Genomic DNA, 84,431 nt, shown 5'->3' with positions numbered 1-84,431 from the left:
ACTCCCCCCCCCACACCTCATAGCCAACTCAGTCGACGGCTTCGCGGGCGCGCGGGGGGGGGCGGGGGGGGGGGGGGGGGCGGGCGCCGCCCCCCCCCCCCCCCCCCCCCCCCCCCACGCCTGCGGGCCATCGCCCGCCGCTTCCGGATCCCGCCGGATCAGGCCGGTGACCTGTTGCAGGCGACGTGGCTGCAACTGTTCAACGGTATCGACCGGTTGCAGTGCCCCGAAGCGGTCGGATCGTGGCTGGCCGTGACGATGCGCAGGTTCTGCCTGCACGCGCTCACGGGCCGGGACCGGGAGTATCCGGTGACCGGTTTGGACGAGTGGCTGGCCCAGCCGGGCGAGGCGCCGGAGGCGGGCCTGCTGCGCGCGGAACAGGCGGCGAGTGTCCGCCGCGCGCTGGCCCGCCTCCCGGAGCGCCAGCGGCGGCTGCTGTGGCAGATCGCGACCGACCCGGACGCGCGGTACACCGAGCTCAGCGCCCGGCTGGACATGCCGGTCGGTGCGATCGGGCCGACCCGTGCCCGTGCCCTGGGCCGGTTGCGGCGGCTGCTGCTCGACGAGGAGCGGGCCACGCACTACGCCTGGGCGACGAGGCGCTGACATGCGGATCCTGGCGATGTTGCGGAACCTGCTCGACCCGGGCGACCTCGGGGACGACGGCGAGTCCTGGGTCTACCCGATGGAAACCCGCACCCGGACCGTCGAGTCGTGGTGGGAGATCCGCGAGTCGCGGGCGCCGTGCCCGGCCGTGGTGGACTGGGCCTACACCGCGTCGTGGACGAGCGCCGCGAAGGCCGCCGGGTCACGCAGGTGCGGGAACCCTCGGCCGGCGACGGGCGCCTGCGGCGCCGCGCCGACCCGGATCCCGGACCACTCACGGTAGGCTTCGGGCAGGGTCAGATCATTGCGCCGTACGGCGAATTGCCGGTAAGCCCCGGGAATCGCCCCCGCGTCGGCCGCGGTGCCGGCGTCCAGCGTGATCATCTGCTGCACGGCGTAACGCTCGGCGAACGTGCGCGCCAGCACCACCGACTCCCCGTGCGTGACCAGCACCGGCGCCCGGTGCAGGTCCAGTCCGCGGACGAGCAGCGCCAGATCCTGGGCGAGACCGGACAGGTCCTCCCGGGGCGCCGAGTCGCCGTGCCCGGGCAGGTCGACGGCGACGGCCGCGCAACTGCTGCCGAGCTCGGCGGCGACCGGCCACCACATCGTGCGGTCGTAGCGCAGGCCGTGCAGCAGGACGACCGGACGCCCGAAACGTCCCCATCGGTCGTATATCAGCCGATTACGCGGCGTGCCGTAGGCGTGAGTGGTGCGGCGTGGTGGTTGCGGAAGCACGCGTGGTCAACGACGGGCGGGGGTGCCCCGGTTACGCTGCCGCGGTGCCATTGATGCTGACCCCGATGCGACCCCGTGACCCTGCCGAGCAGGGACGGACCGCCACGCCGCTGGAGCTCTTCTTCGACCTGGTGTTCGTGGTCGCCGTCAGCATCGTCGCGGTGCAACTGCACCACGCACTGACCGAGGGGCACGCGGCGCACGGGCTGATCTCGTACGCGCTGATCTTTTTCGGTATCTGGTGGGCCTGGATGAACTTCACCTGGTTCGCCACCTCCTACGGCGCCGACGACTGGCTCTACCGCCTTCTCACGTTCCTGCAGATGGGCGGCGTGCTGGTACTGGCCGCCGGGGTGGAACCGGCGTTCACCGACGGTAATTGGCTCGCGGTGACGATCGGCTACGTGGTGATGCGCATCGCGATGGTCGTCCAGTGGCTGCGAGCATCCCGTCTCGCCGGTTCCAATCGAAAGACCACCTTGCGGTACGCCGTGGGAATCGCCATCGTTCAGGCGTTCTGGATAGTCCGGCTCTTCCTCCCGGCCGAGATCCAGCCCTACCTGCACGCAGTTCTGATCCTCGGCGAACTCGCCGTCCCGGTGATCGCCGAGCGCACCGGCTGGACGCCGTGGCATCCGCACCACATCACTGAACGCTACGGACTGTTCACGCTGATCGTGCTCGGTGAGAGCCTGCTCGCCTCGGCCAACGCGATCATCAAGGCGCTGCACGACCACGAGGCGCTCGCCCCGCTGGTATCCATTTCGGTCATGACCCTCGTGGTCACCTGCGCGCTGTGGTGGATCTACTTCTGGCCGCCGCACCACCTGTCGATCCGCGGGTTCGCGCAGAACATCCGCTACGGATACGTGCACTACTTCGTGTTCGCCGCGGCGGCTGCGTTCTCGGCCGGCATCGAGGTGCAGATCGACGCGCTCACCGGGCACAGCGAGCTGGGCGCGGTCGCGGCGTCGCTGACGGTGACGATCCCGGTTGCGGTCTTCGTCCTCGGGATCTGGTGGATCGCGCTGCGCGAGAACGCCGACCGAATCGTGAACGTCGTCGTCCCGCTCGGCGGCCTGCTCGTGCTGCTGGACCCCATCACGCCGATCCCGGTCCTGCTCACCGCGGTGGTACTGGTCCTGGTCGTGGTGACACTGGTGATCCACCCGCCGGTCCGTCGTGTGACCGGATAGTCCGCTTCGACGGCGAACTTCCGTCCGTGCCGTCCGTCGATCCGGCCGCGACCACCTCCGCCGCGAAGGTCGCGCCCGGATCGACTGGCCGCAGGAATTCGCGGGCGCCACGCAAGCGGGTCTTTCCCCTCAGGCGTACGGCGATGGCGCCCGGAAGTCCGCTCGCCGCGCGCAACGCCGTGGGCAAGGCGTGCTCGTCCAGGCCGTCGCGACGGGCGATCAGCACACCCAGCTCATGGCGGCTGATCGCGTCCGGCCCGGCGACGTGGTGCACGCCGGGCACGCCGATCAGCCCGAGAATTGCCGCAGCCAGGTCGGTGACGTGGACCGGGCACCGGATGTCATCGGTGAACAGTGCGCCTGTTCGTTTTCCGGTGGCGAGGTCGTGGACGAATCTCTCGGTGGGCGATTCCCCGGAGGCGACGATCAACGACGTACGCACAATGGCAGCGGCCGGGACCGAACCGCGAACCGCAACCTCGGCAGCGGCCTTGGCCGCGCCGTAAGGCGTGATCGGATCCGGCACCGACGACTCGTCGTATTCCGGAGCGCGCCCCGAGAAAATCGCGTCACTGGAGACGTGCACCAGCAGCGCGTCGAATTCCGCGGCGGCCGCGGCCACGTGCATCCCGCCGTCCGCGGTCGTCGTCCAGTCCGCCTGCAGATAGGCCGCGTTGATGATCGCTTCTGGTCGCACGTCGGCGACGAGCTCTCTGACGTCGGCGCGGCGGCGGATGTCGAGCCGCCGCCCGCCCGGCCCGATCGGCTGGGTGTGGAAGGTGGCCGTGACGTCGTGACCCGCCCGCCGCGCCTGGCCGGCGACCTCCCGTCCCAGCAGCCCGCTGCCACCGACGACCAGGACCCTCACCGGATCACCCGCAGCAGCTGGGCCCGGACCTGATCGGCCGGACCGTCCGGGGCGCCGGTCATGCCCCAGGTGATCAGCGCGCCGTTGTAGGCGGCGTGGATCGCACGGGCCAGCCCGGGGTCGATCCGATCGGGGTCGATCTCCCCGGACGCGGCGGCGGATCGGAGGACGACGGCGATCGCGGACTCGACGGCGGTCGCATACTCCCGGGCGACCTGCTGGAACTCGGGGACCGAGAGGTCCATCAGCAGGAACGCCAGGTGGTTGGCGAACTCGGCCGAGTCGCGCACGCTCGCGGCCATCGCCACGAACTCGTCGACCAGCGCGGCCACCGTGGGTGCGGCGGCCAGCCGGGCCGGGACGACCTCGGCCGAATGCCGGGCCAGGGCCAGCAGCAACTGATCCTTCGAACCGAAGCGCTTCAGCAGCGCCGCGGCGGTCAGGCCGACCCCGGCGCCGATCTGTGCGAGCGTCACCCCGGCCGGGCCGGACGCGGCGACGGCGTTCGCGGTGGCGGCGAGGATCGCGTCGTCGGAGACCGTGCGGGGGCGTGCCATGCCAGCACGATACCGGGTCGACCGAGTTAGTGAATCATGGTTAACTAACTCGGTGGAGAAATCATTGGCAGGAAAAACCGCCCTGGTCGCCGGGGCCACGCGGGGAGCCGGGCGAGGCATCGCCGTCGAGCTCGGCGCGGCCGGGGCGGAAGTCTGGGTGACCGGGCGCAGCACGCGGGCGAGCCGCTCCGACATGGACCGGCCGGAGACGATCGAGGAGACCGCTGAGCTGGTCACCGCGGCCGGCGGCCGGGGTGTCGCGGTGGCGTGCGACCACAGCGACCCCGCGCAGGTGGCGGCACTCATCGGGCGGCTCGGGCGCCTCGACATCCTGGTCAACGACGTCTGGGGCGGGGATCCGCTCAGCGAGTGGGGCACACCGTTCTGGCAGCTCGACGTCGGCAAGTTCCGGACGATGTGGGAACGAGCCGTGCTCACCCACCTGATCACCAGCCAGCATGCCGTGCCGCTGATGATCCGCGACCGGGCCGGGCTGATCATCGAGGTGACCGACGGGGACGGCAAGGAGTACCGGGGGAACCTGACCTACGACCTGACCAAGACGGCGGTCAACCGGCTGGCCCTCGCGCAAGCCTCGGAGCTGCGGGAACACGGGATCACGGCGGTCGCGGTGACCCCGGGGTTCCTGCGCTCGGAGGCGATGCTCGACCACTTCGGCGTGACCGAGGCGAATTGGCGGGACGGCGGGGAGAAGGACCCGCACTTCCTGGCCTCGGAAACGCCGCACTTCGTCGGTCGTGCCATTGCCGCGCTGGCCGCCGACCCGGACGTCGCGTCGCGATCCGGGCAGGTGCTGACGTCTTGGGACCTGGCCGAGCAGTACGGGGTCTCCGATGTCGACGGGCGGCGCCCGCACTGGGGCCGCCACTTCGAGTCCGTCCAGGCGTAGGAGAGCGCTCGCCTGGTGGATCCTGGCTGGGACCGCTAGATTCTGTCCCGCGGATCACTCGGCGACGGGCGGGCGGTGACGCATTCCGCAGTTCAGCTCGGTGGGATCGGCCAGATGTCCCGACCGTGCGGACGTGCCGGCGGTCGCGCCGTGGATCCGGGCGCAGTAATCCGTGACGTAGGCGGCGAACACCGGCGCGTTCCATCGTGCGGCTGCCGCGCTGACGGCCTGCTCCGGCTCCGGCGGATCGTTCCATCCGGCCGTCTCCGGAGCCTGCCGGCCGCTGCCGAGGTCGCGTAGCCGCCGGTGCTGGAACGGATCGCGGCCGGGGCCGTCGAAATCGTCGGTCGGGATGGCGCCGCGGGCCTGACCGTGCGGCGGCTCGGGAAGCTGTTCGGGATGGGTGGTGTCTCTGTTCCGGGGTGCGCTGTGATGGCCCGCCGGGTGGGCGGGCCATCGGCGTCGGTCAGCCGGCCGGGATCTCACCGGCGGCGACGATGGTGGCTCGGGCCAGGGTCTGGTTGTGGATGGTGAAGCCGAGCACCGCCGGCGTCGCGTCCGGCCCCACGCCGACCTTGTCGGTGCTCAGCGCGTGGACCGTGATGAAGTAGCGGTGCCGACCGTGCCCGGCGGGCGGGGCGGCGCCGATGAAGCGGGCCTGGCCGGCGTCGTTGCGCAGCTGGTAGGCGCCGGTCGGCAGGGCGGAGCCGGTGTCGTCGCCGGCGCCTTCGGGCAGGCTGGTGACGTCGGCCGGGATGTCGGCGACGGCCCAGTGCCAGAAGCCGGACTGGGTGGGGGCGTCCGGGTCGTAGACGGTGACGACGTAGCTCTTCGTGCCTTCCGGTGCGCCGGACCAGGAGAGCTGCGGCGAGACGTCCTGGCCGCCGGGGACGCCGAACGCCCCCGAGTACTGAGCCTGGGCCCAGGCGGCGCCGTCGGCGACGGTGCTGCTGGTGACCGTGAAGGTGCCCGTCTCGGGATGGCGGGCGAACGGGTCGTTCATGCGGTGTCCTTCCAAGAACGATCTGACGTGATCGACCATAGCACTGATAATCGATTATCTGGCAAATGGTCTACGATGCTGGCATGAAGCAGATGCTCTCCGAACGGGTCTACACCACGATCCGCGACGAGATCCTGTCCGGTGTCTTCGCCCCCGGGGTCGCCCTCAAACCCCAAGAGCTTGCCGGGGCGTACGGCGTGAGCCTCGCCGTCGTCCGCGAAGCCCTCGTGCGGCTGGTCGGCGACGGGCTCGCCGATCGGCTCACCAACCGTGGATTCGCGGTGCCCACCCCGTCCGACCAGCGGTGGCAGGATCTCGCCGAGGCACGCGCCACGTTCGAGCCGGCGGTGCTGCGACTCTCGATCGAGCGGGGCGACGTCGAGTGGGAGTCGCGGGTGCGGGCGGCACATCATCGGCTCGCGCGGACCCCGGCGTACGAGAAAAGCGCCTGGACCACCGCCCACCGTGAGTTTCATCGCGCTCTGCTGGACGGCTGCGGCAACGCGATCATGTTGGAGACGTTCGACCGGCTGTGGGTCGCGAGCGAGCTGATCCGGGTCTGGGCGACCGACCTGGCACCGCCGCGCGATCACGTCGGCGAGCACCGCGCGTTGGAGGAGGCGGCGCTGGCCGGGGAGGCCGACCTGGCCGCCGAGTTACTGGCGCGGCACGTCTCGCTGACCGCTGCCGGCCTGGTCGGATGACCGGGACGGCTAGAGTGCCGGGTGTGCGGGTGGTGGTGACGGGCGCGGCCGGTTTCATCGGCAGTCATCTCGTGCTGGCGCTGGTCGAGGGCGGGTTCGACGTGCTGGCGGTGGATGCTCCCGGGCGCAACGCGTCTCCCGGAGCGGCTGCGGAGAACCGAACTGTGCTGGCTGACGCCGGGGTCACGGTGACCGAATGTGATCTCATTACTGACGATCTTGCGCCGCTGGCGGAGACGGAGGTCGTGCTGCATCTCGCGGGGCGTCCGGGCGTGCGCAGCTCGTGGGGGAGCGGGGCGGCGGAGACCTACCGGGCGAACGTGACCGCGACCGAGCGGCTGCTCGCGGCGTGCGCCCGGAGCCGGCCGCGGTTCGTGCTGGCGTCCAGCTCGTCGGTCTACGGCGAGGCGGCCCGGCCGTCGGGCGAGGACGATCCGGTGGACCCGAGAAGTCCGTACGCGACCTCGAAGGTCGAGGCGGAACGGCTGGTCCGACGGGCGGCTGCCGAGGGCATGCCGGCCGTGGTGCTGCGCTACTTCTCCGTGTACGGACCCAGGCAGCGCCCCGACATGGCATTCCACCGTTTCGTCGAGGCCGCGCTGGCCGGCTCGCCGGCGCCACTCTACGGCGACGGTGGTCAGCGACGTTCGTTCACGTTCGTCGACGACGTGGTGAGCGCGACGATCCGCGCCGCCCGGGTGCCCTTGCCGGACGCGACGGTCCTGAACGTCGGGCACCCGGGGACCGTCAGGCTGCACGACGCGCTTGACCGGATCGGATCACTGCTCGGAGTCGCCTCGCCGACCGTGCCGAAGGATCCCGCGCCCGGTGACGTAGCGTGCACGTGGGCCGGCACCGACCGGGCGCGGGAGCTGCTCGGCTGGACCGCGACGACCAGCCTGGACGACGGGTTGGCGCGGCAGATCGCCTGGCATCGGGAGCGTGCCCGTGGCTGAGGGGCATCGCGCGGCGTACGTCGCGTTCGACCGTTTCCCGTCCACCAAGGGCTCGGCCGTGCACATCCGGCACATGGCGGCCGAACTGTTCGAGCGCCACGGCGGTGGGCTGCTGTGCGTGCTCGGCGGTGGTGATCTTCCCGCCTACCAGCGCGAGGGCGCCGTGGAGATCGTCCGGTTCACCGGTGTGGTGCCGAACCTGCTCGACCGGGCGCAGGCGTTCACCGCGTGGGTCGCCGAGCAACTCGCACCTCATCGGGACACTCTGCAGCTGTGTCACGTGCGGGATCCGTGGAGTGCGCTGCCGGTGACCGGGCCGATGGTCTACGAGGCGAACGGGTTGCCGTCGGTCGAGCTGCCGTACGCGTGGCCGATGGTCGCACCGAGCACGCTCAGTAAGATCCGTGAGCTGGAACAGGACTGTCTGCGGCGGGCCGCGGCGGTGGTTGTGCCGTCGTACGTGATCGAGAAGGCCGTTGTTGATCGCGGCGCCGCGCCGGACCGCGTACATCTGATTCCCAATGGAGCGGACCCGGTGCCGGCCGGACTACCGCGACCCGGAGCGGCGCCGGGCCGTTATCTGATCTACGTCGGTGCGCTGCAGCCCTGGCAGGGCGTCGACGTGTTGCTCCGGGCGTTCGCGCGCCTCGCCGACCTGACCGACCTGCACCTGGTCGTCTGCTCGTCGGTGTCGCCGAACCGGGCCCGCCCGCTGCGCCGGCTCGCCGACCGGCTCGGCCTCGGTGATCGCGTGCAGTGGCAGTACACGCTGCCGCACGAGCAGGTCGCCGCGTGGCTGGCCAACGCCGAGCTGTCCGTGGCACCGCTGACCGCCGGCCCGCGCAACCTGGACCAGGGGTGCAGCCCGATCAAGGTGTGGGAGTCGATGGCCGCCGGCACCCCGGTCGTCGCCTCGGATCTGCCGGTGATCCGCGAGGTTCTCGGCGACGACGGCCGGTTGGTGCCGCCGGACCGTCCCGCCGAGTTGGCCCGCGCCATCCGGGTGATGCTGGAATACCCGGACGCGGCTCGCGCTCTCGCGGCGCGGGCGCAACAACGAGTCCTCACCTGGTCGGACGTCCGTCGTCGGCTGGCTGTCGTCTATGACCAGGTACAGGCTCGCTGATACGGTCCGATCATGTTCTGGCGCGCGCAGAAGGCAGCCCTCGCGGGGTTCCACCCGCTGCACCGAAGCCTGGTGCACGAGCGCGGATTCACCGCGACGCAACCGGCAGCCGGCTGGACCGCGCTGATCGACAGTCTCTACCGCCACGCCGGCCTGGTGAAACGGCGCAAATGGGCGCTTCCGGCGCGGACCCTCGACGTGGTCGTGCCGCTGATCACCGAACTCTGCTCCGACCTCGGCCCCAAGGGCACCCTGACGGTCACCGCTGACCTGCGCGGACGCGACGCACCGGGCAAGACCGGGCCGGAACGCCAGCTCGCGGTGCGCCCGCCGGTCAAGTCGGCGAGCGAGGCCTGGGTCGTCGACCCGTGGTTACGGCTGCGTGGCGAACTGCGCGACGGCAGCATCCTGGAGATCCTTGTCGTCGACCGGGAACGCAAACGCCGGATCACCAAACGCAATCCGCGCGGCAAGACCAAGTGGAAGCGCAAGAGCAAACTGGTGCAGACCATCAAGGTGCGCCGCCGCCTGCCCGCCGGCCTGCCGAGCCGGGTCCCGGCGACGCCACCACCGCCGTGGATCGGCGTGTTCGTCCGCGAGGGCGAGCGTCGCAGCGTGCTCGCCGGCGCCAAACTGACCCGGATGCCGAGAAACGGCCAGGAACAGGTCGACCGGATCCTCACGGTCGCCACCGAGCCGTTCCGGTGGACCTTCGGTGGAGGAAACGCATGACGCCCTGCACGGTCACGACCGGGTTCTTCACCCTCGGCAAGTGCGGGGTGATGGCGGTGGCGGGCTGCCCGGCCTGCGGACGGGCGCTCTGCGCGAACCACGTCACCGAGGGCGGCCTCTGCCCGGAGTGCGCCGCCGCCCGCAACCAGGTCGGACATCCGGCCGCGGCGGCCGCTTACCGGCGGAGGCGCCATCGGCACCGGACCTCGCAGGAGTTCTCCGACACCGTCTGGTACGGGGGATTCGACTCCTACGACCGGGCGCCGTTCGACCCGGGGATGGGCGCTGACCAGGACTATCTCGACGACGGGAACGACGCGCTGGTGGACAGCTGATGCGCCTGCTCTGGATCACCGAGAACTATCCGCCCAGTTCGGGTGGGATGGCGAACTCGTGCGATCGGATCGTCCGGGGGCTTCGGGCGGCCGGGGTGGCGGTGGATGTGGTGCACCTGAGCCGGCGATCGTTACCGGCTCGGCACGGGGTGCGGACGGTTCCGTTGGGGAGGGATCCGGAGCACGCGCTGCGCATGTTCTGGACTGAGATCTGTCCTTCTGCTGCTTCCTATTCGCATATCGTCGCCTTCGGTGGCACTTATCCGCTCTTGGCGGCGCCGGTGTATGCCGCGTGGGCGGCACTGCCGCTGATCACCCTCCTGCGTGGCAACGACTTCGACACCGGCATGTTCTCGCTGCGCCGCCAGCCCGTCGTCCTCGAGGCACTGCGCGCCTCCGCCCACGTCTGCGTCGTCGCCAGCAGCACCGCCGCGCAGGTCGGCGCCCTCGCACCCGGCGTGCCGGTCACATGGGTCACCAACAGCATCGACACCGAGGACTGGCAGATCCTGCCGTCCGAACAGGCCCGGGCCGCCGCCTGGCGTTCCACCCTGGGGCGCCGCACGCTCGGCCTGATCGGCCAACTGAAAAACAAGAAGGGGGTACGCCTCCTGCTCGACGCGATCGTCGCCGGCGGTCACGCCGAGCGTTTCCACGTCGTGCTCGCCGGCGAACTCGAGCCCGGAATCGAGGAGTGGCTTTCCGCGCACCCGTCCGTGGCCCACACGGTCCTGCCGTTCCAGGACAGATTCCAACTGCTTTCCGTGTACGCCGGTTGTGACGTGATTGCCCTGCCCTCCTATTACGACGGACTCCCGAACGTGGCCCTCGAAGCGGCCGCCCTCGGCATTCCGTTGCTCACCTCCGACGCCGGAGGTCTCGCCGACCTGGTCGACGAGCAGATCGGTTTCCGATTCCCGGCCGGGGATCCGCACGCCTGCCGCGCGGCCGTGCATCGGGTTGCGCTCGCCACGGACGACGAGCTCGCGGCCTTGGGAGCGGCCGGTGCCCGTCGCGTCCGGGAACGGTTCGACGTCGCCAGTGAGACGGACGGCTACCTGAAAGTGCTGGCCTCGACGCAGTGATCGTCTGCTATGCGCAAGGAGGTGGGCTCGGGCATCTGACCCGGATCCGCGCCTATTTGCACACCGTTCACGGTGACGAGCCGGCGACCATTGTCAGTGAATCGCCGTTCGCGGGGGATCCACGGGTGGTGGGGCCGCATCGGGTGGTGCGAGGGCCGATCGACGATGTGTTGCGGGAACTACGGCCGTCGACTCTCGTGGTCGACGTCTTCCCGGCGGGAATCGGTGGGGAGCTGACTGTCCCGGACCGGGTTCGGACGGTTCTGCTCGCTCGATTGTTGCGGGGTTATGCGGGGCGGCCGGTGCGGTTCGATCAGGTCTGGACGGTGGAGGAGGCGACGCTCCCACCCGGCATCTCCGGAGATGTCGCCCGGCTGGAGTTGGTGGATCCGCCGGCGCCGTCGCTCCCGATCGCGGCGGGGACCTGGCTGATTCCGCACGCCGGGCCGGCTTCGGAGACGGCAGAGCTCATCGCGTACGCCCGTGAATGCGCCGGCCTCGAGGATCGTGAGCCGCGGCTGCTGGTCGCGTCGCCGCACCCGCCGCCCGGCGACGTCGACCACATCGACGTGTATCCGGTGTGGCCGCTCTTCGCCGGGGCCGAGCGGGTGATCTCGGCGGCCGGGTTCAACGTCGTCCGGCAGATGCGGCCGTGGCGATCCAAGCACCGGATGCTGCCGTTCGCGCGCCGCTGGGACGATCAGTTCACTCGGGCTGCGCGCGCCCGCCGGGAGATACAGCGCTGACGCCCGGGCGCCTGGGCTCGGCTGGCCCCGAGAGGTGCAAAAAGCTGCCGTTGCACCCCTGAGTACCGGCCGGCCTCGGCGGACCGGACCTCAGCGGCAGTTGCGGCGGCCGGGGAGGCCGATGATCAGGGCGGCGCCGACCGTGAGGTGCATGCCGAGGAGGGCGAGCTTCGTGCCGATACCGATGCCGCTGCCCAGCGGCCCCGCCAGCGAGATCAACAGGATGACCGCGGTGACGATCCGGTAGATCCGGACCGGGTTGCCGGACTTGCGCTCCAGAACCGCGAGCAGACCCCATGCCGCCAGCCCGGCGACCAGCGCGGTCAACGCTACCGCGACCGGACCGATCTGCTGGGTGCCGCTGCCCTGCCGGACGGTGAGGGGCACGCCGGCCCACGGGGCGTTGACGGCCCAGAGCAGGAGGGCGCCGGCGACCCCGGCGAGTACGGTGAGGGCGCGGCCGGTGGTGCGCTTCGTGTCGGCGGTGTGCGTCGTGTTCGTCATGCCGATCAGACTGGCGGCCCGAGGCCGGTGACCACATCGGACCGAGGGCGGGCCGGGCACCCTCCTTCGGTACTGCACCCTCCTACTTTGGAAGGTGTCGGCGCCCGGACGCACCCGGATAGCCTCGCTCCGTGACCGCACCCCGCTGCCGTGACTATCCCCTCGGCGCGATCGGCTCCGTTCTCGGCGCCGCCGTCGTGCTGGGGGTGACCACGCTCGTCTCCTGGTGGGCCGGGCATCCGCTCGGCCCGCTGTTCGCGCTCGACGTGGTGACCGGCTTGCTGAGCTGGGCCGTGGCGCCGCTCGTGCTGTGGTGGCCGGTGCAGGCGACGGTCGTGCTCAGTGTGCTGGCGGCGGTGTCGCCGACGGCCACCCCGGCGGCCACGATCGGCGCGATTCAGGTGGCGCGGCGCAAACCGCTCCGGGCCGCGGTTGCGGTCGCGGCCGTCGGGATCGGGGCGCATGCGGTGCAGGGCTGGTGGCGGTCGAGCGGCGGGATGCCGTACGGGTGGTGGCTGGTTCTGGTCACGGTCGGCTACGGCGGGCTGGTCGGCTGGGGTGCGTGGGCGCAGGCCCGGGAGGCGCTGATCCGGTCGCTGCACGAGCGCGCCGAGCGGGCCGAGGCGGAACAGGGCCGCCGGGTGGCCGAGGCGCGCATGCTGGAGCGCCGCAAGATCGCCCGGGAGATGCACGACGTGCTGGCGCATCGGTTGTCGCTGCTGGCGACGTTCGCCGGGGCGATGGAGTTCCGGCCGGATTCGTCACCGGAGCAGATGTCGCGGGCGGCCGGCGTGGTGCGGGACGGGGTGCACCAGGCCCTGGAGGAGTTGCGCGAGGTCATCTCGCTGCTGCGCGACGACGACTCGCTGGAGCTCCATCCGCAGCCGGTGCTGGCCGACGTGCCCCGGCTGGTGGAGGAGTCCCGCTCGGCGGGCACCGAGGTCGAGTTGGAGCAGGCGGTGGAGGAGCCGGGGGAGGCGCCGCCGGTCGTCGCGCGTACGGCGTACCGGGTGATTCAGGAAGGCTTGACCAACGCGCGTAAACACGCGGCGGGGCAGGGGGTCCGCGTGGCCGTGCGGGGTGGGCCGGGCGACGGGCTGGAGATCGAGGTCCGTAACGCGCTGGGCCCGGGTCATGCGCCGCCCGGCTGGTCGGGTGGGGCGGGGCTGGTCGGTCTCACCGAGCGCGTCCAGTTGGCCGGTGGGCGGCTCGATCACCAGGAGGTCGCCGGAGAGTTCCGTCTCCGCGCGTCGATACCATGGCCGCCATGACGCCGGTCGTGACGCGGTGGTGTCCGTGACGAGCGGTGATGAGGTGGTCCCGGTGACCGGTGGTGACGCTGTGATGCGGTGGCGGCTGCCGCCGGTGGTGACGCGGTGATCGGGTGTGGCCGCGGCCGGTGCTGACGGCGTGATCGGGTGGTGGCTGTGGCCGGTGCGATGGGATGGTGCCTGTGACGGATGGTGACACGGTGGTGCCGGTGCGGGTGCTCGTGGTGGACGATGACGCGCTGGTCAGGGCCGGGCTGACGATGATGCTGGACGGGGCGCCGGGGATTGCGGTGGTCGGTGAGGCGGCGGACGGCGACGAGGTGCCGGCGGCGGCGGATGCGCACGGGCCGGATGTCGTGCTGATGGATCTGCGGATGCCGCGCGTCGACGGGATCACCGCGACTCGGCGGCTGCGGGCGCGTCCGCGGCCGCCCGAGGTGATCGTGCTGACGACGTTCGACGCCGACGAGAACATTCTGTATGCGCTGCGGGCCGGGGCGAGCGGGTTCCTGTTGAAGGACACGCCACCGGCGCGGATCGCCGAGGCGGTCCGGCAGGTCGCGGCGGGCGAGCCGATCCTGTCGCCGCGGATCACCCGCCGGCTGATGGACCGGGCGGCCGTGCAGGCGGGAGCATATGCGCAGGCCAAAGTCACGCTTTCGGCGCTCAGCCCGCGCGAGCGGGACGTGGTGGTCGCGATCGCTCAGGGGCGGTCGAACACGGAGATCGCCCGGGCGCTGGACATGACCCTGGCGACCGTGAAGACCCACGTGTCGCACATCCTGACGAAGCTGGACCTCGACAACCGCACACAGATCGCCCTGCTCGCCCACGACGCCGGCCTGGCCTGACCCGCGCCCAGCGGCCCGCCGCACCGACCCGCGAGGGTCGTCCTCGAAGCCGGCCGCGACGGTCGGGTCATGTGCCGGCCGGGCGCGGAGCGGAGCCGGGTAAGCGGCAAGCCGCGGGTGCGCCGGAATGGAGCCGGGTAGCAGCGGGCCAGGGGTGCGCGGGGGTGGTTGCGTCGGAGTGGGTCGCGCCGGAGTGGGTGGCGCGGTCGAGGCGCGGTGGGGTCGGTCAGGCGGTGCGGTGGACCCAGGCGGGGCGGGCGGGGGTGAGGTGGCGTTCGCGGACGGGGAGGTTCTTGCGGACGGTGTCGGCCCGTTGCTCCGCGTCGGCGGCCTGGCGGCGCAGGCTGTCCTGGGCCGTGAACGCCACCTGCGAGTCGTGCCAGGCGGCGCGTTCCGCGGCGGCCGAACGACGGTAGACGGCCTGCCGGTGCTCGTTGATCGCGGTCAGCAGCACGAGTTCCTGCTCGACCGGGTGCAGCCGCGGATCCCAGCCGGCCCGCCACGCCTCGGCCGGCAGGTCACCGTCGGTCACGGCGTGGGTCAGGGCCCGGTGCAGGAACCGCTCACGGTCGGCGTACTCGGCCGGGGTCTGCGGCGTGCCGGGGGCGGCGAACGCGGCCGTCGTCCGGGCCCGGGTCAGCCGCTCCTCGGCATCCTGCCAGGCCTGCCACGCGGTGTCGGCATCCTTCTCGGTCCGGCGCCACAGTTCCTGCCAGCGCTGCGACGACTCGTGGGCCCGTTCGGCCGCGACCTGCATCTCCTCGGCGAACCGCACGGTTTCGACCGCTTCGGCTTCGAGGCGTTCGCGTTCCTGCTGGTAGCTGCGGGCCTGCCCGAGGATTTCCAGGAGGGCGAGTTTCGGGTGCCGCATCGCTTCGGGGCTGCCGAGCAGCAGCAGCGCGGGCAGCGCCAGGATGATCAGGATCAGCCAGATCGCGACCGGGCGGGCCGAGTCGGCGAGCAGCACGTGTGACACCAGTTCCATGATCGAGACTCCTCAATGCATGTGGCAGCAAGGGCGGCCGGGAAGCCGGGGAAAAGAAGAAAGCGCGCTGTTACGCGAAGAGCGCGGGCGGAGCGCGAGAGACACCGGTCGACGCGGTGATCTGCTCGGTGAGGACCCGCTCGCGCCCGATCACCGGGCGGGCGGTCGCCTCGCCGGTGTCCACAAGCGAGTCGTCCAGGGGCTTCGACGCGCCGCCGAACACGGCCAGCAGCACGGCCCGCAACAGGCACAGGAGTCGGAGCAGCACACCGCGCGCCGAGTCCATGACCATGGCCTCCAACCTACCCAGTGACCATCGTCAGATCCACGCGGCGCGCACAGGAGATGTGTCACGTCCGGGGGACGAGGACGGCCGACGAGGTGTGGTGCAAGCCTCGATCACACCTCCGATCAGACGTACTGACCTGGTCTTTCCTGGTGGCTGTAAGTCGCCCGATGGCCGTACGGGCCGGTTCGGGCAGCGTCGGCGTGCCAGTATGGGGTCCGCTTCGGCGAAAGCCGGGCCGACCTCGGGGGAGGAACCAGCTCGATGAGCCAGGAAACGGCGCCTGCGGACACCGGCGAACCGACGCCGGTCGTCCCGGCCCAGCGGCAGCCCGACGTTCGGGTCCGGGCCGGTTCGCGCCTGCGGCCGTGGATGATCCTCGTGGTGATCCTGCTGTTCCTCGGGCAGATGGCGGCCGGCATGGTGACGGCGGCCCGGCAGCAGTCCCCGACGGTCGACGAGCCGGTGTATATCGGCACCGCGGCCACCTATCTCCAGGATCACCGGTTCACCTACAACTACGAGCATCCGCCGCTGGCGAAGCTGGTGATCGCGTCCGGGCTCGCCTTCACCGACGTGAAGCTGTTGAAGCCGTATTCGAATCACCCGTCGGCTCTGGGCACGTCGCTGCTGTACGAGGACGGCAACGACGCCCAGCACGTGCTGTTCGCCGCCCGGCTGCCGATGATCATTCTGACGTTGCTCTTCGGGCTGGTGGTGTTCGCGTTCGCGCGGGACCTGACCGGCCCGATCGGCGGCCTGCTGGCGCTGGCGTTGTACGCGTTCTCGCCCGACGCGATCGCGTTCGGCGCGCTGGCGAACGTGGACCTGCCGTCCGCCGGCTTCCTGTTGACCGCGTTGTGGCTGCTGTGGCGGGCGCGGCAACGGCCGTACGTCTATCTGCCCTTGGCGGGTGTCGCGCTCGGCGCGTCCACCGCCTCGAAGATGAGCACGCTGCCCGCGGTGCCGATCGTCGGGTTGCTCGTGGTGCTGACGGTGTGGCACCTGACCCGTGATCGCGTCGCCGGGGAGCGTCCGGTGCTGCGGCGGCTCGGGCTCGGGGCCGCGGCGGCCGCCGGGGTCGTCGCGATCTCCGTTGCCGTGGTCTGGGTCTGTTATCTGGTCGTCGACCCGCAGATGCACTGGGTGTCGCCGACGAGCGTGGGCCCGCTGACCGGGGTGAAGGCGAACCTGACGAACCTGTTGCCGTACCCGCGCGCGTATCGGGACGGCATGCGCTACCAGTTCAACCTCGAACACGCGACGTACTCCGGGTTCCTGTTCGGCGAGTCGTACCAGGGCTCGAAGTGGTACTACATTCCGGCTGCTCTGCTGATCAAGGAGCCGATCGGGATGCTGATCCTCTGGATCATGGGCACGGTCGCCATGCTGATCACCCCCCGGCTGCGTGCGGCCGCGCCGTACATCCTGGTTCCGACCCTGCTGCTGACCCTGGTGGCGCTGGCCGGGTCACGGAACTGGGGTGTCCGCTACGCGATCTTCGTGCCGGTGATCCTGGCGGTCGTGGCGGCTGCCGTCATGGCGTACCGGCAGCGGTGGCTGCACGTGGCCGCGGGACTTCTCGCGGCGTATGTCGCGGTCAGCTCGCTCAGCGCGTTCCCGTACTACCTGGCCTACTCCAACGAGGCGTTCGGCGGGGTGAACGGGACGCACGAGGTGCTGACCGACTCGAACGTCGACTGGGGTCAGGACCTGTCCCGGCTCGGCACGCGCCTGAAGGAGAGGTATCCGGGGCAGCCGGTGTTCCTGATGTACAAGGGGCGCGGTGAGCCGGCCTACTACGGGATCACCGCGATCAGCCCGTTCAGCGTCCCGCTCGATCAGGTGCACGGCGTCATCGCGATCTCCGAACGATGCCTGGCCCCGATGGGCGCGTGCCTGCCCACCACCGGCAACCGCAGAGCCGCCCGTGCGCAGCTCGACCAGATCCTGGCCACCAGCCGCAAGGACGAGTTGGTCGGCGGCTCGATCCAGATCTATCTGAGGTAACCGGGGTACCACCGGGGGACATACCAGTAGCTGTCCCTGGGGCGGGCCGGAACTCCGCGGGGCACTCTCGATGACGTCAGCGAACGTTCACCGAGAGGCGGAGAGAACGATGTCAGAACCGAAGGTGTGGCTGGTCACGGGAAGTTCCCGGGGTCTGGGCCGGTCGATCGCCGAGCAGGTCGCGAAGTCCGGGGCGAACCTGATCGCCACCGCGCGCCGCCCCGAGGACCTGAAGGACCTCGTCGACGCGTATCCCGAGCAGGTCCGCGCGGTGGCGCTGGACGTCACCGACCCGCAGGCCGCCAAGGACGCCGTCGCGGCCGCCGTCGAGGCGTTCGGCCGCCTGGACGTGGTGGTCAACAACGCCGGCTACGCGAACAGCGCGCCGATCGAGGAGATGGCCGACGACGACTTCCGGGCGCAGGTCGAGGCGAACCTGTACGGCGTGATCAACGTCAGCAAGGCCGCCCTCCCGGTCATGCGGGAGCAGCGCAGCGGCACGTTCGTCCAGATCTCCTCGATCGGCGGGCGCGTCGGCGGCACCCCCGGCATGGGCGCCTACCAGACCGCCAAGTTCGCGGTCGAGGGCTTCTCCGAGGTGCTCGCGTCCGAGACCGCCCCGTTCGGGCTGAAAGTGATCATCGTCGAGCCGGGCGCCTTCCGCACCGACTGGCAGGGCGCGTCGATGGTTCGGCACGAGGTCGGCCCGGACTACGAGGCGAGCGTCGGCAAGTTCCACCGGCTCCGCGAGGAGAGCGACGGCAAGCAGAAGGGCGACCCGGACCGGGCCGGCCAGGTGATCGTCGAGGTCGTCGAGCTGGAGGACCCGCCGCGCCGGCTGCCGCTCGGCTCCGACGCGCTCGCCACCGCGATCAGCGCCGGCGCCGCCCGCAACGAGGAGGCCGAGAAGTGGGCCGGCCTCAGCCGTAGGACCGACTTCCCCCACTGATCGACTTCTTCGGAGGGCCCCTGCCATGACCGCACAGACCTGGCTGATCACCGGCGCTTCTTCCGGCCCGGGCCGCGTGCTCGCGCCGTCGACCGACTTCGCGGGCGACGGCCGGCCCGTGATCTGACCGTTACGCCGGGTGCCGTTTGCGGCCGGGGATCGAGGGAATCATCGGCCGCCGCAAGTGAATGATCTTCTGGTTGGGGGGAGGCTCAGTGACCGCGCTGGCCGAGAATGATCTGCAGGCACGCCGGACGAGAATACGGGAGCGGGAGCTGCTGCTCGCGCTGGAACGGTGGGCGCCGGCCTACCGTGACGTGGCCGGGGACACCCTGACGTACGTCTTCGAGATCGCCGAGGCGACCGAGCCCGAACGCGACTGGCTGCGGCAGCGGGTCGCCGAGAAGGGCCTGCCGGTGACGCCCGGGCCGAGCCACGAGCAGGTGCGGGCCGCCGGCTACCAGGCCAACGCCGCCGCGAGTGCCGCGTTTCTCGCCGGCGACTACGAGCAGGCCCGGGACCGGATCGACGACGCCCGGGTCTACGGCGCGCTCTTCGAGATCGAGTGGGTCAAGCTGCACCGGTTCATCAGCGCCCGGGCCGGGTACGCACCGGTCATGACCGAAAACGAGGAGCTCCCCGAGCTCACCAAGCGCCCTGACATCCCGCGTCCGGTCGACCTGCAGGACGCGCCCCGCCCCGAGAAACCGGGTCCGGTCGCGGTCGAGCCGGAGGAGCAGCCCGAGGACTGATTCAGTGGCCGCGGAGGCGGGCGGCTCACGACGTACGTCGGGAATCGGCTCTTGATCTTGATTTTTCGGGGTCAATGCCGGAGTGATCACCGCGAAGGCGCGGCCGGTGAGGTCGTGCGGGTCGTCGGCGCCTCCGGGAGGACCGGTTGGTGCCTGGCAGCGCGGGAAGGCCGGTCGTGAACCTTCCCGCGCGAGGCCGGCCGGGGGTTATTCGGCGCGGTGCTGGGCGTTGGTGCGGCCGAATGCGGGCTCGCCGTTGATGGTGAGGCGGAAGCGGCTGCCGTTGATGCCCACCGGGATGGGTTCGAAGGCGATCCGCGGGCCGAATTTCGACAACGTGATCAGCGCGCCGCCGATGACAGCGATCGCCACGCCCACCCATACGACGTTCAGGACGGACAGCGTGACGCCGCCCACCGTGAGGCCGATTCCGGTCTTGGGGAGCATTGATTGGTACACGAGTTGAATCCCTTTCTCGTCCTGGAGCCTTTCAGCTTTCGACCCAGGAGCCCTTGTCGCCGCGCACGAATTTGAGCAGCGATTTGATGTAAATGAATGTCAGGAGCAGGGTGTACGCCTGCTCGGGCACGAACGACGCGGCGTAGAGGCGGGCCCGCCAGCCCATCGACCAGACGCTCCACACGCGCTCGGCCAGCAGGATCAGCGACGGCAGCGTCCAGTACCAGTGGAAGGACACGTCGCCCAGCCACAGCACCGACACCGCCAGCGCCAGCAGGTAGACGACCGCCACCAGAGCGGACAGGAGCAGGCCGAACTGCTGCCGCCAGTACGTCCACCGCATGTGGAACGGCATCCGGCGGCCGTACTGGGCGATGTTGCGCAGCGCGCCCAGGTACCACCGCTCCCGCTGGGCCACGAGCTTGGGCACCCGCTCCATCACGTCGGTGGTGGCCCACATGCCGGCGGGCGACAGCACCCGGTAACCGCAGGCCTGCAGGGCGAACGTGAGCTCGTTGTCCTCGGTGAGGCTGTGCGTGTCGTAGAACGACTCGCCCTCCGGCAGCAGCGCGCCGGACCGGCGCTGGTGGCGCACGTCGGCCAGCGCGCCGTAGGAGAAGAGAGTGCCGGTGCCGGTGAGCACGAACGCGCGGTTCGCCATGCGCTTGGCGACCTGGCCGTACCGGTGGTACTCCATCCGCTGCAGGTAACCGAGAGCGCTGGAGCATTCACGGCCGGCGAAGGTGCCGCCGACCCCGCCGACCCCGGCCACCAGGTTGCGCTCGGCGATGGCCAGGAAATCGGGGGCCAGCGTGGTGTCGGCGTCCATGATGAGCACGGCGACGTTCCACGGATCGTCCAGGTACGGCTCGAGCTGGTCGAGCGCGTAGTTGATGGCGCCGGCCTTCTTGTCCGGGTTCCGGCCCGGGTACTCCATGACGTGCGCGCCGGCGGCCCGGGCGGCGTCGGCAGTGTGGTCGGTGCAGTTGTTCGGCACCACGACGATCAGGTCGGGGCGACGGGTCTGCTGCTGCAGTGACCGGACGGTGGCGGTGATGGCGTCACCCTCGTTGTAAGCGGGCACCACCGCGACGATCCGGCGGGCCCGGCCGGTGGCGGTGATCCGTCGTGTGCTCTCACCCAGTGAGCGCTGCGCGGAGATCGTGCCATGGCGGCCAATCCGCTCTCCGGTGTCGATACTGGGGGCCATCCCGTCAACCTCACACTTCTCCGTGCTGCGCACTTGTCCTGGCAGTGAAAGAAGGTAAGTGGCAACGACTCTTTTCCGAAGCTCCACCCCGGGGTCGTCTGAATGGTCGTTGACGGTCGCTCGGCCGGAAAGATAGCGAGTGGGCAAATGGGGCATCCGGTGCGTTCACGCGAGTGAATGAGCCATTGGACCGCCGCGAACGCGGCCTCGTCGTGACGCCTGGTAGTCGCCGTTTATACGGCCCGGCCGCCCTGAGTCCGGTGACCGACTTGGTTGATTAGGCAGTATTGCCGGATTGGTTCTTTCGGCGACGCTACGCGTGGAATGCCGTCAATGATTTGTGCCACTCACCCGATCGCGCCAGGCTGATCTTGGTCGGCCATGCTGGTGGCATGAAACGCGCTCGCCCGGCGGGACGTCCCGCGGCTGCGGCACAGCATGCTCACCGCGGCGGCGGACGCCGCGGCCGGTGACGGGCAGCGCGGGTACCGGCAGCACCGAGCACAAGTGACGGCGCACAGGGAACAACTCAGCACCAGGTGCAGATCCACGACGGCGAGGGCGGGATCGGGGGACTCCGCGTCCCTTTCTCCACGACATCTCCACATCACGACCGCCCACCGATGGCAAACGGCGAATACGGTCGAACGGTGTGGAGACCAATTCGGGGACACGGCCGGGTGTGGTCACGGCCGGGAGTCTGCTGCTGGTGACCGCCGGGTTGACGGTGGCGGGCGAGGTGCTGCTGTCGTACGACGAGTACGTCACCGGTATGAGGGTCTACGAGCAGGCAGCCGTGGACCACATCATCGCGAGTCAGACGGCCTTCGCGGCGTACGGCGGCGCGCTGCATCTGTGCATGGCGACCCTGGGCCTCCTGGTGGCCGCCGGAGTCGTGGTGGCCGGGCTGCTCAGCTTCTTCGGCATCCGATGGGCGCGGATGGTCGCGTGGATCATGGCTATGCCGGTGCTGCTCTGGTACGGGCTCCTGGAGACGATCTACGTGGTCTTCGGGGGAGGGAAGTCGCCGGAGACCGAGCTCGACCGGCGCCTCGACGAAGCGTGGCCGGACTGGCTGCACACGCTCGACATGACGCTGATCGGGGTGGCCCTGGCGACGCTGGGGGTCGCACTGATCTGCCAGACCGTGCCGGCCGCCGACGCCTACTTCAGCCGGCACGTCGCCCGGCCCGCCCCCGATTCCCTGCTGCAACTCTGAGCGCTGGCTCGCACGGGCCTTGTCCGGGGCGACGAAGGCCCCTGAGAACCAGCCGGAACCTTGCGGCGCGCCGCGGACCGCGACCGGCAGCGGCCTGGCGGCACCGGGCGGCGGGACGCTTCCTGCGACGTACGGGAAATCGGGTTTCACGCGGTTTTGACGAGGGTGGCGGCCTTGGGGATCGTGGCGCGGTCGTAGTTGAAGTACGGGCGCAACGCCGCCGGCGCCGCCGTCCGCCCCCACTGGTAGATCAACCGTTGCGTCTCCGCCGACCCGTCGTGCCACCGCCGCAGCACGTCGTGCAGGTTCAGCGGCGACGGCGACGCTTCCCCGTCCCCGAGGATGAACGCGAGCTCGGGCACCGCGTCGGTCGGGGTGAGCAGCCCGTCACGGACGCGACGCATCACGTCGAAGCAGGCGTTGAACTGCGCCTGCGCGCTGGGCAGATCCGGACAGAACGAGCCGGGGACGGGCCCCTGGTGGAGCCGTTCGAGCAGGGAGGCGTCGGCGGTCTCGAGGTACTGGTAGTACGTCCCGGCGATGCGGATGACGCCGAGATTCCACGCGAGGTACCACATCTTGGACCAGGCCCGCCACAGGTCGAAGTCACGGAAGGCGATGTACGAGCCGGCGATCAGCTTGTCGTTGTTGTCGAGGATGTTCTGGTTCAGCGTGTCGAGGTAGGCGAACTGCGTGGCCGAGTAGTCGCCGGTCTCGCGCGCCTTCAGGAACAGCGGGACGAACGCCTCGATCACCGCCATCGTGTTCGCCATCCCACGGCTGAACAAGGCATCGATCGCGCCGGCGGCGTGGCTCATCAGCACCCAGCGGTCGCCGACGGTCCGCGACGACGAGAACTGGGTGCGGCCGGTGGAGATCCAGCGGAACGCCGAGGTGGCGTTCGCGAACTGGCGTTCGAGCGGCGGGAACCGGTCGAGGAACTCGTTCCACTCCTGCTCGGCGGTGACGCCGTCCCGGCGCGGGAACTTGTCGACGTCCAGGTTCAGCCCGACACTGACCAGGTCGGATTCGCTGCCCTCGCGGTTGTCGAACGGGATCACCCACATCCAGCCGCCGTCGAAGAGGTGGTGCAGGGTGCCCTCGTGCCACAGGTTCGGCTGGCCCGACGAGTTCTCGACCGTGTCGTAGGGGACGACGCCGCGCATGTGCGTGAAGATCGTCCGCGAGTTCGTCTCGAACCGGCACGGTTCCTCACGCAGAGCGAACTTGTCGGCGAGCACGGAGGTGCGGCCGGTCGCGTCGATCACGTAGTCGCTGTGGAAGGTCTCCCCGTTGCCGAGTTCCACCGCTGCCCCGGAAGCAGAGAAGTCCACTGACTGGATGCGGACACCTTCGCGGCCGATCGCGCCGTACTTCAGAGCGGCGACATACAAATACTGATCGATGTCCGCCCGCATCAGGTGCGACTCGGGACCGAACGGTCCCTCCGAAACGCTGCACTGCGTCACCTCGAACGGATCATGCTCCTGACCCTCGTGGTGGTAGACGAACCCGAAGTTCGTCTTGATGCCGCACCGCTTGCTCACGTGCTCCTGAATGCCGCCGCTGGTCGACACGTGCGCCAGTTCGGGCACGTCGTAGCGGGCCGCGAGCAGCCGCAGCAGGAACGACGTCTCGCCGATCGTCGACTCGCCGAGGGCGAACCGCGGATGCTTGGCCGCGTCCACGATCGCGACCGAGAGGCCCTGGCGCGCGAGGATCGCGGCAACGGTGCTGCCGCCGATGCCGCTGCCGAGGACAGTTACGTCGACGCGGGTGTCCATGAGGTGTCCGCCTTCCGATCATTCGCATGTCGGCCACCGCGCTCCAGCAGGCTGAGCAGGGGACCGGTCGCCAGGGTCGTGACCACGGCATTGATCACGAGAATCGTGTAGAGCGTCGTGGTGAGCAGCCCGGCCGCGGCGCCCACGGTGAGCACCACCAGCTCGGTCAACCCGCGGGTGCTGAGCAGCACGCCGAGGGTCAGCGCGTCCCGCCCGCCCATGCCGGTCAGCCGGGCCGGCCCGGCCGCGCCGGCGATCTTGCCGAGCACGGAGACGACGATCGCCGCGGTCAGGACCCCGATGTCTCGCCCGCCGAGCGCCGTGAAACTCACGCCCAGGCCGGCCAGCACGAAGAACGCCGGCAGCAGAAAACCGCTGCTCAGATCGGCGGCCCGGGTGACGACCAGGTCGACGGTCGGCCGGTGCCGCGGCAGGGCCAGGCCGACGACGAACGGGCCGAAGATGCTGTGCAGCCCGATGCTCTCGGTGAACCAGGCCGCCAGCACCGCCGCGACCAGCACCCCGATCAGCAACGTGCGCGGCGAGACCCGGTCGAGCGCGCCGCGGCGGTGCGCCGCGGCCAGCACCGGCCGCACCAGCAGCAGCATTGCCAGCACGAACGCGGTGACCAGGGTGAGCATCACCCACGGCCGGTGCGCGCCCGAGCCGGCCAGGGCTATCACCACCGCCAGCACCAGCCACGCGACCACGTCGATGATCGCTGCGCAGGTCATGGCGATGCCGCCGATCCGGGTGCCGGACATGCCCCGATCGCGCAGGATCCGCGCCAGCACCGGGAACGCGGTGATCGCCACCGCCACCCCGACGAACAGCAGGAACGGTACGTGGCCGGCCGGCACCCGGTACCACGGCCAGACGACGACGGCGAGCAGCACGCCGAGCAGGAAGGGCAGGACCGTTGCCCCGGCCGCGATCACGCCGACCGTCGAGGCCCGCGCGGTCGCCTCCACCTCGAGGCCGACGATCAGCATGAAGATGACAAGACCCAACTGCGCGATCACATTGAGGTACGGACGAGCGGCCTCCGGCAGCAGCACCCCGCTGAACTGGGCGGCGGCGATCCCGGCGACGATCTCCCCGACGACCGGCGGCTGGCCGAGCCGCTCGGCCACGAACGCTCCGAGACGCGCGAGCACCACGATGACCGCCAGGCTGAGCAGCACCTGCGACAACAGGGTGCTCGTCACTGGGCGCGCCGCCGATCGGCCACCTCGTGGTAGTACTCCACACCGGCCTTGGCCTGGGCCGCGGCCATCGTGCGCCGGGTCAGGCCACCGGACTGCAGCTCCTGTTCGTACGCCCGGATCCTCGGCCAGTTGGCGGCGGTGAAATACGGAATCACGCGACGCGCGAACAGCTCGTATGACCGGCGCGTCGCCTCCGGGTCCGCGATGTCCGACTGCTCGATCAGGAACGTGCCGAACCCGCCGCTGAGCTCCCACATCTTCTCGATGTGCCGGATCGCCTGCTCCGGGGTCCCGATCACCGCAGTGCCGGTCGTCATCAGAACATCGGCCACGGCATCCGGGTCGTCGAGATCCACCGGGACGTTCATCGGCAAGATCTGACGAACAAATTTGATGTACGTCGTCAGGCCGTGCCGGACCTCAGCGCGGGCCTGCGCCTCCGTCGGAGCGACGTGCATCAGGCTCATCACCGACCAGCGACTGCGATCGAACTGCAGCCCGACCTGTTCCGCCTCGGCCTGAGCGATCTCCGCCGTGGTCCGCAACGGGTTCTCCGAGCCGGTCCCGATCGCCACCGACGCCCCGAACGACACGATCCCCGCCCCGAACCGCCCGGCGAGGCGTGGCCCGGCCGGGGACTTGAACGCCGCGACCCGGATGTCGAGCGGCCACTGGACCGGCCGCAGATGCATGACGCCCTGATCCAGGTGAAACCAGTCGGTCTTACGGGTGACCGGCCCGTCGTAACGCAACAGGGCGGTGATGACCTCGAGGGACTCCTCCATCATCCGGCGCGCCTGCATCGGATCGTGCCCGATCATGCTCGCGTCCAGCGGCAACGCCCCGGAGCCCACCCCGAAGATCAACCGGCCCCGGGTCAGATGATCGAGCTGGATGATCCGGTCCAGCAGCAGGAACGGATGGTGGTACGACAGCGTCGCCACGCCGGTCCCGAGCCGGATCCGCCTCGTCCGCTGCGCCGCGGCCGCGATCATCAACTCGGGCGACGCGATGATCTGCCAGCCACCGGAGTGATGCTCACCGAACCAGAACTCGTCGAAGCCCAGCCGGTCGCAGTGCTCGGCCAGGGCCAGATCGCCCTCCAGTTGCAGGGTCGGATCCTCGGTCGGGTCATGGAACGGAAACACGAGTGCGCCGAACTTCATGCGCGGCCCCCTGCCTGCACGAACTACGCCCACTGTAGACGTAGATCGCGATTGATGCAGCGGTCCGGCCGGCCCGCGTCAGAGCACCCTCTTCCCGATAGCCGGCGGCCCGCACGGTGAACAGCGCTGCCCGCGGCCACGGTGCTCGGGGAACCGGCGTACGAACGGGTGGCCGTCGCGGCCGCAGCCGCCTGTGCCACCTGGGTGTCCCGGATGCAGAACACCGGGCAGTGCTGCGGCCTCGCCGGGGTCGGTGGTTTCCTCGTCGACGGCGCCGAGCAGACCGGCGACGCATGGGTGGCGGGCGGCAGCGCACGAGGTGGCCCGGCAGTTGCTGCGGCGCAGCTTCGGCCCGGATGACGCGCCGCGCATCGTCGCCTTCGACCGTCAGGACGCACCCCTGTCCCGGGCCACCGGTTACGGCGGCATGCTGACCTTCCTGCGCCGCCTCGATCGTCCGCACACGTCCGAGGTGGTGCCGTCGGTGACGTGGGGCCTAGGTATGCCTAAGGCGGCGTAAGCCCCCACCTAAGGCTTTCTGAGCAGCGGAGATACGCAACAGCGTCCGATGTGGCGCGAGCCTGCCCGGTCGAGGATTGATGCAACGACGACGGACAGGGAGAAACACCATGCTGATGCACCCGATCTTCATGCTGGAGCTGGTCGAGCAGCACCGCCGCGAACTGGTCGCCGAGGCCGACCGGGAGCGCCTGCTGGCCCGCGTCCTGCGGGCCCGCCGCTCCCGCCGCGAACGCGAAGCGGGCGCGGCGCGCGGACAGCATCCCACCACGACGGCCGCGCCGGCCCGGTGACGGTCAGCCCTCGCGCCAGGCCTGCTTCACCTCCCGCTTGGTCTCCTCCCACCACTCGCGCATCTCGGCGGACCACTTACGGAGGTCGTGGCGGAAATCGATCAGCAGCTGGTGGTAGCGCGGGTCGTCGGCGACCTCGCCGTGGAGCTCGGCGAGGGCCAGTGACCACTGCACCGGGACCAGCGCCACGGGCCCGATCGTGAGCCAAGGGGCGCTGGTCACGGCGTACGCGCAAAGGAAAGCCGGCACCAGGGCGGCCGTGAGCCAACCGGCATGAACGGCCCGCTGCAAGGCCGGTGCCGTCAGCCGCAGGCTGCGCCACGGGGTGCGGCCGGCGGGCAGCAGCAGCCGCCCCGCGAAACCGGCGGTGACCAGCACCGAGGTCGCCGCGATCAGGCGCGGCGCCGGGCCGCCGAGAAGGTACGCCAGGGCGCAGACCAGCGGCGCCACCAGCAGGGACCAGCGGCGCAGGTCGCGCAGCAGGCGACGGATCGGCCAGACCATCGCGACGACGTCCGGGTCGGTCGGGTCGTCGCGGGCGACATCGCGCAGCAAACGCATCGAGCGCCGGACCCGCAGGCGCTCCGAGTCCAGCATCGCCAGCAGCCAGCGGCCGTGCCGGTGTCCGGGATCGATCGCAAGGGCGGCCTGCACCGCCCGTACCGCCTCGTCGTGGTCACCGGCCTGGCGCGCCACGTCGGCGACCGTGACCAAGGCCTCGGCCGAGTGCGGGGCCTGGGCCAGATGACGTGCGGCGACGTTCCGGGCCTCGGCGTGACGGTCGTCGAGGGAGAGCGCCCGGGCCAGAATCGGCAGGTGACGCTGATCGAGGCGGACCGCTCGTTCCGCGGCGGCGACCGCCGCACCGGACCGCGGCAGCGCCATCAGGAGCGCGGCGTGCTCGGCGTGCACCTCGGCGTCCTCCGGCGCGGCCTGCAGCGCCGCCTCGATCACCGACCGCGCCTCCGCGAACGAACTCTGCCGGCGCAACGCGTAGGCCAGCAACGTCAGCAGGCCGGCGTCGCCCGGGTCGGTGGCCAGGGCCGTCCGCAGCGTGGTCTCGGCCTGGGCGAAACGCTCGATCTCGAGCAGCGCCTGCGCGTGCCGGTAGGCGGACGTCGTCATGGGACGCGATTATGCGCGACCCGCGCGGTGCGACAGATGTGGTCAGGGTCATCGGCATGGATTCCTGAGACAGGGTATCCGTCCGGTATGCCATGGACCAGCCGCCGCCGCTACGACCGCTACTACGACCCCTACTACGACCGCCGCCGCGGCTATCAGCAGTCGTCCTGCCTGCGTGACGCCTGCCTGCTGGAGACCGGCTGCTGCGTCGCCGAAGGACTCGACGGCAACTGCCTGATGCTGACGCTCCCGCTGCTGCCGCGACTGTTCCTGGCGACGGTCGCCGGCCGGGGCCAGGGTGGATTCCTGCTCGGCGGGATCCGGTTCTACCAGCGGGAGATCAGCTCCCGGCGGCCGGCCGTGTGCCGGTTCACGCCCAGCTGCTCGGAGTACGCGGCGCAGGCCATCCAGCGCCGCGGCCCGGTGCGCGGTGTCGCCCTCGCGGCCCGGCGCCTGCTGCGCTGCCGGCCCGGAGGCGCGCGCGGAGCCGACCCGCTGCCGGCCGGCGCGTAAGATCAGCCCCGTGCTGACCGGCGACGGATTCCCCCTGGCGGTGCAGGTCAGTGGGCGGGCCGACGGGCCGGTGCTGCTGCTCCTCTCCGGCCAGGCGAACTCCCACGACTGGTGGACCGGCCTGCGCGAGCCGTTCGAGGACAGGTTCCGCGTCGTCACCTTCGATTTCCGAGGTACGGGCGGAAGCCGCGGCCCGGTCGGCGACTGGTCCACCCCCTGGTTCGCCGACGACGCCGCCGCGGTGATCCAGGCGCACGGTGACAGCGCGGTCGTCTACGGCACGTCGATGGGGGGCCGTGTCGCGCAGCACCTCGCCGCGCGGCACCCGGCACTCGTCGACCGGCTGATCCTGGCGTGCACCTCGCCCGGCGGTGGACACGCCCACGAACGCACGCCCGAAGTCCGCAAGCTGCTGGCCGACGCGCGGGTCAGGACGCTGCGCGAACTGTTCTACACCGACGACTGGGCCGGGCACAGCCACCTCTTCGGCGACCCGACGATGACCGCCGAGGAGAGCCGCGCCCACCTGCGGGCCAGCAACCGTCACGACGCGTGGGACGTGCTGCCGCTGATCACAGCGCCGACCCTGGTCCTGCACGGCACCGACGACCGGATGGTCCCGTCCGCGAACGCGCCGTTGCTGGCCAAGCGCATCCCGGGCGCGGTGCTGCACCTGCACGACGGCGGACGGCACGGATTCTTCGACGAGTTCACCGTCGACATCCAGCCGGTGATCGACGATTTCCTGGGGGAATGAATGAGCACCATCGAACTCGGTGGCAAGACGGTGAACCGGCTCGGATACGGCGCGATGCGCATCACCGGGCCCGGCATCTGGGGACCACCGGCCGACCACGACGAGGCGATCCGGGTGCTGCGCCGCAGCGTCGAACTCGGCGTCACGTTCATCGACACCGCCGACTCGTACGGGCCGGACGTCTCCGAGGACCTGATCCGCGAAGCCCTCCACGACGGCACCGGCTACGGCGACGTCGTGATCGCCACCAAGGGCGGCTTCACCCGCCACGGCCCGGACATCTGGGCCGCCCTCGGCCGCCGCGAATACCTGCGTCAGTGCGTCCTGATGTCACTGCGCCGCCTCGGCGTCGAACAGATCGACCTGTGGCAGCTGCACCGCATCGACCCACGCACCCCGCGCGGCGAACAGTTCGCCACCCTCCGCGAATTCCTCGACGAAGGTCTGGTCAAGCAGGTCGGCCTCTCCGAGGTCAGCATCGAGGACGTGCAGGAGGCGCAGGCCGCCGGCGTCCCGATCGCGTCGGTCCAGAACCGCTACAACCTGGGCGACCGCCGGGCCGAGAAACTCGTCGACTTCTGCACCTCGGAGGGGATCGCGTTCATTCCGTGGGCCCCGGTCGACGCCGGCAACCTGGCCCGTCCGGGTGGACCCTTGGAAAAGGTCGCCGCGAATCACCCCGGCGTGACGACCGGCCAGCTCGCCATCGCCTGGCTGCTGCGCCGCTCGCCGATCATCGTTCCCATTCCGGGTACGTCCTCGGTCGCCCACCTGGAGGAGAACCAGGCCGCCGAGAAGGTCGAACTCACCGACGCCGAATTCGACACCCTCTCCACGGCCGCATAAAACGCATTCGGGGTACGGCCGCAGCAGTCCCGCCGCGGGACGGTCTCGAGCGAGGTAGATTTCCTCGCGCGGCCGTCCCGCGCCCCTAGACTCGCGGGATGACCGGCTCGCCGTACACGTTGGAGGCCGCCCGGGAAATCCTCCTGGGTCGACGTTCGAGGACCGTCAAGACGCTGGACGCGCTGCTCGGGGTGGGTTTACTGGCGGCCGGACCGATCGGCCTGGTCACCGGCAACCCGCAAGCCCTGGCCCTGTGGGGCTGGGTCGACCAGAAGAACGAGCTGATCGCCCGTTTCGAGGAGGCGGTCGGCGCGGGTCGGGACAAACTGCGCAAGGCGGCTGGTCGCCAGCGGCACGAAGTGCTCGCCGCCGCGCACACCACTCTCGTGGCAGGGTCCTTCTTCGCCGCGCTCCGCGAACTCACCGGCCCAGCCTTGGCAGGGGTACACCTCACTGCTTCGGAGGAGAACTGGCTGATCGATCCAGCCAAGTTCGACGGTCACCGGTCGGCCGTGAGCGTGGTGCAAGACCTTCTGTGGACCGAGATCCCACTGCCATGGGCGGGGTGCGGGTTCGAGACCAATCTCGCCGGCGGCATCAGGTCCTACTATCAGCGCCTTGCCGACCGTTGCCTGCGGTACTTCAGCGGGTTCGCGACCTGGGAACAGACCTATGGGCCGGAGCCGGCGAATCGACAGTTGGTGAAGCAGATCGTGGAGCGTGCTTTGGATCGGTACCGCGCCGAGTACAAGGCGCTTACTGCCGAGATACCCGAATTCCAGATCTGGGCGCTGTTCGGAGAACACCTGGCGGAACAGAACGCGCTCCACCGGCTTGAGCAAATGGTTGCCACGCTGGTCGGGACGGCCCAGACTTCTTCCGAGCGTGCGACGATCGCCGACATCAACCGGGCGATCCTGACCAGCCTGGTCGTCGACCTCGACGAGACTGCGGAGGTCACCGCCGTCCGAGTTCCGAGCGTCGAACGCGGCTATGTGGAGCCGGGGTTCCGCTGGGCGGTCGTCGACCGTCAGTCCTTGCCGTCGCAGGAGGGATGGTGGCGTGACCAGGCGAAGGGGACCGATCTGGCGAGCTTCCTGGCCGCGCATTTCGCCTCACCACAGGCTGCTGAGCGTCCGCTGGTGGTGCTCGGCCATCCGGGAAGCGGGAAGAGCCTGCTGACCAAGATCTGTGCCGCCCGGCTGTCGGCGACGGATGCCTTCACAACCGTCCGGGTGCCGTTGCGCGACGTACCGGACCCGTCGGCGAGCGTGTACCGGCAGATCGAGGACGTGCTGAGGGAGTCGACGCACGGACGGGTCGAGTGGTCCAGGCTGTGTACGGTGAGCCAGGGCCGGGTGCGAGTGGTCCTCATCGACGGGCTCGACGAGTTGATGCAGGCGACCGGTGCGACGGAGTCGCGTTACCTGAGCAATGTCATGGATTTCCAGCGCACGGAAGCGGTCACCGGCGGTCCGGTTGCGGTGATGGTCACGTCACGGACGCTGGTTGCGGATCTGGCTGCGATCCCGCGCGGGTGCCTGGTCGTGATGCTCGAAGAGTTCACCGACGAGCAGATCGACACCTGGGCGCAGCGATGGGCCGAGGCGAATGCTCTCGGCGTCGAGCGTGGCCTCGTCCGGTCGATCGACGGCCCGGGACTGCGGGCCTACGGCGAACTCGCCCGCCAACCGTTGCTCCTCCTTCTGCTGGCGATCGTGGCCGCCGAACGCGATGTGCCACCCGAGGAGAACTCGGCTGCGCTCTACCGGATGCTGCTCGACGACTTCGTCCGCAGGGAGCTGGCTCGTCCCGATCAGCACCCGACCCAGCTGACCGCGGAGAAACGCCGGATCGGGGAGTTCTGGAAGCTGGGAGTCGTAGCGTTCGGCATGCTCAACCGAGGTCAGCAGCACCTGCAGGAGCGTGACCTCAGCGCAGATCTGCATGCGTTGCCTGACCTGGCGGCGGCTCCGGCAGCGACCTCGCGGGACGTGGGCCGGGTGCTGGATCCCGCGCGCCGGATCGTCGGCCGGTTCTTCTTCGTCAGCACCTCGGAGGCCGATTCCGGGCAGGGCGGGCGTTCCTATGAATTCCTGCACGCGACCTTCGCGGACTTCCTCGTGGCCCACCACACTGTCGAGCTGCTCCGTGACGCGGCTTCGGTGCTGTCGCGGCCCAGCGCCTTTCAGCCCTGGAACGACGATCTGCTCTTTGCCCTGCTCTCGCATCAGCTGATCGTCGGTTTCGGTTCACGACGGATCGACTTCGTGCATGAGCTCGCCGGTGGCGAGGTGGCCGTTGCCGAGGTGCTCGAACGTCTGATCAGGGAGAGCCACGACCGTTGGGAGCAGGGGAGGCACGCCGATTATCAACCGTCCGAGCGGGCGGTGACCTACCGGATCGCGGCCTACACCGCGAATCTGGTGATGCTTCGGCTGGCCGTTGCCGGGGGCCCTGTTCCGCTCGGAGCGCTCTGCCCCCGAAAGCTCAGCTGGCCGGCGCAGGTGGGCTTCTGGGACGGGATGCTGAGGGAGTCCGGCCAATTCGTCACGTTCGTCGACGCGATCGAGATCGAGGGCGACGGGCATGCCTCGTTGAGTCATCGGCGCCATAGCGGCTACTACGAGGACATGGTGGCGCTTCTCGCGGGCGACCGGGCCCGCGCGGCCGCTCTCGCCGCCGGTCGCCTTCTGGTGGAAGGGCACAAGCCGGACCACCTGATAGATCACGAGCTACCGGGCACGGCACAGCGACTGGCGCTCCTCCTTCTGAATCAATTCCCTCAGGCCGAGGACCTGACGTGGGCCGAGAATTTCGATGCGGTCGCTCCGGAACTACACGTTCTGGCTGCGATGGCCGCGGCTGGACACGCGGCGGAACTCAGCGGTGCAGCGGCGGACAACGTGGTGCGAGCGCTGGCCGACATCGACTCGGATGTGGCCCGCGCGGCATTGGCAACCGTCGTTTCCCGGTCGCCCGACGTCTCTTATGCCGCACTGCTCGGCGGCGCGGCGCCGAATCCGATGATGTTGAGACTCGCCCTGTTCAGCCGACAACATCGCGAGTGAAGACGGCGTCGCTGATGACGAGGCTCAGCGATAGGTGAGCAGGCGCTGATCCGATTCGACGTGGGTGTGTTCGTTGAACGTCGAGAGCGACAACCCGCTGCGCCCGGAAAGTATTTTGGTGACGCCGGTGTTGACCGTGACCCGGTTGAACGAGGCCCACAACGCGGCGGGAAAATCCGGGCCGGCGGTGATGAGAGAGGCGGCCATGGCGATCGGGCCGCCGGAACTGACCGCGAGGATGTCGCGGTGGTCGGTCAATGAGGTGGTGATCTCGGACAATGCCGCTGCGACCCGGGTCCGGAAAGCGGTGAACGACTCCGCGTACTCCGCGTCGAACCGGCCGGACGACCAGCGGAGGGTCGCGGCGTCGAAGACCTGCTGGAACGCTCGGTCCGGACGGTCCGACAACGCCAGCTCGCCCATCATCGCGGCGCGGTCGCGGTAGGACGGGCGGTGGATCTCGACCACGTGCTGGAAGTCGAACTCGTTCCAGCCGGGGTCCTGGACCAGCGGGACCGGGGATCCGAGACCTTCCAGGATTCCGGACAGGGTCTCCTCGTGGCGGCGCATCGTTCCGCGGATGACCAGGGCCGGTTTGATGCCGCGGGCGGCGAGCGAACGGCCCAGGACCAGGGCCTGCTCGTGGCCCAGCGGGGAAAGGGCGTCGTAGTTCTCGGCGCCGAACGACGCCTGGCCGTGGCGGACCAGCAGCAGACGGGTCATGCGTCAGACCATCCTTCGGACCGCGGACAGGGGGAGCATGCGCATGGCGTAACCGATGGGGATCCACGGCCACCCGGGGACGTAGGCTTTTACTTTGCGTTTCTCGATGGCTGACACCATTGCCCGTACGCCGACCGGGGTTTTGACCATGAATCTGGTCTTTTGTTTGACGTGGGCGTTCATCTCCGACTCGATGTAGCCGGGATAGATGACCGAGACGTCGACGCCGGGAATGTTTTCGGAACGGACACCTTCGGCGATCGCCGCGACGCCCGCTTTTGTCGCCGCGTACGTGGTCATCGACTTTCGCATGCCGCGGAGCGCGGACATCGACGAGATCAGGACCAGGTGGCCGCGGTTCTGGGCGCGGAAGATCTGCAGGGCGGCTTCGGTCTGGGCGAGCGCGCCGACGAAATTGACCATGGCGGTGGCGCGGTTCGCGTCGAAACGGCCGGTGCCCAGGGGCGCGCCTTTTCCGAGGCCGGCGTTGACGATGACCCGGTCGATGCGGCCGAACTCGGTGGCGAATTCCTGGAAGACGCGGAAGACGGCGTCGTCGTCGGTGACATCCAATTCCTTGACGATCACGCGTACGCCGGGAAGGGTGGCCGCCAACGCGGTGAGGCGGTCGATCCGGCGGGCGCAGAGCGCGAGGTCGTAGCCGCGAGCGGCGAACTGGCGGGCCATCTCCTCGCCCAGGCCGGCGCTCGCACCGGTGATCAGCACGACAGGTCGATCGTCCATGCCGACACGGTAGGGCATTCCGCGCAGAATCTTGCACACGGAGTGCGAAATTGCCGCGCGTAAGGTCGGGCCATGGCAACGATCCCGTGGCCGGCCGGCCGGTGACGACGACGCACGGCGCGGCGCGCGGGCCGCCTTCGAACAGATGCTGACCGCGGCGATCGGCATGGGCGGCACGGTGCCCGGCGAACACGGCGTCGGCCTGTTGGAACGCGGCGGCATGCGACAAGAGCTCGACGCCGGGGTGCTGGCCATGCAGGTCGCGATCAAGCAGACTCTGGACCCGCTCGACCTTTTCCGTCCGGGAAAGGTGATCGGCTGAAGCGGAGGCTCGCGTGGTGTGGAAAAGTTTCTGGCGTGCGGTCGGGTCGATCCCCGGGTTCACGCCGATCGCGCGGCGCACCGTCACCGTCGACCGCTGGCTGAGCCGGATCACGCGCGGGCGCGTCGTCGCGCTCGGCATGGCGCCTGGCCTGCTGCTCACCACCGTCGGCCGCAAGAGCGGCCAGGAGCGAAAATCCCCTTTGCAGTACGTCGGTGAAGACGGAACCTACGTGGTGGTCGGCTCCAACTGGGGCGGGCCGAACGCGCCCGGCTGGGTGCACAATCTGCGCGCCGATCCGAAGGCCACGGTGACCGTCGGCGGGCGGGACATCGCGGTCGAGGCGCAGGAAGCGGTGGGGGAGGAGCGGGAGCGGCTCTGGCAGTTGTTCGTGGCGCAGTGGCCGGGGTATGCGCGTTATCGCGAGCAGGCCTCCCACCGCACACTCCGCATTTTCCGTCTGGTGCCGCGCCCGTAGGCTTCCCGATCGAGCGGTCCAGCTCCGCCGCGCGCCGCGGGGTGCGGGCACGCCGGATGAGATCCGCGTGACGAGTGCCCTTGAATTTCTGCGCCTGGAAGTAGTGTTCCGAGGTCGGCCACCAGACCCCGTCGAGGTCGCAGCCGCATCTTCGGCGGGGCGCTCGGGGCGTCCCAGCACCCGGCGACGGCCGGGTGGGACAGCAGGCCTGTCACGATCGCGGCCGAGTCCAGGTAGACCTCTCCGCCGCTCACGGCTTCCGGTCCGGGGACGGGGGGGGGGGGGGGGGGGGGGGGGGGGGGCGGGGGCGGGCCGCCGGGGGGGGGGGGGGCCCCCCCGCGCGCCCCCCCCCCCCCCCCCCCCCGCCCCGGGGGGGGGGGGGGGGGGCGGGGGGGGGGCGCCCCCCCGCGCCCCCCCCCCCCCCACGCCCGTTCGTCAGCTCGCCAGGAACGATCTGACCTGCGTGAGGGTGACAGTGTCGGTCAGATATCCGATGTGCGTCTGGCACGCGACGTAGTTGTTGGTCGCGCCGCTGAGGACGGTGCTGGTGTAGGGGATGATGATGCCGTCGCACGGGGAGTACCAGGTGCCGTACCTCGTGGCGCCCGGCGTCTCGTCACCGGAGCTCAGCGTGTTGATGAACGACGAGCCCGGGTACATCTGCTGACAGGTGACGTAGATCAGGCAGGATCCGGCGGCTGTCGTACCGTGGTTGGCGCCGGCGATCGAGGCCAGATGCCGGACGTACTGGGCGCCGCCCAACTGCTTCACGTACCAGAGACTGACCAGGCCGCCCATCGAGTGGTTGACGATGTCGACCTGGGCCGCGCCGGTGCGGGCCCGGACCTGGTTGACGTAGGTGGCCAGGCCCTGTGCGTTGGTGATGTTGTTCCCGTACGAGTTGTACTCGTAGGCGAACAGTTCGCTGCTGGAGTATCCACCGGCGCGGAACACGGCCATGGCGGTGGTCCAGTTCGACGCGCTTCCGGTGTAGCCGTGCACGAAGACCACCGGGGTGCCGGGGGCGGCGGCCGCGGGCAGGGCCGGGCTGAGCGCGAGAGCGGCCAGCAGGGCGGTGAGTAGGACGACGAGACGACGCATGAAACCTCCTGGATTCGGTGGTTTCTGCATCCTCAGTGCACACAGGTTGTTCACGCATCGGCAAAATCGCCAGCCGCGGCCGGTCGGTGCCTCGCGCCGCTCAGCCGAGGTGTGGCCGGCGCGGGCCGCCCACCGGGTGAGAGCCGCCCACCTGGAAGAAATCCATCAGCGACGTCAGCTGCCCGCGGCCGGTTCGCTGATCTCCTGCGCGGCGATCTGACGTCGGACCCTTGATCGCCGACCATTCCGAGCGCGAGGTCGCCGCTTCGGGCGTTTGAACCCGGGACTTCCCGGGGGTACGGGTCGGCCCGCGCCCGTGGTCCTCCCTGGGGACCCGGGGGTGTGGTGAAGGCAAGGGTGGTGGCACACCCACCACAGAGAAAGGTCCCGCACATGCACACCAACGACTCGCGCCGCCGTTTCCTGATCGCCAGTGGATCGGCCGCGGTGGCCGCGGGCATCGCCCCGGTGCTCGGCGGTGGAGCGGCCGCGTTTGCCGGCCACCGGTTCGGACAGATCCGGAACATCACGGCCGGCGTGCTCAACGTGGGATATGTCGAGCTCGGCCCGTCGCACGGGGAACCGGCCTTCGCCCCGTCCAGTACTCCCGCCGTCCCTGGGCGGGAGTACCCGCGCACCCCGCCGGCGAACACGGCCTCGCCGGGCAAAGCGCCCGCTGCGGTGGCCGACGCCAAGACCGCGGTCCGCTACCCGCGGCTCAACGACGCCGAAATACCGGCAAGCGCCGCACGCATCATGGTCAACAGGACAGCGGCGGCGGCGCGGTCTGATCGTCACCCATGATCTTCAAGGCGTGGCCGAGCAGCGGCATCCCGGCGGCCCGCCCGTCGAGCACCCAGCGGACCAGCCCGTCCCGAAGCAGATCCGCGGAGCTCGTGTCGGACCGTCCGGTCCGGAACGCTCGGTTTTCCTGGCTGCCGGTCCGGAATGCGCCGTCCCGGACCCCGCCGGTCCGGACCGCCGCAACCCTTGAGTCGGCCGGAACTGAGTCGGAGCCCGCAACTGCGGCAGAAGCCGAAGCCGAGAGCGCCTCCCGGATCGCCGCAGCCACCCGCCGCAACTCGTCGCCCCCACCCCGCATCGCCGCCCCGAGCGCGCCAGCCACGCATCCCGAGCCCCCGCCGGATCCACGTCCCGCGTCCGCTCGGCCGCCGCCACCCGTGCCTCCCCCCGTCTGGCCCTTCCGGGACGGCGACGGTGACCGATGCCCGCAGCCGCGACGCCCGCGCCCGTTCCACTTCGCTCAGCGGCGCCGTCTCCGCCGCCCCGATCAAACCCGGAACTTGCGCGTACGCCCCGGCGTCCGCCCCGCGGCCGCCCGCCTCGGACCCGCAGGAGCGGGTTGTCGAGCGCCTGCTGTTCGTTCTGCCGACCGCGCGGCATGCTCATGCCGCCGCGCGCCGGACGGCGGCCATCGTGCCGCGGCTGCGCGCCGCCTTGCGCCGCTTGGCCAGCACGATCGGCATCTTGATGACGGCGGCGCCGACGACGACCGCGCCGTTGCAGAGGATGCTCCAGCCCAGTTCGCCGTGAGCGGCGATGACCTGGGCGGAGTCCCATCCCGGCTGGTCGATGGGCGGGCACGGGGGCTGGTGTTCGCACATGTGATCAGTCTCGGGAGAATGACGTGCGCACACATCGAGGCCAGCCTGACTCCTCGAATACCGGCTAGCCGGTAACAGTCTTGACCCGGGGGATGAGGATGGACGGCTTGAGAGTGGTTCTCGCGGAGGACGACGTCCTGCTGCGCGAGGGCATCGCCAGCCTGCCACGGGACAACTCACGCAGCTCGTCGATCACTTCGAGCAGGTCGGTGGCGGCGGCCTGCTGATCGATCCCGGTCGTGCGCAGCCGCAACGCCAGCGCGACCAGACGCTGCTGGGCGCCGTCGTGCAGGTCCCGTTCGATGCGGCGGCGGGCCTCGTCGGCGGCCGCGATGATCCGCGCCCGGGAATTGATCAGCTCGGCGCGACTCTGCGCGGCCGCGACCGCGGTCGCCACCAACTCGGTGAACTGCGCCATCCGTGACTCGCTGTCGACCGGCAGCCGCCGCGACTCGGAACCGACCGCGATCATGCCCCAGAGCCGGCCGCTGACGTGGATCGGCACCCCGACCGCCGAGAGCAGGCCCTCATTCAAGAACATGGCCCCACCGGGTACGTCGTGATAGTCGTCCACCCGGGACGGTTTCCCGGTCTGCTGGATCGCCGCGGTCAGCCCGCGCGGCGGGTAACCCTCCCACCGGCCGCCGGCGACCACGTGCGGACCGCTCGTTCCCTCGTTGGCCAGCAGCGTCGCCGTGCCGTCCGGCTCGAACCGGATCAGCCGCGCAGTCCCGCCACCCAGGTGCTGCAGCACCTCCTTCGTGACCGCACCGAAGACCACGTCCGGCGCGACACCCTGGGCGATCAGCAGCGCCAGCCGGCGCATCGCGGCCTGCTCGTCGGCGAGATCACCGCGGGCCCGCTCAGCCTCGACCGCCCGCCGCCCGGTCGCCGTGGTGACCGCGCTGACGATCACCGCCATCACCAGGAACAGGGTGAGAATGGTGAACGCGGCGTCGTTCATGTCCCGCAGCGGAGGCAGAAAGAACCAGTCGTAGGCAGGATCGCCGCGACCCCGGCCGGCAGCGCGTAGAGGATGCCGGCCGCGCGGGCGATCAGCAGCACGACCGCCAGCAGCGCGAGCCCGAGCGGGACGTCCGGCACGTGGCCGCGGGCGGCCGAGCAGACCAGCGCCGAGACCGCGAACGAGCCGGCGCCGGCCGCGAGCGAGAGCCCGATCTCGACGGGGAACGGAGTGCGGGGCACGCGGGGCATTCTCCATGACCACTGTTTCACCTGCTGAAGCCGTACCGGCGCAAGGGTTTTGTTCATGGCGGGGCCGGCCGGGTCGAGCGCGGGTCAGTGGTAGTCGAGGTGGGCCACGGTGACGACTTTGCCGGCGCGGATGGTGACCAGGGCCGCCCACGGGTCGAACTCGTCGTACATCTCGGAGAAGACCGCGCGACTGACCGGGCACGTCCCCGCGTGGGTCGCCGGGTCGAGGCATTTCGCCGGGGACTTTCGATAGTCCAGGTACTTCAGGTCGGCGGCGACCGGCAGGGCCACCCGTAGACCGCTGTAGACGGGCACGGTCTTCTTCGCGCACTTCGGGGACGAGGCCGCCACGGCGTACTGCCGGCAGTAGTCCTTTCCGGACAAATAGTCGGCCTGTTCCACGATGGCCAGCCGGTGGTCCTGGTAGAGCATCCACATGCCCGCGGTCAGCTGGGCGTCACCAGTGGTGAACGCGGGCACCGCCGGAACGGCCGGATCCGGCCCGGAACGAAACTGCGCGTCGGTGAACGTGACCTGGCCGCGACCGCCCGTGTTCCCCTCGGCGCCGAGCATCACCCGGCCGCTGAGCAGGTTGTTCTCGGTCAGCTCGCCCTGCAGCACCGGGTCGCCGTCGACCGAGACCGTCGCCCCGCGGTCGGTGGTCACCACCAGCAGCCGGTGCGGCCGGCCGGTCGTGGTGGCCCGCCTCACCGTCGCGATCGGGTCGCCCGGACCGGCAGCCGTGCTGGTCAGGCGCACCTCGCCAGGGCAGACGGCGGCCTGGTACGCGTCCGCGAGGTAGTCCGGCTCGCCCTCGTCGGCAGTCGCGCGGAACCAGATCGTCGCGCATGACGTGCCGGTGGTCAGCGTCGCGGTCACCCCGATGTTCTGACTGGGCGGGAACACCAGGTGCTCGAACTCGCCGCACACCGCCGACGACTCGGCTTTCGCCGTGACGACCAGGCCTTTCTTGACCGCGCAGGCGCCTTGCGACGGGAACGCCGCATCCGTCGTCAAGGGATCGAAAAGGGCCGGCCCATTGGTTGCGGTCGCAGCCTGGCTGGGCTTCGCCGATTCGGGGGTACGGACGTCGGCCGCGGGAATCGGGTCACGTAACCCGAGTCCGGCGGCGACACCGGCGACCGCCACGAGCGCGCCGGCCGCGATCACCGCCACCCGGCGGCGCCCGCGTGTCCGTTTCTGCCCACCGGTCTGGTAGCGGCCGGACTGCTGCGCGGCTTCCGCCTCCCGCCGCAGCTCCGGTGGCAGCGGGGGAGCGCTCGGCGCACCCGACACCAGGAGACGGTCGAGCAGCTCGGGGGCGGTCGGCCGGTTCTCCGGGTTCTTCTCCAGCGCGGCCTCGACGAGTTCGGCCAGGTAGGGCGGCAGATCGCCGACCCGCGGAGGCTGGGTGAGGATCCGAGCCGCGGTCACCGCCGGGGTGTCACCGCCGAACGGGGTGCGGCTCGTTCCCGCGTAGGTGACCACGGCGCCCCACGCGAAAACGTCCACCGCCGGCGTGATCAGCCGGTCGGTCTCCGGGTCGAGGCGCTCCGGAGCCATGTACGCCAAGGTCCCGACGACCTCCTCGGCGCGCGTGTGGAAACTCGTCGGCTCCAGCGGCCGGGCGATCCCGAAGTCGATCACCTTGGGGATGCCGAGCGCGAACAGCACGTTGCGCGGCTTCAGATCCCGGTGGATCACCCCGACGCCGTGGATCGCGGCGAGCGCCGACGCCACCCCGACCGCGACCCCGTGCAGATTGCCCCCGCCGAGCGACCCGTTCTCGGCGACCACCTCGTTCAGGCTCGGCCCGTCCACATATTCGACGACCAGGTACGGCGTCTCGTGATCAGGGTCGGCGTCGAGCACCTCGGCCGTGCAGAACGGCGGGACCTGCCGCGCCCGGCTCACCTCGCTGCGGAACCGGGCACGGTACTGCTCGTCGTGCGCGTACTCCGGGCGGATGACCTTGACCGCGACGAGCCGCCCGTCCGGGTCCCGCGCCAGGTAGACCGCGCCCATGCCGCCCGCCCCGAGCCGGGACAGCAACCGGTAGCGCCCGACGAACTCCGGGTCGGAGGGATGCAGACGATCTACCACGGGGTGACAACCTACCGCCTCCGGACCGCGAGACCGGTGTCCGCCCCGTGGACGAGGTGCGCGCTGGGCCGTCGGTGAGCGTGAGCGTCAGGTGCCGGCGCGGTGGGCGGGGCCGTGGGCTTCGACGCAGTGCGGCTCGTCCGGGCCGCCGGGCAGGTCGGCGAGGTGGTCGACCTGCAGCGTGGTGTGGCTCATGTCGTACCGGTGGCGGAGCAGGCGCTCGAGGTCGGCGCGGGTCGTGTGGCAGTCGGCGTGGTCGGCGACGATGACGTGGGCGGACAGCGCGGTCTGACCGGAAGTGATCTGCCAGACGTGCAGGTCGTGGATCTCGGTGACGGCCGGTACGGCGGCGAGTTCGGCACCGATCTCGTCGACGTCCACACCGGGCGGGGCGGCCTCCAGCAGGATGCGGCCGGAGTCGCGGACCAGGCGGACGCCGGCGACGGCCATCAGCACGACCACGATCAGCGAGGCGACCGCGTCGGCCCGGGCGAAGCCGGTGACCACCATGACCAGGCCGGCGATCAGGGTGGCGACGAACGCGAACAGGTCGTTGAGGATGTGCTGGAACGCGCCTTCGACGTTGAGGCTGGTGCGGTTCGCCCGGGACATGCACCAGGCCGCCGCGACATTGACGACGATACCGACCGCGGCCGTGCCGAGCACCAGGCTGCCGGCGACCTCGGGCGGGTCCAGCAGGCGGCGGATCGCCTCGTACCCGAGCCAGCCGCCGAGCAGCAGCAACGACAGTCCGTTGGCTTGCGCGGAGAGGATTTCGGCGCGTTTCAGGCCGTACGTGTATCCGCCCTGTGGCGGCCGGGCCGCGAGGCGCATCGCGATGAGGGCGAGGACGATCGCCGCGGCGTCGGTGAGCATGTGCGCGGCGTCGGAGAGCAGGGCCAGCGATCCGGCGATCACGCCGATGACGACTTCACCGGCCATGAACGTCGTGATCAGCGCGAGTGCGGCGACGAGCCACCGGCGGTCGGCGTCGGCCCGCACCCCATGATCGTGGCCGTGGTGATCGTGGTCGTGGCCGCTCATCGTGCCCCCTCCGAGACGGGCAGCGCGCCCGTTCTGTCCGGACGGCACACATCGGCCGCCGCCGCGACGATCAAGGATGAGCCGCTCGCGGGCGCGCGGCCCCGGTCGCCGTGCCGGGCTTCCGGCCCCTCGTCGGCCTCGACCGCATTGTCGGTGATGGTGGCGGCGACTGACAGCCGCAGTCGCTGGACAGGGCCGGTCATCAGTAGCAGTCCTCGGTGGCGGAGTCGGAGCAGGCGGCCGGGTCGACGGCGAGGATCAGCCCGAGCAGGTCGCCGAGCGCGTGCCGGATCCGGGTGTCGGCCAGCTCATACCTGGTCCGGCGGCCTTCGGGGACGGCGACGACGAGGCCACAGCCGCGCAGGCAGGCAAGGTGGTTCGACAGGTTCTGCCGGGTGACGCCGAGTTGCTCGGCGAGCTCGGCCGGGTAGCCCGGCGCCTCGCGCAGCGCGAGCAGCAGCCGGGCCCGGGTCGGGTCGGACAGGGCGTGGCCGAACCGGGCGAGGACAGCGCCGTGCGTGACCGTCTCCATGCCGCCACAGTACAGCCTTCGCTGTATTCAGCGGAATCTGTACCTACGGTTTGCCAGCGGTCAAGAGGGTGACCAGGCTCTCGGCCAGCTGATCGTCGAAGGGGCCGAGCCCCGCGAGCAACCGGTACCACAGAACGCCGAAGATCACGTCGGCCGCCACCTCCGCGGTCAGGCCCGCGGGCAGGTCGCCGCGGTCGCGCGCCCGGTCGACGAGGGTGGCCAGTGCGGCGCGGCGACGTTGCAGGAAGTCGGTGCGGAAGCGCTCGCCGAAAACGGTGTCGAGCTGGGCCTCGACCATCAGCGCGCGCAGCAGCTCGCCGATCTGCGGAGTGCGCGCCAGCGCGTAGCTGTCGTGCAGCATGCGGCGCAGGTCAGCGGCCCAGCTGCCCTCGTCGGGCAACGGGATGTAGACGTCGGCCTTGCGGGCGAGCGCCTCCATCAGGACGTCGCCTTTGGACGGCCAGCCCCGGTAGATCGTCTGTTTGCCGACGCCGGCGCGCTGCGCGATCTTCTCGATGGAGGCCGCGGCGTAGCCCTGCTCGACGACGAGCTGGGTGGCGGCCAGCAGGATCGCGTCGCGGCTCTCCTGGCTGCGAGGGCGTCCCGTTCTGCGCTCCATGGTCTGGATCCTAGCCCATTATCGATACGAGACGGTGCGGTTCGTTTGTGCTAGATTGGCTTACGAACCGAACCGTCTCGTTTCACAGGAGCATCGTCATGTCGAATCGCATCCTCGTCGTCGGCGGCACCTCCGGCGTCGGCCTCGCCACCGCCCGCCGCCTGGCCGCCGCGGGCCACGCCGTCCACGTCGCCAGCCGCGACACCGCCAAGCTCGCGGACGACTCAGGCCTGGTCACGCACCAGGTCGACGGCAACGACGCGGTCGGCGTCGCCCGGCTCGCCGCCGAGCTGGCGCCGCTGGACGCGCTGATCGTCACCCTCTCCGGCGCCGAGGGGTCCGGCGCGTTCGCCGATCTGGACCTGAGGTCGCTGCGCCGCGCGTTCGAGGCGAAATACTGGCCGACGCTCACTGTGCTGCAGACCGTGCTGCCGCACCTGGCCGACCGCGCGTCGATCACGCTCGTCGGTGCGATCAGCGCCCACGCCGCGATGGCCGGGACGGCCGGCCTCGGCTCACTCAACGCCGCGGTGGAAGCGCTGGTCCGGCCGCTCGCCGTCGAGCTTGCCCCGCGCCGCATCAACGCCGTCTCCCCGGGGCTCGTCGACACCCCCTGGTGGAACGGGATGCCCGAGCCCGACCGCATGGCTTGGTTCACCGCGGCCGCGAAGGTGCTGCCGGTCGGTCACGTCTCGACGGCCGACGAGATCGCCGAGGCAGTCGCGCTGGCGGCCACGAACACGTCGATGACCGGCTCGATTCTGCACGTCGACGGGGGCGCGCGATTTGCCCGTTTCTGATCTGAGGCCCGGTGCTGACGGCGTGTGGGCAGATCGGTTCTGATCGGAAAACGGCTGGTAGAACAGCGGGATGGCCGGCGTTCGGCGGGTTCCGGGCCGGCCGCAGCGACCTCGACCTCCTCGTGATCGTCGGCGGTGGACTGACTGCAGTTCAGGCGGGTGAGTCGGAGAGCCTGGTGGGCCGAGCCGACCTCGGCGATGCGACCGATATTGATCTGCATATGGTCACGTCGGGGGTGGTCGGCGCACCGGCCCGGGGCCTGCCCTGGAGCTGTATCTCGGCCATGGTGAGCGGCGGCGCCGGGTCGCGGTCGATCCGGACCTGCCGACCGAACTGTCGGCGGCCCGTGCGGGCGGATCGGCGCTGCGCGGGGAGCCGCCGCGCGAGGTGATCGCGCCGGTGCCGGCCGAGTGGATCGTCGACCGGGGCCGACATTGGCTGCGGACGTGACGGTCGCTCACCGGCGATGCCGGGCACGCGGCAGCGGTGATTAGTCGCCGCTGAGCATGCTGATCAGGTTTCCGGCGGCGTTGTCGCCGAGCAGGACGCGGTTCATCGTGACGCCGTCGACGGCCATCTCGGCGCTGCGGGTGAACATTTCCCGTTCGTAGGCGTCGAGCGCCGCTTCGACGTCGTCCGGATGCTCGGCGATGGCCCGGCCCAGCTCGGCGCCGTCCTGCATGGCCAGGTTCGCGCCTTCACCGTTCGGCGGCTGCAGGTGCGCGGCGTCGCCGAGCAGGGTCACGCCGGGCATCCGGGCCCAGCGGTGGCCGATCGGCAGCCCGAAGTGCGGGCGGTGCACCGGCTCGGTGTCACTCTCGGTGATCAGTGCGGCCAGTTCGGGTGCCCAGCCCGCCACCTCGTGCGCGAACCGCTCGGTGGCACCGGGCGCGGTGAACCACTCCAGTGGGCGGGTCACCCACAGATACGCGTGCAGGTTCCCGTCGCTCTCCCGGTGGACGAGGAACAGCTTGCCGCTGGTGGTGCGGTCGAAGGCGAACAGGGAACCGCTGCCGACCAGTTTCGCGGTCGCGGGGTGACGGTGGTCGCCGTCGAGGAGGAACGTCTCGACCGCGGAGGCGCCGCTGTATTCCGGCTGGACGTCACTGAGCAGCGGCCGGACCCTGGACCACGCGCCGTCCGCACCGACGAGCAGATCGGTGACGACCGTGGTGCCGCCGGCGAAACCCACTTCGTGCCGGCCCGATCCCAGGGAGCGCGTGCCGGTGACCCGGTGACCCCATCGGACGGTGCCGGCCGGAAGGGAGTCCAGCAGCATCCGGCGCAGGTCACCGCGCTGCACTTCGGGGCTGCCGCCGGTGCCGGTGTCCTGCCGGTCGAAGAGGATCGTGCCGTCCCGGTCGATCACCCGGTACGACTCCCGGCCGGGCAGGACCAGCGCGCGGAACTGCTCGGTGAGGCCGGCCGCGTCGAGGGCGGGCTGGCCGTTGTAGTCATGGATGTCGAGCATGCCGCCCTGCGTGCGCGCCGTCGGCGACGACTCGGCCTCGTAGACCGTGCTCGCGATGCCGTGCCGGTGCAGGACGCGGGCCAGGACGAGACCGCCGAGCCCGGCGCCGACGATGGTGACAGGAGTGCGCATGGTTGCTCCCTCATAAAGTAGTTTTGCGGTGAAGCTACTTTACGGGAGTGCTACATTGCAACGGTGAGTGACGAGCACGACCGGGTTGTCCAGAGCCTGCAGGCCTTCGCGTCCACCCGGGGCGAACTGGCCCGCCTCTTCGCGAGAAGCCGGCAGATGCACACGACCGACGCGGCGGCGATCGTCGAGATCATCAACGCGGACGAGCGTGGGCAGCCGTTGACTCCGGCGCGGCTCGCCGAGCGGCTGGCGCTGACCACCGGCGCGACCTCGACACTGCTGAACCGCCTCGAGGGTGCGGGCCATGTTTCGCGGACGCGCGGGCACAGCGACCGGCGGGTGGTGACGTTGCACGCGACGCCGGCGGTCGAGGCGGCGGCCGAGGCGTTCTTCGCGCCGCTCGCGCAACAGTTACGGGCGGCTACGAGTGGCTACTCGGCGGCGGAGCTGGAACTCGTGGAGGGGTTCGTCGACAGTTTGCGGACGGCGATGACCAGCTACATGGACTCGGTCGACGAGTAAGGGCGGGGAGTGATCCGCTGCAGTCCCTCGTCGGTGCCGATCGTGGGCCGCAGCTCGGGCCGCGACGAGTAGAGGTTGACGGCCCAGGCCGCGAAGCCCCGGTCGGCGCCGAACCGGACGCCCGAGCTCCGGCGGAGGCCCCGTCGCTGGACGAGGTCGGGACGGGCGAACCGCAGTTTGACCCCGATGGTGGTCGGCTCGGCGCTGGGCCCGGCCTCCCACGGCACGAAGAGCGATCCGAACGGTTGCCGGTCGGCCAGGCCGTCGGGGCGCAGGGACGGGCCGAACGGGCCGAGCAGGCGGGTCCACACCACTGCGAGCAGCAGGACGACCAGCAGGCTCAGCGCGAACGAGAGCCGGCTCAGCGGCCCGCCGGCATTGAAAGCGGTCGAGCCGATCATCAACAGCGAGTTCACGGTCATCATCGCGCCCGTCAGGACGTCCGGGCTGTCGGGCGGCGTCGTAAAGGCACCTGCCCGCACCAGGAACGCCATCGGGCGGCGCGCGTTGGCTGCGGCGAAGACGGCGACGAGGAGGGCCAGGTCGAGCACGCCGAGGACGCCCAGGCCGGTGTCGGCGACGTGCCGGTCATCGCTCTGCTCCAGCGCCGCCCCGCCGACAGCGACGGCCAGCACCCCGAGGAGGAACACCAGCCGGTGCTGAACGATCTTGGCCCACACGTGCGGCATGGTAGTCGGGGTCGTCGCGCGACCGTGAGGGCCGTTCGGTGGACGGGCACGAGGTGTAGCGCAGCCGCGCGCCGGGCGCCTGCTGCCAGAAGCCGAGTTGCAGGGCCGGCAGCCGCGCGCCCGGCTGCGGATCCGTCGACGCGATCAGGGCGTGGTGAGAGCCGGCCGGTTCGCGGCGGCGCCGTCACCCGGGCCGATCCCGGCCACGGCCAGGCGGAGCAGGCGGTTCGCGTCGTCCGGGCGGTGCTCGGTGACCAGCGCGATGCCGGTGACCAGGCTGAGCAGGTCACCGATGGTCACGTCCGGGTGCACCGCGCCGTCGCTTCCGGCCCGCTGGACCAGCGGCTGACCGGCTTCGATCAGCCGGGCGGTCGCGCAGTGCTCGTGTGCCTCGCCCGGGTCGGCGACGTGGTCACGGTTGAGCGCCTCGGCCAGCCCGCGCGTGGTCGCCGCGAACGTCAGGACCTCGCCGAGCCATTCCAGCAGCGCCGCGCGGCTGTCGGGCCGGTCGGTCAGCTCACGCGCCCGGTCGGCCAGCGCGTCGGTCTGCTTGCGGAACACCGCCGCGAGCAGGGCGTGCCGGGTCGGGAAGTGCCGCCGCACGGTGCCCGACCCGACTCCGGCGACGCGGGCGATCTGCTCCAGCGACGCGTCCGCGCCCTGCTCGGCGATCGCCTGCTCGGCCACGGACAGCAGCAGCGCGTAGTTGCGGCGGGCGTCCGCGCGCTGACCGGGCATCGCGTCTCCTCACGGTTGCTAAGTGGCGGGGTCCGCCGTATCTTAGCTCGCATGGAAACGGCGGGGTCCGCCGTTTATTGTCAGGAGGCGACATGCCCGATCCCGTACTCGTCGTCGGCGCCACCGGCCAGCAAGGCGGTGCGGTCGTCCGAGCACTGCAAAAAGCCGATTTCCCGGTACGGGCGTTGCTCCGCGACCCGGCAAAATCGGTCGCTGCCGGCGTCGAGGTGGTCGCCGGCGACCTGCGCGACCGCGACTCCCTGAGAAAAGCCGTCCACGGTGTCCGCGCCGTGTTCTCGATGCAGATGCCCGAGGCCCGCACCGACGGCACGTACGACTTCGCCGGTGAACTGCGCCAGGGCGAGAACCTGGTCGCGGCCGCCCGCGAGGCCGGCGTCCCGCAGTTCGTGCACTCGTCGGTGTCGGGCTCCGACCGGCTGGCCACGACGCCCGGCGACTGGACACCGCTGGAGCCGTACTACGCCGCGAAGCAGGGCGTGGAGCAACGCGTACGGGAAGCCGGTTTTGATCGTTGGACGCTGCTGAAGCCGGCGTTCTTCATGGAGAACTTCCTGCTGTCCGCCGCCTATCTGCTGCCGCGCGGCGTCGAGGGCGGCATCGCGACCGTGATCCGGCCGGAGACGCGGCTGTCCCTGATCGCGGTGGAGGACATCGGCGTCGCGGTGGCCGCCGCGGTGGCCCGGCCGGACGAGTTTCATCAGGTGGAGCTGGAGCTGGCCGGGGACTACCTTCCGATGACCGAGATCGCGGCGATCCTGTCGCGGGCGCTCGGCGTGCCGTTGACCGCGCCCGACATGACCGAGGAGGAGGCTCTGGCGGCGGGCATGCCGGCCTACTCGGCGCTGCCGATGCAACTCATGAACGTGGCCGGGCAGCCGGCCCGGCCCGAGTTCGCGCATGCGCTCGGCATCCCGATGACCACTTTCGATCAGTGGGCGAACGACCGCCTGGCCCCGGCCGGCTGAGACCGGAGCCAGGCGGTCGGCGCCGATCAGGCCAGGACGAACGTGTAGCCCTTGGCCTTCAGGCGCCGGATGATGTCGTCGAGGGCGGCGACGGTCTGGCTACGGTTGCCACCGCCGTCGTGCATGAGGATCACGGCGCCCGGCCGGGTGTTGTTGACGGCACGGTTCTCGATCGTCTTCGCGCCCGGGCGGGACCAGTCCTTGGTGTCGACCGTCCAGCCCAGAATCCGCAGACCCTGGTTGCGCACGACGGTGCGGGTGCGGGCGTTGCTCGACCCGTACGGGAATCGGAAGACCTTCGGCGTCCGGCCGGTCACCGCGTCGATCTTGTTCTGCGTGCGGACCACCTGGGAACGCGCGCTGCTGTTGGACAGGTCGGTGAAGTCGGGGTGGTTCCAGCTGTGGTTGCACAGGCGGTGGCCCTCACGGACGATGCGCTGCGCGGCCTTGCGGTACGTGCCGACGTTCTGTCCGAGGATGCAGAAAGTGGCTTTGACCTTGTAGCGCTTCAGGATGTCGAGGACCTGCGGCGTGTACTTCGACGGGCCGTCGTCGAACGTGAGCGCGACCGTCTTGCGGGCGGCGGCGGTCAGCTGCGTCTCGACCTGCGCGGTGACCTCGACGGCCTCGGCCGGTGCCGGCGCGAAGGCCTCGGCCGGTGCCGGTGCGGCGGTCGCGGGCTGTCCGACGGCGACGGCCAGCGTGCCGAGGACGGCGGCGGTCAGCATCCGGGCGAGGAATCGCATCGTGACCGCCGGGCGGCGGCCGGGTGAATTCGTCGCGGGAATCTTCGGGGCAGTGAACATCGCGAATTCCCCTCATATCGCGGAATGCAGATCTTTTCCATCGAGCCGGTTAGCTGTCAATGCCGGATCCGACATCGTGACCGCAGACACGGGATGAAACCGGCGAATCCGCGCCGGTGCCGAGCGTCGTCAGGTGTCCGGAAATGCGCGGGAATCCGGGATGCCGGGCGAATTCCGCCGTCGACTGCATTTCTGGCCGAGGCCCGCCGGCTGACTGAGTCAGCAGTCGGCCGGAGGGTGCCGGCGTGCCATTTTTACGGGCGCAATGTCGCTATTTCTGGATCGAGTCAGGCGGCCGTGGCACCGGGGGACCGGGGCGTCGGGGGATCGGGGCGGCGAGGGGCGGGGCGGCGAAGGGGGGCGGCGAAGGTGGCGTGGCTGCCCCGGCTACCCCTTGACTGTGTCCGGGGCGAAAAATCTTGCGAACGCGTTGGTTCCTGTTTCTTTTCGTTGACATCACACATGTAACTGGCTCAATGTGAACGTGTTACGTCGTCAGGTGAAGGGAAACACTCGATGCCGCGATCGCCGTGGAGAGCGCTGCTCCTGGCCGTCCTACTGACCCTGTCGTTCACCGCCGTGCCGTCGGCCGCGCAGGCCGCCGTGACCGTGCACGGCCTCAAGGGCGAGTACTACGCGATGTCCGCCCCGGGCGCCCGCGACTTCGCCCAGCTGGGTGGGGTGTCGCTCGACCCGAACATCGACCTGTCCGATCTCACCGGCACGTTCCGGTCGTTCCTCGGGCGCACCGAGCACACGACCGCGCGCTGGACCGGCAAGCTGACCGCCCCGGCGACCGGGGACTACACGTTCTTCATGATCGGCGACAACGGGTTCCGGTTCTACCTCGACGGGCAGCCGGTGGTCGACCACTGGGTCGGTGACTGGGACGTCGAGCAGACGAGCGCGGCGGTGCATCTGGTCGCCGGGGAGGCTCACGACGTACGTGTGGAAATGTTCCAGGACGTCGGTGGCGCGAACCTCTTCCTGCGCTGGTCGGGGGCCGGGCTCTCGAAGCAGCCGGTGCCGGAGAGCGCTTTCACACCGCCCGACGGCTTCCAGGTCTACCCGGTCGCGCTGACGGTCGGAGCCGACGGCCGCAAGCTCGTCGCGGAGTTCGACGCGCAGGTCGGCACGGCCGCCGAGACCGCCGCGCACCTGACCGTCGAGGCGGACACCACCCCGATGCCGATCTCCTCCGTCCGCCGGAGCGGCAAGACGCTGACCGTGATCCTGTCCGAGCCGATCCAGGCCGGTCAGAAGGTGCGCGTCAACTACGACGGCAACGGCGGCCTGGTCGTCGGCGGCGCGGCCGTCCCGCAGATCATCCGCTCCGCGATCAACAACTCCACGCACCGGCTGACCACGGTCTGGGGCGACAAGCTCAACGAGCAGCACCCGCTGCCGGAGTACCCTCGCCCGCAGCTCACCCGCCGCGACTGGCTGAACCTGAACGGCCCGTGGGAGTTCGCCGGCGCGGGCGCCTCCGAGCAGCCCGTCTTCGGCAAGAAGCTGGGGGAGCGGATCATCGTCCCGTTCCCGGTGGAGTCGCAGCTCTCCGGCATCGAGCGGCGTGAGTCGCACATGTTCTACCGCAAGCTGGTGACGATCCCGAAGGGCTGGAAGGAGCGGGTCAGGCTCAACTTCGGGGCGGTCGACTACCAGGCGAAGGTCTACGTCAACGGCACCCTGGTCACCGAGCACACCGGCGGCTACACGGCGTTCACCGCGGACATCACCGGCGCGCTGCGCGGCCACGGCCGGCAGGAGATCCTGGTCGAGGTCACCGACGTGACCGGGCCGGACCAGCCGAAGGGTAAACAGTCGCTGAACCCGGGCGGCATCGTCTACACCCCGTCGTCGGGCATCTGGCAGACGGTGTGGCTCGAACCGGTGGCCGCGGCGAGCGTCGACGCGATCGTGACCACTCCGGACCTGACGACCAACTCGCTGAAGGTGACCGTCAACTCGGCGACGGCCAAGGCCGGCACCCGGGTCACGGCGGTGGCCAAGGACAAGAAGGGGCGCAAGGTCGCAACGGTCACCGGCGTCGTCGGAGCGGAACTGAGCCTGCCGATCGCCAAGCCGCACCTGTGGACCACGGACGATCCCTACCTGTACGACCTGGACGTCACCCTCGGTCACGACCGGGTGGGCAGCTACTTCGGGATGCGGTCGGTGGGCGTACAAAATGTGGGTGGTTTTCCGAAGTTGACGTTGAACGGGAAACCCATTTTCTCCCTCGCCACGCTGGATCAGGGCTTCTTCCCGGACGGGCTCTACACCGCGCCGAGCGATGACGCGCTGAAGTTCGACCTGGTGGAGACGAAGAAGCTCGGCTTCAACGCGGTCCGCAAGCACATCAAGGTCGAGCCGGCACGCTGGTACAAGCACGCCGACGAGCTGGGCCTGCTGGTCTGGCAGGACTTCGTATCGGCCGACATCACGAACACGGCCGGGCAGCAGGCCTGGTACAGCCAGGGCCGCGAGATGATGAGCCAGCTGCACAACTCACCGTCCGTGATCGGCTGGGTGGTCTTCAACGAGGGCTGGGGCGAGTGGGACCGCACCGCGACCGGCCAGATCGCCGAGCAGGTGAAGGCGGCCGACCCGACCCGGATCGTCAACGCGCACAGCGGCGTGAACTGCTGCAACTCGCACGGCGACTCGGGCAAGGGCGATGTCGTCGACCACCACGACTACAACAACACCGACCCCGCCTATCCGGACGCGACCCGGATCGCGATGGACGGCGAGCACGGCGGCTTCACCCTGCGCACGCCGGGGCACATGTGGCCGGGCACGCCCGCGGTGATCTACAGCGGCGTGGCCGACAAGGACGCGCTGACCGCCAAATACGTCGACAACACCGAGCGCTTCTACCTGGAAGCGGCTGGGGCGGAACTGTCCGGTTCGGTCTACACCCAGATCACCGACCTGGAGACCGAGCTCAACGGCCTGTGGACCTATGACCGGCGGCAGATCAAGGTCGATCCCGATCCCGTACGGGCGGTGAACCTCAAGGTGATCGCGGCCGGCGCCGCGGCGCAAGCCAAGCCGGCTCCCCCCGGCCACGGCGACTGGAACCTCGACGAGGGCACCGGCACGGTCGCCCGCGACAACGGCGGGACCAGCGACCTCACACTGACCGGCAACACCGCGTGGACACCGGGCGTGACCGGGTCGGCGCTGAAGTTCGACGGTGACGGCGACTACGCGGACACCGCCGCGCCGGTCCTCGACACCACCAAGGACTACACGGTGTCGGCGTGGGTGACCCTGGACAAGCTGCCGGGCAACTACGCCACCGTGGTCAGCCAGGACGGGCGTCGCGTCGAGAACCCGTTCTACCTGCAGTACGGGCAGGGCGCGTTCGCGTTCAGCACCCCCGGCGGCAACCGGGCGCGGCTCGCGGTCACGCCCGACCTGAACCGCTGGTACCAGCTGGCCGGGGTCCGTGACCACGCCACCGGCGAGATCCGGCTCTTCGTGGACGGCAAGCGGGTCGCGACCACCACCGCCGGAGCGGACGTGGTCAGCACCGGGCCGCTGTCGGTGGGCCGGGCCAAGTACGCCGGGAACAAGACCGACTACTGGTCCGGCAACGTCGACCAGGTCCACGCGTTCAACCGGGCGCTGACCGACGACGAGGTCACCGCGCTCTACGCGGCCGAAGCGCACTGAGTCGTCGCGGCGCGGGCCGGTCAGCCGGTCCGCGCCGCAACGCATTTGCACCCGACTCCGTTGCTTCGAGGGAGCAGGTCGCCTCAACCACTCAGTAGGCCTACCGATAGTGCTCGGCATGTCGCACAGAGTGAACGACCAGCGTCTCGAGACGCTGCACGCCACCGGGCTGCTCGACGCGGGCCGGGTGCCGTCGCTGGACAGGCTGACGTCCCTGGCCGCTCGCCTGCTCGACGCGGGCGGCGCGCTGGTCACCCTGATCGACGCCGACCGGCAGCGCTTCGTGAGCACGTACGGCTTGCCGGAACTCCCACCGGCCACGCCGCTGCGGCAGTCCTACTGCAAGTACGTGGTGCAGGACGAAGCGCCGCTGATCGTGCCGGACGCGCGCCTCGACGAGCGACTGCGCGACATCGTGACCGCGCAGGCCATCGCGTACGCCGGTTATCCGCTGGCCGCCCCCGACGGCAGCGTGCTCGGCTCGTTCTGCGTCACCGACTCCCGCCGCCGTGACTGGACCGCCGACGAGATCGCCACCCTCGCCGACCTGGCCGCGGCCGCGGCCGTCGAGGTCGCGCTCCGGCTGGCCTGCACCCGGGAGGCCGCCGCCCGGCAGCGCGTCGAGGCGATCCTGCACAGCACGCACGACGCGCTGATCTCCACCGACTTCTCCGGGCGGGTCCTGGCCTGGAACGCGGCGGCCGAGCGGATGTTCGGCTGGCCCGCCGCCGAGGTGCTGGGCCGCTCACTGGCCGGCCTGGTCTTCCCGGAACGGCTCCGGGACCTGTCCGCCGTGTTCGACCAGCACATGCCGGTCACCGTGGCCGGCGCCTCCGGCCAGGAGTTCCCGGCCGAGATGATGGTGCAGGCCCTCGACGACGTCCTCTACTACACGTTCGCCCTGGACAGCGCGTTCCTCCAGGCGCTGCTGGACAGCCTCGACGCCGGGGTGGCCGCCTGCGACAACGAGGGCCGCCTCACCTACTTCAACCGCAGCCTGCGCGGCATCCTCGGCAAGGAGCCGTCGGCCGGCCTCGGGCCGCAGGACTGGGCCGGGCACTACGGCATCTACACCGCCGACGGCCGGAACCCGGTGCGGCGGCTGCCGCTGGCCCGGGCGCGCGACGGCGAGACCGTACGCGGTGAGCACCTGCTGATGGTCCGCGGCCGCGAGCGGCGGCACCTGGTCTCCAACGCGCGCCCGATCGACAGCGCCGACGGGCGCCGGCTCGGTGCGGTCACGGTCGTCGGCGACGTCACCGCGGCACACCGGGCCGAGGAGCTGCGCCGGGCCCGGCACGCGGTCGCCCAGGTCCTCTCCGTCGCGACCAGCGCCGAGGAGGCCGCGATCGGTGCGGTCGAGGCCATCACCGACGAACTCGGCTGGCTCTGCGGCGAGTACTGGCAGGTCTCCGAGGACCGGGGGCGCATCGAACGGCGCAGCTCGCACACCACCGGCGACCGCGACCTCTCCGCCTTCAGCAGCGACCAGCCGCTGTCGTTCGTGCGCGGCGAAGGCCTGCCCGGGCTGGTCTGGCACCGCAACAACGAGGTGTGGTGGCACACCGGGGTCATGCCCGAGGACATGGTGTCGTTCGGCCGCCGGGCCTTGCGCGAGGTCGGCATGCGGGTCGCGGTCGGTGTGCCGGTGCGCTCCGGCCGGCGCACGCTCGGCGTGCTCGCCTTCTACACCGACGTCGATTTCCCGTACGACTCGGACACCGCCGGCATGTTCGACGCGGTCGGCGCTCACCTCGGGCACTTCCTGGAACGCCGCTGGGCCGAGGAGATGTCCCTGGCCCTGGCCGACGCACGGCGCAGCTTCAACCGGGTCGTCGAGCAGGTCGACGACTACGTGTGGACGGTCGAGGCAGTCGGCGGGGAACTGCCACGGATCGTCTACGCCAGCCCCAACACCTCCAGCGTGTTCGGCGTGATCCCGGAGGGGGCTCCGAACCCGACCCTGATCGAACGGCTCCACCTCGACGACGCCGAGCTGATGGTCACGTTCCAGCAGGCGCTCGCCGACGGGGAGCCGGCCGAGTTGGAATGCCGCATCCTCGGCTTCGACGGGGTGACCCGGTGGGTCTGGACGCGGGCCAAGGCGCGCTGGGAGGACGACCGGTTCTACGTCGACGGCCTCAGCACGAACGTCACCGAGCGCCGCGAACTCGCCGACAAACGGGAAGAACTGCTCGAACAGCTCCGCAGCCTCGACGAGATGAAGGACGAACTGGCCGCCCTCGTCATCCACGAACTGCGCAACCCGATCGGCGTGATCCGCGGCTACAACGAGACGCTGCTGGAATCACCGACGCTGGGCGAGCGCGAACGCCGCTACGCCGAGGTCATCGAGCGCACCACCCTCCACCTGCAAGGACTCGTCGACGACCTGCTGGACCTGGCGCGGCTCGCCGCCGGGCACATCAGCGTCGACCCGGCGCCGATCGCGGGCGACCAGCTCATCCCCGAGGTGATCGAGAACCACGGGCCCAGTGCCGCGGCCAAAAGCCTCACCGTCGTCCAGCGCATCGAACCCGGGCTGACCCTGCACGCCGACGCACGGCGGCTGCGGCAGGCCCTGGACAACGTGATGTCCAACGCGATCAAGTACACGCCCGACGACGGGCAGGTCGGCGTGGCCGCGTACCGGGACGGGGACCTGATCGTCGTCCAGATCAGCGACACCGGCATCGGCATCCCGGCCGAGCAGTACCCGCACCTGTTCAGCCGCTTCTTCCGGGCCAGCAACGCCACCCAGGCCGGGATCAAGGGCACCGGGTTGGGCCTGGCCGTCACCAAGGCGATCATCGAAGCCCACGACGGCACGATCGCGGCGGGCCCGGCAACCGGCGGCGGCACGACCTTCACCTTCCGGCTCCCGGCGGCGTGACGGGCGATCGGGCCGGATCACCATCAGAACCAGACGATTGCCGTACGCCGTGAGCCGCCACCCCGTGATCCTCTTGCACCGAGTGCCGCAGCGCGTTTCAGGCCGTCCCGCTGTGATCTCGTTTCACCGCGTGGTGCGGCGCGTCTCGGGCCGGCCCGCCGTGATCTCGTTCCACCGCGTGGTGCGGCGCGTCTCGGGCCGGCCCGCCGGCGCCGATCGGCCAGTGGTCGACCGGCGTGGGGTGTGGGTCAGTTGCCGTACTTGTCGTAGGAGACGGTCCAGTCGCCAAGGCCGTTGGTGAGGCCGAGGGTGCGGGGGCTGTTCTTCACGTCGACCACGTCACCGACCATGAAGTTCTCGTAGACCCATTTGGCGTCCTCGACGCTCAGGTTGATGCAGCCGTGCGACTTGTTGGCCACGCCCAGCGAGTGGTTCCACGGGGCGGCGTGCAGGAACTCGCCCGAGTACGAGATACGCGTGCAGTACTGCACCTTGTCGTCACCGTAGTAGTACGGATTGCTGGGGTCGGTGACGCCGTAGCTCGACGAGTTCATCGTGTGCCACAGCTCCTTGGAGAGCACGACGTGCGGGCCACCGGCGGTCCAGAAGTTGATCTCCTGACCCTGGGCGCCCTTGGTCGTGCCGCCCATGCCGAAACTGCTCTTCATGGTGCGGACGACCTTGCCGTCGATCATCACCTTGGTGATGTGGGTGCGGCTGTCGGCGATCGCGATCAGCTGGCGGCCGATCCGGAAGTTGGCCGAGGCGTTGCGGTCGCCGTAGACGCCCTTGCCCAGCTCCTTGCCGAGGACGTTGACGCTGACCTTGACCGTGGAGCCGGCCGTCCAGTATTTCGCCGGGCGCCAGTGCACGATGCTGTTGCTGACCCAGTGGAACTTGCCCTCGACCTTCGGCGACGTGGTGATCTCGATCGCCTTCTCGGCGAGCTCCTTGTCGACCGGGTGGCTGAACGCGACGATCACGGGCTGGCCGGCACCATACGTCCCGCCGGCCTTCAGCGCGTTCAGACCGTTGGCCTGGAACGTGATCCGCGCGATGTTCTTCGGCTTCACCGTGGTGAACGTCGAGGTCTGCTCGGAAGCGGTGCCGGCGCTGTCGGTGGCCTTGACGACCACCTTGTACGTCTTGCTGTAGTCCAGATCGCCGGTCGAGGTCCACGTCCCGTCGGACTGCACGGCGCCGGCGACCTTCGTCTTACCGGTGGTGACGGTGACCGACTGGAGCGTGCCGGACGCGGCGGCAACGGTGATCGGCTTGGTCAGGTCGACGCCGGTGGCCTTGTCGGCCGGCGTGACGGTCAGCTGGACCGCCGACGCGGACTCGGTCGGGGCGGACGCGCCGGGCGACGCGGCCTGGTTGTCGGCCACCGGGTTCGTCCAGACGGCGTTACCGGAGCTCGCCGAGGCGTGGGCGGAACAACCGGCAGCCGTGGCCGTGGCGGCGACACCGAGTGTGCCGATGATTACCTTGCGTCGCTGAATCATGGCTCTCGCAATCGAGGGGGGGGGTGCCGCCGATGGTTGCATATATAGAAGACGCGGTGGGGGCCCGAAAGGTTGACCGCTGAGTTGATCAATTTTGCGAAATCCACGATCGTTGTCAACTCGCGTATTCCGGGATGTCACGGTGTGTAGACCTCGGCCACCCCGGTGACGATGCCACCGGCCGTCGTCACCTGGGCCAGACCACCGCCTTTCAGCCGCTCAGCGAGCTGGTCAGCGGTGATCTTGCAGGTGCCGACGGTCACCGGGTCGCCGGCGCAGCGCTCCGGGTCGTCGAACGTGCCGCTGAGCTTCGGGGTGGCGGAAGTCGGCAACGTCACTGTCATGCGGCTGTCCTCGGTGACCCATTCGCGCTCGCACGGCGCATCCGAGGAGGGCTTCAGGGCGAACGTCTTGCAGTACTGCTCGCCCGACATGAACAGCACCGGTTCGACGACCAGGGACTTCGACTTCGGGAAGTAGGCGTGCACCTTGACGACGGACTTGCCGTAGTCATGCCGTACGTCGAAGAACGTGGTCTTTGTCGGGGTGGCGGCCGAAGGCGCCACCGTGGACGAGATCGGCCGGATCTCGGCGCGCGCCACCACCGCGGCCGCGGCCTGCTCGGCGTCGGTGTCCGGGGTGACGCCGAAGGCCACCTTGCCGGCGAGCAGACTGGGGTCGTCGAGACTCGCGTCGAGCAGGGCCGATCCGTCGACCGTGACGGCAGCTCGCGGGCCGAGCAGGGTCAGCGCGACAGTGTGGACCTTGCCGACGGCGAACAGGTCGGTGGCCTTCTCGGCCAGCGTGGTGGTCTGCACGGCACCTTGGTGGCGCAGGCGCACCCGGTTCGAGCAGAGATCCAGCCAGTACGCCCCGTCACCGGTCGCGCGGAACGACACCGTGGCACACGAGTGGGCGGCGGTGACGGTCACGTCGACGGTGATCGCCTGGTCACCGGCGAACGTCGCGGTCGCGCCCGGGCACTCGATGCCCACCCCGGGCGTCGTCATGACCAGCCCGCTCGTGCCGAACGCGCAGCGCCCGCCGTAGTCGTCGGTCGAGTTCTTCCACTGGCCCGGCCGGTTCAGCGCGTCGATCACCCATGGGCCGCGCACCGCGCCCGGAACCGGCATCGACGGCTGCGCGGGCAGGACGGGCAGGCTCTCCTGCGTCGGCGGCAGCGGTTCCGGCTCGGACCGGCTGCCCAGGTAGAGCCCGGTCACCGCCATCAGCGTCGCGGCCACCGCGGTGACGGCGATGATCGTCCGGCCGCGACGCCGGCGCGGGACCGGCGCACCCGCGCGGTGGCCGCCGGAGACGTACCGGCCGGACTGCTGCGCGGCCTCCGCGGCCTGACGCAGCCGCGGGTCGAGCGTGTGCCCGCGGCTGTGCGACCGGTTGTCGGCGTGCTGCGCGAGCAACAGATTCAGCAACTCGTGGGCGGTCGGGCGCTCGGCCGGGTCCTTGGCGAGAGTCTGCGCGACCAGTTCGGCGAGCGGGCCGGACATGCCGGTCAGGTCGGGCGGCTGGGTCAGGATCTTGGCGGCGGTGGCCCCCGGCGAATCGGCGCGGAACGGGGTGCGGCCGGTTCCCGCGTACGCGATCACGGCGCCCCACGCGAACACGTCCGCGGCCGGTGTGATCTCCCGGTCGACGCCGTCGAACCGTTCCGGGGCCATGTAGGCGACCGTGCCGACCATCTCGTCCGGGCGGGTGTGCTGGCTGGTCACCTCGAGGGCCCGGGCGATCCCGAAGTCGATCACCTTGGGAGCACCGAGGGCGAGCAGCACGTTGCGCGGCTTCAGGTCACGATGGATGACCCCGGCGCCGTGGATCGCGGTGAGTGCGGTGGCCACCCCGACCGCGACGCTGTGCAGGCGGCTGTCGGTCATCGGGCCGTCGCGCTGGATCACCTCCTCCAGGCTCGGGCCGTCGACGAACTCGACCACCAAATACGGCGTACGGTGCTCGGGGTCGGCGTCCAGGACCGCGGCGGTGCAGAACGGCGGGACCTGACTGGCCCGCTTCACCTCGCTGCGGAAGCGCCCGCGGAACTCCTCCTCGTGCGCGTACTCCGGCTTGATGACCTTGACGGCGACCTGCGGCCCGTCGGCGCGACGGCCCAGGAAGACCGATCCCATGCCGCCCTCGCCGAGCCGGGCCAGCAGCTCGTAACCACCCAGGGATCGCGGATCGCCGGGGCGCAACGGGCTTCTCATCGGGCCAGACCTATCCAAGGTTGTGGACATGAACGGGCCACAGCGTACGCGGGTGATGAGTTCCGACGCCCGCGGCCGTCATACCTGCGACAGGAGCTGACGAGGCGGAAGGATCACGGCATGAGTGCGGACACGCGGCTGGAGGAGCGGACAGTGAGCGAGTGGGACGGAACCGGCGAGCCGGCGTTCACCGGGCTGGCCGAACGGCACCGGCGCGATCTGCACAAGCACTGCTACCAGGCGTACGAGATCACCGCACCGGCAATGGTGCCTTGATTACGCCGGATGGAATCGGCTGTCCGGTAGGCTGCCGGCGTAGCCGTGGCCTCGACCGGGTACGTCGTTACGCCGATGCATAGGACTGGCAGCGAACCGCATGTTGCCCGGGCTGGGGGTGCCTCCGACGTGGTCGAGTCGTTTGCGGCGTCACGCCAGGCAGTAGCGGACACCGGCCTCGGCGCGAGCGCTGAACCGACGTTCGACCGGCTTGCCGGGCTGGTCCGGGTCCTGCTCGACGTTCCGGTGGCGGTGGTGGCCCTGTTCGACGCTGAGCAGCATTTCTTTCCCGGCGCGGCCGGATTGGCCGAGCCCTGGGCGAGTTCGCGGCGGACCCCGCTGAGCCACGCGCTGTACCGGCCGGCTGACTTGCGGCAGGGTCCCGTCGTCGTCCCGGATGCCCGCACCGATGCTCGATGCGCTGACCATCCGGCTGTCGTCTCGCTGGGGGTCGGCGGTTACGCGGCAATGCCGCTGACCGACACCACCGGCACGGTTGTAGGGGCACTGTGCGCCATCGACCACCGGCGGCGAGCTTGGTCCGAGACGGAGCTGTCCCTGCTGTCCGATGCCGCGCTGGCCTGTTCGGACAGTTTGCGATTGCGGATCGCGAACCGGCACGCCGAAGTCCGCAGCGCCGCCGCGACCGTGGCCAGCCGCCAGGCTCAGGCCGTCTCCGCACGCGGCGAACTCCTGCTCAAAGCCAGCGTTCTGCTGGCCCGGGCGCGCACCGTCGCTGACACCGTCGACGCGGTCGCGCAGCTGACCTCCCCAGTGTTCGACCCGGCCCTCATCGGCATGGTCCTGCTCGACGACGAGCACCGGCTGCGGGTGTTCGGCGCGGACGGGCTTCCCGGCGATGTCGGGTCCCGCTGGGTCAGCTTCCCCAGTTCGGCGCCGCTACCGGCCGCGACAGCGTTTCGCACCGGCCAACTGCTGTCGTTGCCCGACCCGGCAGCCATCGCCACCGAGTTCCCCCAACTCGCCGACGAGTTCGCCGCCCTCGGCTGGAAAGCCGTCGCCTGCCAGCCGCTGCCTGGCGTCCACGGCACCCTCGGTGTCCTCACCCTGTCCTGGAGCCACCCCCAGCACCTGAACGCAGAGCAACGCAGCATCATCGTCACCGTCGCCGGATACGTCGGGCAGGCGCTGCAACGTATCGCCCACCTCGACGCGCAATACACTGCCGCCCGCACTCTGCAACAGGCCCTGCTCACCCCCCTGCCGGACACCACGACGCTGCGGCTGTCCGCTCGCTACCTGCCCGCCCACCACGGCGATCTGGTCGGCGGCGACTGGTACGACGCGATCCCGCTCAGCGGCGACCGGCTCGCGCTGGTCATCGGCGACGTGTCCGGCCACAACCTCACCGCCGCCTCCGCCATGAGTGAGCTGCGCAGCATGGTCCGAGGCCTGCTCATCGATCGGCCCGACACGCCCTCGGCCGTCCTGGAACGCCTCGACCACGCCAATCAGGCCCTCGGCGCGAACATCATCGCCACCGCGATCATCGTCTACCTGGACCCGCAACCCAACGGCGGTTACCGGGTGCAATGGTCCAACGCCGGGCATCCGGCGCCGACCCTCGTCACCGCGGACAATCAGGTTGCCACCCTGCCGGGGACGGACCCGTTGCTCGGCGCCCGGCACCGCCGCACCCGGATCACCCATCACCACGTGCTCGCGCCCGGTGCCACCCTGCTGCTGCACACCGACGGCCTCGTCGAAACGCGGGACGCCAGCATCGACGAGGGCATCATCCATCTGCACCGGCTGCTCACCAGCCATCGCGACCCGGCAACGTTCGCCGACGTGCTCGCCGGCGACGCCAACACCCGCACACGCGAAGACGACGTCGCCTTCATCCTCGCCACCGCGGTACCGGTGGCGGTCCGGCACATGAGCGCCGCCACGGCCGAAGGGGAAACCAGCGACCGCAACTGACCGGCGACGTGCTGGAGCGTCGTCGGCGGTCAGTTTGCTCTCCTGCCCTCATCAGCGCGTCTGCTCCTCGCGGCGCCGGCTTCAGCTGTCGGCACCTCGCGTGGCACCAGTGCCCGGGACCCTCCCGGGGGCCCAGCCCCGCAATGTGGCGTGCACGGCTGAGTCGAAACCGAAATCCGCAGTAGTGCTGTCAAGCGCCCCTGCCAGCTGGAGGGACACGAGTCCGTGCAGCGTGACCCAGAGAGACACGGCGATAGCGGTCGAATCGCCGTCGAGCGCCGACGTCGCCAGTCCTCGGCCGATCGCGTCGAGGAGCGGGCGGACCGGGTCGCCGGTGCCCGCCGGGCCCGATGGGTCGAACGACTGGATGCCGCCGAACAGGACCGCATAGAGGTGGCGGTGGTCGAGTGCCCACTTCCGGTAGGACTGGGCGAGCGCGTAGATGTCGGCGAGCGGATCGGCGCCGGTGGGGACGTCTGACATCTCCGCGAACAGTCCGCTGACCGCTCTGTTGCGCACCTCGCCGATCAACGCATCCTTACTGCCGAACAGCGTGTAGACCGCTGCGGTTGCCGCGCCGGCCGCCGCTGCGAGGGCGCGAACGCTGATCGACTCGCTGGGGCGGGTGGCCAGCATCTCGGTGGCGGTCTCGATCAGCCGGTCTTTCACCGCGTCGTCGTTGGTTCTCGGCCTGCCCACGATTCCCAGCCTAAGGCCCCGCCGTCAACCTTCGTCGCCGGGAGGTACCCGTGTCGGAAGTTTTGATACGGTGTTTCAAAACACTGTTCCGAAACCAATGGAGGTCCGCATGCGACGAGTTCTGGTCCGCGCCGCTCGCCTGAGCCCGGGCGTGGCCACCTTCGCCGGGCTGGTCGTCGTCTTCCTCGCGCTGATCGTGGCAACCGACGGAGCCGGCGGCGGACTCGTTGCCTGGCTGCCGCTCTTCCTCATGGCGACGGCGGCCACGCTCTGGCTCGGCCGTCGCCGCCGGCACACCGGGCGAATTCAACTCAAGTGGCTGCTGCCCGTGGCGGCCGCCGCGGCGCTGACCATCACCGTTTGCATCCCCACCGTCCCCACTCACCGGCGCTACCCCACCGACCTGCCATTCGTCGCTGTCGAACACTGGCGACTCGCCACCGGAAGCCGAGTCGCCGTCTACCACTACCCACCCGCCCCCGGCTCCCCGCGCCGCCTGAATCCGCTGGTGTATCTGCACGGCGGCCCGATCCGTGGCATCTCCCTGCTCGACCACGCCTTCCTCCGGCTGCTGGCACGACAGGGCTACGACGTCTACGCCTACGAACAGGCCGGCGGAGGACGCAGCGACCTGCTTCCCATGGCGCAGTACACCATCGACCGGCTGGTGACCGACCTCGGGGCGTTCATCGACCGCCTGGGCCACGGGCAGGTCGACGTACTCGGGTTCTCCTCGGGCGCGATCGTGCTCACCCGCGGCTTGGCCAACCCCGGGCTCGCTGCCCGCGTACACCGGGCGATCATCGCCGAGCCAGGCCCGATGGACGGCCCCACCGCCCGGGTCGACGGACACCCCGGCCGACCGTCGGCCCGCGGCATCGCCCCCGGTCCGGCCGGCCCGCGGTCCACGTACACGCCCCGATACGGCGTTGCCTTCGGCCTCATGCGCCTCGGACTACTCGGACTCGACAACAGCTTGATAGGCCAGTCCGAAGCAGCCAATGCCTTCACGGCCGCCGACCTCGGCAGCGACACCGCATCCGCCTACTGCGCACCCGACGCCCACCGCATCCCGGCCGAGGACAGCCCCCAGAACTTCTCCTTCAACGCCGCCGCCAGCCTCCGGGTCCAGCAGACACTCAGAGACTCACCATCCCTGGCACCGCAACTGCGCCTGTCCCGCACCCCGGCGCTGCTGATGATCGCCGAATGCTCCGCGCAGATCCGCCAGTGGGAGACCACCGTCCTGGCCACCGACCCCGCCATCGAACGAACCCAGTACATGCCGAACGTCGGGCACCACATGTGGAACGGCCTCGACGACAACAATCAACGGGCCGCCACCGTCATCACCGCCTTCCTCGAAGATCAGCCGGGGCCGCTGCCGAACTACCCGACACGCACCGACATCCCTGCTTTCCTTCAAGACCGCCGATGACAGCTGACTGTTGCGTGGCCGTCGGTTCCTGCGCGATCCGATCGCTGCACAAGGCCACTGCCTCGGGCACCGGCCGACGTACGCTCCCACCGATCGTCGATCGACCGGGGAGCTATGTGGACGGCGGGATGGTCGTAGACTGCGGCGTGAAAGATCATGAATGCTTGCCTGAACGGGGAGACAAGTTCACATGCGTGGGAAGATTCCCGCCGGCGTCACGCTGGCACTGGCCGCCCTGCTGATCCCGGCGGCCCCGGCGGTGGCCCGGACCGCGTCGCCGAGTCCGGCGGTCACAGCAGCGGTGACCTGCCAGACGGTCGTGGTCTACAAGGATGTCCGGGCTCTCGTCACCATCGACCTGGAGACCGCCTCCGACACCAGGGTGCGGTTGCTGGCCAATCAGATTCTGGCCGCGGCGACGGCGAACTCGCTGACCGGTCTGCCCTCCACCCTTCAGCAGAAGCTGGACGGTACGCCGGATGAGCTGCGTGCGTTCCTCCGGAGCGGCGTGCTGCCGGCGTGGGCGACCGACCTGCGGATCGCCGTGCTCCGGACGCTGGCCAACGCCGGCGCCAACGCGCAGACGGCAGCGCAGGCGGCCCTCGACGCGGAGACCGTCGACGCCTACCTGACCTACCTCAACCACGGCTGGTACGTTGCCCGGGCCTCCGATGCCGGGTCGGTCGTGGTGTACAAGGATGTCCGGGCTCTCGTCACCATCGACCTGGAGACCGCCTCCGACACCAGGGTGCGGTTGCTGGCCAATCAGATTCTGGCCGCGGCGACGGCGAACTCGCTGACCGGTCTGCCCTCCACCCTTCAGCAGAAGCTGGACGGTACGCCGGATGAGCTGCGTGCGTTCCTCCGGAGCGGCGTGCTGCCGGCGTGGGCGACCGACCTGCGGATCGCCGTGCTCCGGACGCTGGCCAACGCCGGCGCCAATGTGCAGACGGCAGCGCAGGCGGCCCTCGACGCGGAGACCGTCGACGCCTATCTGACCTACCTCAACCACGGCTGGTTCGTGGCCCGCGCGCAGGACTGCGTGATCTGATCGGTGGAGCCGGCCGCACCCCGGTCAGGTGCGGCCGGCTCCACCGGGCCATCTACTGCCTCGGTGGCGGTGCATCGGGAAGCCCGGCTTCGACTCGCCACGCGCTCGGATCGAACGAGCCGGAATCTCGACGGGCGTGCCCAGGCGCCGCAGCCTGCCGGGCACCAATCGCCGCGCGCTCGGATCGAACGAGCCGGAATCTCGACGGGCGTGCCCAGGCGCCGCAGCCTGCCCGGCACCAACTCATGAGCGCGCCGACGAACCCGCGCACCCCGGCGTTGGTGGTGGCGAATGTGTGTGCTCGGCACCGGACAGGGCGACCGTGGTGAGGGAGTCACTGACTGATGGCCTGCCAGCGGCGTTGGATCGTGACGGTGGTTCCGGTGGCCGTGGGGACGACTCGGACGTCACCGAAGGCGCTCATCAACAGGCCACCGCGGCCACGGTCGCGCGTGGCCGGCCTGGCCCGCCACCCTCCGAAGTCTCGTACCGTGACCAGGACCGTGCCGTCGAGGACCCGCATCTCGACCTCCACTTCCGGCCGGCTGGGCTGCTGGGCGTGCTCCACCGCGTTGTTGACCGCCTCGGATGCGGCCACCTGCAGGTCGTACAGCAGATCAGGGTCGATTTTGTGGTCCTTGAGCGCGGCGCGAAGGTCGCGGCGCAGCATGGTGGACGCGGATCGCTCCAGCGGGTACGACCAGGTGACGTGCAGGTCGGGCACTTCGGCGACCAGAGGTGCGTCCCGCAGGGGCCGGCGGCGTAGGACGAGAGCCGCGATGTCGTCGCGCTGCGGGGCGGGTCGGCCGGCCAGCACGGCATCGAGCAGCGCGGTGGCTGAGGTGCCCGCGGCGTACAACTGCCGGTTCTGGCGTTGCAGCCGGTCGAGCCCGACGTCGATGGGGGAGGGGAAGTTCTCGACCAGGCCGTCGGTGTAGAGCAGCAACTGGCCGCCCGGCGGCAGAAGACCCGCGTTCTGCCGGTACGAGGCGCGGCGCAGACCGAGTGGTGGCCCGACGGTGCCCTGCATCAGGTGGGTGTCCCGGTCCGGGCCGGAGTACACCGGAAGGGGATGGCCGGCGCTGCACCAGGTGAAGTCGCCGGTGTCCGGACGCAGATGAAGCACTAACAGAGTGGCCATCGTCGGCGTACCGAGGCGGGTGAGCAGCTCGGCCACCCGGGTGATGACGGTCGCCGGCGCCGCGTCCTCGACCGCGTACGCGCGGACGGCGTTGCGTACCTGGCCGGTCATGACCGCGGCGCCCAGCCCGTGACCGGCTACGTCACCGATGCTGAGCACGGTGCCGCCGTCAGGCAGCACCACGGCGTCGTACCAGTCCCCTCCGACATGCCCGGCGGCCGGCTGGTAGGCCGCCTGCAGTTCCCAGCCGTCCAGGGTGGGCAGGCCCTCGGGCAGGGTGGTCTGCTGCAGGGTCAGCGCGAGCTGGCGGTCGTGGTCGAGTTGCCAGCCGGTCTGTGCCAGCGAGGCGAGCATGTTGGCCATCGGTTCGAGCAGGTCGCGATCTTGATGGGCGGGCCGGCGCGACGGGTCGATCAGCACGGTGAGGGTGCCGATCGGTTCGCCGTCGCGGCCGCGGATCACGGCCCGCACGGTGCCGGGTGCGTCGGCCGCCACGTCGTCCGTGCCGGAGGTGAATCGCAACGCGGGCCGTTGGTCGCTGCCGGTGACCACGACTTCGGCCGCGGTACCTTCCAGCAGGGCCCGCGCCTGCTCCGTGACGGCTTGGAACGCTTCCTCGAGGGCGCGACCGGACGCGATCACCGCCGCGGTGTCGGCGAGCGCGGACAGTTGCCTGGTGTGCACGGCGCGGACCCGGGCCAGCCGCAGGGTGTTACGGACCCGCGCCACCAGCTCTGCTGCCGAGAAGGGCTTTACCACGTAGTCGTCGGCCCCGGCTTCCAGGCCTTCCACCCCGGACTCGTTGCCGGCTCGGGCGGACAGCATCATCACCGGCAGTGCCCGGGTGGTCTCGTCGGCGCGGACCGCTCGTACGAGGGCGAAGCCGTCCATGCGGGGCATCATCACGTCGGTGAGCAGCAGGTCCGGCGGGAAGCGGTGGATCGCCTCCAGGGCGGCGCGCCCGTCCGCGACCACGTCGACCTGCCAGCCCTCGCCGCTGAGCAGCCGCCTCAGGTAAGCGCGCATGTCGCTGTTGTCGTCCGCGACGAGGATTCGCGCCGTGCCCGTCTCGCTCGGCGCCGGTGGCTCGGGCGGGCCCTGCGGCCCGGCGGGAGGCACGTCCAGCCAGCGGGCGGCTTCTCGCGCCGCTGCCTGCGCGGCCGACATGTCCGGCAGCGGTTCCACGGCCGTGGCCTGCACCAGTGGCATGGTCACCGTGAACGTCGTACCGGCACCAGGGGTGCTCTCGGCAGTCACGTCACCGCCGTGCAGCCGGGCAAGTTCGCGGACCAGCGCCAGTCCGATCCCACTTCCCTCGTGACTGCGTGACTGCACACCCCGGACGCGGTGGAAACGGTCGAACAGCCGGGGCAGATCGTCGGCGGCGATACCGATGCCGGTGTCGGCGACAATCAGCCGTACCGTGGTGGCGTCGGCCTCCAGACGTACCCGGATCTCACCGACGAACGTGAACTTCAACGCGTTCGACACCAGGTTGGTGACGATCTTCTCCCAGTTGACCGGGTCGACGGCCACCGTGTGCGGCAGCGGCGGGCACTCCACCACCAGCCGCAGGTCGGCGCGTTCGACTGCCGCCCGGAAGACCCCGGCGAGCTCGGCGGTATAGCGGGCGAGGTCGATCGGTCGTGGCTGGTGCTGCGCCCGGCCGGCCTCCACGCTGGAGAATGTCAAGAGATCGTTGACCAGCGCGAGCAGCCGGTCGGCGCTGCGCAGGGCGATCTCCGTCCGGTCCCGTTGGGCCGGCCCGAGCGGTTCGGCGGCGTCCGCGAGGGCGTCCGTCAAGGGGCCCATCATCAACGTCAGCGGGGTGCGGAACTCGTGGCTGACGTTGGTGAAGAAGTCGGTCTTGACCCGGTCCAGTTCGGCGAGCGCGGCGGCGCGGTCGCGCTCCTGCTGGTAGGCCTGAGCGTTGCGCACCGCCACGGCCACCTGCTGCGCGAGCAGGGAGAGGAAGGACCGGTACGTCTCGTCCAGGCCGCGGCTCGGGCTGACGCCGGCCAGCAGCACGCCCAGCGGCTGCGACCGTTCGGCGGACGGCAGCGGAACAGCCACCGCGGTACGGACCGGATCCTCCCAGGCGCCGCCGGTCACGGCGAGCCGCTCGGCGACGTCCTCGATGTCGACGCCGCCGCCGGCCGCGACATGCAGACGCCACCCGTCCGCCTCCGGGCTGACGACCGGAGGCAGCACCGCGCCGGAGTCCTCGACCCCGACAGCCGCGGCACGGCGCAGCACCGCGCCGTCGCGCAGATAGATGGCGGCGAACGGCACGTCGAGCCGGTGCTCGCCGATCACCGAACAGAGCTGCGCACAGACCTGGTCGACGCCGGCCGTCCGGCCACCGGCCGGCACGGCCAGGTCACGCAGCAGGCGAAGCCGGCGCTCGCCGACCACCTGCTCGGTGACCTCGCTGCACACAGCGAGGATGCCGGCGGTGGTGCCGTCGTCGTCGCGGGCGGGCGCGTGCGAGACACTGAAGTACGCCTCCTCGCGGTAGCCCGACCGGTCCAGTGCCAGTTGCAGCGCCGGGACCCAGCTGGCCACGCCGGTCGTCGTGGCGTCGAGGATCAACGGTTCCAGGACGTCCCAGCCTTCGGCGAGGGTCACCCGTACATCGTGACCCAGTGCATCAGGGTGTTTGTCGCCGATCAACGCGGAGTAGGCATCGTTGTAGAGCTGGGTGTAACGCGGCCCCCACAGCAGGAGCATCGGATAGCGGGAGGACAGCACGATACGGACTGCTGCCCGCATGCTTTGCGACCAGGTCTCGACCGGACCGACGTCTGTGGCCGACCAGTCGAGCCGGCTCATCAGATGACCGGTGGCGCCGCCACCGGCGAAGAGATCGTCCGTCACGGGTCAACGCTACCCAGGTGAGCCCGAGGCAATACTGACAGGTCGAGCGTGCTTGACCTCCGGCCTTGCCCCGGCCGCGAGGTGTCAGGCCTCGGTTGACGGAGGTTCTGACAGCTGGTTTCCAGGGGCGCGGTCACCTGCCGGTGGTGTGCAAGCGCGATGATGACCCGCGACGAAGGGCGTCAGTACCTGGCCGGCCGGCGGTGCCGACCGGCCTGCCGCCCGTGACGGTCAGGACGTGCGACGACCGAACAGCCGGGAACCGACCAGGAACGACACGGCGGCGAACGCGACGGCGACCGTGACACCCACGTAGACGGTGCTGGTCAGGGAGCCGGCGAACAGGGCCCGGGTGGCATCCACGACGTACCGCAGCGGGTTGAGACGAGCGAGCCAGTCGAGCCACCGTGGCCCCTCGTCGACCGGCAGCAGGACGCCGGAGAGCAGGAGCAGCGGGATCGCCAGGGAATTGACGGCCGGGGCGAACAGGTACTCGTTGGGCAGGGCGAGCGCCAGCACGTAGGAGAGCGAGGCGAGCCCGACCCCGGTGACCAGGATCAGCACGACCGAGGCGAGGACGCCGAGCGGGCTCGCCGCCATCCCGAAAAGGTAGCCCGCCACCAGCAGCGGGACGGCCTGGATGACCAGAACCACGGCATCCTTGAGGACCCGGCCGAGCAGGATCGCGATCCGGCTGACCGGCGTCACCCGCAGCCGGTCGACGAAGCCGGCGCGGATGTCCGGGATCAGGTTGAACCCGGCGAACCCCGTCCCGAAGAGACCGAGCTGCAGCAACAGACCCGGGATGAAGAACAGCCACGCGTTCTGCCCCGGTGGCAGCGCCCCCGTGAGGAGCGGGCCGAACAACAGCAGGTAGAGGACGGGCTGGATCAGGCCGATGGCGATGCTCACCCGGTTGCGCAGGGCGAGGGCGAGTTCGCTGCGGAAGACGACGGCGATGTCATGCATGGCCGGTCCCGGCTCCGGCGGTGAGGGCGAGGAAGACGTCGTCGAGGGTGGGGCGTTCCACACGTACGCCGCGGACCTCGACGCCGAGGTCGTGCAGGGTCAGCACCACGCGGCTGACCAGCTCGTCGGCGTTCTCCCCACCGATCCGCAGCTGGGCGCCGTCGCCGCGCACCCCGCGCACCCCCGGCAGGCCGGCCACGGCGTCGTGGGCGCGGCCGTGGTCCGGGCCCAGGTCGACGATCAGGACGTCGTCGCCGAGCTGCTGCTTCAGCCGGGCCGGGCTGTCCTCGGCGACCAGCCGCCCATGGTCGACGATCAGCACGCGGTCGCAGAGCGCGTCGGCCTCGTCGAGGTGATGGGTGCTGAGCACGATCGTCGCCCCGGCCCGCCGCCGCAGGTCCCGGATGTGCTGCCACAGGTCCGCTCGGCTCGGCGGGTCGAGCGCCGCGGTCGGCTCGTCCAGGAAGAGCAGCCGCGGCGAGTGGACCAGACCGATCGCCAGGTCGAGCCGCCGGCGCTGCCCGCCGGACAGGGTCATGCTCGGACGGTCGGCCAGGTCGGCGAGGTGGAACGCCTCGATCATGGCCTGGGCCCGCGCGGCCGGATCGGGCAGCCGATGGATCCGCGCCTGGAGCAGCAGCTCGTCCCGTGCCGTGGCGATCGGCCGCGTGCCGCCGCTCTGCGCGACCAGCCCGATCGACTGCCGGACGCCGTGCGGGTCACGCAGCAGGTCGTGGCCCGCCACGACGGCGTTCCCGCTGGTCGGCCGCTCCAGCGTGGACAGCATCCGCATGGTGGTGGTCTTGCCCGCGCCGTTGGGGCCGAGCAGGCCGACGACCTCACCGGGGGAGACCTGGAAGGTCAGGTCCCGGACGGCTGTCACCTCGCCCTGCTTGCTCCGGAACGTCTTGCTCAGATCCGTCGTCTCGATGGCCGCGTCCATGAGGTCTCCTGTTCGTATACGAGTGCTCGTATACGAACGCTAGCATAGGGGCATGCCGCTTCGCGCCACCGACAACCCGCTCGTCCTGCCGCTCCTCGGCCTCCTGGTGGAACAACCCCGCCACCAGTACGCGCTGCTCGCCGGGCTGCGCGAGCGATACCGGCACCTGCGCGTCCGGACCAGCAGCGTGTACACGCTGGTCGGCTCGCTGCACGAAGCCGGCTGGATCGAACCCGCCGGCGGGACACCGGTCGTCTACCAGCTCACCCGGGACGGCGTCGCGGAATTCCGGAGCCGGGTCGTCCACGACCTCGAAGACACCGACCCGGCGAACGCGGGGCGATTCGTGACGGCGCTCGCGTACATCGGGATCCTTGACCGCGCGACCGCGATCGCTACCGTCGACAAGCGTCTTCTTGCTCTGCGGCAGCGGGCCGAGGACCTGGAGAACGCCGTCAAGTCCGCCGGTGGCGCCCCCGTCCACATGATCGAAGTGGCGTTCTTCGCCTCACAGACCCGGCACGACATCGGGTGGCTGTCCACGTTGACGCAGCAACTGGCCGACCCCACCTACGAGTGGCCCCTCGACTCCCAGCCCGGGTGAGCTCCGTTGCGCCCGGCCGCTCGCAGGGGCACCGGCCGGGGCAGTGCGTCGCGCCGCCACCCCGACCCGGCACGATGCGCGCGTCCGCACGGAACGACCCTGGCACCGCTCATGCTCGCGGCGCGGGTTGCGCGACTGCCTGCGCACGGACGACGTCGTCGCCCTGCCGCCCGGCGAGTGAGGCCGTGCGGGGTGACGACGCGGTCCGCCCGATCGGCACGAGGCGGGGTCAGGCCACCGGGGGTGGCCCGATGTCCTGCATGAGCAGCCGCGCCGCCACGTGGCACTCCGCACGCCTCCGGCAACCGCTACGAAATGTCGTCCAGGCCTTCTTCGACGTCGTCGAAACCGGCGGGAATGGGAATGCGTTCCCCGTGCGCGCGGGAGTCGAGGAAGAGGGCGACCCGCAGAACGCCGGTGATCATCACGCGCAGTTCCCACGAGCCGCTGCGGTTCAGGAAGTCGAACACAGCCAGGATGAACGCCCGCAGAACCGGCGGGTTGACGTAGACCACGTCGACGCCGGTGTCGCACACCCCGCTCGGCGTCTTCAGCATCTTTTCCAGTGACGCGATCTGTTCGCAGAACATGAAGCTGGTGTTCTGACTGCGGTCCCAGATCTGGGGTCCTTCACTGGCCGGATCGTATCGCTGGGCCGCGCTGATGTAGAAGCTCTTACCCATTTCGCCCGATCTTCGAGGCGAGGAACTTGGGGGCCATCTCGCGATAGCTGTCGGTGACCAGTTCCGTGATTTCGGTCCAGTCGGTGTGCGCACCCAGAACAGCCGCGGCCACGTTGTCGCCCCAGAGCGCGCGGAAGTACGGGAAGCCGGCCGCGGTCAGCCCGAGCAGATCTTCGATCGGCACCCGGAACGTCATCACGACCGGCTCCGGCACGTCGATCATCGGATATCGCTCCGGGCCGGGCAGGTAGACGTGCGCGACGGTCCGCGACCGGATGCGCCATCGGACGCCGATCCAGGCCGGTTCCTCGTACGCCTCCGGCAGCTCCGCCATGATCGGCCGCAAGCGGTCGAGGATCTCGGGTGGCACGTCTCCGGGACTGGACATGGCGGTAACGCTGTCAGACGACCCAGCCGGGCGTCCATCCGATAACGGTCACCGGCGGGTCGAGGTGGGCGCGCAGCGCGGCCAGTCCCGGGTGCGGATTGTCCCGGTGCCAGAGCAAGGAGTGCGGGTACACCGGGGTCGGGTCGACGATCGGGATGCGACGCAGGCCGTGCCCGTCCGGCCACACGAGACGAGTCTGCGCGCCGATGAACGTGGCCAGCGCCGGGGTGTCGGCGACCGTGTCGAGCAGCGCGTCGGAGCCGAAGTTCGGCCCGGTCGCCTCGATCGTGAGGGCGAAGTCGGCGGCGAGGTCGTCGTAGTACGCGCCCCATTCGGTGCCGGGTTCGATGCCGGGCATCCAGATCCGGTGCCCGGCGAGTTGCGCCGGCGTGACCGCGCGGGCCGTCGCCAGCGCGTGGGCCGGGCCGGTCAGCAGGTGCAACGGTTCGTCCAGGACACGTACCGCGGAGATGTCGTCGGGCAGAGGACGGCCGGGCATCGCCACGGCCCGGAAGGAGGCGTCGATCGCGCCGGAGCGGAGGGCGTCGACGGCCGCCGTGACGGTGAAGAGTTTCATCACGTCGAGGTCGATCCGCGGGTACGCCCGGTGGAAGTCCCGCATCAGCCCGGAAGTCGCCAGCCGCGAGGCGATCACGTCGACGCGCAGCGGCCGGCGGCCCTGCCGCACCGAGGTGGCCGCCCGTTCGGCGACTTTCAGCAGTTCACGGGCGTGTGGCAGGAACGCCTGCCCGTCGATGGTGAGTTCGGCGCCGCGCGGCGTGCGCGTGAACAACCGCACCCCGAGCCGCCGTTCCAGGGCGGCGACGCGTTTGGAGACGGCCTGCTGCGAGATGGTCAGCTCCGCGGCGACCTCCTGGAACTGGCCGAGGTCGGCGGCGGCGACGAAGGTCCGTACGGCGTCGAGATCCACCTCCCCATACAACCACCGGTTGTGTCCGCACCGCATGTCGGTTGTTTGATCAGCACTGCCGGGCGCTGTTTGGATCCATCCGGTCAACGAATGGTGGATCGATGGGACGGCAACTCCGATGGCTGTGGCTGGCGTTCACGGCGAGCACGGTCGGCACGTGGCTCGGCTTCGACGCGTTCCCGCTGATCGCGATCCTGGCACTGCACGCCGGCCCGGGCGCGGTGTCCCTGCTGTCCGCCGTCGGGCTCGCCGCCGGCGCGGTACTCGCGCTGCCGCTCGGACCGTGGGTGGAGTTCCGCCGCAAACGGCCGGTGATGATCGCGATGGATCTGGTGCGGTTCGCCGCACTGATCAGCATTCCCACGACGTACGCGCTGAATTGTCTTTCTTTCCTGCAACTCGTGATCGTGTCGGTCGTCGCCGGCGCGGCCGGCATCGCCTTCCGCGCGGCCGGTGGCGCATTTCTGAAATCGCTTGTCCCGCCCGAGGATCTGCTCGCCGCGAACGGCCGTTTCGAGGCGACGACGTGGACCGCGACCGTGCTGGGGCCGCCACTCGGCAACGCGGCGATCGGGGCTTTCGGGCCGGTCGTCACGGTCGCCGCCGACGCGGTCAGCTACCTGCTGTCGGCCGCCGGAATCACCGCGATCGGCGGCCGTGAACCGCGCCCCGCGCCCCGCACCGACGGCTCGAGAGACGGCGTCGGCGGCTGGCAGTACATTCTTGCGCACCCGGCGCTGCGACCGTTGCTCTTCAACACCGTGCTGGTCAACGCCCTGATTCTGGCGACCGCGCCGCTGATGGCCGTCCTCATGCTCGGGCCGCTGGGCTTCGCCGTATGGCAGTACGGTCTCGCGTTCGGCCTGCCGTGCATCGGCGGCCTGATCGGCGCGCGCCTGGCCCGCCCACTCGTCGGCCGCTTCGGCGAACGCCGCACGCTGCTGGTCTCGGGGACGCTGCGCGCGTGCTGGTCGATCGGGCTGGCGTTCGTCAGCCCCGGCGCCGGCGGGCTCGTGCTCGTCATGGCCGTCCAGTTGCCCTGGTCACGTGCATGGGCGTGTTCAACCCGGTGTTCGCGACCTACCGTCTGCAGCAGACCCGGCCGGACCGGATCGCGCGCACCCTGACCGCGTGGTCGATCACCAGCAGCGCGACGATCGCCACGACGACCGCGCTGTGGGGTGCGCTCGCCACCGTCACCAGCCCCCGGCTCGCCGTCGCCGCGGCCGGCCTTCTCCTGCTCGCGACACCTCTGCTGTTGCGGCGCATCAATCAAAGGACGCTTTCGCCGTACGTCCGGCAGCCCCCTTGCGGGTGACGGCACGGGACCGCGAGGACAGTCGATTCCGGCTGTCGTCCGCTGGTGGGCGTGCCCGGCCGGCGCGGGACCGCCGTGCCCTGGTCCGGCCAGGTAGACGACGTCGCGTCCCGGGGCTCCCGACCACGGTCGATGCCCGGGGCCGGGGTGGCATCACCCGTGCCGGGTGAACCGGATTCCGCGAGCGATGGTCACAGTGAGCGCATGGGTGAGGCGTTTCTGTGGGGTGGGATCAGTGCCTCGGCCCTGCTGCTCGGGGCGTTCCTGGCCTACCGGTTCCGGCTCGGTCCACGCGTGATCGCGGTGATCATGGCGTTGGGCTCCGGGTTGCTGCTCGGCTCGGTCTCGTTCGAACTGATCGACGAGGCGCTGAAAACCCGTACCGTCGCCGGGGTCGGCCTGATGGTCCTGGCCGGGGCCGCTGTCTTCGCCGCCGGGGACTGGCTGCTGAGCCGTCGTGGCGGCGGTGATCGCAAGGATACCGGCGGGGCCCAGGCGGCCGGATCACCGCTGGCCATCGTGCTCGGGTCGGTGCTCGACGGCGTCCCGGAGTCGTTCGTGCTGGGCCTGACCGTGCTGCAGGGCCAGGTCAGCGTGGCGCTGCTGACCGGCATCATGCTGTCCAACCTGCCCGAGGGCATGGCGTCGTCGAGCGGGCTGCGGGCGGCCGGCTGGCCGCAGCGGCGGGTGCTGCTGATGTGGACCGTGGTGCTGCTCGTGTCGGCGTTCTCCGCGGCGGCCGGTTACACGGTGCTGGATCCGGCGGACGGGCGGACCGGCGCACTCACGCAGGCGTTCGCGGCCGGCGCGCTGCTGGCCATGCTCTCCGACACGCTGCTGCCCGAGGCGTACGAGGTGGAAGGCGTGCTGACCGGCTTCCTGGTCGTCGCCGGTTTCGCGGTGTCGATCGCGCTGACCGCGATCTGAGCTCATCCCGTACGCATGACGTCCGTCGCCGGGTGTCGCCGGACGATCAGGGGGTCCGGCAGTGTCGTCCGACGCCCGAGAGAAGCGTGAGTGCCATGTCCGACTACCCGCTCATCGCCGACCATGGGCTGATCGGCGACCTGCAGACCGCGGCCCTGGTCGCCACCGACGGCAGCATCGACTGGTTCTGCGCTCCACGCTTCGACTCGCCCAGCATCTTCGGAGCGCTGCTCGACCACGAGCGCGGCGGGCACTTCCGGATCCGCCCCTCCGGTGGCCCGGTCACCAGCAAGCAGTTGTACTTCCCGGACACCGCGGTGCTGGTCACCCGGTTCATGACGGCGGACGGGGTCGGCGAGGTCGTCGACTTCATGCCGGTCACCGAGGGCACCGCGACGCCATCTACCGCCAGATCATGGAACGTGGCTGGAGCCGGGAGCGGCGCGCGTTCCGGCAGCACTACACCACCGACGTGCTGGACTCGTCGCTGCTGCGGATGCCGGTCGTCGGTTTCATCACCCCGTCCGACCCGATGTGGACCTCGACCCTCAAGGCGATGGACGCCGAGCTGGTCACCGACAGCCTGGTCTGCCGGTACGACCCGTCGGCCTCACCGGACGGCCTGCGCGGGGCCGAGGGCACGTTCTCGTTGTGCTCGTTCGCCTACGTCAACGCGCTGGCCCGGGCCGGTCGGCTGGACAAGGCGCGGGTCACGTTCGAGAAGATGCTGACCTACGCCAACCACGTCGGCCTCTACTCGGAGGAGATCGGGCTGACCGGGGAGCAACTCGGCAACTTCCCGCAGGCGTTCACCCACCTGGCCCTGATCGACGCGGCGATCAGCCTCGACCGTGAACTCGACCGGCACCCCCGCTCGGTCGCGCGCCGGCACACGAGCTCCTGACCGGATCAGGAGGCGACCACCGGCGCGTCCTCGGCGCAGCGCCGCCGGCTGGGTGGTCTTCACCCGTGACGCGGCGTGAAGCTGATCTCGTACCACCCCTCTTTGCCGGGTGGCTGCTCGTCAGAGCCCTACCTGGTGGCGAGGGTGTCGATCAGCCCCACGCCGCGGCCGCCGGTACTGGTGAAGTCCGGGCGGGTCCGGACCGGCCGGGTGATCGGTGGCTCACCAGCCACAGGTGCCGCTGGCGCACCCGGTCGCGGTGCCGGCCGCGGCGACTCGCTGAGCGCTGCGGCGCCGGTGCAGCCAGCACATGCCCGGCGCGGCGGTGCCGATGGTCGGAAATGGGATCGGGCAGTCATCGCAGGTGCCGTTGGTGGTGGGCGTGCTGGTCAGCCCCGGCCCGGTCAGCTTGCTCCAGCCGGATCCACGGGCCGGCCGAGCGGGTCGGGCTCCCCGTACCGGCAGGAGATCGTCGCGACCGGACGCTGACGAACGGGACGCCTCCGGCAGATTGCGGAGCCGTTCGTATTCTGTTTTCCGATGATCGGCCAGTTTTATTTTTGTTGCGGTTATCCGAATGGGTGACCATTGCCCGATGATCTGGTCGAGGACGTAGGTTGATGCCTAGGAAATAGCCCCCCGTGGTCGGTCAGGAGTGGCGCGTAATGGGAATTCGGAAATTGTTTTCAGGTGCATTTATCATCGCGGTGTCCGGGGTCGGAATGGCGTTGACAGCGCCTTTGCCGGCTGCGGCAGCCGGCCCCGGCGACGCCCGGTGCCAGGCCAACTCGCACCGCGGCGGGCTCGACATCGGATCGGGGCTCAGGAATTCCGGAGCCCCTAATTTTGTGCCGAGCCGGTGCACCTCGATCTGGATGAAACTCACCGAGGTCCACTACATCACCTATGCGAAAGCGTGCCTGGAGACCAGTTCGGGACGCAACTATCGCTGCGGCCCGTGGGTCTATCTCGAGGACGGCGGCGCGTGGAATCGGCTTCTTCCGCACGTGTCTCCCGGGAATCAGTGGCAGCTCTACCTGAAGGCGGAAGGCCCCGGATACGTCGGGTTCGACTTCTCCGGCTGACCTTTCGCACGGCCGGCCGGCCCTTTCCGCGCCGTGCAGGGGCCGGCCGGCGCACGTGCGGGTGAATGTCGGTCTGGTTCCCGTGAATTGACCGAAAAGTACTACCGGCGTCGGGTGCGGGCGCCGCTAGCCTGCCCGTCATGACTTCAGCTCTGGTAGCGGCTGTCTCGATCGAATCCGGCGACGCGGACGCCTCCGTCGTCCAGCGGCACACGACCCGGCTGCGCGACGAACTGCTGCGGCTGGACGTCGAGGAGGTGCGGCGCCCGGCCGTGACCGCGCCGCCCGGGGCCCGGGGCGCGGACCTCGCGGTGATCGGCGCCCTCCTGATCGAGGCCGTGCCGCTGCTGCCCCGGATCAAGGAGATCCTGTACGTCGTCCGGACCTGGTCACGCCGGTCCGGCATCAGCGTGACCGTCACGATCGACGGCGACGCGATCACGGTGGAAGCCGCCTCGGCGGAACAGACCGACCGGCTGATCGACCTGTTCGTCGAACGGCACAGCCGGCCGGATGCATGACCCGGCGGGCGCTGCTGATCGCCGTCGAGAACTATCAGGACGAGGCGATCCCGGACCTCCACGCCCCGCACCGCGACGCTACCGAACTGGCCGCGGTCCTCGGCGACCAGCGGATCGGTGACTTCGACGTCCGGATCCTGAACGACCCGACGCTGACCGCGCTGCACCGCGGCATCGAGGAGTTCTTCCGGTCGGCGGAACGCGACGACCTGGTCCTGCTGCACTTCGCCGGGCACGGGTTCCTCGACGACCAGGGACGGCTGCGGTTCGCGGCGCGGGACACCGAGGAGCGGTACTTGAACTCGACGGCGCTGCTCGCCACGGACGTCGTCGAAGTCGCCGAACTCAGCCGGTGCCGGCGCAAGGTGTTCCTGGTCGACTGCTGTTACAGCGGGCGTTTCCTCGGCCTGCCGGGCCGTCGCGGCGGACGGTCGGTTCATCTCGGCGACCAGTTCCCGGTGCGCGGGCGGGGCACGGCGGTGCTGGCCGCTTCAGGGGACCTCGGATACGCGTACGAAGGCCGGGAGAATTCGATCTTCACCCGTGAAGTGGTGGCGGGGTTGCGGTCCGGGGCGGCCGACCTGGACCGGGACGGCTGGATCTCGGCCACGGAGTTGTACGACTACGTGCACGACCGGCTGCGGGCCGGCGGTGACGCGCAGACCCCGCGGTTGCTGGGCGAACGCGAGGGTGACCTGATCATCGCGCGCGCGGAACAACCGCCCGTCCCGGTTCCGGCCTCCGCGGCTGGAGTCGCGACGACCGCGCGGAGCGCGGCGGCCAAGGGCGCGCACCGGCTGCCCGGCGCGGCCCGTCCCGACGGTTTGTCGGCCGGTCAGACGTTCATTCTGGCTGTCGATATTGTCGGTGCGGCCGGGTTCCTCTGGTTCCTGGTCAGCTGGCTGGTCGATCGGCGCGAGGCCCCGCTGAGCCGGGTCCTCTGGATGGCCGCCGTGGTCCTGCTGTTCACCGGGAGCACAGCCCTGGTGCGGCGGCGGATCCGGTGGGGTGTCGTGCTGATCGTCGTGGGCCTCCTGATCGGGCCGGCCGGCGTCAGCATCTTCTCGTGAACGGGCGGAGCATGGTCGAGGAATGGGCGCGGGCGTATCAGCCTGCGCGCGCCCGCTGGGCGGTGATCGTCTGGGAGGCGGCGGGCCTGGCTTACCTGCACTGGACGACGGCACGGCTGTTCGGCCTCGGCGCGGACCTGTCCGTGGCGCTGGCCGTCGTGTTCGCCCTGGTCTGGGTGGTCGGATCGTGGCAGGTGCTCCGGATGGGCGTGTACGTCAGCGAGCACGCCGTACGGGTCCGCGGCGTCGTGCGCACCCGGACGATTCCGTGGGCGGAGATCGACGGTGTCGCCGTCGACGACGTCGTGCAGCGGGTCGGGCCCCTGCGGGTACCGGCCGGGAGAACGGTCGTACTCGCGCTGCGCGGCGGGGGACAGGTCGACACCGCGATGTGGGAGCGGGGTCTGGACTTCCACCATCGGCCGCAACTGTTCCGCGACGTCTGCCGCGAGCTGCGTGACCGCGTTCCGGCCGCGCACTCACGGACGTAGCGCCAGCTTGCCGACCGTCGACCGGGCTTCCAGCTCGGCGAGGACGTCCGGGCCTTCGGCCAGGTCGTGAACGCCGGGCTGGGCGGGGTGGAGAACTCCCGCGGCGAGCAGCGCGAACAGTTCGCCCATCACCTCGCCGAAGAGGTGCGGGGTGTGCTGGATCAAGGCGCCGAGGTTCAGGCCGATGACGTGGACCTGGTGGCGGTGGACGAGGTCCCAGTTGGTGATCGAGGCTTCGCCGCCGGCCAGGCCGTAGACGACCACCCGGCCGGTGACCCGCTTGGCCGCGGCGAGACTGTCGCTCAGCGTGGTGCCGCCGGTCGACTCCAGGACCAGGTCGGCGCCGGTTCCGCCGGTCAACCGCAGGACCTGCGCGGTGAGGTCGCCGCCGTGGGAGTCGAGGACGTGGTCGGCACCCAGTGCCCGTACGCCGAGGAGCTGCCGGCCGAACGGCTCGACGGAACGGCTCGCTACTACGCGACGGTCGTGCAGGGCCTGTCGATCCAGGCCCGCGACGGCGCCACGCGCGACGAGCTGGAGGCGGTCATCGGCTGTGCCATGCAGTCCTGGGCCTATCCGGCGAGGCCGGAGCGGTAGGCGAAGACGGCCGCCTGGACGCGGTTGTTCAGGCCGAGCTTGCCGAGCACCGCGCTCACGTGGATTTTCACGGTGCCTTCGGCGAGGTGCAGGTCGTGGGCGATCTCGGCGTTGGACTCCCCGGCCGCGAGCAGGGTCAGCACCTCGCGCTCGCGGGTGGTGAGGGACTCCACCGCCGCCCGCGCGGAGAGCCGTTCCCGCAGGGAGCGGCCGTGCAGCAGGCCGACGATGCGTTGCGCGACCGGCGGGGCCAGAACGGTTCCGCCGGTCATGGCGGCTTTCACGCTGCCGATCAGCTCGTACGGGTCGCCGGATTTCAGCAGGAAGCCGTGCACGCCGCACTCCAGCGCGCGGGCGATGTACCGGTCCTCGTCGAACGTCGTGACGATCAGGACGCGGACGGCCGGATGGCGGGCGCGGATGGTCTCGGCCGCGGTCAACCCGTCCATGCCCGGCATCCGGATGTCGAGCAGTGCCACATCCGGGCGCAGCCGGGCCACCTCGGTCAACGCGCCGCGGCCGTCGTCGGCTTCGGCGACGATCTCCAGATCAGAATCGGACGCGAGTACGGTGCGCAGCCCGGCCCGGACCAGCGGTTGGTCGTCGGCGATCAGGATCCGGATCATCCGGTACGCCCGGTGGTGTCCCGCAGCCGCGTGATCCGGCCGCCGTCGAAGCAGATGACATAGTTCCCGTACGCCAAGGGATAGTTCCCGTCGGTGTAGTAGTGACATCCCGGCCCGTCGCCCGGCCGGATCGGCGACTCCCTTCCGGGCAGCAGGGTACGGGCCGTGGCCTGCGGCATCCCGACTCGCAGCGCGTCGAACGTCCGCTGTTCCATCGCCGCGTCCCGGACCGCCCACGTGTAGAAACCGGTCGCCACCACGAGCAGCGCCGCACCGGGGATCACGATCGTGCCGGCCAGCATTCGCCGGACTCGTCGCCGCCCGGTGTCATAGCCCGCGACCTCGTCGCCGATCCCGGGCGGCACGTCCGCGACCAGCCGGAACGTGCCGTCGGCAGGTCCCGCCGCCAGCGACCCGCCGGCTTGCTCCAGCCGCGCCGAGAGTGCCGCGAGCCCGGTCCCGGTCCGGCCCGGCTCGCCCGGCGCGGTGAGCGCGTTGACGACCTCGACGCGCCGGCCGCCGAACGTGACGGCGACCTCGGCGCCGGGCGCGTGCCGCGCCGCGTTCGACAGCGCCTCGGCCACCAGCCGGGCCAGGAACACGTCGTCCGGCGGCCGGCCGGTGACCTCGACGGTCAGGCCGGCCGCGCGCGCCCGGTCCAGCACGGCCCCGGCCCCGGCGTCGGCATCACGATCACCATCAAGAAGATCGACAATCCGGCGTACGGTCTCGATCGCCGCCGCCGAGCCCGCCCGCAGCTGCGCGGCCCGTTCCCGGGTGTCCTGGTCCGGCGCGGTCACCTGGATGCCGGCCGCCTGCAGGGACAGCAGCGTCAGGTCGTGCCCGAGGGTGTCGTGCAGGTCGGCCGCGATCCGGGTGCGTTCGCGCAGGCGGGCGGCCCGGGCCTGGGCCCAGCCCTGCTCGGCGAACTCCTGCCGCAGCCGCCGGTACGCCCCGGTCAGCGTCGCGAAGACGGCCAGCACCACCACGGCCTGGTCGACCAGCCACGCCACGGTGTCCTGACCCCGCGCGACGGTGATCGCGGCGGCCACCTCGATCCCGCAGAGCAGCACGACCACCAGCCCGGTGCGCCCGCGGCGGCCGCACAGGTGACCGCCGACGATCACCAGCGCCGCGGCGACCGCGTACCACTGACCCCACCCGTGCATCCGCACAGCCTAAGCATCACGGCGAACGAGGAGCAGGCGCGCGCCGAGCCAGGTGACGGTCGTCCAGGCGAGGAGGACCAGCAGATGGCGTACGCCGTCACCGGCGGCGAAGTCCTCGGCGGCCCACGCCGGCAGGTAGACGCCGGTCCGCTCGTCGACCAGTTGCAGGCCGAGCAGCAGGACGACCATCGTGGTCAGCGTGCCCACGCCGCTGCGCAGCAGGAACGCCACCCCGGTGGCGAACGCGCAGGCCACCGCCGCGACCACGGCCAGTCGCAGGCAGCTCGCGACCGGATCGCCGGGCGCCGCGTGCGATCCCAGCGCCAGCGCGGCGCACGCCCAGCCGGCGATCGCGCAGGTCAGCCCCGCGCCGAAGCCGACGAGCGCGGCGACCGCGGTCTTGGCCAGCAGCACCTCCCCGCGCTGCGGCCGGGCCAGGAACGTGGACCGGATCACACCGGTGCCGTACTCCGAGGTGACCAGCAGCATCGCCAGGGCCACGAGGGTGAGCCGGCCCAGTTGTGCGGCCTGGATCAGTGGGTCGAGCACGGGCAGCGTCTCGGACTCCGGCACCCGGCCCAGCGAGATGTCGTAGACGAAGTCGTTGGCCAGCGTGAACGCCGTGCCCGCGGTCAGCAGCAGCGCGGCGGCCACGCAGAACCACGGGGACCGCAGCGACCAGAGTTTGCCCCACTCGGCGGCGAACGCGCGCCTCATCGGGCCGCCGCCACGTACTCGGTCTCGTCCTCGATCAGGCGCACGTACGCCTCCTCGAGGCTGGGGGAGACGGTGCGCAGCTCGCGCAGGACCGCGCCGGCCCGGTGCGCGCGGCGGCCGACCTCGGTCGCGGGCAACGACCGTACGCGCAATCGGGTTTGATCGATCTTTTCGGCGTGCTCGCCGAGCGCGGCGGCCAGCAGGGTGAACGACTCCTCGTCGGCCGCCGCCACCTCGACCGAGGCCTCCCGGGCGGCGGTGAACTCGGCCAGCGGCGCGTCGGCGAGCAGCCGGCCCCGGCCGATCACCACGACCCGGTCCGCGATCAGGGCGACCTCGCTGATCAGGTGGCTGGTGAGCAGGACCGTGCGACCCTCGCCGGCCCACGTGCGCAGCAGCTCGCGCACCCAGCGCACGCCGTCCGCGTCGAGGCCGTTGACCGGTTCGTCGAGGATCAGCGTGCCCGGGTCGCCGAGCATCGCGGCGGCGACACCGAGTCGCTGCGCCATCCCGAGCGAGTACGTCCCGGCCGGTCGGCCCGCGACCGTCCCGATGCCGACCTGGTCGATCACGGCCCGCACCCGGGCCCGCGGGAGCCCGTTGTAGCGGGCCAGCGCCAGCAGCCCGGCCCGGCCCGACCGCCGGGGATGGAACGCGCGGGCATCCAGGTGGGCGCCGACCCGGCGCAGCGGATCGCGCAGCTCGGCGTAGCGGCGGCCGTCGATCAGGGCGGTGCCGGAGGTGGGCCGGTCCAGCCCGAGCGCGAGGCG

87 protein-coding genes and 3 pseudogenes (1 of these 90 only partly in view) are annotated in these 84,431 nt (G+C 70.5%); 46 read left to right on the top strand and 44 right to left on the bottom strand.

The annotated features are described in order from the left end of the window. The first annotated feature begins 120 nt into the window (after nt 1-120). Nucleotides 121-606 (top strand): RNA polymerase sigma factor, encoded by a 486-nt coding sequence (locus tag ACH442_RS27620; protein ID WP_396341028.1) that lies wholly within the window; start codon nt 121-123, stop codon nt 604-606. A 162-nt stretch (nt 607-768) separates the two neighbouring features. Here the strand turns inward: ACH442_RS27620 and ACH442_RS27615 are convergent, their stop codons facing one another. Continuing rightward, a complete protein-coding gene (locus tag ACH442_RS27615; RefSeq protein WP_396341012.1) occupies nt 769-1,344 on the bottom strand; it encodes an alpha/beta fold hydrolase in 576 nt (191 codons plus the stop codon). A gap of 53 nt (nt 1,345-1,397) precedes the next feature. Here ACH442_RS27615 and ACH442_RS27610 point away from each other — a divergent pair, with 53 nt between their 5' ends. Next, entirely contained in the window at nt 1,398-2,540 is a 1,143-nt protein-coding gene (locus ACH442_RS27610) for a low temperature requirement protein A (protein ID WP_396341027.1), read from the top strand. Nucleotides 2,541-2,625: 85 nt separating this feature from the next. Here the strand turns inward: ACH442_RS27610 and ACH442_RS27605 are convergent. Then, nucleotides 2,626-3,408, bottom strand: a pseudogene (locus ACH442_RS27605) (SDR family oxidoreductase); the annotation flags it as partial. Beyond that, nucleotides 3,405-3,965 (bottom strand): TetR/AcrR family transcriptional regulator, encoded by a 561-nt coding sequence (locus tag ACH442_RS27600; RefSeq protein ID WP_396341011.1) that lies wholly within the window; start codon nt 3,963-3,965, stop codon nt 3,405-3,407. The gene ACH442_RS27600 and the pseudogene ACH442_RS27605, both read right to left, overlap by 4 nt. 52 nt (nt 3,966-4,017) lie before the next feature. Here ACH442_RS27600 and ACH442_RS27595 point away from each other — a divergent pair, with 52 nt between their 5' ends. Further along, nucleotides 4,018-4,875, top strand: coding sequence for an SDR family oxidoreductase (locus tag ACH442_RS27595; protein WP_396341010.1), 858 nt, complete (start codon nt 4,018-4,020; stop codon nt 4,873-4,875). A 54-nt stretch (nt 4,876-4,929) separates the two neighbouring features. Here ACH442_RS27595 and ACH442_RS27590 read toward each other — a convergent pair whose 3' ends face one another. Further along, nucleotides 4,930-5,361: a hypothetical protein gene (locus ACH442_RS27590; protein WP_396341009.1), complete on the bottom strand. Its 432-nt coding sequence runs from the start codon at nt 5,359-5,361 to the stop codon at nt 4,930-4,932. Further along, nucleotides 5,342-5,878, bottom strand: coding sequence for a YbhB/YbcL family Raf kinase inhibitor-like protein (locus tag ACH442_RS27585; RefSeq protein WP_396341008.1), 537 nt, complete (start codon nt 5,876-5,878; stop codon nt 5,342-5,344). Before ACH442_RS27585 ends, ACH442_RS27590 begins: the two co-directional genes overlap by 20 nt. 65 nt (nt 5,879-5,943) lie before the next feature. On the opposite strand from ACH442_RS27585, the gene ACH442_RS27580 reads away from it, so the two are divergent. The 7 genes from ACH442_RS27580 to ACH442_RS27550 all read left to right on the top strand — a co-directional run bounded on the left by ACH442_RS27580 (nt 5,944) and on the right by ACH442_RS27550 (nt 11,562). After that, nucleotides 5,944-6,582, top strand: a complete 639-nt coding sequence (locus ACH442_RS27580; RefSeq protein WP_396341007.1) for a GntR family transcriptional regulator — start codon at nt 5,944-5,946, stop codon at nt 6,580-6,582. A 23-nt stretch (nt 6,583-6,605) separates the two neighbouring features. After that, on the top strand, nt 6,606-7,538 hold the full coding sequence (locus tag ACH442_RS27575; protein ID WP_396341006.1) for an NAD-dependent epimerase/dehydratase family protein: 933 nt from the start codon (nt 6,606-6,608) through the stop codon (nt 7,536-7,538). Continuing rightward, nucleotides 7,525-8,664, top strand: coding sequence for a glycosyltransferase (locus ACH442_RS27570; protein ID WP_396341005.1), 1,140 nt, complete (start codon nt 7,525-7,527; stop codon nt 8,662-8,664). The genes ACH442_RS27575 and ACH442_RS27570 overlap by 14 nt, the downstream gene beginning before the upstream one ends. 12 nt (nt 8,665-8,676) lie before the next feature. Continuing rightward, on the top strand, nt 8,677-9,396 hold the full coding sequence (locus ACH442_RS27565) for a hypothetical protein (protein ID WP_396341004.1): 720 nt from the start codon (nt 8,677-8,679) through the stop codon (nt 9,394-9,396). Further along, entirely contained in the window at nt 9,393-9,731 is a 339-nt protein-coding gene (locus ACH442_RS27560) for a hypothetical protein (RefSeq protein WP_396341003.1), read from the top strand. Before ACH442_RS27565 ends, ACH442_RS27560 begins: the two co-directional genes overlap by 4 nt. Continuing rightward, a complete protein-coding gene (locus tag ACH442_RS27555) occupies nt 9,731-10,816 on the top strand; it encodes a glycosyltransferase family 4 protein (RefSeq protein ID WP_396341001.1) in 1,086 nt (361 codons plus the stop codon). The genes ACH442_RS27560 and ACH442_RS27555 overlap by 1 nt, the downstream gene beginning before the upstream one ends. Nucleotides 10,817-10,941: 125 nt before the next feature. Further along, nucleotides 10,942-11,562 carry a hypothetical protein gene (locus ACH442_RS27550; RefSeq protein ID WP_396341000.1) on the top strand — a complete coding sequence of 207 codons (621 nt, stop codon included), beginning with the start codon at nt 10,942-10,944 and terminating at the stop codon, nt 11,560-11,562. A 90-nt stretch (nt 11,563-11,652) separates the two neighbouring features. Here the strand turns inward: ACH442_RS27550 and ACH442_RS27545 are convergent, their stop codons facing one another. Continuing rightward, nucleotides 11,653-12,066 carry a DUF6069 family protein gene (locus tag ACH442_RS27545; RefSeq protein ID WP_396340999.1) on the bottom strand — a complete coding sequence of 138 codons (414 nt, stop codon included), beginning with the start codon at nt 12,064-12,066 and terminating at the stop codon, nt 11,653-11,655. A 131-nt stretch (nt 12,067-12,197) separates the two neighbouring features. Here ACH442_RS27545 and ACH442_RS27540 point away from each other — a divergent pair, with 131 nt between their 5' ends. Both ACH442_RS27540 and ACH442_RS27535 read left to right on the top strand, forming a co-directional pair. Continuing rightward, complete coding sequence (locus tag ACH442_RS27540) at nt 12,198-13,337, top strand: sensor histidine kinase (RefSeq protein ID WP_396340998.1); 1,140 nt, start codon at nt 12,198-12,200, stop codon at nt 13,335-13,337. Nucleotides 13,338-13,510: 173 nt separating this feature from the next. Beyond that, nucleotides 13,511-14,188, top strand: a complete 678-nt coding sequence (locus ACH442_RS27535; protein WP_396340997.1) for a response regulator — start codon at nt 13,511-13,513, stop codon at nt 14,186-14,188. Nucleotides 14,189-14,414: 226 nt separating this feature from the next. Here the strand turns inward: ACH442_RS27535 and ACH442_RS27530 are convergent, their stop codons facing one another. Next, nucleotides 14,415-15,173 (bottom strand): hypothetical protein, encoded by a 759-nt coding sequence (locus ACH442_RS27530; RefSeq protein WP_396340996.1) that lies wholly within the window; start codon nt 15,171-15,173, stop codon nt 14,415-14,417. Nucleotides 15,174-15,243: 70 nt separating this feature from the next. After that, entirely contained in the window at nt 15,244-15,465 is a 222-nt protein-coding gene (locus tag ACH442_RS27525; RefSeq protein ID WP_396340995.1) for a hypothetical protein, read from the bottom strand. A gap of 258 nt (nt 15,466-15,723) precedes the next feature. On the opposite strand from ACH442_RS27525, the gene ACH442_RS27520 reads away from it, so the two are divergent. The 3 genes from ACH442_RS27520 (at nt 15,724) to ACH442_RS27510 (ending at nt 19,170) form a co-directional block, all read left to right on the top strand. After that, nucleotides 15,724-17,469 (top strand): ArnT family glycosyltransferase, encoded by a 1,746-nt coding sequence (locus ACH442_RS27520; protein ID WP_396340994.1) that lies wholly within the window; start codon nt 15,724-15,726, stop codon nt 17,467-17,469. A 109-nt stretch (nt 17,470-17,578) separates the two neighbouring features. Then, entirely contained in the window at nt 17,579-18,418 is an 840-nt protein-coding gene (locus ACH442_RS27515) for an oxidoreductase (RefSeq protein ID WP_396340993.1), read from the top strand. 215 nt (nt 18,419-18,633) lie between these two features. Further along, the gene (locus tag ACH442_RS27510; RefSeq protein ID WP_396340992.1) at nt 18,634-19,170 is read left to right on the top strand and encodes a hypothetical protein; all 537 of its coding nucleotides are present in this window, start codon (nt 18,634-18,636) and stop codon (nt 19,168-19,170) included. A gap of 207 nt (nt 19,171-19,377) precedes the next feature. Here ACH442_RS27510 and ACH442_RS27505 read toward each other — a convergent pair whose 3' ends face one another. Continuing rightward, nucleotides 19,378-19,617 carry a hypothetical protein gene (locus ACH442_RS27505; protein ID WP_396340991.1) on the bottom strand — a complete coding sequence of 80 codons (240 nt, stop codon included), beginning with the start codon at nt 19,615-19,617 and terminating at the stop codon, nt 19,378-19,380. Nucleotides 19,618-19,660: 43 nt separating this feature from the next. Continuing rightward, complete coding sequence (locus ACH442_RS27500; RefSeq protein WP_396340990.1) at nt 19,661-20,839, bottom strand: glycosyltransferase family 2 protein; 1,179 nt, start codon at nt 20,837-20,839, stop codon at nt 19,661-19,663. 652 nt (nt 20,840-21,491) lie between these two features. Here ACH442_RS27500 and ACH442_RS27495 point away from each other — a divergent pair. Further along, nucleotides 21,492-22,058 (top strand): hypothetical protein, encoded by a 567-nt coding sequence (locus ACH442_RS27495; RefSeq protein WP_396340989.1) that lies wholly within the window; start codon nt 21,492-21,494, stop codon nt 22,056-22,058. 146 nt (nt 22,059-22,204) lie between these two features. Here ACH442_RS27495 and ACH442_RS27490 read toward each other — a convergent pair whose 3' ends face one another. Genes ACH442_RS27490 through ACH442_RS27480 form a run of 3 tightly spaced genes read right to left on the bottom strand, consistent with a single transcriptional unit; the run spans nt 22,205 to nt 26,216 of the window. After that, on the bottom strand, nt 22,205-23,842 hold the full coding sequence (locus ACH442_RS27490; RefSeq protein WP_396340988.1) for an NAD(P)/FAD-dependent oxidoreductase: 1,638 nt from the start codon (nt 23,840-23,842) through the stop codon (nt 22,205-22,207). Continuing rightward, on the bottom strand, nt 23,821-25,050 hold the full coding sequence (locus ACH442_RS27485; protein WP_396340987.1) for a cation:proton antiporter: 1,230 nt from the start codon (nt 25,048-25,050) through the stop codon (nt 23,821-23,823). The genes ACH442_RS27490 and ACH442_RS27485 overlap by 22 nt, the downstream gene beginning before the upstream one ends. Continuing rightward, the gene (locus tag ACH442_RS27480) at nt 25,047-26,216 is read right to left on the bottom strand and encodes an LLM class flavin-dependent oxidoreductase (RefSeq protein ID WP_396340986.1); all 1,170 of its coding nucleotides are present in this window, start codon (nt 26,214-26,216) and stop codon (nt 25,047-25,049) included. The genes ACH442_RS27485 and ACH442_RS27480 overlap by 4 nt, the downstream gene beginning before the upstream one ends. A 319-nt stretch (nt 26,217-26,535) precedes the next feature. On the opposite strand from ACH442_RS27480, the gene ACH442_RS27475 reads away from it, so the two are divergent. Both ACH442_RS27475 and ACH442_RS27470 read left to right on the top strand, forming a co-directional pair. Beyond that, on the top strand, nt 26,536-26,736 hold the full coding sequence (locus tag ACH442_RS27475; RefSeq protein ID WP_396340985.1) for a hypothetical protein: 201 nt from the start codon (nt 26,536-26,538) through the stop codon (nt 26,734-26,736). A 109-nt stretch (nt 26,737-26,845) separates the two neighbouring features. Next, nucleotides 26,846-27,028, top strand: a complete 183-nt coding sequence (locus tag ACH442_RS27470; protein ID WP_396340984.1) for a hypothetical protein — start codon at nt 26,846-26,848, stop codon at nt 27,026-27,028. Nucleotides 27,029-27,031: 3 nt separating this feature from the next. On the opposite strand, the gene ACH442_RS27465 is transcribed toward ACH442_RS27470, so the two are convergent. Beyond that, complete coding sequence (locus tag ACH442_RS27465) at nt 27,032-28,153, bottom strand: tetratricopeptide repeat protein (RefSeq protein ID WP_396340983.1); 1,122 nt, start codon at nt 28,151-28,153, stop codon at nt 27,032-27,034. Between the two features lie 87 nt (nt 28,154-28,240). On the opposite strand from ACH442_RS27465, the gene yidD reads away from it, so the two are divergent. The 4 genes from yidD to ACH442_RS27445 all read left to right on the top strand — a co-directional run bounded on the left by yidD (nt 28,241) and on the right by ACH442_RS27445 (nt 33,340). Then, entirely contained in the window at nt 28,241-28,666 is a 426-nt protein-coding gene (gene yidD, locus ACH442_RS27460) for a membrane protein insertion efficiency factor YidD (RefSeq protein ID WP_396340982.1), read from the top strand. Nucleotides 28,667-28,676: 10 nt separating this feature from the next. Beyond that, nucleotides 28,677-29,423, top strand: coding sequence for an alpha/beta fold hydrolase (locus ACH442_RS27455; RefSeq protein ID WP_396340981.1), 747 nt, complete (start codon nt 28,677-28,679; stop codon nt 29,421-29,423). After that, nucleotides 29,424-30,269, top strand: coding sequence for an aldo/keto reductase (locus tag ACH442_RS27450; protein WP_396340980.1), 846 nt, complete (start codon nt 29,424-29,426; stop codon nt 30,267-30,269). 98 nt (nt 30,270-30,367) lie between these two features. Then, entirely contained in the window at nt 30,368-33,340 is a 2,973-nt protein-coding gene (locus ACH442_RS27445) for an NACHT domain-containing protein (protein ID WP_396340979.1), read from the top strand. Between the two features lie 24 nt (nt 33,341-33,364). On the opposite strand, the gene ACH442_RS27440 is transcribed toward ACH442_RS27445, so the two are convergent. Next, a complete protein-coding gene (locus tag ACH442_RS27440) occupies nt 33,365-34,063 on the bottom strand; it encodes a histidine phosphatase family protein (protein ID WP_396340978.1) in 699 nt (232 codons plus the stop codon). A gap of 3 nt (nt 34,064-34,066) precedes the next feature. Next, nucleotides 34,067-34,975 carry an SDR family oxidoreductase gene (locus ACH442_RS27435; RefSeq protein WP_396340977.1) on the bottom strand — a complete coding sequence of 303 codons (909 nt, stop codon included), beginning with the start codon at nt 34,973-34,975 and terminating at the stop codon, nt 34,067-34,069. Between ACH442_RS27435 and ACH442_RS27430 the strand changes: the two genes are divergently transcribed. Further along, nucleotides 34,953-35,129: an FAD-linked oxidase C-terminal domain-containing protein gene (locus ACH442_RS27430; RefSeq protein WP_396340976.1), complete on the top strand. Its 177-nt coding sequence runs from the start codon at nt 34,953-34,955 to the stop codon at nt 35,127-35,129. The genes ACH442_RS27435 and ACH442_RS27430 overlap by 23 nt on opposite strands. A 13-nt stretch (nt 35,130-35,142) precedes the next feature. Beyond that, nucleotides 35,143-35,607 (top strand): nitroreductase/quinone reductase family protein, encoded by a 465-nt coding sequence (locus tag ACH442_RS27425; protein ID WP_396340975.1) that lies wholly within the window; start codon nt 35,143-35,145, stop codon nt 35,605-35,607. A 435-nt stretch (nt 35,608-36,042) separates the two neighbouring features. Here the strand turns inward: ACH442_RS27425 and ACH442_RS27420 are convergent, their stop codons facing one another. After that, nucleotides 36,043-36,708 (bottom strand): esterase/lipase family protein, encoded by a 666-nt coding sequence (locus ACH442_RS27420; protein ID WP_396340974.1) that lies wholly within the window; start codon nt 36,706-36,708, stop codon nt 36,043-36,045. A 393-nt stretch (nt 36,709-37,101) separates the two neighbouring features. Here ACH442_RS27420 and ACH442_RS27415 point away from each other — a divergent pair, with 393 nt between their 5' ends. After that, nucleotides 37,102-37,512, top strand: a complete 411-nt coding sequence (locus tag ACH442_RS27415; protein ID WP_396340973.1) for a hypothetical protein — start codon at nt 37,102-37,104, stop codon at nt 37,510-37,512. A 602-nt stretch (nt 37,513-38,114) separates the two neighbouring features. On the opposite strand, the gene ACH442_RS27410 is transcribed toward ACH442_RS27415, so the two are convergent. The 8 genes from ACH442_RS27410 to ACH442_RS27375 form a co-directional block, all read right to left on the bottom strand. Further along, nucleotides 38,115-38,333, bottom strand: a complete 219-nt coding sequence (locus ACH442_RS27410; RefSeq protein WP_396340972.1) for a DUF5999 family protein — start codon at nt 38,331-38,333, stop codon at nt 38,115-38,117. A 64-nt stretch (nt 38,334-38,397) separates the two neighbouring features. Continuing rightward, entirely contained in the window at nt 38,398-39,297 is a 900-nt protein-coding gene (locus tag ACH442_RS27405) for a GAF domain-containing protein (RefSeq protein ID WP_396340971.1), read from the bottom strand. After that, nucleotides 39,294-39,539: a hypothetical protein gene (locus ACH442_RS27400; RefSeq protein WP_396340970.1), complete on the bottom strand. Its 246-nt coding sequence runs from the start codon at nt 39,537-39,539 to the stop codon at nt 39,294-39,296. Before ACH442_RS27400 ends, ACH442_RS27405 begins: the two co-directional genes overlap by 4 nt. A gap of 93 nt (nt 39,540-39,632) precedes the next feature. Beyond that, complete coding sequence (locus ACH442_RS27395; RefSeq protein WP_396340969.1) at nt 39,633-41,651, bottom strand: serine/threonine protein kinase; 2,019 nt, start codon at nt 41,649-41,651, stop codon at nt 39,633-39,635. Between the two features lie 87 nt (nt 41,652-41,738). Continuing rightward, complete coding sequence (locus tag ACH442_RS27390; RefSeq protein ID WP_396340968.1) at nt 41,739-42,695, bottom strand: cation diffusion facilitator family transporter; 957 nt, start codon at nt 42,693-42,695, stop codon at nt 41,739-41,741. Continuing rightward, the gene (locus ACH442_RS27385; RefSeq protein WP_396340967.1) at nt 42,692-42,898 is read right to left on the bottom strand and encodes a hypothetical protein; all 207 of its coding nucleotides are present in this window, start codon (nt 42,896-42,898) and stop codon (nt 42,692-42,694) included. Before ACH442_RS27385 ends, ACH442_RS27390 begins: the two co-directional genes overlap by 4 nt. Next, a complete protein-coding gene (locus ACH442_RS27380) occupies nt 42,898-43,227 on the bottom strand; it encodes an ArsR/SmtB family transcription factor (protein ID WP_396340966.1) in 330 nt (109 codons plus the stop codon). Before ACH442_RS27380 ends, ACH442_RS27385 begins: the two co-directional genes overlap by 1 nt. A 43-nt stretch (nt 43,228-43,270) precedes the next feature. After that, a complete protein-coding gene (locus tag ACH442_RS27375; protein ID WP_396340965.1) occupies nt 43,271-43,846 on the bottom strand; it encodes a TetR/AcrR family transcriptional regulator in 576 nt (191 codons plus the stop codon). A gap of 98 nt (nt 43,847-43,944) precedes the next feature. On the opposite strand from ACH442_RS27375, the gene ACH442_RS27370 reads away from it, so the two are divergent. Next, nucleotides 43,945-44,646 carry an SDR family oxidoreductase gene (locus ACH442_RS27370; RefSeq protein ID WP_396340964.1) on the top strand — a complete coding sequence of 234 codons (702 nt, stop codon included), beginning with the start codon at nt 43,945-43,947 and terminating at the stop codon, nt 44,644-44,646. A 491-nt stretch (nt 44,647-45,137) separates the two neighbouring features. Here ACH442_RS27370 and ACH442_RS27365 read toward each other — a convergent pair whose 3' ends face one another. Continuing rightward, entirely contained in the window at nt 45,138-46,250 is a 1,113-nt protein-coding gene (locus ACH442_RS27365) for an FAD-dependent oxidoreductase (RefSeq protein WP_396340963.1), read from the bottom strand. Nucleotides 46,251-46,313: 63 nt separating this feature from the next. Between ACH442_RS27365 and ACH442_RS27360 the strand changes: the two genes are divergently transcribed. Further along, a complete protein-coding gene (locus ACH442_RS27360) occupies nt 46,314-46,772 on the top strand; it encodes a MarR family winged helix-turn-helix transcriptional regulator (protein WP_396340962.1) in 459 nt (152 codons plus the stop codon). On the opposite strand, the gene ACH442_RS27355 is transcribed toward ACH442_RS27360, so the two are convergent. After that, nucleotides 46,748-47,452 carry a hypothetical protein gene (locus tag ACH442_RS27355; RefSeq protein WP_396340961.1) on the bottom strand — a complete coding sequence of 235 codons (705 nt, stop codon included), beginning with the start codon at nt 47,450-47,452 and terminating at the stop codon, nt 46,748-46,750. The two genes, ACH442_RS27360 and ACH442_RS27355, sit on opposite strands and share 25 nt — an antisense overlap. A gap of 153 nt (nt 47,453-47,605) precedes the next feature. Further along, nucleotides 47,606-48,199 (bottom strand): TetR/AcrR family transcriptional regulator, encoded by a 594-nt coding sequence (locus ACH442_RS27350; RefSeq protein WP_396340960.1) that lies wholly within the window; start codon nt 48,197-48,199, stop codon nt 47,606-47,608. Between the two features lie 92 nt (nt 48,200-48,291). Here ACH442_RS27350 and ACH442_RS27345 point away from each other — a divergent pair, with 92 nt between their 5' ends. Then, nucleotides 48,292-49,185, top strand: coding sequence for an NmrA/HSCARG family protein (locus tag ACH442_RS27345; protein ID WP_396340959.1), 894 nt, complete (start codon nt 48,292-48,294; stop codon nt 49,183-49,185). A gap of 26 nt (nt 49,186-49,211) precedes the next feature. Here the strand turns inward: ACH442_RS27345 and ACH442_RS27340 are convergent, their stop codons facing one another. Continuing rightward, the gene (locus tag ACH442_RS27340; protein WP_396340958.1) at nt 49,212-49,991 is read right to left on the bottom strand and encodes a polysaccharide deacetylase family protein; all 780 of its coding nucleotides are present in this window, start codon (nt 49,989-49,991) and stop codon (nt 49,212-49,214) included. A gap of 516 nt (nt 49,992-50,507) precedes the next feature. Between ACH442_RS27340 and ACH442_RS27335 the strand changes: the two genes are divergently transcribed. Both ACH442_RS27335 and ACH442_RS27330 read left to right on the top strand, forming a co-directional pair. Further along, nucleotides 50,508-53,675, top strand: a complete 3,168-nt coding sequence (locus tag ACH442_RS27335; protein WP_396340957.1) for a LamG-like jellyroll fold domain-containing protein — start codon at nt 50,508-50,510, stop codon at nt 53,673-53,675. A gap of 118 nt (nt 53,676-53,793) precedes the next feature. After that, on the top strand, nt 53,794-56,568 hold the full coding sequence (locus ACH442_RS27330) for an ATP-binding protein (protein ID WP_396340956.1): 2,775 nt from the start codon (nt 53,794-53,796) through the stop codon (nt 56,566-56,568). A 248-nt stretch (nt 56,569-56,816) separates the two neighbouring features. Here ACH442_RS27330 and ACH442_RS27325 read toward each other — a convergent pair whose 3' ends face one another. Continuing rightward, nucleotides 56,817-58,073, bottom strand: a complete 1,257-nt coding sequence (locus ACH442_RS27325; RefSeq protein WP_396340955.1) for an Ig-like domain-containing protein — start codon at nt 58,071-58,073, stop codon at nt 56,817-56,819. 137 nt (nt 58,074-58,210) lie between these two features. Then, nucleotides 58,211-60,292: a serine/threonine protein kinase gene (locus tag ACH442_RS27320; protein WP_396340954.1), complete on the bottom strand. Its 2,082-nt coding sequence runs from the start codon at nt 60,290-60,292 to the stop codon at nt 58,211-58,213. Between the two features lie 120 nt (nt 60,293-60,412). Between ACH442_RS27320 and ACH442_RS27315 the strand changes: the two genes are divergently transcribed. After that, entirely contained in the window at nt 60,413-60,568 is a 156-nt protein-coding gene (locus tag ACH442_RS27315; protein WP_396340952.1) for a hypothetical protein, read from the top strand. 129 nt (nt 60,569-60,697) lie between these two features. Next, on the top strand, nt 60,698-62,512 hold the full coding sequence (locus ACH442_RS27310) for a GAF domain-containing SpoIIE family protein phosphatase (protein WP_396340951.1): 1,815 nt from the start codon (nt 60,698-60,700) through the stop codon (nt 62,510-62,512). An 81-nt stretch (nt 62,513-62,593) separates the two neighbouring features. Here the strand turns inward: ACH442_RS27310 and ACH442_RS27305 are convergent, their stop codons facing one another. Further along, nucleotides 62,594-63,181, bottom strand: a complete 588-nt coding sequence (locus ACH442_RS27305) for a TetR-like C-terminal domain-containing protein (protein WP_396340950.1) — start codon at nt 63,179-63,181, stop codon at nt 62,594-62,596. A 139-nt stretch (nt 63,182-63,320) separates the two neighbouring features. Here ACH442_RS27305 and ACH442_RS27300 point away from each other — a divergent pair, with 139 nt between their 5' ends. Together ACH442_RS27300 and ACH442_RS27295 are read left to right on the top strand one after the other, a co-directional pair. Further along, nucleotides 63,321-64,649 carry an alpha/beta fold hydrolase gene (locus ACH442_RS27300; protein WP_396340949.1) on the top strand — a complete coding sequence of 443 codons (1,329 nt, stop codon included), beginning with the start codon at nt 63,321-63,323 and terminating at the stop codon, nt 64,647-64,649. A 190-nt stretch (nt 64,650-64,839) separates the two neighbouring features. Beyond that, nucleotides 64,840-65,700 carry an ALF repeat-containing protein gene (locus tag ACH442_RS27295; RefSeq protein ID WP_396340948.1) on the top strand — a complete coding sequence of 287 codons (861 nt, stop codon included), beginning with the start codon at nt 64,840-64,842 and terminating at the stop codon, nt 65,698-65,700. 334 nt (nt 65,701-66,034) lie between these two features. Here ACH442_RS27295 and ACH442_RS27290 read toward each other — a convergent pair whose 3' ends face one another. The 3 genes from ACH442_RS27290 to ACH442_RS27280 form a co-directional block, all read right to left on the bottom strand. After that, a complete protein-coding gene (locus ACH442_RS27290) occupies nt 66,035-69,718 on the bottom strand; it encodes a SpoIIE family protein phosphatase (protein ID WP_396340947.1) in 3,684 nt (1,227 codons plus the stop codon). A 231-nt stretch (nt 69,719-69,949) separates the two neighbouring features. Then, nucleotides 69,950-70,687 carry an ABC transporter permease gene (locus ACH442_RS27285; protein ID WP_396340946.1) on the bottom strand — a complete coding sequence of 246 codons (738 nt, stop codon included), beginning with the start codon at nt 70,685-70,687 and terminating at the stop codon, nt 69,950-69,952. Further along, complete coding sequence (locus ACH442_RS27280) at nt 70,680-71,630, bottom strand: ATP-binding cassette domain-containing protein (RefSeq protein WP_396340945.1); 951 nt, start codon at nt 71,628-71,630, stop codon at nt 70,680-70,682. The genes ACH442_RS27285 and ACH442_RS27280 overlap by 8 nt, the downstream gene beginning before the upstream one ends. A 52-nt stretch (nt 71,631-71,682) precedes the next feature. Between ACH442_RS27280 and ACH442_RS27275 the strand changes: the two genes are divergently transcribed. Then, nucleotides 71,683-72,234 (top strand): PadR family transcriptional regulator, encoded by a 552-nt coding sequence (locus tag ACH442_RS27275; RefSeq protein ID WP_396340944.1) that lies wholly within the window; start codon nt 71,683-71,685, stop codon nt 72,232-72,234. A 308-nt stretch (nt 72,235-72,542) separates the two neighbouring features. Here the strand turns inward: ACH442_RS27275 and ACH442_RS27270 are convergent, their stop codons facing one another. From ACH442_RS27270 to ACH442_RS27260, 3 genes are read right to left on the bottom strand one after another with little or no spacing between them, the layout of a single operon-like run. Beyond that, nucleotides 72,543-72,917, bottom strand: coding sequence for a DUF6086 family protein (locus ACH442_RS27270; RefSeq protein WP_396340943.1), 375 nt, complete (start codon nt 72,915-72,917; stop codon nt 72,543-72,545). Then, on the bottom strand, nt 72,910-73,305 hold the full coding sequence (locus ACH442_RS27265) for an MmcQ/YjbR family DNA-binding protein (RefSeq protein WP_396340942.1): 396 nt from the start codon (nt 73,303-73,305) through the stop codon (nt 72,910-72,912). Before ACH442_RS27265 ends, ACH442_RS27270 begins: the two co-directional genes overlap by 8 nt. 13 nt (nt 73,306-73,318) lie before the next feature. Next, nucleotides 73,319-74,236 carry a LysR family transcriptional regulator gene (locus tag ACH442_RS27260; protein WP_396340941.1) on the bottom strand — a complete coding sequence of 306 codons (918 nt, stop codon included), beginning with the start codon at nt 74,234-74,236 and terminating at the stop codon, nt 73,319-73,321. Between the two features lie 101 nt (nt 74,237-74,337). Here ACH442_RS27260 and ACH442_RS27255 point away from each other — a divergent pair, with 101 nt between their 5' ends. The 5 genes and pseudogenes from ACH442_RS27255 (at nt 74,338) to ACH442_RS27235 (ending at nt 77,385) form a co-directional block, all read left to right on the top strand. After that, nucleotides 74,338-75,363, top strand: a complete 1,026-nt coding sequence (locus ACH442_RS27255) for an MFS transporter (RefSeq protein WP_396340940.1) — start codon at nt 74,338-74,340, stop codon at nt 75,361-75,363. Beyond that, on the top strand, nt 75,306-75,554 hold the full coding sequence (locus tag ACH442_RS27250; protein WP_396340939.1) for a hypothetical protein: 249 nt from the start codon (nt 75,306-75,308) through the stop codon (nt 75,552-75,554). The genes ACH442_RS27255 and ACH442_RS27250 overlap by 58 nt, the downstream gene beginning before the upstream one ends. Nucleotides 75,555-75,758: 204 nt before the next feature. Next, nucleotides 75,759-76,481, top strand: coding sequence for a ZIP family metal transporter (locus tag ACH442_RS27245; protein ID WP_396340938.1), 723 nt, complete (start codon nt 75,759-75,761; stop codon nt 76,479-76,481). 95 nt (nt 76,482-76,576) lie between these two features. Beyond that, nucleotides 76,577-76,813: pseudogene (locus ACH442_RS27240) on the top strand (trehalase-like domain-containing protein); the annotation flags it as partial. Between the two features lie 83 nt (nt 76,814-76,896). Beyond that, nucleotides 76,897-77,385, top strand: a complete 489-nt coding sequence (locus ACH442_RS27235; RefSeq protein WP_396340937.1) for a glycoside hydrolase family 15 protein — start codon at nt 76,897-76,899, stop codon at nt 77,383-77,385. A 649-nt stretch (nt 77,386-78,034) separates the two neighbouring features. Here ACH442_RS27235 and ACH442_RS27230 read toward each other — a convergent pair. Continuing rightward, complete coding sequence (locus ACH442_RS27230) at nt 78,035-78,271, bottom strand: hypothetical protein (protein WP_396340936.1); 237 nt, start codon at nt 78,269-78,271, stop codon at nt 78,035-78,037. Here ACH442_RS27230 and ACH442_RS27225 point away from each other — a divergent pair. The 5 genes and pseudogenes from ACH442_RS27225 to ACH442_RS27205 all read left to right on the top strand — a co-directional run bounded on the left by ACH442_RS27225 (nt 78,261) and on the right by ACH442_RS27205 (nt 80,552). Then, nucleotides 78,261-78,470, top strand: coding sequence for a hypothetical protein (locus ACH442_RS27225; protein ID WP_396340935.1), 210 nt, complete (start codon nt 78,261-78,263; stop codon nt 78,468-78,470). The genes ACH442_RS27230 and ACH442_RS27225 overlap by 11 nt on opposite strands. A 140-nt stretch (nt 78,471-78,610) precedes the next feature. Further along, nucleotides 78,611-78,991 (top strand): hypothetical protein, encoded by a 381-nt coding sequence (locus tag ACH442_RS27220; RefSeq protein ID WP_396340934.1) that lies wholly within the window; start codon nt 78,611-78,613, stop codon nt 78,989-78,991. Then, a pseudogene (locus tag ACH442_RS27215) lies at nt 78,988-79,653 on the top strand (caspase domain-containing protein); the annotation flags it as partial. The gene ACH442_RS27220 and the pseudogene ACH442_RS27215, both read left to right, overlap by 4 nt. A 282-nt stretch (nt 79,654-79,935) precedes the next feature. Continuing rightward, nucleotides 79,936-80,061, top strand: a complete 126-nt coding sequence (locus ACH442_RS27210) for a GPGG-motif small membrane protein (RefSeq protein WP_396341026.1) — start codon at nt 79,936-79,938, stop codon at nt 80,059-80,061. Further along, complete coding sequence (locus ACH442_RS27205; RefSeq protein ID WP_396340933.1) at nt 80,058-80,552, top strand: PH domain-containing protein; 495 nt, start codon at nt 80,058-80,060, stop codon at nt 80,550-80,552. The genes ACH442_RS27210 and ACH442_RS27205 overlap by 4 nt, the downstream gene beginning before the upstream one ends. Here ACH442_RS27205 and ACH442_RS27200 read toward each other — a convergent pair. Next, nucleotides 80,541-80,972, bottom strand: coding sequence for a zinc-binding dehydrogenase (locus ACH442_RS27200; RefSeq protein ID WP_396341025.1), 432 nt, complete (start codon nt 80,970-80,972; stop codon nt 80,541-80,543). The two genes, ACH442_RS27205 and ACH442_RS27200, sit on opposite strands and share 12 nt — an antisense overlap. On the opposite strand from ACH442_RS27200, the gene ACH442_RS27195 reads away from it, so the two are divergent. Further along, entirely contained in the window at nt 80,943-81,149 is a 207-nt protein-coding gene (locus ACH442_RS27195; RefSeq protein ID WP_396341030.1) for a hypothetical protein, read from the top strand. The two genes, ACH442_RS27200 and ACH442_RS27195, sit on opposite strands and share 30 nt — an antisense overlap. Here the strand turns inward: ACH442_RS27195 and ACH442_RS27190 are convergent. The 4 genes in view from ACH442_RS27190 to ACH442_RS27175 are tightly spaced (at most 9 nt apart) and all read right to left on the bottom strand, a layout consistent with a single transcriptional unit that may run on beyond the window. Further along, nucleotides 81,125-81,775 carry a response regulator gene (locus ACH442_RS27190; RefSeq protein ID WP_396340932.1) on the bottom strand — a complete coding sequence of 217 codons (651 nt, stop codon included), beginning with the start codon at nt 81,773-81,775 and terminating at the stop codon, nt 81,125-81,127. The genes ACH442_RS27195 and ACH442_RS27190 overlap by 25 nt on opposite strands. After that, nucleotides 81,772-82,944: a sensor histidine kinase gene (locus tag ACH442_RS27185; protein ID WP_396340931.1), complete on the bottom strand. Its 1,173-nt coding sequence runs from the start codon at nt 82,942-82,944 to the stop codon at nt 81,772-81,774. The genes ACH442_RS27190 and ACH442_RS27185 overlap by 4 nt, the downstream gene beginning before the upstream one ends. A 9-nt stretch (nt 82,945-82,953) precedes the next feature. Beyond that, nucleotides 82,954-83,661 (bottom strand): hypothetical protein, encoded by a 708-nt coding sequence (locus tag ACH442_RS27180; protein ID WP_396340930.1) that lies wholly within the window; start codon nt 83,659-83,661, stop codon nt 82,954-82,956. Continuing rightward, nucleotides 83,658-84,431, bottom strand: partial view of an ATP-binding cassette domain-containing protein gene (locus ACH442_RS27175; RefSeq protein WP_396340929.1) — the 3' portion only. The gene runs 132 nt beyond the window's last position; the window shows 774 of its 906 coding nt (coding positions 133-906); its start codon lies off the right edge, out of view; its stop codon occupies nt 83,658-83,660. The genes ACH442_RS27180 and ACH442_RS27175 overlap by 4 nt, the downstream gene beginning before the upstream one ends.

The organism is Actinoplanes sp. NPDC020271 (genome assembly GCF_044388125.1).
In the GTDB taxonomy this organism is placed as follows: domain Bacteria; phylum Actinomycetota; class Actinomycetes; order Mycobacteriales; family Micromonosporaceae; genus Actinoplanes.
Note: the sequence above shows the minus strand (reverse complement) of the source record. Positions and strands in the feature narration are given on the sequence as shown.

Bases quoted from the DNA above. Each gene is read 5' to 3' on its own strand.
- ACH442_RS27445 (WP_396340979.1), top strand. From the start codon at position 30,368: ATGACCGGCTCGCCGTACACGTTGGAGGCCGCCCGGGAAATCCTCCTG.
- ACH442_RS27375 (WP_396340965.1), bottom strand. From the start codon at position 43,846: ATGGAGCGCAGAACGGGACGCCCTCGCAGCCAGGAGAGCCGCGACGCG.
- ACH442_RS27440 (WP_396340978.1), bottom strand. From the start codon at position 34,063: ATGACCCGTCTGCTGCTGGTCCGCCACGGCCAGGCGTCGTTCGGCGCC.
- ACH442_RS27340 (WP_396340958.1), bottom strand. From the start codon at position 49,991: ATGTTCACTGCCCCGAAGATTCCCGCGACGAATTCACCCGGCCGCCGC.
- ACH442_RS27500 (WP_396340990.1), bottom strand. From the start codon at position 20,839: ATGGCCCCCAGTATCGACACCGGAGAGCGGATTGGCCGCCATGGCACG.
- ACH442_RS27270 (WP_396340943.1), bottom strand. From the start codon at position 72,917: ATGGGTAAGAGCTTCTACATCAGCGCGGCCCAGCGATACGATCCGGCC.
- ACH442_RS27415 (WP_396340973.1), top strand. From the start codon at position 37,102: ATGCACACCAACGACTCGCGCCGCCGTTTCCTGATCGCCAGTGGATCG.
- ACH442_RS27285 (WP_396340946.1), bottom strand. From the start codon at position 70,687: ATGCATGACATCGCCGTCGTCTTCCGCAGCGAACTCGCCCTCGCCCTG.
- ACH442_RS27225 (WP_396340935.1), top strand. From the start codon at position 78,261: ATGAAACTCACCGAGGTCCACTACATCACCTATGCGAAAGCGTGCCTG.
- ACH442_RS27265 (WP_396340942.1), bottom strand. From the start codon at position 73,305: ATGTCCAGTCCCGGAGACGTGCCACCCGAGATCCTCGACCGCTTGCGG.
- ACH442_RS27275 (WP_396340944.1), top strand. From the start codon at position 71,683: ATGCCGCTTCGCGCCACCGACAACCCGCTCGTCCTGCCGCTCCTCGGC.
- ACH442_RS27185 (WP_396340931.1), bottom strand. From the start codon at position 82,944: ATGCACGGGTGGGGTCAGTGGTACGCGGTCGCCGCGGCGCTGGTGATC.
- ACH442_RS27190 (WP_396340932.1), bottom strand. From the start codon at position 81,775: ATGATCCGGATCCTGATCGCCGACGACCAACCGCTGGTCCGGGCCGGG.
- ACH442_RS27530 (WP_396340996.1), bottom strand. From the start codon at position 15,173: ATGGAACTGGTGTCACACGTGCTGCTCGCCGACTCGGCCCGCCCGGTC.
- ACH442_RS27420 (WP_396340974.1), bottom strand. From the start codon at position 36,708: ATGCGTCGTCTCGTCGTCCTACTCACCGCCCTGCTGGCCGCTCTCGCG.
- ACH442_RS27490 (WP_396340988.1), bottom strand. From the start codon at position 23,842: ATGGACACCCGCGTCGACGTAACTGTCCTCGGCAGCGGCATCGGCGGC.
- ACH442_RS27505 (WP_396340991.1), bottom strand. From the start codon at position 19,617: ATGCTCCCCAAGACCGGAATCGGCCTCACGGTGGGCGGCGTCACGCTG.
- ACH442_RS27335 (WP_396340957.1), top strand. From the start codon at position 50,508: ATGCCGCGATCGCCGTGGAGAGCGCTGCTCCTGGCCGTCCTACTGACC.
- ACH442_RS27380 (WP_396340966.1), bottom strand. From the start codon at position 43,227: ATGGAGACGGTCACGCACGGCGCTGTCCTCGCCCGGTTCGGCCACGCC.
- ACH442_RS27320 (WP_396340954.1), bottom strand. From the start codon at position 60,292: ATGAGAAGCCCGTTGCGCCCCGGCGATCCGCGATCCCTGGGTGGTTAC.
- ACH442_RS27255 (WP_396340940.1), top strand. From the start codon at position 74,338: ATGGGACGGCAACTCCGATGGCTGTGGCTGGCGTTCACGGCGAGCACG.
- ACH442_RS27585 (WP_396341008.1), bottom strand. From the start codon at position 5,878: ATGAACGACCCGTTCGCCCGCCATCCCGAGACGGGCACCTTCACGGTC.
- ACH442_RS27350 (WP_396340960.1), bottom strand. From the start codon at position 48,199: ATGCCCGGTCAGCGCGCGGACGCCCGCCGCAACTACGCGCTGCTGCTG.
- ACH442_RS27560 (WP_396341003.1), top strand. From the start codon at position 9,393: ATGACGCCCTGCACGGTCACGACCGGGTTCTTCACCCTCGGCAAGTGC.
- ACH442_RS27245 (WP_396340938.1), top strand. From the start codon at position 75,759: ATGGGTGAGGCGTTTCTGTGGGGTGGGATCAGTGCCTCGGCCCTGCTG.
- ACH442_RS27390 (WP_396340968.1), bottom strand. From the start codon at position 42,695: ATGAGCGGCCACGACCACGATCACCACGGCCACGATCATGGGGTGCGG.
- ACH442_RS27235 (WP_396340937.1), top strand. From the start codon at position 76,897: ATGGAACGTGGCTGGAGCCGGGAGCGGCGCGCGTTCCGGCAGCACTAC.
- ACH442_RS27565 (WP_396341004.1), top strand. From the start codon at position 8,677: ATGTTCTGGCGCGCGCAGAAGGCAGCCCTCGCGGGGTTCCACCCGCTG.
- ACH442_RS27405 (WP_396340971.1), bottom strand. From the start codon at position 39,297: ATGAACGACGCCGCGTTCACCATTCTCACCCTGTTCCTGGTGATGGCG.
- ACH442_RS27525 (WP_396340995.1), bottom strand. From the start codon at position 15,465: ATGGTCATGGACTCGGCGCGCGGTGTGCTGCTCCGACTCCTGTGCCTG.
- ACH442_RS27280 (WP_396340945.1), bottom strand. From the start codon at position 71,630: ATGGACGCGGCCATCGAGACGACGGATCTGAGCAAGACGTTCCGGAGC.
- ACH442_RS27465 (WP_396340983.1), bottom strand. From the start codon at position 28,153: ATGACGACGTCCGCCTACCGGCACGCGCAGGCGCTGCTCGAGATCGAG.
- ACH442_RS27610 (WP_396341027.1), top strand. From the start codon at position 1,398: ATGCTGACCCCGATGCGACCCCGTGACCCTGCCGAGCAGGGACGGACC.
- ACH442_RS27535 (WP_396340997.1), top strand. From the start codon at position 13,511: ATGGTGCCTGTGACGGATGGTGACACGGTGGTGCCGGTGCGGGTGCTC.
- ACH442_RS27365 (WP_396340963.1), bottom strand. From the start codon at position 46,250: ATGCGCACTCCTGTCACCATCGTCGGCGCCGGGCTCGGCGGTCTCGTC.
- ACH442_RS27600 (WP_396341011.1), bottom strand. From the start codon at position 3,965: ATGGCACGCCCCCGCACGGTCTCCGACGACGCGATCCTCGCCGCCACC.
- ACH442_RS27300 (WP_396340949.1), top strand. From the start codon at position 63,321: ATGCGACGAGTTCTGGTCCGCGCCGCTCGCCTGAGCCCGGGCGTGGCC.
- ACH442_RS27520 (WP_396340994.1), top strand. From the start codon at position 15,724: ATGAGCCAGGAAACGGCGCCTGCGGACACCGGCGAACCGACGCCGGTC.
- ACH442_RS27325 (WP_396340955.1), bottom strand. From the start codon at position 58,073: ATGATTCAGCGACGCAAGGTAATCATCGGCACACTCGGTGTCGCCGCC.
- ACH442_RS27430 (WP_396340976.1), top strand. From the start codon at position 34,953: ATGCTGACCGCGGCGATCGGCATGGGCGGCACGGTGCCCGGCGAACAC.
- ACH442_RS27345 (WP_396340959.1), top strand. From the start codon at position 48,292: ATGCCCGATCCCGTACTCGTCGTCGGCGCCACCGGCCAGCAAGGCGGT.
- ACH442_RS27435 (WP_396340977.1), bottom strand. From the start codon at position 34,975: ATGCCGATCGCCGCGGTCAGCATCTGTTCGAAGGCGGCCCGCGCGCCG.
- ACH442_RS27580 (WP_396341007.1), top strand. From the start codon at position 5,944: ATGGTCTACGATGCTGGCATGAAGCAGATGCTCTCCGAACGGGTCTAC.
- ACH442_RS27295 (WP_396340948.1), top strand. From the start codon at position 64,840: ATGCGTGGGAAGATTCCCGCCGGCGTCACGCTGGCACTGGCCGCCCTG.
- ACH442_RS27315 (WP_396340952.1), top strand. From the start codon at position 60,413: ATGAGTGCGGACACGCGGCTGGAGGAGCGGACAGTGAGCGAGTGGGAC.
- ACH442_RS27470 (WP_396340984.1), top strand. From the start codon at position 26,846: ATGCTGATGCACCCGATCTTCATGCTGGAGCTGGTCGAGCAGCACCGC.
- ACH442_RS27450 (WP_396340980.1), top strand. From the start codon at position 29,424: ATGAGCACCATCGAACTCGGTGGCAAGACGGTGAACCGGCTCGGATAC.
- ACH442_RS27180 (WP_396340930.1), bottom strand. From the start codon at position 83,661: ATGAGGCGCGCGTTCGCCGCCGAGTGGGGCAAACTCTGGTCGCTGCGG.
- ACH442_RS27330 (WP_396340956.1), top strand. From the start codon at position 53,794: ATGTCGCACAGAGTGAACGACCAGCGTCTCGAGACGCTGCACGCCACC.
- ACH442_RS27515 (WP_396340993.1), top strand. From the start codon at position 17,579: ATGTCAGAACCGAAGGTGTGGCTGGTCACGGGAAGTTCCCGGGGTCTG.
- ACH442_RS27480 (WP_396340986.1), bottom strand. From the start codon at position 26,216: ATGAAGTTCGGCGCACTCGTGTTTCCGTTCCATGACCCGACCGAGGAT.
- ACH442_RS27555 (WP_396341001.1), top strand. From the start codon at position 9,731: ATGCGCCTGCTCTGGATCACCGAGAACTATCCGCCCAGTTCGGGTGGG.
- ACH442_RS27370 (WP_396340964.1), top strand. From the start codon at position 43,945: ATGTCGAATCGCATCCTCGTCGTCGGCGGCACCTCCGGCGTCGGCCTC.
- ACH442_RS27385 (WP_396340967.1), bottom strand. From the start codon at position 42,898: ATGACCGGCCCTGTCCAGCGACTGCGGCTGTCAGTCGCCGCCACCATC.
- ACH442_RS27545 (WP_396340999.1), bottom strand. From the start codon at position 12,066: ATGACGAACACGACGCACACCGCCGACACGAAGCGCACCACCGGCCGC.
- ACH442_RS27210 (WP_396341026.1), top strand. From the start codon at position 79,936: ATGGCCGCCGTGGTCCTGCTGTTCACCGGGAGCACAGCCCTGGTGCGG.
- ACH442_RS27220 (WP_396340934.1), top strand. From the start codon at position 78,611: ATGACTTCAGCTCTGGTAGCGGCTGTCTCGATCGAATCCGGCGACGCG.
- ACH442_RS27410 (WP_396340972.1), bottom strand. From the start codon at position 38,333: ATGTGCGAACACCAGCCCCCGTGCCCGCCCATCGACCAGCCGGGATGG.
- yidD (WP_396340982.1), top strand. From the start codon at position 28,241: ATGCCATGGACCAGCCGCCGCCGCTACGACCGCTACTACGACCCCTAC.